Raw genomic sequence first — 115,343 nt, 5'->3', positions numbered from 1 at the left:
ACTGAGCGGAGCGCAAATAACCACCAGACACAGCCAATAGCACATCCTCGTGCAATATGATGACATAAAATCTCTCCTTAGATTTTTATAATTCCATTTAGAGTCTGCTGCTTGCTTTTATTTTGCCGAAAGAGAAGATTGTTTATGAATTTATCTAATAGAGTAGATCCTGTCACAATTTTTTGTCAACATGAAAAATATTCGTCATCCAACACTCTATTCTAACTTATTCGTGGGATGGATTTTCTTTCTCTTTTGGTCCATCTTAAAAAGAGAATTCAACAGATTGCTAATTTGTTTTATTGAGAATTAAGAGATGGAACCTTACTTTATTGAAACAAAGCATCTTGGCTTACGACTTATCACGCGAGAAGATGTTGTCCATTTAGAAAAAATCGAACAAGATCCCGTTGTTAAGAAATACTACCCTGAAGGGACTTTAAGTTACCGCGAAATCAAAGACTATATCGAAGAGTGTTTATACAGCTACGAGCGCAAGCACTTACCTTGTTTGGTTATTTTCAAACTTCAAACTAAAGAATTCATTGGTGAGGCTTATTTTGATGAAATTGACCATGGTGAAGTGAAGGTTGGCTATCTTTTTCATAAAAGATATTGGAATAAGGGCTATGCCACTGAAGTATTGAGTGCGTTACTGGCTTGGGCCAAAGAAAATATCGCAACAGACTACATTGTTGCCTATGCCGACATTGATAACAAAGCCTCTATTCGAGTCATGAAAAAATGTGGCATGGAATATTATAAGGATGGCATTTATCTCGATATGAAATGCAAATTTTATCGGATTAAAAATCGTTAATCCCCTAATTTGCACTACTATTTAGACAAAACAAATTAATAACATTTTTAAGAAAATACTCACAAATATTAAGTTGCTCAATGGTAATGAACTCATTTGGTCGATGCGCCTGCTCGATATTTCCTGGGCCGCAAACAACCGTGTTAATTCCTGCATCTTGATAGGCTCTTGCTTCAGTTGAATAGGAAACCTTTAAACGCTCTCCTATCCCTGTGATTCGACGAACTAATTTGGTAATGGGGGCATCTTCGGAAGCCACGAATCCTGAAGAATCAGAGTTTAGGTTTAGATAAATCGCCGCTTCCGGGTATATTTTTTTCATTTCCGGTAATAGTTCACTATTAATATAATTTTCAATCTGGCTACGAAAATTTTGTTGGAGAAATTGGGGTAAGTAGCGAACTTCAAATAAGAGTTCGCAGGTACCCGCGATTACATTGGTCGCTGTTCCGCCACTGACAATATTTGTAGAAATTGTTGTATAAGGAAGGTCAAAATCATTATCAAAAGGGCCTTGCTCTCTTAGATGATTTGCTATTTTGCGAATATAACAGATTAATTGGCTTGCGTACTCGATTGCATTACATCCCTTATCCGCACGGGAAGAATGTGCTGCCAATCCTTGTATTTGGCAGTGATAAACCTGCCTGGATTTTTCACCAATTATTGGTCGCATATTTGAGGGTTCGCCAACGATACAACCCTCAGGCTGTATACCAATTTTTTGGAGATACTCAATTAAAAAATCAACACCAATGCAACCGACCTCTTCATCATAGGTAAATGCAAAATGAATGGGTTTACTTAATTGCAATGCTATAAATTCCGGCACCAATGCAAGCACAACTGCAATAAACCCTTTCATATCGCTAGCGCCACGACCATAAATTTTGCCGTCTTTTTCTGTTGCAACAAAGGGATCAGTCGCCCACAGTTGTCCTGCGACAGGAACAACATCCGTATGACCTGACAACAAAATACCCCCTTGAGTTTGGCCATCCTTTGCAGGAATTGTGGCGAACAAATTTGCTTTGCCTTCCGCAGGCCCATGAATAATTTGCGAATCAATATGGTGAAGCTTAAACCAAACAGCAATGGCTTCAATCAACAGCATATTCGAATTGCTTGAAATGGTATTGAAACCAATAAGCTTAGTAAGCCATTGTAAATTATCCATTTTTATCTTCAAAAATTAATTCGGACGCGTTTAAGGTGTCGGGGGCAAAGCCGGACCACCAGTAAACAAACCAAATAGTAACGAAATAATAAAAATAACAATGAATATAAAAAATAATACTTTGGCGATATACGTGGCGGTAGAGGATACCCCACGAAAACCAAATAAACCGGCAATTATTGCAATAACCAAGAAAACAAGCGCCCAATATAACATGACTATGCTCCTTCTTATGTAACTAATCCCTTGAGTAAATCATCAAATCGACTTACTCAATCATGCGTGCAATTAAACTGGTATCACTGGTCAATTACCCTTTATTTTTCTCTTCACAAGCTTTCCCTAATTTACGTAAATTTTCCGGACAATCATCCCTGTCCATCATTACTTCAATAAAGCACATTTTATCTTTCTGCGCTTCAGTTTGCTCAAGCACTTCGGCTAATTGCGCCTCTGTACTGACTTTTGCCGTAAATACATTGTCACCAAAAATCATCGGAAGCTGTGCGTATTGCCAAGGTTGAATGTCATTATAAATCATTTTTGGGCCGTGAATTACCCGCTCAATGGTATAGCCATCATTATTCAATAAGAAAACAATTGGCGCCAGTTTTTGCCGTAATACTGTTGATATTTCCTGAGCGGTTAACTGAAACGACCCATCTCCAACAAACAATATTGTGCGGCGATTCCTATCAGCAAGTGCCGCCCCAAGTAGGGCTCCCACAGTATAGCCAATTGAGCCCCATAAAGACTGCGCAATAAAAATGCTATTATCAGGAATCGTAGTTTCTAATAAACCAAACATGCTTGTGCCCGTTTCAGCCAGAATAATATCCTGGGGTTTAAAATAATGCGCCATATTATTCCAAAAGCGTTTCTGGGTAATTTTGCCTTCTTGAGGTTGATAGCTTGTTTTTTTAGGGTTATTGATTTTCCCTTGGTAATGATAATCTTCTAAATCTTTTGTTAAAGCGGGAATAACGGCATTAAAATAAACATCGGGGTAAATTGAACGACGTACTTTTACATAGTTACTATGAATTTCCACCGTCGCATTCGCATCAATACAACAAGTGAATCCTCCCGTATTAAAATCAGATAAAACCGTTCCAAAGGAAACAATACAATCTGAACTTTCAACACGTTCTTGCACTCCTGGTGTACTGTAAGCGCCATTATAAAAACCAATAAATCCAGGATGTGATTCGTTGATAATTCCTTTCCCCATATTCATAGTGGCAAAAGGAATGCCGGTTTGCTCAAGAAAATTATGAATAAGCTCTTTCATATTATGACGCGATGCGCAAAGATCAGCTAAAATCACGGGTGCTTTTGCCGCACGAATTAATTCTGCTGTACGAGACACCAATTCAGCAACTGAATCAGGATTTGAGTCCGGGTATTTTAGGTTTAACGGGTTTTTCGGGGCGTCAATTTCAACATTGACCATATCGCTGGGTAAACTGATATAGACCGGCTGTTTTTTCACCCAACATTTTTCCAAGGCAGTATCAATAAGTTCGGCAGCTTTTTCAGCGGAATCAAGAATAGCAACTGCCGCTGAAAGGTTTTCGAACATTTTAATAAAAACCTTAAAGTCCCCCGTACCGAAGGTATGATGCATGATGGCACTTTGCCGTTGAGTAATGGTTGAAGGCGCTCCGACAATGTTGACGATAGGTAAATACTCTGCATAGCTTCCTGCAATACCATTAATAGCACTGAGCTCTCCCACACCAAAGGTCGTGACAATTGCTGCAGCCCCCCGCACGCGAGCATAGCCATCAGCAGCATAAGCAGCATTTAATTCGTTACAATTACCTATCCACCGTAATTTAGGAAAATTTACAATTTGATCTAAAAAAGTGAGGTTATAATCACCGGGTACACCAAAAATATCGCTGATATTAAGCTCTGTGAGACGAGTTAATAAATAATCACCAATTGTCATTTTAGCCATCATTAAGTGTCCTTACTAATGAAAAAATACTTTAATATTCGCCCTGTTAGCTTAAAGGGATGCTGGTTATTAGTATAGCTAATCAAAATTAATATTGCCCACTTAGTCTTTTAAAAAACAACTAAACTTAACAGGACGACTAACCAAAATTAAAATATGAAGTTTAAGAAAAGGTAAGCTCACTCAATTGAGCGTTCGAAAAGCCGCGACACGTAGGGCAAGTGGAAATGTCAACAGACCCTAATATAGTTTCCATGCCCTTATCAAGATGCCGTGCATAAGCACGGCAAGTAGGGAGATGAGTGCTTTTAAGCGCTTTCTTGTTCTAAGGGCATTGTCTTATCGAGTTGATACTCGAGAATATCCCCGGGCTGGCATTGCAAATAAGTACAAATTGCCTCAAGGGTTGCTAAGCGAATGGCTTTTGCTTTGCCATTTTTTAAAATGGATAAATTGGCTTCAGTAATTCCAATTGCCTCGGCTAATTCCTTTAGCCGACATTTTCTCTTAGCCATCATAACATCTAGATTAACAATAATAGGCATACAACTTTTCCTTAAATTGTTAATTGACTATCTGCTTTTAATTGATGAGCTTCTTTGATAATCCATGAAGCCACCAAAATAATGCAGGCAGTAATCAGTGTTGAAACATTGGTTGTGCCTAGCGTAATGCTTGCAAAACGCTGTCCTGGGGGATTATTAAAAGTCAATGCAGCAGTGATTAAGGGTTGATAAATCAATTGCAACAATTCCCCCGCAATCATATAAATGCTAATTTGTTTAATTAATTTTATATTCTCTTCCTCGAATAAATTTCCCTGTTCATAAAGCCTAAATAAATTAGCAAGCTTATGAAAGATAAGAACACTGATAGATAAGGGCGCGCATTGAATCGCCAAAATGGCTAAGCGATGTGTTAATGAGAAATGCGTATCATGGATTTGAGCGGGAGTCACGGCCCATCCACCCCACGTTAACATATCTTCAATATTAAACAGAATGAGATACGTAGTGATGAGTGGTATTAGCCAACAGAGTGCGCGGAATAAGAGATAAAGCATATGACTTGTAAATTTTATTTTTTGCATAATAACGTTCCTTTCTGGAGTTGAAACCACTGCATTATAACAATAAATTATCGTTTTACAACAAAATTTATACCCAAGTTAATATTTTTTTATCTCTTCTTATAAATCTTAGCTTTAATGAAATTCTACTGATCGAGTGGGCGAGCTAGTTAAACATTGCAAATTGCAAAAACGATTGGTTAAAATTTTATGGAAAATAAAAATTACCAAAGAGGGAGCTTATTTTATAAGAGGCTTGTTATTCTATTTTCTTTTATTTGGATTGTTGCATTATGAGCAAATATGGAACCAAATTTAAAACAATAAACACCCAGGTCGCTACTCCTTTAGATGAAATAATTAATGAATTAGGACAGATGGAACAATTGGAGCTTGAGGAATCAGATCCCGGACAATTAGAACAATCCGATCACCTAGAACAAATGGAGCAAGCCAGTACTAATCGGCACAGCATTTTTTATCGCTTGAATCATAATGAATTCTTGAATAATGCGGTAATTATCAGCATGCTGTCAGGCATACTCCTCTTTACCGCAGCGCTTTGCTCTCAAGATAATAATCACGCTATAACCGGATTAACCATCACGTTAGCTGCTTTCTTTTTAAGAGTCCTAATCGAGCTCATGAGTGAAATCACAGAAAATAATAATGGCAGCTATGTCTATCAATCGCATTACAGGCCTCGATAGCACAGAGGCAACCCGGTTTCCAATTCATTAACTAACTAGGTTCATAAATTACAATCATAACGTTATTGGCTTTATTGAACTAATTTCAGTAATTAGGGGAATTAATTATTAACTCGAAATCTTCTAGAAAAGAGAACTTTCTTTTATTCAAAATCTCATCACGCGTAAATTCAACATTATTTTCGTTTGCCCAGCACCGCCAATTAGCGTATTAAAGATAAATCGGCCCCTTTTTCAAAAAACACCTCCGAGGTAAATGCTGCGACGTTTTTACCCAATTTTTTTTGATCTTGCCGATGCAAAGATAAATACTTCAAGCTACTTCAGCTAAAGCGGCTAGTAATCAAGAGAGCAATACCATAAGGATGGTTCGTACTCCCTAGCAAAATCTAAATCCATATTTCAGTGAAGGATACCTAAAGGGGTAAAAATTAAGTAGTGCTCGTTATTAGCAATATACGTTGACTCCTCAAGCATTTCTTCTAGAAGATCATGTTCTTCTCTATTCGCTACCAGATCTCTAGAACTGGAAATATGCCGAGCTTCGACTACTCTACACGGATCAGAAGACATAATTCAAATTAGTGAATTTTTTGCCATTGTTAGCATTTTATGTCACGCTAGGCCCTTTGGTCTCGATTTGACACGGGGAATCAGGCCAGCGCTTGTCTCCAAACGTATCTTGCCAAAGGGAATGCATACGCTCCAGATTATTTTGATGGATGGTTGTCCGCCTTCGCGGGCATGACAGATTTTGTTACAAAGCTACTTATCTCTTTACAGGATCTTATGAATTATTCCATAGAAATTATTTCCACTACTGATGCAGAAAAGTTATGTCATAAAATTAGCAATGATTTGCCGGAGTATTTTGGCCTGCCTGACTGCAATGAAGCCTACGCAAAGGGTGTTCATGATTGTGTTAATTTTGCGGCAATGATAGATGGCATGAATGTGGGGCTTTTAAGTCTTTCCTTCCCCTATCCTGCCAATAGCAATCTTTATTGGCTGGGAGTTTTAAAAGCATATCAAGGTCACGGCATCGGCAGTATACTGCTACAAAAAGCTTGTATTTATGCCCAAAAACAACAAGCCAAAACAATGACCGTAGAAACCCTTTCCTCCTCCGAAAAAGACCGCAATTATTTAAAGACTTATCGTTTCTATGAAAACAATGGCTTCCACCCACTTTTTAATCAAAAACCCCAAGGGTATACGTGGGAGATGGTTTATCTGATGAGAGCACTAAATGATCCACTCCATGAGCTTGTAAGCATTGAAAAAGATGCTCGCCAATTTGGTTTCGAATGGCCAAATGAGGGCATGATTATTGAGCAAGCGATTAGTGAATGTGAGGAAATTAAGAATGCGATAATCCAGAGCGAATCAAGCCAACGTATCCAGGAAGAAATTGGGGATTTGCTGCATACAGCTATCTCTTTATGTCTTTTTGCAGGATTTAACCCTGAAGAAACGCTAAGAAAAATAACAGCAAAATTTACAACGCGCATGCAAGCTTTAAAAGAAATTGCTAAAGAGCGAGGGTTTGTCGATCTTAAAGGTGAACCTATCGCTGTCTTAATGGAGTTATGGGTGGCAGCAAAGGAAAAGACCAAAATAGCAAAGAGTTAATTCACGAGCAAAACAGGCTTCATACTATACTTAATTTATACCCTTTAAATCAAAGGAGGAGTGAATAATGGATAGAAAATACAGTAAAGGGGCGCAAAAAGAAGTCGAAAAAGAAATGCATCGCTATAAAAAAGGTACTGCTCGTAGTGGTCCAGCCGGCAAGAAAGTGCAAAGTAAAGAGCAAGCAATTGCTATAGGCTTATCAAAAGCGCGAGAAAAGGGCATGAAAGTCCCGAAAAATCCGAATGACTAACCTCTGTTCCCATTATTTTAGTTATGCTTTTTCATAACGCGAGCACGATCTCGTTGCCAATCTCTGTCTTTGACAGTTTCGCGTTTATCATGGGTTTTCTTTCCTTTAGCCAATGCTAATTTCATTTTCACGCGATTATTTTTCCAATATAAAGACAATGGAATTAGAGTATAACCTTGGCGCTCTACACTCCCAATCAGGTGATTAAGCTCTTTGCGGTTAAGCAATAACTTACGAGTGCGTGTGGCATCCGGAAAAAGATGAGCCGACGCTGTGGGCAAAGGTTGAATTTGTGCGCCCAATAGAAAGGCTTCACTCTGTTTAATAATGACATGCGCATCGGAAAGATTAATTTTTCCTGCTCGCAAGCTTTTAACTTCCCAACCCTCAAGCACTAACCCTGCTTCGTATTCATCTTCGAGGAAATATTCAAAATGTGCTTTTCTGTTAGTAACAATTGTCGCACTTTGTTTTTTATGGCTACCCATAAGCTACCTGAATCGATTAAAACTATTAATAATTAATAAAAGAAATGATTATACACCCAAGAATGAGTATTGGCGAAATCATCTCTTTGAATTAGTCTAATCTTACTAAATCAGGAGGCACTATGAACGTGGGCGATAAACTAGCGGATATTGAATTTACTGCAACCAATGGTTTGCAAGGCAAATTAAGTGACTATCACGGCAAATGGCTAATTCTTTATTTTTATCCTAAAGATTCCACCCCGGGATGTACTTTGGAAGGACAAGATTTTCGTGACTATTATCCACAACTGCAAAAATTGCATGCGGAGGTTCTCGGTATTTCTCGTGACAGTTTAAAATCGCACGAAAACTTTAAATGCAAGCAAGAATTTCCTTTTGAATTAATTAGTGACAAAGACGAAGTTTTGTGTCAGCAATTTGATGTTATTAAAATGAAATCGATGTATGGCAAGCAGGTACGAGGCATAGAACGCAGTACTTTTCTTATCGATCCGCAAGGTGTGTTGCGCCGTGAGTGGCGAAAAGTCAGTGTTAAAAATCACGTAGCGGAAGTTATTAAAACCTTACAGGAATTACAACACTAAAGAGTGCTCTTTCTATCCATATTATTTGGTGGCTGAACAAGACGATAGATAACTGATTATAAGAGAAAGATAACGCTTGACTGTGTTAGTCACCCTCAGCACAATGAAACATTTAGCTGATAGGTGGAACCATGGATAAGGAAAATAGAGAATCAAAACTGTTCGTGCTTGATACGAATATCATGATGCATGATCCTACGGCTATTTATCGCTTTGAAGAGCATGATATCTACTTACCAATGGTAGTCCTAGAAGAGTTAGATAGCCATAAGACAGGTATTTCTGAAGTTGCCCGCAACGTACGTCAAACCAACCGTATGTTAGTGGAGTTAATGAGTAATGCCAGTCATCAAGAAATTGTAGCCGGTCTTCCTATAGCGAATTTTCTTAGCTCGGAAAAAATCAAAAGTAGCGGCCGTTTATTTTTTCAAACTGATGAATTTGAGCAATTGCGTCCCACTTCATTACCTGGACACAAAGCAGATAACACCCTGCTTGCTACCGCCCTTGGTCTACAGAAAAAATATCCCGGCCGTCAGGTGATTATCATCTCTAAAGACATAAACTTACGGATCAAAGCAGGAATCCTTGGGATACCGGCTGAAGATTATTACAACGATAAAGTATTAGATGATGTTAATCTCCTGCATAGCGGACTTCATATCCTTGATAATGATTTCTGGGACAGTCATGCAAAAAATATGGAGGCCTGGCAAGATAACGGCAAAACCTTTTATCGCATCAGTGGACCGTTAACTGCACAGTGGAATTTTAACGATTGTATTAGTACGCAGGATAATCAATTTCAAGCTATCGTTAAAGAAATTGCAGAGGGTGGTACCGTAGTACAACTGGCCAGAGATTATACTCAACCTAAACATTCAGTCTGGGGAATTACTGCCCGCAATCGCGAACAAAATTTTGCCCTGAATTTACTATTAGACCCTGAAATTGATTTTGTTACGCTGCAAGGTTCAGCAGGTACGGGTAAAACCTTGTTAACAATTGCCGCAGGCTTGACTCAAGTCTTGGATCAAAGTCGTTACAATGAGATTCTAATGACTCGAGTCACAATCCCTGTCGGTGAAGATATTGGCTTCCTGCCTGGTACAGAAGAAGAAAAAATGACGCCTTGGATGGGCGCTTTGATGGATAACCTCGAAGTTCTTCATAGTTCTCAAGAAGGTGGCAGTTTTGGGCGTGGTGCCACTCAGGACTTATTGCAAAATAAAATAAAAATTCGTTCTCTTAACTTTATGCGCGGTCGTACCTTCTTAAACCGCTTTATCATCATTGATGAAGCACAAAATTTGACCTCGAAGCAAATCAAAACTTTAGTCACGCGAGCAGGACCTGGCAGCAAAATTATTTGCCTTGGTGATATCAAACAAATTGACACCCCTTATTTAACAGAAACCACGTCAGGATTAACCTTTGCTGTGGACCGCTTTAAACATTGGCAGCACAGTGCGCACATGACTTTAACACGTGGCGAACGCTCAAGACTTGCTTATTATGCCGCTGAGCATTTATAGTACACACTTTTGCCAAGCCAAAGAGGATGAATGAATGAATAACCAAGCCATCACTTTTGATGATGTATTACTGGTTCCTGCCTACAATCACCATGAATCAAGACGCGTCGTTAATATCGGCATGACCGACAGGTTAGCAAAATTAACCCTGCAATTACCTGTTATTAGTTCCAATATGGATACGATCACAGAAAGCAAAATGGCTAATTTCATGCATAGTAAAGGCGGTATTGGCGCGTTACATCGCTTTTTGAGTATTGAAGATAACATCAAGGAATTCAAAAAATGCAATGGCCAGGTCTTTGTTTCTGTAGGCTGTACCGATGCAGAATTACAACGAGCTGAAGCTTTACGTGATGCTGGAGCTGATTTTTTCTGTGTTGATGTTGCTCACGCTCATGCCAAATATGTTGGAAAAACACTTAAAAATTTAAGGCGGCTTTTAGGTAGTCGCTGCATTATGGCAGGTAACGTGGCAACTTATGCCGGAGCTGATTATCTAGCCTCTTGTGGTGCGGATATTATTAAAGCAGGTATCGGTGGTGGTTCCGTTTGCAGTACGCGGATTAAAACTGGTTTTGGTATCCCTATGCTAACCTGTATTCAAGATTGTGCTCGCACCGATCGTTCTATTGTAGCTGATGGCGGTATTCGAACTTCTGGTGATATCGTAAAGGCCTTAGCCTTCGGTGCTGATTTTGTCATGATTGGTGGTATGTTAGCAGGGACAGAGCCTACTCCCGGAGAAATTATCACCAAAGAAGATGGCAAACAAGTTAAACGCTATCGTGGTATGGCATCTCGAGAGGCGCAAGAAGACTTTTTAGGTCAAATGCATGAATGGAAAACTGCCGAAGGCGTTGCCACTGAGGTTGCTTATCGCAACAATCACGAAGGTGTAATTGCCGATATCGTTGGCGGCTTACGCTCAGGTTTAACCTACGCTGGTGCCGATACGATTAGTGAATTACAACGTAAACTGGATTATGTCGTAGTAACGCAGTCGGGTCGTCTCGAAAGTTTGCCACACAAGCTATTAGAAGGTTAATGATCAAATACTTAAAAAAAAGGGAGAAAAAATCTCCCTTTTTATTAACGATTTTAGTAGGTCGGACCTTTATTCCATCAGCTCCCAAATGTCTTTAACCTAATATTTTGGTCAGTTGTAACAACTAATCTTTAAAATGAGTATTGTTGTAGTCGTTTTCTTCCTTTGCTCTTTGCTCCTCGCGCCAATCCCATTTACCAGAGCCACCTGAAACTTTATTCAGATTTTTTTCAGAAACTTTTTTTTCAACAGAAGAGGGATTTTTTGGATTTCGCTTCTTTTTCATAATCTAAACTCCAACAAAATAATTAACAATTTAAGCATAGTACAGAATCTGATTTTAACGAGCTTAAGTCGGACCTTTTCAAGGTTGGAGATTTGTTCAAAGAGTGAAATTAAAAAATATTACTGCAGACACTATATTGGTAAATTGCACAAGAGTACCTACGCTGCTCCCAACAAATTAATGAATTACAGCGTAGTTTTACTATAAAGCCATCAATAATTCTGGGTTCGCCTCTACTGTTTCAACAATAGTATCAGGATTCAATCCATTCATTGAATCTAAACCAGAACTACTGGAAGTAGGACTCGTGATTGTGTCACTACCTGATGTCATTTGCATTGGATCTGATGAAGACGATAGATCTTGCATCTCCATCCCTTCTTCTTCATCCATATCCGGGGTATCGTCTTTGCTTTGCTTGCTGGATTTTTTATCTTCTTTATCATCACCAGGTTTTTTGCTGAAAGAATCCTTAAGGCTACGCATGGCTTTATCGGCTTCATTACCCAACATGTCATAGAAGTCACCATAAAGAGCTTTGTTGAAGTCTTGCGTAAATTTCAACAAATCATCCATCATCTCTTTTTGATAATCCTTATCTTTGCCTTCCTCTTTCTCTTGCGTAGGCTTAGGCTTAGGAGCTTCTTGTTTAGCCTTTGGTTTTTGTTCTTCTTCGTCTTTACCGCTAGGTTTTGGTGCGTCGGATAATCCAGACTCTAGTGCTTCACCCATAATACTCTCGCATGATTACAACATATAATTAGATAATAGCATATCCGGCTTTGGTTTCAGCAGGGATATGCAACTCAACTATTTAGAGATGTCTTTGCTACTTGCTGCAAATCCTCACTCTTAGGTCCCTCTGCAGTCATCGTACCAGTAGATAGTGTCTCAAGTCCTTTCGTACTTGATTTTGATGTCGTATCTTCTATAGGGCTCATTGAAGATAACTCTTGCATTTCAATTTCATCATCTAATTCATTATCTAAATCTTCGTTCTCATCTTCTAATAAATTATTCTCCTCTACATTTTCCTTATCTTTCACTGCCTTTACTTCTGGAGTATTACTAAATGAATCTTTCAAACTACGCAAGCCTTTATCGAATTCATCACCCAGCATCTTATAAAATTTTCCATAGAGCCAGTTGTTAAAGTCTTTTGCAAACTTTACCAAATCATCCATCATTTGTTGTTGTAAATCTTCTTTCTTCTTCCTATCTTCTTCTTCCTTAGCAGAAGAAGGGGTAGGCTTGGCTTTTGGAGCCTCCTGTGGTGTTTGCGTTTTATTTTCATCTTCCTTTTTAGGTGTTGGTGTATCCTCTAAAGGTGTCACCTCGAATTCTTGTTTCATTACACTCTCTCCACAAACTTGACTTATTAGTTAAGATTAGCACATGTAGATTAGGACCATGTCAGCAAGTTAATTAATAAGCTAGCTAACTTAAACATTTACTATATATTTAATAATTAACATTGTATTCTAATGGTATCAAATTGAGTTGCTAATAAAATATACTTTTAGTATTAATTTACACTTATTTTGCAAAGTTTTTTGAAAGGATTTCTATGAATATTGATGATTTTCGCTGCATAAGACGAGGGACTTCGCTGTTTGCCTTAAATAAAAGAGATTCGTCATTGATAGGTCCTATCAATCATCGCAATGGTAAAAGGCAGCGCGCCCTACTTTTACTGCATGGATTTACCTCATCCCCCGCCGTCTTTCGCGCCATGTTACCCTATTTTTCTTTTTACGATGCAGTAATTTGCCCTGTTCTTCCCGGCCATGGGGAGGATCTTCAAATTTTTGCCAGAGTAAAAGCTGAAGCCTGGGTTACTGCTGCAGAACAATCTTGTGAACTCTTAATCAACGAATTTGAACAAGTCGATGTTTTAGGTTTGTCTTTAGGTGGTGTTCTTGCCTGTCACCTAAGCAACTGTTTTCCCATACACCATCTTTACTTGTTAGCTCCCGCGCTTGATCTGCGCGTTCCTCTTGAGAAAACGTTAAAATTAGCCAGGTTATTGAATTGGCTAGGTTTTCAAGAGCTTCGTGGTCTTGGAGGTAATTTGTATACCGATCAATATTATGAAATTACTTATAGAAAACTACCTTTAACATCGCTTATTGAAATTTTTAATTTCATTAAACAATTTCCTTTTGTCCCTCCCAGCTGTCCTACCGATGTATTCCTGGGATGTCATGACAAAGTTGTTTCTTCCTGGCGAGTTGCCACGCGCTTTTCTAATAGAGAGAATGTCGCGGTTCATTGGCTGAGTAATTCAGCCCATGTTATTCCTTTAGATGGGGACATTGAAAGCGTTATCGCCTGCATGAAAGGCTCTAATGATATACAATCGACTCAAAACAAATTTGTCGAGTTGCCAGCCTTTACCACAACCCCAATAGAGTCATAGGAGTTTTGAGGACTCAAATCCAATTATTTATTATAACGATCGTACTCTTGTATAAAGGCTACATTCAAATCACGCATATCAAGTACAGAGCCGTTATAAGCCATAAAATCGGTTTTCATCGTTGGAATATTATAAAAATAGATGTCACTTGCATCCGTTGCTAGCGTATGTTGGCGTTTTACTGCCGCAACATCCGCAATTGCTTTATTGTGAGTTTTTACAAAAGCACGATCCGCTCGCAAATATCTACCATTAAAATGAGCACTATCCCATAATTCCACATCCAATTTACCCACGACCCCTGCTAATTGTATAAAAGCATTATCTTTCGCACGTATTATTAACGCATTGCTTTTAACCCAATACATCGCTAACCAGGCATTACCATCCAAGTCAAGTTTAGTGATATTCATGGTCCCTGATAACTGCACCCGGCTTTTATCTTCTATGGACAATTGTAAATATTGGCCGTAGACACCGCTAATTTGGGTATAGCCACCGCCACTGACAGCCAATTTTCGTAAGAAAATTTGGCCACCAAGAGTGGTACGACCTGGATTATCAATCGTAAGATCTAAAAGACTAGAACGTAAATTATTACCGGTTATTGTACCAGCGCCGCGATAGGTAAAGGCATTTAAATAACGTCCACGAACTTCTGCAGTAATGGCACCATATCGCGGATATCCCTTGCCGACGTGAATCAACAAACTATTGTTACTGACTTCGGTCTGAACTTGCATTAAATCCAGGGTATTCCCATGCAAAATAAGTTGGGGATGGGCGTAGCCTGTATGCAAACTAACATTGATATTACCCTCAGCAACAACTTGATTAAATGCAGGAAGCTGGCGTTGTTGTAGCGCCTTTTTGGCAACGGGGGGAACAATGACAGCATGATGCTTATTGCAACTTGATGTGAGTAAAATAATGAAAATCAAGGAGAAAAACCGCATCAACATAGCCAACGTTCCACTTACTCTAAATTTCCCTACATTAGAGGAAGTTAGGCCAATGCGCAAGATTATTATTCCACTCTATTGGAGAACCATACCACATTATCTGCAAATTTAAGAAAAGACTATCCCCTCCATTCTTTAAAACCAGGTATCATTATTAAAATCTGAGATAACAATGTTTCCTGGACACGCATCATAATGCTCAAAATCAGGCGCCTTACTAATGAGCACTGCCAAAGACTCAGTGGATGAGATCAAGGCTGGTAGCTGAATATAAATGTCGACCAAGATACCATTCTTACAACCAAAATAAACTTTGCGAGACGTTTCTTTGCCAAAGGATTCCCTTACTTTTTCCCGCAATTCTTCACGCCTTATTGTGTCGCCAACATGCTCATGGAGAAATTGTCCTAATGCTGTTTGATTAACTTCCTGATTTAAACGTAAAGCCAAGGCAAAATAAGCATCACTGGAAAGAGTTTGACAACTTCCATGCTTATTCCATTCATGCCTCTCAAGGCAGCTACCTGCCGCATAGGCAGGCATGAATTGGCGTAAAGTCTGGGCTACCTTATCACTTAAATTAACTTCTGGATAATCACAATGATGTTCTTTAATCCGCACACCACAAAAACCATAATGTTCCCCACAAATTTGCTGATTAGGCCATAATCCATGCAAAACCATATGATTTGCTTGATAAGAATCGGCTGTTAGTTTTAAGCATTCTGGTTTGCCCAGTTCATAACCATAGGTTTGACAAAAACCTGGTTGCCAGCTCAATGCTAATACATAAGAATCGGCAAGACCGGGCAATTGTTCACAGGTTGTTTTACCTCGCGCCTGAAAGCTATATTCGCCACATTCCGTACTTACCCAACGTAATGAATGTTCTTCATTAGGTAACTCAATTCGTAACCAATCAGGTTTTATAGGGCGATTAACTTCTTTTATCACATAAATTTGTGATGGTTGCACCATGTAATTATCAGGATTAGTTTTTTTATTCTTTGAAAGGAAAACAGGACAAGATTTGCGAGCTTCGAAACTACCATCAACACTAACAGAAGAAAAAGACAATAAGGGGAAAACGACCCAAAATAAGGCAAGTAATCTTATCATCATGCATCCCAGCAAATATAAGATGCCATGATTATACGCATAAGTCTGTAAAAAACCTATTGTAATGAATATATCGTCTTGTTAATGTCCACCAAAACTAGACAACCTGGCCTGCGGCCCAACCTGATGACCATGCCCATTGAAAATTATAACCCCCGAGCCAACCCGTTACATCAAGTACTTCACCAATAAAATATAGACCGGGAATATCTTTGACTTGCATGGTTTGTGAAGAAATAGCATGCGTATCCACACCGCCTAAAGTCACTTCTGCTGTACGGTATCCTTCGGTAGCATTTGGCTTAATACGCCATTCTTTAAGACGCTCACCAATTTCTTGCAAGCGCTTATCAGAAAAAGTTTGCAGTTCGGCCTCTATTAGGCTTTCCTCAAAAAACGTTGCCACTACGCGCTTGGGCAAAGCCTCTTCCAAACAATGTTTTAAACGAGTTTTGGGTGACTGTCTTTTTTTCTTTGCTAAAGAATAGGCCCATTGATTATGCATATCCAGATCAATTGCCAAGGGATCACCGGGTTGCCAGTAAGAAGAGATTTGCAACATCGCAGGACCACTTAATCCTCGGTGAGTAAACAGCATATCTAAAGTAAAACTTTGACCATTACAGCTGACCTGACAGGGAAGCGATATGCCAGCGAGCAGGCTTAAACGTTCTTTTTCTTCAGGTTGCAAGGTAAACGGTACTAAACCCGCACGAGTTGGTAAAACCGTTAAACCAAATTGTGCAGCTAATTGATACCCATAGGGAGAAGCCCCCATCGTGGGTATAGATAACCCTCCGGTTGCAATCACCAACGATTGTGCGCAAAGACGCTCATCTGTATTTAAGCAAAGAGTAAAACCTTTTGCCGTTTTTTCTACACGGCTAATTGACGTATTAAGTCGAATAGTAACATTCGCTTCTCTACAACAAGCAAGTAACATCGTCACGATATCTGCTGCTTTATTATCACAGAACAGTTGTCCATGCGATTTTTCATGGAAGGGAATGTTATGTTTTTTTACTAAATCAATAAAATCATAAGCGGTGTAACGTTTGAGTGCTGATTTGCAAAAGTGAGGGTTTGCTGATAGGTAGTTGTGAGGTTCAATAGAGTAATTGGTAAAATTACAACGTCCACCACCTGACATGAGAATTTTTTTACCAACTTTGTTGGCATGATCAAGAATTAATACACGTCGTCCGCGCTTGCCCGCCTCTATGGCACACATTAGCCCGGCCGCACCTGCACCAATAATAATTACATCAAGATTTTTCATAGCACAAAAAGATCATCTCCCTTTACTGTCGGGGTCGACGGTAAAGAGAGAAGATACCGAGAAACAGCAGAGATTAAACGGCAGTTACATCTTCCGCTTGCAAGCCTTTAGGTCCTTTCGTTACTAAGAACTCTACACGTTGGCCTTCTTTCAAAGTTTTGCGACCAGCTGCGCTGTTAATTGAGCGAAAATGTACAAACACATCGTCTTGACCATTATCACGACTGATGAATCCGTAACCTTTATCATCATTAAACCACTTAACGTGGCCTGTTTCTTTATCAGACATTTCTACTTTCCAAATAAAATTAAACATACACTTGCGTTCAGCCAACTAAACAAAGAAACAAGTATGGATATACCGCGCGTTAATTCGCTACTTTGTACTTCAAAAGGAGGGATTTTCACGAAGAACACTGTTTCCAGCCAGGGAGCTAAAGACCACAAGTAATTTGATTATAACCCAGTGTTGATTAAATAGCGAGAATTGTGTGCGAAATAATTCTCAATTGCACTCTGGGCTTGCTATGTAAGACCCTATATAGCAAATTATTCATTCTCTAAGAGTCATTATTGGGCGAGAAAATTCTGGAAATTCTGCACTAAGCTGACTGGCGAGGCGTAATAGTAGCCTGTCATTACCTTTATCTGCAGCAAACTGGACAGAAATTGGAAAGCCATCATGAGACATGACAGGAATAGTCATTGCTGGCATACCAGCTTGATTAAATAGCGAAGTAAACGGCGAAAATTCATGATTTTTTTGTAAATAATCCTCAAAACGACTAGTTTGTAGACTGCCAACAAGCAGGGGTAACTGTGCTAGTGCGGGTGTTAGGAGAATATCAACCTGTTCTAACAATGTCCGCAGTGGTTGCAACAATTGATAAAGTTTATTTTTGCTATTAATTAATTGCGAGGCCGTGATGGTTTGCCCCTGCAACATAAATTCCCATGTAATTGGCTCTAAATCTCTGGGCTTTGCTACACGCCCCCTTTCGTGTTGCTGATTTTCAATTTCTGCCCAAACATTGGCTGCTATAATTGTTAAGGTGCAGTCACCGATGGCCTCCATATCGAGCTTTAAATCATAAAACTCCACCTGATGTTTACTTTCTCTCAGCACCTTTGCTGCATGCTCAACTGCCAGTTGATAAACCTTGGCAACAGGAGCTACTGTAAAAATTTGTGGATGGAGTAGCGCTATTGTTAATGGTGAGGAAGCGATGGGTTGCCGATGGAAATTATCAATCCGACGCTTGGCCTCTTGTAAGCTTGAGGCAGTTAAACATTCAAATAACAGTGCTGAATCACGTACACTACGAGTTAAAACATGACTGGCAGATAGCCCAGACCACGATTCTGCAACCCAAGGTCCTATTGGCGTTAATCCTGGTGTGGGTTTAAAACCGAACAATCCACAGCAAGCAGCCGGGATACGAATAGAACCACCACCATCATTTGCTGTAGCAAGTGGCGCCACTCCTGCAGCAACTGCAGCCGCAGAACCACCCGACGATCCTCCGGGTGTTCGATTTAAATTATAGGGATTTCGACAGGGACCATGCAGCAGCGATTCTGTTACGTAGGACAGTCCTAATTCAGGAACATTGGTTTTGGCAAAAGGAACCATTCCCAACTCCAATAGACGCTGAATGAAATCACTATTGAACTGCGACTTATTACTCGTATAAAAAGCTGACCCGGCAGTATACGGGACTCCTTCCAAGGTAAATCCTAAATCTTTGATTAAGATTGGTACCCCATAAAAAGGCTCATCGCCTTTCATTTTTCTAAGTTGCTTACGTGCCCAATCACTGCAATCAGTAACTACAGCATTAAGCAAAGGATTCACTTCATGCATACGAGTGATAGCGCAATCCAGAACTTCTTCTGGATTTAGTCCAATGGTCTTAATGAATTCGCTAAGGCCAAGTACATCCAAATTGCAATATTCGCTAAGCAACATGAATAACCACCGTTTAAAGTTTGTGCATGGGAGGTAGTGATTGCGCCTGACCTGGTGTCATTTTCTTATTCTGTCTAAAGGCGAGAATCCTGTTCCATAAAGCCTCTCCCTGCCATTTTTGTCCATTATTATTATAGAGTGCCTGTGATAATTTTTTAATTTGCTCTTTTAATGCTTCATCATCGACTCTATGTTCAACATCTATCAGATTTAAAATATTCGCCTGAGGCCAAAGGTTCTGTGCCCATTGTAATAAGGTATCACGTGCCATCGAAGCATTGTTCTGCAAACAGGCCTCCTTCAGTCGCCTCAAAATCTGTTTTGAGGTCTGTTTTGAATTTCGCGTTGACCGTTGCCAGAACCACAAACCTAAAGTTAATAACCACGCCAGCGCAAAAACTCCCGCCACCCACCAAGCAGGATTTGTCGTTGTTTTGACGGATGCATTTTCCTTAGTTTTGGTAGGAAGTATTGTTTCTTCTTTAGGTGACACAGTGAATTGTGCAGGAGGACTTTTTACAGCTGCTTGAGGTGCTGTCGCCGAGGCAATCACTTGCACAGTATGCTCTGGTAAAGAAATTGTTTCTTCTCTAGCCGTTGTGGTATTAAACCAAGTTAAATTTAAAGCAGGGATGGTAATTTGTCCCGCCTTGTTAAACAAATAAGTTACTTTCACGGTAGTTGAACCAACTAAATCGGGCTCTTTAAACACATTTCTTTCAGAGGGCTTTTCAGGGTAAATAGAAAATTCCGTACTGTTACCAAAATCAAGTGGAGGCAGTAACTGTGCAGGAACTCCCCTGGCACGCAACGTTACAGTGCGAACAATAGTACTTCCTTGTTGCAAAGAAAGATTATTATTATCGTAAGTCTCACTTAACGTTACCTGTTTGGCAGGTAACCAATTTTTATTTAAATGAGGCGGAATAGGCCTGACTTGAATCAGCATTGAATTCCCCCGCTCATTCACATGCCTTGGCACTACATCATAAATCACGGCGCGAAAAGTGGGAGGGATAATTTTTAAACTACCACTTTTCTGAGGAAAAATAGCATATTGTTGTTCATCAACCACATATATTCTTCCCTTCTCAGCGGTTTGATAACGTCGTCCTGCACCTAGAGGAATAAGCAGCGCATTTTCCACTTGGGGTGGTTGGTAGTCCGTATTCACCATGCGCCGACTGCTATAAAGTTTTACCGTATAAATAACTTGTTGATTAATATAAGGATTTTTTTCACTTATCTCTGTAGTCAGCATCACATCCTGCTGCTTTTCTGTGTCAACCTGCTTACTGTCTGGTGCTTCATCAGTTACTTCGACATTGGCAGGATTTGTTTTTGTCTGTCCCACTTGAATTGCGGGAATAGTTAATGTGCCGGTTTTTTTAGGAGTCAATAATACTAACCACTGACTAACCGAACTGGCTCGACCATTAACAAGCGTATAATTCATGCTACGCTCTGTGCCTACGATGGTAAAATCTTTTTGCAGCGGCGATAGATCGGGGACGCTATCAATTTCCTCCCCTTCTAACGTTAAAATAAGTCTAAATGTTTCATCCGCTTGAACTTGCGACGATTCTAATTGCATCGTCACTGTAGCAAATCCAAGACCATAGCAGCCCAATAAAAATAAACTTAATAAAATTTTTTTCATTGATACCAACCACCTTGTCTACGTAAATGATCTCGTAAGAACTTCTCTCGCATTAAACCACCCGGGTCATCCGGAATTAACCGTAACCATTGCTCTTTTGCCTGTTGTTTTTCACGTTCTACTGCCAACTCTTCAGCCGCATCTTTAGGTGTTCCTTTTTGTTTGTCTGGGGATTTAGTTCCCTGTGTTTTTTTCTGATCTTCAGCCTGTTGATTTTTATTTTGTTGTTGCTCTTTATTCCGTTGATTTTGATCTTGCTGTCCCTGATTTTGCTGCTGATCTTTATTTTGCTGATTTTGATCTTGCTGTCCCTGATTTTGTTGCTGATCTTTATTTTGCTGATTTTGATCTTGCTGTCCCTGATTTTGTTGCTGATCTTTATTTTGCTGAGTTTGACCTTGCTGCCCCTGATTTTGTTGCTGATCTTTATTTTGCTGATTTTGACCTTGCTGTCCCTGATTTTGCTGCTGATCTTTATTTTGCTGATTTTGACCTTGCTGTCCCTGATTTTGCTGCTGGTCTTTATTTTGTTGTTGATTCTTATTTTTTAATAATTCTTTCACTAAATTACGATTATACTGTGCATCCTTATTATTGGGATTTAAAGCTAATGCTTTATCATAAGCCTTAATAGCCTTTTCATATTGTCCCAATTTTGCTAATGCGTTCCCTTGATTATAAAATCCTTGTTCATTTTGCAGCGACTCATAATATCTGGCCGCTTCTTTATAATTTTCAGCACGATAGGCAGCAGTCGCTCGCCAAGCCTGATTTTCAAAGGTGTCTTCTGCCTCTTTGTATTGCTTCTTCTTCATCAAAGTTTGGGCCTGTTGATCTTTGGTAAGCCATAAATCCGACCAGCTAAAAGCATAGCTGCAACAGGAAATACTCAGAAGTATGAGTGACCAGACTATTCTCATATATCCACCCTCTGGAGCCAACCACGTCTGAAAACAGGTAATAAAAAAAGAAGTGCGGGCAATAAAAACCAGCGCCCCTCATCACGCCAAAGAGGAATATCATCTTGCTGATCCAGATGGAATTGGTTGCCAGAATTAATAGCAAGCCATTTATCCAAATCACCGGAATCATCAGTAAACGGCAATAATGCTCCCTGTCCAGCGGCCGCAAATTCCTGGAATAATGGATTTAAATTTTTATCAGCTTTAATAGGTAGAATTGACGTGATAATCCGCTCATTTGCCAGCTCTTTGGCTACAGCAATCGCGGCAGTGCTCGGTGTTTCAGCAGTTAATACTAATATTTGTCCACGATGAAAACCTGCTTGTTTAATTAATTGGCCCGCTTCTTCAAGTGCGGTATTCAATTGATGTCCCTCTACGGGCATAATATCAGGGGATAGTGACGCTAAAAGCGCATCAATCGTTTGCCCATCATCGGTCAATGGTGATACTACAAACGGCTCACCTGAATAAACGATTAACCCCACTTGTCCAATATCACGTCGCTTAAATAAATCATGTAATTTAAACTTGGCTCGAGATAAGCGGTTGGGGGATAAATCATGAGCAAGCATCGCATCTGACATATCCAACACCAAAACTCGCGGTTGAATTTGTTTATAAACAGGAACTGGTAAACGAGACCAGGTTGGTCCAGACAAGCTAATAATCATACATAAGGCACTTGCTAACAGCAGCCAAAAAGCCCAATGACGATTAGTTTTCCCCTTGGATACCACTAAACGTTCAAGTAAGTGCCTGTCACAAATGGCAGCCCAGGCTTCCATTTGTGGTTTTTGCCGCCATAAATACCACCCTAAGTATAATAAAGGTAGAAGGGTTAACAGCCACCAGGGACGAAGAAAGTGAAACTCAGTCATGATACAGAAACCTTGCGCTGCAAAACTTTCCTTAAATTTGACAATAGTCCTGCTTTGTCTCCAAGCCAATAACAAAACAGGAGCAATGCAAATGCCAAAGGCCAAGAATAATAATCATGTTGTGGACGAATGGTTGCTTTCTCTTGCGACACGGTTTCCAGTTGATTAATTGTTTCATAGATAGTATTTAATGATTGAATATCGGTGGCTCGAAAATAACGTCCTCCGGTTATTTTTGCCACTTCTTGCAACGTTTCTTCATCCAGGTCTGAAGACGCATTCATATTAAAAAATACATGCCCTAGTGCCCTGGGATCCCCTTCAGAACCAAGGCCAATCGTATAAACCTTAATCCCATCCAGTTTAGCCAGTTCAGCAGCTTTCAATGGAGGCAATACGCCAGAATTATTCGCACCATCGGTCAGTAAAATAATCATTCGCCCTTTAGGAGGCACATTTTGCAAGCGTTTTACCGCTAACCCCAAAGCATCACCTATGGATGTGGTTTGGCCTGCTAGACCAACCGTGGCATCTTCGAGTCGTTGCAATACTGCCTGCCTATCGTAAGTTAAAGGTGTTTGTAGATAGGCACGAGTACCAAATAAAATTAAGCCTATACGATCTCCGACTCGTGCTTGTACAAATTCCTCTGCAGTGCGCTTAACTACCGCCAAACGACTTACTGCATAACCATTAAGAACCATATCATGAAGTTCCATACTACCCGATAAATCAAGAACTAACATAATATTACGTCCCTCTCTTTCCAGAGGTTGCGGCTCCCCTATCCACCGAGGACCTGCAGCAGCAATGACAAGCAAACACCATATTAATGATAAAAGCCCTATTTGCACATTACCTGCAAAAGTTCTTTGTTTTTTATTAACAAGGGTGGATATCGTATTAAAAAAGGGCACCCGAAGTGCTGCCGGCAATTTAACATGGGCTCGGGGAAAGAAAAACCAAATAAATAAAGGCAGCGGCAAAAAAAATAAAACCCAAGGTAAAGCTAATTCGAACATGGTACACCTCGTTGTTTTATCCACGCTCTTGCGCGAGTAAAAAGGGGATCTAAATCCCTTTCTGTGGATAGTTGATAAGGTACCTGTAAAAGGAGCTCGCTGACCTGGTAAAAATCAATCTTCTTCGATGTGGTATTTAAAAATTCGATCCATTCATTGCCTTGGAGACTCGCTATCTGCTGTCTGGGGAAATAAACTAAAGCAACGCGTCGCAATAGTTCGGAAATTTTCATACTACTTAATTGACTGTTACGATGTTGTCGATACTCATTTTGCAAATTTGCCAACAATTGTAAAGCCTCTCTTTTTGCCCGACCATATCCACGACGACGATAACTATAGGCGAAGAAAATCCCTGCCAGCAATAGCAAACTAATTATCAAAACATACCAGCCGGGCGCCAAGGGCCACCAACCAATAGCCGCTGGTAGGTGAATATCATGCAATTGCGTTAATAACTGCGCATCAGCCACTTATTCTCCTGGGAAATGTCTGTCGTACTAATTTAGGTATATTCATTTCTGCAGTCACCTGCACATAAGGTATCTGCTGATGTTTAAATAGCATTTTTAGATTAGCAATTCTCTCTTCGCAGTACCGCTCATAATTTTTACTCACTTCATCATCTGTCGTGTCAAAAACAGCTTCTTGTTGCCCATTAGTAACAGGATAAAATTGGGGTTTTGGCGGCGCAAGTTCCAGGGGATCACAGAGGTGATACACGATAACATCATTATGCGCTCGTAATCGGCTCAAATGTCGCTCACTATCTGCATCTGTTGCATAAAAGTCACTAAGAATAACGACAATACTACCTGGTCGCACAACGCGCCTTAAGCGAATTAAAGCATCACTCAACATGATAGGATTGCTGTTACTATCCAACACGGCACTTGTATAACGGCATAAGCCGGCCAGAAATGGCAAGGCCCCTAAATTCCGGCTATGTGGCGTAAATTCACTGTGTTCATTAGGTGAATAAAGCAAACCTCCCACTTTGTCACCTTGCTTAATTACTGTCCATGCAATCATCGCTGCCAGACGCGCGGCAACCACAGATTTAAATGCTAAACGCGTACCAAAATACATGGAAGGATTAAAATCACAAAGAATGACAACAGGGCGCTCTCGTTCTTCTTGATAAAGCTTTACGTGCGGCCGACCCGTACGAGCGGTAACACGCCATTCCATATGCCGAATTTCATCACCAGCCTGATAATTGCGTACTTCGGCAAAATCCATTCCTCGCCCACGTAGTTTTGAACTATGATTTCCAACATAGCGGGCATTATTTTCAGATTTAAAATGGACTTTGTGAGCATAACGTTTGTAAGCAATTAACTCATCAAGTTCAGCAACTAATCCTTCGCTCATAGGGACCTCTAAGGAACAGCAATCAACCGTAGCAAAGCATCAATAAAATCATCACTTGTTACGCCTTCAGCTTCTGCTTCAAAACTCAAAAGTATACGATGACGAAGGACATCGTGGACAATAACGTGTATATCCTCTGGTGTCACATAATTGCGACCGGCCAGCCAGGCATGGGCTTTAGCACAGCGATCAAGAGAAATAGTGGCTCGTGGACTTGCGCCAAAGCGTAGCCAACGTCCTAACTCATCACTATAAACACCGGGATTCCGCGTAGCGACAACTAATTGCACCAGATAATTATCTAAAGCTTCACTGCTGTGTACTTCTAAAACTTCTCGTCTCGCCTCAAAAAGCGTAGCCTGGGTTAATGGTTTTATGGTAGCTAACGTCGGCTTTAAATTCAAATTCCCTGCAGCTTCCCGACGCGCTAATGTCAGAATATCATGCTCCACTGGTGCATCGGGATAATTAATTTTGACATACATTAAAAAGCGATCGAGTTGTGCTTCTGGTAAAGGATATGTTCCTTCTTGTTCGATTGGATTTTGTGTAGCCATGACTAAAAACAATTCGGGTAAAGGATACGTCGTGCCCCCAATCGTCACCTGACGCTCTGCCATAGCTTCAAGCAATGCAGACTGGACTTTAGCTGGGGCACGATTAATCTCATCAGCAAGAATCATATGATGGAAAATGGGACCCGGTTGAAAAACAAAAGAGCTATTTTCAGGTCGATAAACATCTGTACCTGTTAAATCGCCGGGCAATAAATCGGGGGTAAATTGGATCCGATGAAAATCACCTTCAACAACTGAGGATAATTCTTTGACAGCGCGAGTTTTTGCCAAGCCAGGCGCACCCTCCACTAATAAATGCCCATCAGCTAGTAATGCAATTAATAGTCGTGATACTAACTCTTGTTGACCGAGAATACGTGTATTGAGATGAGTACTTATTTGCGATAGTTGCTCTTGTACTGTTTTTTGTGAAGTAACGTCTAGCTGCTCCATTCGTCATTACCCTGTGCAAAAATCATAATCCTAACGTGAAACTACGCTGGTGCCAAGCTTAAACCATGATTGACGCACGACTGTCTCAGCAAAAGTATATCGTTATTCCTCGCTGCGCTTGGAATAACGGTACTCTTCAAGAATGGCGATTTAGATAAGATATTACGAATAATTCTCAAGCAGCAGGCAAGCAGTGCTCTTTATTTTCTCTCGAGAAATATTTATCAGTATTTTGAGCAACGAGGTAAGTTAATGATTGACGAATACGTTCCTGGCTAACTACTTTTGTCCAATAGGTATACTCATTGAAGGGTTTATTATATTGCTTGAAAACATCAATAAAAGCCCTGCGCATTGCATCAGAATCAGACCAGGCAACAATGGGCAATTCAGGAAATTTTTGCCAAATTATTTCTGCTAAGGAGGGACCATTACAATAGAGACCATCGGTAGCACCTAAATCACCATCCATAACCACAAAAGAGACATTGTTCTCTGCAAGATAATTTAAAGCACTTAAGCTATCATTCACAACCATAAGCTGAACTTGCTTGTTAACCGTTGTCAGCAAACGACTTAAGCAAAATGCATTAAATGCATTGTCCTCGACAATTAATACACGCATGGGAACTCCCTTCTATTTCAGAAAGGAGTATAACGAGCAAACCTTAAGAGAAAATTAAGGATTTAACGAATTGTTTTAATCTCTGTTTTTGTTGCTATCAAGACAATATCGGCGCAACGTTTAGCAAATAAACCATTATCAACAACCCCAGGAATTACTTTAATTAATCCTTCTAATTCAACAGGATTACTTATTTCAAGATTATAAACATCAAGAATGATATTGCCATTGTCAGTGATAAACCCTTCGCGATATTCGGGATCTCCACCCAACTTGACTAGTTCACGAGCAACAAAGCTTCGGGCCATTGGAATCACTTCAACTGCCACTGGGAACGCTCCTAAATGTCCGACAACCTTTGATTCATCAACAATACAAACGAATTGCTGCGCGGCTGAAGCAAGAATTTTTTCCCGCGTTAATGCGCCACCACCGCCTTTGATCATCTGCCGCTGCGCTGTCACTTCGTCAGCACCATCAATATAAATTGGTACTTCAGCCGCAACATTTAAATCAATAACAGGAATACCTAAAGCACGTAAACGCGCTTCCGTGTCCTTTGAGCTGGCAACACACGCGTCAATACGATGGCGGATTGTCGCTAATTGCTCAATAAAGTAATTCACCGTTGAACCAGTACCAATTCCAAGTATCACTTCATCGGTAAGCTGATTTAATGCCGCTTTAGCAACGGCTTCTTTCAATGCGTCCATTTTTCATCCATATGAATATCATATGGCGCATTTTACCGCCATAACGTTGATTTCACCAAGTTAATGCATTTCGACAATCAGTTGGGGTTCAGTCCGAATCCCCAACAATCCGATAAAATAGCTTTGATGTTGTTTACTTATTGTCCTACAGTAGGTGCTTCAGTAGGTACTGCTGTGCCAACTGTTTTCTTAGCCGCTTGAGTTGAGGTTTGAGGAGTATTTCCTAACGCTTGCGCCGATGTAGAAGCAGCGGATGATGCCTTCGCACTCGTTGAATTACTATTATCTGCAGAACCTGTTGCTGTAGTAGCAGAAGAGCGATGGTGATTGGCAACGCCACTTTGATAAATAGTCGTCGTATGCTGTGAATTACCATAACTCTGTCTATTATCGTAGCTTCTATTTGGTGAATCAGTAAATAACCCTTCTACACCTTGACAAGCAGAGAGTAGCAGAGGAGAAGAAAGAAGCAATGAATAGGTTATACCCGATAAGAAATGATTTTTTTTCATATGTCATCCTTGAAAAAATATTTATTTAACACTGTCTTGCATTCTAGCTGGTGTCATGAAACTTGTAAAACCACAATCATTGAATTTTAAGGGTATTTTAATTTATCGCTCTAAAAATGTTGTTTCTCGCATAAACCACTACCTGGCATCATAGTAAAAAGCTCGTGGAGAGAAGAAACCACGAGGAGAGTTTTGGCGCGCAATACCGCAGTGTGTACAAAAATTAACGCATTACATCAATGAGGCCATTTTTCCTTTGTCGTAGCACTCCAAAGAAGTCTAATGATGACAAGATCTGGTTTTCGCGTATACTGAGCGCGACATTATAACAAAGGATCTGTCATGATTTATGCTGATATTCTTGCCACTATAGGACATACCCCTGTTGTGAAAATAAATCGCATTGGCCAAGAACTCGCCTGCGAACTTTATGTCAAATGTGAATTTTTTAATCCTGGCGGCTCAGTAAAAGACCGCATCGGTTTCAATATGGTTAAACATGCAGAACAAACTGGCCGCATTAAACCAGGAGATACGCTCATTGAACCAACTTCAGGTAATACGGGAATTGGCATAGCTTTAGCCGGTGCCGTTCTTGGCTACAAAGTTGTTATCACCATGCCCAGCAAAATGAGTCATGAAAAACAAGCGGTCCTGGAACGACTAGGAGCCACCATCTACCGCACGCGTACTGAAGCCGCCTGGAATGATCCCGATAGTCATATTTCTCTGGCGAAAGAGTTACAACGTGAAATTCCTAATTCTCATATTCTGGATCAGTATGCTAATCCGGATAACCCCAATGCTCATTACTATGGTACTGCCCAGGAAATTATTGATGATTTCGGCATGAATTTAGATATGGTAGTTGCAGGGGTTGGTACTGGGGGTACGATAACTGGTATCGCCAAACGCCTAAAAGAATATAATCCTCGCATAAAAATTATTGGCATTGACCCTATTGGCTCTATCTTAGGTGGAGGGAATGAAATTAAACCTTATCATGTTGAAGGAATAGGCTATGATTTCTTTCCCAATGTTCTGGATAACAACCTAATCGATAAATACATTAAAACTGACGATAAAAATTCTTTTCTTATGGCAAGAAAATTGATTCGTGAAGAAGGATTGCTGGTTGGTGGTTCTTCAGGAGCTGCAATGTGGGGAGCATTAGAAGCAGCTAAATCATTAGCAGCCGGGCAAAAATGCTTGGTTATTTTACCCGATTCCATTCGCAATTATATGTCTAAATATGCCAGTGATGAATGGATGAAAGAGTACGGATTTTTATAAAAATAACGCTGTCCCTTGATGCCAGCTAGCATCAAGGGTTGCAAACGAACAATAGCGTTAATTATGGCTGAGGACTTAAACTTGTACGATGTTCTTGTGTCCGCTCAATTTTATCAAAAACGATGCTGGGATTGATTTGGTTAATACTCACTGCTCGAGCAATTGCATGAACCAAATCGTTGGTTATTTCTTCGTCATGGCTTGCAAACCGTTTATGAATGTCGTGTGCGTTGTCTCGGTTCGCTCTAACAGCAGTAAAAAAGCGTTCACTTCCATGCTCGGTACCAACATAACCCTTATAACCTTCTAAATAATCGCTCTTCTCCATACCTGCAACGTAAATATCGAGCAACTCTTTTTTACTTAGGCCTTCGCCAAGAACAGCCGCCATTAAGATTTTTTTAGTTTCTTCAAATTTTTTTAACAAACGCTCATCTTCTGCATTGATTCTCGCTAAAACTTCTTTAAGCTCAGGATCCTTTTTTTCAACAGCTTGAGGATGGATAGGATTAGTAGCGACTGCTTTAACACTACGAAAACGAGCTGGGTCGGAAACATAGGGACGGTAATGATTATTTTGCAATTCAATTACCAAGGGATTACCAGGCACGGTGCTCTCTTTCCCGTATTCAAGACGTAAGGGTAAGCTTTTGCTAGGAGTAACTACCTGAACCTCTACAGGAAATCCAGTTGTTTTGGCAACAGCTGCGATAGCCGTTTCATCAATCCAGGTGGTCTCAAGTCGCATCGCCTGAGGCGAAATAGGCATTGCCTCTTTACCAAAAAATGCGCCACGATAATACTCAGGATGAGCAACGATTTCATCAACCGCCATCTGGCGTAAAGTATAAGCCAAGGTTTGCACAAACACGGGCATGCCGGGTATCTTGGTTATGTAATCTATCTTTTCTTGAGAAGTCATTAGTGGCAGTTTTGGTTTTTGCTCTGGAAAATACTTAAAATGCTCATCTAATAAGCGACTTAGCTCTTTACTGTTCCTTTTTTCATACATGGCTTTGCTTAAAAAAGCTGCCGCTAATGCGCGAAAACCACAATCACCAATACCACCTACATCAGTAAAACCGGGACCTTGTTTTACCTTAGGTAAGCCAAGGTTCGCTTCGCTAAAAAACCTTGGAGGTGCTAATGCCATGGTGATTCTCCCATCGTTATTCATAATTCCATTCTAATCAATCCAGATTAAGGAAATATTAACTAAGACTTTACACTATAATGCACAAATTTCAACTTTAATGTTGCAATTAAAGGCAATAAACATTAATAAAATCAATAACTTTGAGCACAAATGAATCACTCCATAAATCATTATGTCCCTTCCCAGGAATACTAACAAATTGCTTCGGCTGCACTGCTTGTTTAAAAAGAAGCTGTGCTTGCTCGTAAGGCACAATACCATCATTTTCACCATGCAGAATTAGAAGAGGGCTTTTAAGCTGAGCGATACGGCTTAATGAATCATATTTGTCCCAGGGAGGAATAAAAATCCATGGATAATGGTAGCGGGCAACAGCGGCCATGGACGTGTAGGGAGATTGCAGTACCACTGCACAAACTGGCGTTTGCGCAGCCAAATAGGTTGCTACACTTGTGCCTAAGGATTCTCCGTATAATACGATGCTATGGGCCGCCACACCGGTTTGTAGTAAAAAATGCAAAGCAGCATGACCATCATTATATAATCCTTGTTCAGAAGGCTGTCCTTTATTCCCACCATATCCACGATATTCTAATAATAAAACGCCAAAGCCAGCTCGAAGAAACTGTCTGACAAGAGGCATACGATAACCAATATGTCCAGCATTTCCATGCAAATACAGTACGGTTGGCTTATTGGGCAATGCAGGTTTATACCAAGCGTTAATGGTCAGACCATCTTCGGTTAAAAGCTCAATAACTTGCATATCATCTGCATGAAATATTTGCCGACTTGGCACTTCTTTTGCTGGAAAATAAATTAAATTCCTCTGAAAAAAATAAATAATTAAAAATGACGCTAACATTATAAAAATGGAAATTAAAAGCAGTTGTTTAATCATCTGAAATCCAGGTTAATTAACAGAATTTAAACTTTAGGTGATTATTAAGTATATCGTGATGGCAAGGACAGTGAACAATTTACTTGGAACGAGCGTCACTGACTTCTTTATAAATTCTATCTCCTGAGTGGAATTTCTAAAGAAGTCTACTTGGACTCATTAAATAAGCGCAGGGAGGCAAGCATGGAACACATCCAGGATCAAGATATCGCTAAATTAAAAGAGCTATTACGCCACACGGGTGAATTCATTGCTTATTTTGAGCTTGCAGAAACCAAAATGCTTGAATGGCGACAGGACATTGAGCAACAAGCACAAATTCAGCAAAACAAATCACAACAGCAATTGCAAAATTTACACAATGAACTCGACACCTTACAAGAAGTTCTGACTCAAGCCGGTATAGCTCGCTTTCGCTTAACGGCCGAAAAAACCTTAAAGCAAGGTGAAGAACATGTGAATAGCCTACAAAAAGTCAGTCAACAATTGCTCGATGAAATGACCAATGGTTTTCAGGAGTTAAATAAATTATTGGAGAAGAGTCTTTCACAAATTGAACAATATACTGTGCGGGCTATAGAGCGATTGGATGAACATTTTACTCAATACGATGTGCATCATTTTCGACGCATTGCCAATGAAAGTTGTGAGCAGGTTGAAAGAGTAGCACAGAATGCGGTTATTAAAAGCCAGGGGCTCTTGGGTCGCTTTCAATGGCGTGCAGCGAGTTTGGCATTATGTACCACGATTATCACCGCCTTTGCCATTGGGTTTTACGTCAGTAATGAATTACCTTGGGAAATTCATCAGCAAGCAAAGAATGAACGCGAAGCGGGTAAAGTATTAATAAAAGCTTGGCCAACATTGACTCAAGAAGAAAAAGCTAAAATTTTAAATAACCATAAGCCCCATAAAGTATAATATGTTAGTATTTTTGTTTTTGTTAATTATTGCAATTTTATTTGGCATTACCTATCAACAACGGCGGCGCCCCCTTAAGCAATGGCGAAAAGCCTTATTGTTGGATAAGCATTTTGCAATTTATCAAAAGCTTTATGCCGATGTCGACGGTTTTGCTCTATCACGCAGGGCACGAATAAGCCAAGATGCCCTGGAGTACGTTTATGGCGAAATTGAATTTGAATCTTTTATTGCCTTATTGTCTTTATGTAAACCCAATGCATCAACAATTTTTTATGACTTAGGGAGTGGCACAGGTAAGGCTGTTATTGCATGCACCTTAGTTTTTAATGTGCAACACTGTCGTGGTATCGAAATTTTAACAACTTTATATGAATGCGCCAAAGATACACAACTTCGCTTGAAACAAATTCCTGCCTATCAAGAGAAAGCAAGTCGCATTCAATTTATATTGGGCAATTTTTTAGATAAAAATTTAAATGAGGCTTCGTTAGTTTTCATTAATGCCACTGCTTTTTTTGGCGAACACTGGCTTGCTGTCAGCAGACATCTAGAGCAGCTAAATCCCGGCGCCCTAGTAATCTCTACTAGTAAGGCATTACAATCTGCTGAATTCATAACGACTAAGGTAACCTTGGTCAGAATGAGTTGGGGATTAGTCAAAGCATTTATTCAGCAGCGACAACCTAAAAGCATCAATCATCCAATCCAATTAACATATCCCCCCTAAAGGACCAGGGTGTGTGCGCAATTAGTTTCATGACCTGCAAATTATCCAAATTTTCGCTGCATAAAAGTAATTGATGACAGGTCCTAATTTTATATTGCATTGAGGATAAAAATCTTGTTACAGTTAATTGATAACATTGAATAATTTCTTTTCGAGTCTATACTAAAATTGAATGCAAGAAAGTCAACACCTGCTGTGTCCTGGTGCTGACGCCCCAAAAACGCGGCTAACCGAGGTGGGTATGATTAAATCGCAACTCATTGCAAACCTTGCTGCCAAAATGACACATCTGCCTGAGAAGCAAGTCACAGACAGCATAAATCGTATTTTAGAACTTATGAGTCAGGCACTCATTGATGGTAAGCGCATTGAAATTAGAGGTTTTGGTAGTTTTTCACTTCATTACCGACCACCTCGCAATGCTCATAATCCTAAAACAGGTGAGAAGGTTATTACTCAGGAAAAATACAGTCCTCATTTCAAACCTGGCAAAGAACTTAGGGAACGTGTAGATGCATCACGTGCCAAAGTAAAATTGCAGGATAAAGAAGAAGACTAAAGCTCAACGCAGCAAAGGAGAGACCTTATGCAAGGTCGCACCGCTTTTGACAAGGCTCCTTTGCAGCTTTCTTTTTGGCGGTTAAATTCACGTATTTAGCCTTAAGTACCTAATCGCAATTTTTTGCCAATGGCAGATTTACCTTATATCCTTAGAAACGATCTTGCATCCGACATTAATAATTTCTTAAGTTTGGTAACCTATAATTCCAATAAATTCTTAGCCATGAGTAATTATGACCGTCAAAACACAACCAGCAAACCTTACGCCCCAAGATAATTCTTTAATTGTGTGCGCAGGCTCCGTTACTTGTGACAATGTAAGTAACATGGGCTCAGGATTTAATGTTTTCAAAAAATATTTTAACAAAAACAAGCACGAATCGGGAGACAAGGGTTGGCAAGAGGCTTATAACGAGCTTTTAAAAAAATATTATAGTGTGACAGACAACATGCCGGCCTATATTAGAATCGCCCAGCAAGATGGCTATATCGGCGGTATTGCAACCGTCCCTGTTTACACATCTTTCCGCGGATTGACATTTAAGGAAAAATTCTCTGAGGAGGACTTACATGCACAATATCAACAAGCTATAAAAGGCGCAGTAAACGATGCAAAAAGTCTTAAACGTCCTCTTTATCTTCAACCTTTAGGAATAGGAGTTTATGGTTGGAATCCAGAACTGGCAGCAGAACTATTCGCAAAGGCAATCATTGCAAGTGATCCTAACGATGAAGTAGAAATTATTATTCCGATTTATGATCAAACTGCAAACTCCAATGATAAGCGGTTTGAACGTGCGCTTAAGAAAGAATTAGCAAAACAACGTGAACTTGATCTTTCTGAATTAGATGTTGGAACGCCAAAAGCCTCTTTACCAGAAAGAGAAAACGAAGAATCCCTGAGTGCCGAAACTTTATCAGCACCAACAACAGAGGCAATTCCACTTCTTGATCCACGACAGAGCAAGCTAAATACTATTGTTAATACGCTGATTAAAAATATTGAAGAAGCTCAGGGCAATCGTCGGACTTCAGGTAAAAACTCATTCAAAGTGACCAATTTGCGCACATTAAGCGATGAAATAATCCAAACGTCGGCCAACGATTGGTCTTCACCAGTTGAACAACGCTTTATTGAACAAATCATGACCGTTTGTCAAACCAAACGAAATCCTTGGCATTTTTGGGCAACTCCTGCAAGCGTTAAAGAATTCGCCATGTTACTAGAAAGGGAAGGCTTGACTGTCGCCAGGGATAACTTGGCCGCTCTTAAATAATCATTTCTACAACTTGTAATTTTTTGCAAATATCACTTTGCCTGGCGATTAAAACGCTAGGCACGAGGCAAAGTAACACCTGTTTGACCCTGATATTTTCCACCTCTATCACGGTAAGAAACGGCACAAACTTCATCGGATTCTAAGAATAACATTTGAGCAACACCTTCATGCGCATAAATTTTTGCCGGCAGAGGCGTTGTATTGGAAAATTCCAAGGTTACATGCCCCTCCCACTCAGGCTCAAGAGGAGTCACATTGACAATAATGCCGCAGCGAGCATAAGTAGACTTACCCAAGCAAATAGTTAAAATATTACGAGGGATGCGGAAATATTCCACCGTTCGGGCTAAGGCAAAGGAATTGGGAGGAATAATGCAAACATCCGCCTGAACATCAACAAAACTATTCGCATCAAAAGCCTTAGGATCGACAATCGCGGAATTAATATTTGTAAAAATTTTAAACTCATTCGCACAACGTACATCGTAACCATAACTGGAAACACCATAAGAGATAATTCGTCCGTTTCCCGTTTGACGTACTTGCTCTGGTTGAAAAGGCGATATCATCCCATGTTCCAAAGCCATTTTTTCTATCCAACGATCTGATTTTATTGACATATTTATCCGCCCCCATTATTTCGGGAAAAAAAACCCTTCTATCATATAGTGATTAAGAGAGAAAGTTAATATTTACTTAAGTCTTGGCAACTATACTATCAAAATATCTACATAAAAAGCTGACTGTGCAAAAATGACTACTACGATTAATGCCTCTTTATTTGCTCATATCGAAAATGATGCAAATCTTTCAGGGACCTTCAAACTTGAAGGCAATCACTTTGGCAATACAGTTAAATACATGCATGAATATTTGGAAGAGCTGAAAAAAACATCATCAGTTCCTCCTGACTATATCCAATTGCTAAATCAGCTACATTATTTAACTGATATTGAGAAGCAGTTAACTCAGTTTACCTTGAGTAGTCACAGCGATACGTCAGCCAAAATCGACGCGCTGGGGATTAGCATCGCCAAGCAACTTGAGAAACTCAAAGAAGGTGAGTCCATCTTGTTACCCGGAGGCTGGGTGCACAAGGATGGTGGTCATGCAATGGTTTATCAGATAACGCGAAAAGAAGATGGCTATGATTTGACAGCGTTTAATGCCGGTGGTGGCCTTGAATTTCATGAAAAAAAATCAGGACTGGAAAAGGAGCTATATAATCCTACCAAGACTTGGCATTTCCCTGAACCCACCTCAGAAACAGAAACCAATGAAGTTGGTCTTTTTATCGGGCGTCTCTTTAAAGCACTTGTATTAACATTACCAGAACATAGCAAAAAACCTTATTCAGCAAAGCGACTTTATAAGGAAACGCTTGCAAGTATTAGCTATATTGGTGGAGAAGAAGTTCCAGGAGGGAAAATTCCCGGGCACGCTTATACTGGTGGACAGTTATCAGGGACCTGCTCACAACGCTGCTTGCATCAAATGCTCAAAATTATGTCTAAATCAGGTAAAGATTACGAGCTTTTTATCTTCAAATTCAAGCAACATGCCCTTTTTGAATATGCTACGGCCTGTCTTGAGAAACGTACAGAACCTTACACGGCTTCAGTTAAAGAACAAATTAATTTAGCAATTGAAAATAACTTAAAAATATTAAACAGTTTAGAGAACCTTAGTGAGAAGGAAACTAAATATCATCTGGCAAAATTTGCAGAAATAAAAGAAAAACTCAATAAAACACCTTTTACCAAATCTCCAAAACCGGTAGTTATAGATGATCCCCTACCTAAGCTCGTCGTAAAAAACCTTAACGCCGTGGCCGTACCACCAAGTTTGATTCAACCCACCTATACTAAGCCTCCTAAACCAATTGATTTTGGTGATGGCAAGAATTTTTTAAGCAATTTGGAGCAGGCGGTTAAGGAAATTAAACTTATAGCCGATCCGGTTGTGCAATATTATCACCTAGAAAAACTTCTGACCGCATTGCCCCTTGAAGCTTCAGATCCTTTTTATACAAAGTATGATGAGCTGAAATATTTACATCAGTATGAAGCCTTCGGAAAGCAGATTGATGAAGTTCAGACATTATTACAAAATTTGCAAACAAAATGGCTTAAGGATTCACAGATACCTTCCTTACAAATCATGACGCTATGTACTGCTACTATCCAGATGAACATAGAAGATACGATTGCGAGAACCAAAAAATTACCGTCATTTATGCCTTTCATTGAGTATACGATGCGTACTTTGGTAGGCAATCATTCAAGAGATCCATTTTATGCAACAAATCACCCAGCTCTTGATAATAAATTTAAGCAACTACAGAAACGTTTCCCACCCTATGGTCAAAAAAGTCACACGGAGCTTTATAATTACTTCAAGGATTTATTGGCCACAGAATCTACACTTAACGAAGAATTAAAACTCGAATATCAAAAAAAATATGGTAATGAAACTTCCACACTTCATGCCCATATTAGAACGAAAGGGCTACAATCTCTTTTTATAATCTCGCAAAACCTCATAGGAAACACGCTTGATCCAAAATTTCAATCGTTAGTTACCAAAGTTAAAAACCATCTTGATTATGAGGTTAAACTTAGAGCCGCTATCAATCCCTTCTTTAAACAACAATTTGACGCTAGATCCTTTATGCAGTTTACCATGAGAGACAATGAGCTTCTTATGTACAGCCCATTGTATGCCTCTTTTATTGCTTGGCAAGAATTATCCACAGAAATTTCTAAAGGCAAATATGCTTTACAGGATTCTCCTGCTCGAGACGCTTTAATGGCTGATGTCACTTCAAAGTCTTTTTTAACGCCGTTGGAGGTAAAATCTGCTAATGCCATTCAGCTTAATCCCGTAAAGCCGATTACTGACCAAAAAAATCCACCACCCGTTACGCAAGCAGATATTATTGCACGCGACTATTTTCATCTTCGAAGCGAACCTTCACTGCAGGTTCTTCTGACCATTGATTATTTTACACGCAATATCGATAAACTTGCCAATGAATCAGATCAGCGTTATGTGGAAGCTAACCTTTTTCAGCCAGGACTTTTATCTGACGCGTTTGAAAAGCCTACTTTTTTGCCGCAATTTGATAAATTTTTGCAAACAGGATTTCGCTTTTACGACAAAGAGGGGCAGTTAACGCGAGAATCTCTTTTCTTTATTCATATAAATTATCAAGTTAGTCGTTATTTAGCCCTTGCTGGCAAAGCCGAAGGCCATAGGCGTCTTGCAGATATTCAAGTGCAACTTCTCAAACAGTTGGCATTACCTAATACCCAAGAAGTTACCTATGTTCTGCAACAACATTTATTTCTAACTCTCATGACACAAATTGAATTGGGAGACAAATCAGAGCAGCTTTTCGCACGCGCTTTCGAAGCATATTACTACATACAAAGTCATGCCAATCCATCTATTTTTGAAGACAGCAGCCACCGGCTGGAAGTTGATAAAGCGATTGCCCAGTTTCAAATATTTGCAATGGAACAATCACCTAAAACAGTTAAAAGTATTCTGAAAGAAACCTTAGCAAAACACCCCAGTACCCAAAGTTTGAAACCTCTTGAGATTGACGACAAATTCCCTGTCTATAAGTTTCAAAATGAAACTGGCAACATAATAGAAGCCAACATTCTTTTGGGCAAACTGTTCGAAAAGGGATTAGCACGTGCAGGTGTACCATTCACATTACAAAATCATCCGCTCATAAAACGCTTAGGTCTCCAGCATATACAAGACTGTCTCATGTCGGCAGATGGGAAATATATGGTATTAGGCGACAAAACCGACAAAGTATACCTCTACTATAATAACGATAAACTTACGGTACAAAAAGTTTGGGAAGTTCAAGGTAAAAAGGAGACTTATGAGCTCGTACCGCTGACGAACGATCACCTTGCCAAGCATGCCAATAGCGCTAGTGACCATATAAATCCTGAATTACCGCAAGTTTTAATCGACGACACCATGGATTTTTGGCGACCGCTCAATTATGACAAGACCTCAGGATTATTAATTAAAAACAATGTGCCTATCTATTCGGTTAAAGGGAATACCTTTTATCTTCTAGATGAGAAATCATCCGATTTAAGTCAAGCCTATACCTTAACTCACCTTGATCCTAAATCACGTGCATTGATTAATGCTTTTGAAAGTAATCAATTTATAGTTACTGAGAAAAATCCAACAGGTGATCATACTGTCGTTAAATTACCTCGCTACAATATTACGCTTGAGAGGAAGCCAAATGAGACTTCTTTTGTCCATCAAGAGACTGGAGAGCATCTTGTTCAAGCTTCTCCTATCCATGCTTCCGTCGCAGGAATGGTTTTAACCAGTAAAGATGACACTGGCAATACTTATAGTCGTTATTTAATTCCTGTTGCTCGCTTTTACGCCACAGAACAAGGCGCAGAGGTAAGTGATTTTTATCCAGTCGTCCATGACACCCAAGGCGTGATCGCCAAAACTACACTGGAAGAGGAATGGAACAACAATAAACCCAAGCAAAAACCACTTTGGGATTACCAAAATAGTGAAAAATATGTAAGCTTGCGCATGCAAAATGGCGAACCTGTTGCCGACACGGTTGCTGATGCTCTTTATCTCGCATATATCTATCTTGCGACCCATCAGCCTGAAAAAGCGTGGAAAATACTAGAAGATTGTAATACTCGCCTGGGCGGGTTAACAGGTGATCCAGCAGAATTGCAATACATTCAGTGGATTTGCAATGAGCTACCTCATCTCTTACCTGGTATGAGTGAAGATGCGATCAAGAAGACCCCTCCTTACGTTGCCTGCAAACTCAAGGCTGTGAATCTCGCTTGTGATTTTCTGTTACAAGATAGAAAATTTGATTTAGTTGAACCACAAACCGGTAGTACAGCCAATGCCACCTATGCAAAGTTAACCTATGAGCGTTTAGAGAATTTTCAAAAACAACTACCAAATACCATTTATAATCTCTTCTCTCGCCTTCAAACCATGCATCGTTACATGCCGCACAGTTATGCACTCTCAATGCATGAACGAAAACGTCTATTAGATTATTACCATCAAACCCAGGAGCGTCAGCCTCTTGGTACGTTGGGTTATGAATGGCTAAAATTAAGCCTTGAAACGATTCTTCAAGAAAAAGAAACACTTCTTGCACGTGCTAAATCAGCTCCCCCAAGCGAAGCTGACATCAAACGACTGGCCTTGATTGACAAACATCTAAAAAAATTTAAAGCTGTTAATGCTAAATCGAGCATTCTGGAACTTGTCCCTCTTGATTTAAGCTTACCAACAGAAATTACTATCAAGCGCGGCCATCTGCCATTTGTAACAAAAACAACGGTAGAAGACTGGGAAAATAAACTCCCTGGAGATAAGAGACTTCAAGTTTCTGCTCTTGAGCCCTCAGTAAAGATTCTTTCATCGGATATTAAGGAAAGCACTTTCTTAATTAATTTTCCTGCTTATTTTCAGATCGCCCTTTTTGACGAAGATCCGCAACAAAGTAAGCGGCTGCTTGACTTTTGCCGCCAAACTTTAATTGCCCATCGCCATGTTCCTTTGGCTGACCAAGAATCCAATGTGCCCCTATTATGCAATATACTCTATCGCATTGCCCATAATAGAGCGCTGGCGCAAAGTCAGTTTAGTGCAGCAGAAGTTCAATTTACCGACGTCGTATCCTCAGTAAAAACCTATCCAATTCCTGCACTTCAAGTTTATCAAGCCAAGGACGTTTATCAGGAAATTCTGGCAACCCCTGAAGAAATTTTAGAAAGAAAACGACCGGAACGTATCCCGCTAGTTACACCGACACTGGACAATAGTTCTTTGCTTGAACAGCCTGCTATTAAAAAAGGTTTAACTACTCTTGGAAAGAGTGAGCATATCGCATTCAATGAATTAGTTTTAAACTACAGGCAACTGCATGAGAAAGGCAACAATGCTCTTCTGACGGCATCGTCTGAAGAAGACGCTGGTAAAATTCTTCTTGAGTTCGAACAAAAACAAAAAGAACTTGCGTTAAAAATTGTTGAGGAACCTTATTTTAAAGCAATTGAACTAATTATTAAAACCGAACAAGATCTCTTAAAGCAAGCTGAGCGCTCATGGGATGCAGCATTAGAACTTGCCAATCAAGGACCAGAAGATCCTGCCCTAGCGCAAAAATGGCAGATTGAAAAGCAAGCCCAATCACGCCCTACACTAACTAAAGTTGATTTAATGTCGATGTATTGTCGAGCAGATGTGGCCTACACTGTGGAGAAAACAGGACTAGACACTACTACCAAAGCCCAGCAACTACAGAATTTAATTCATACAGCTCTGGTTGGAGACATCCAAGCTAAACTGGTTAAAAATGTAAACGAAAACTTAAAAAAGGCGGGTAAAACAGGCGATGCAAACTATGCAATGAAGGTTCTCGACGTATTAGCAAGAGAGAGCATTCCAGGCCTAGATAAACCTGCCACGGTCATCATTCAGCATGAAGAGGATATTCTCCTCCGTACCCGCCAGGTTAGTGCTCTTAAAGCATTGCTGGAGCGTCCTGAAAATGGCGTTGGTTTTAAAGAAAGAATCGAAAAAATTATCCCAGGCGGGGGCAAATCCAAAGTTATTTTGCCTATTCTCGCTGAAGAGAAAGCTCAAGGTGATAACTTAGTAATCATTGAAGTTCCACCAGCACTATTAGCAACAAATCACGTCGATTTTAATCGCACTTCACAACGTTTATTCGGCAAACGCGCCTATCGCTTTGAATTTAACCGTGATAGCAATAGTTCTGCCGCACGTCTTGAACAATTATATCGGCAATTTACGGAAGTCATGACAACGCGTAGCTACCTCGTTACAACAGGTGACGCGATGCAGTCATTAGAGCTTAAATATATTGAGCTTCTGCGATCAAAAGAAAGAGATGCGGAATGGAAACAACAAGTTTACTGGTGCGATAAACTCACCGGATTATTACGCAATTATGGTGATTGCATTATTGATGAGGTTCATCAAGGCTTATGGCTAAAGAAAAAATTAAACTACACCTCCGGTGAACCGAAACCTCTAAGCCCTGCTCTCATTAAAAACTCCATCGCGCTTTTTAATTTAATTGATCTCGATTTTATTAAAAAGGCGCCTCAATTGCCTGACAGCTATAATTGGGCCCCTTTTAAAAACGAACTTGCAAACAAACTTCTTGCGACGAGTGGTCCATTGCATCAGTTTGCTGACAATGCCGTACTGCGTTATGGCCCACAAGCGCAACAAGAACTTATTGCTTATCTTGAGGGTAAAGCCAAAACAATGCCTGCGGCAGTAATTAATGCCACCCCAGAAGAAAAAGCCACCCTTGCTTTTTTTAAGCGACAAGTTAGTGAACTGCTTAGCGAAACACTGCGTCGTAAACTAAATGCCAATTATGGTGCTTCAAAACGCGAAAATTTAAGTCCAATCGAATATACCCTCGCCATTCCCTATGTTGGTAATAACGTAGCAAATGAGCAAAGCCGCTTTGGAAATGAACTTGAAGCCATTAATTTAACGACGCAAATGATGCTCATTAAGGGTCTTAGCATAGAATTATTTAAAGAGCGTATTCTCGAGTGGCAAGCTTTGGCCCGCCAAGAGCTCTTCCAAAATCCAGTCTTTACCCAAATGGATCAAACCCCAACTGCACGTGGGTTTGCTCTTTTAGAAAAAGAGAACGGCAGCACTTTAACTCTGAGCCAAATTAATGTTGATGATCCACAGCAAATGAGTTTACTATTTGAACGTCATCGCTACAATCGCTCGCTTATATTTCCTCTTCTGCAGGAGCGCTCTTTAAAACAAATTCATCACGATGGCGCCATTATTCCAAGCGATTCATTCAACCATGTTGACCTTTATCGTAGCGTACAGGGGGTATCAGGTACACCAAGCAATCATACCACCTTCCATCAACGTTTAAGCTATGATCCAAAATCATCTTTTGGTAGTGATGATTACATTGTCGAATTGTTACGTAGCAAAAAAACACGTGTATCAACTCTAAATTATGAAAATGTTGCTCAATTTGTAGAGGAAGTATTAACCAAATCAGCTCATCCCAGTCATGTTCGTGCCATTATTGATATCAATGCCACCTTCACTGGCGTTAGCAACCTTGATGCAGCAAAAACAATAGCAAGTTTTATTCAGAAGAAACTTAAGGAGAATGAAAGTTATTTCAGCAAACCCATAAAGCAAGTTTTGTATTTTAATGATGACCAAGTCTTATGTGCACTTGATATTAGTAGCGCAAAAACAATTGTTCTGGGCACAAGTGATGAGAAGGAAATCAATCGCCTACTTCGCTCAACGCCAGAAGAACGGTTTACTTACTATGATCAGGCTCATACCCTGGGAACAGATATTACCCAGTTTGAAAATGCTCACGGTATTGTACTCGCCGATGAAAAAGATTCTTTTCAAGGGGTCATCCAAGGGAATATGCGCTTTCGCGGTATAAGTCAAGCACAAACCTTAGAGTTTATTTTACCTACCCGCCTTAACCTGACGCTTGATGAATTAATCGAGCGCTTGAAAGAAAACGACAAAAAGACTTTATGGTTAGATAATTTATTTGCCACCAAAGCACAGATGGCTAATCTGCTTCGCCGTACTGCTCTTTCATTGATTCAAGATTTGCCTTCAGAAGATGCCGAACACAAAGCTGAATTAGCAGCAAACTTCGAAGAATTTTTTGTTGATACCCCCTCGCTTGATCTATTTGCTTTATATGGCGCCGTTAACAAAAAACAAGCATTATTAGATATTCTTGGCAGCCATAAAAAACAATTGTTTGCTCTTTGGAATGAATGTCGTAAAAAAGCTAACCTTTCTATAGAAGATGAATCGGGAGCAGCTTTTGTTGCCTTAGAAACAATAATCAAAACTGCGGTTCCTTATTGTCTACCTGAATATGATAGTGCCGAAGAAGGACATGGCAAGGAAGTGCAGGTGCAAAAAGAAGTCCAAAAACAGGTTCAGGTCGAGCGTATCGCACTTAATGCCTGCTTTAATCCCAAATTAAAAGAGAAAGGTACCTTAGACTGGGTTTATAGTTCTTTCAAAGCAAACATTGCGCAACGAACATCCACATTAAATGCATTTTCTAACACTAAAGCGGTTTTTTCTGACAACCTTCACGTCAGTATAAATTATGCTGAGACTTATGTTGGTCAAAAAGATCATATTAATGTCTTTATGAAACCAGTTTTTCTTGTTTGGTACCACCTTGAAGGTACACAACTCCATGCCACCATTATAACCCCTCAAGAGGCAGAACAATTAGCCTCCCGTATTGAGTCTTATAAAGATAGTTGGATAGCAACCACGCAAGATACTGTTTTTAAAGGCACGCGCCCTGCAAAAATGCTTGACAATAAGCACTATTTATCTTTACGGGAACAAGTGCGCTTTTTTAATGGCGAATTCTCAAGTCTGTTAAATCAAGAGTCGCCCTTAACTTGGCTCCAGGAAGAATCGGTTGAAAAAATTAGCTTCTTTGAAAATAACTTACAAGCTTACCGACCAGGGTGTGAAGTTGCGCTTCAGCAATTAAAAACAGCCTTGACACAAGGAAACATCGAAGGGCTTATCTACATTTCCGAGCATCCTTTTGAAGACCTTACTAAATTTAATTGGAAAACATTATTCCCAAAAACAATTGCTACTCAGGCTGCAGAATATCAAAAAGTTGCCCAGGCATTCGTATACTTAAACCAGAATGCACTGGTAAAAACAGTTTCCGTTGAGACCATACAGCAACAATTTAATTTGCCTATAAACAGTCTTGGTTTTATTGAAGATCATATAAAGAACCTCACCAATATTAAAAAGTTATTTGATCGCATAAGAGAAAACCCCAACAAACCATTTTTAACTGATCAATTAACAGAGGAAGAGAAAAAAAGTCTTGAGAAATGCTTAGGCATGCCACTCTCTCTCTTTTGTGAACAACATAACATTAAGCCTTCGGAAGAAGAGAGTGTGGATAAATTGCTTATTGCCGGTATTGAAGCATTGCATCTCATGAGCCGATATCCTGCTCTGCAAGGTAATGAAACGGTTATGCACTGTTTTGAAGTCCTTGCGCGCGATACCAAATCCCCGCAGGTTCTAAGTGCACTTTTAAAGACAGCCAACCCCTCTGAGACACTGATTGCGAATATTGTACAAAATGACGCCCTTAATAACACCCTTATAAATACTCTCCTTGATTTGCCTATTACCTTACATCCTATATTCCTGGGGCGGTTTGCCACTGTATGTCAAAGTATAGAATTAATACAAAAAATTATTAAAAGAACGGAGATTAATACTCTTGTATTAGCCACCATCCTTCAGCTTGATTTTTTAGAAGAAGAGCAATTATTATCTATCCTTGCCCTTATTAAAGGAGAGTCATTATTAGAAGATGTCTATAACCATAAAAAGGCAACAGATAGCGTGCGGATAGCAGTCTATAAGCATCCTGCTCTTAGCAATAGATTGTTAATGTCTATCCTCCCGCAAATAAAGTCAACAGAAGATTTGGTGCTAATTTTACAACATCCCACAGCAATCGATGCGAAGGTGCTAGAAAAAATTGTCTCGATATCAACTGAGGAAACTGTACTGTTAGCTGTTATCTCACATCCTTCAGCCACTTATGAAGTCATAAGAAAAGCCCTCAATAGTGGGACTTTTTCACCTGCTGTGGCATTAAATTTGATCACGTTTGCTGGAGAAGCCACACAAGGACATGCTTTACTTAAAACAATCACCGAGAAAATTTTTGCTCAATATCCTTTAAGTCAACCACCGGCGACAGAAGAATGGGAAGATATCCTGGTGACAATATTTAAAAAATATGAGAAGTCATCTAACGCATACCACATAATGGGAGTCATTAGTCAAAATCAAAAATCTATCAGCCCCAGACTTGGTATTAGTATTCTGAAAATATTTGGTCCTTCGATGCTGCAAACTCTCCCCTTAAAAGAAATAATTGAGATTGCTGATGAAGAAACGCTGAATACATTAGTTGATTACCGCAAAACAGGTAAACTACTGAGCGATGAGATTCTGTTATCACTGGCAAAAGCATGCCAAAGTAAAGGCCAACCATTCATAGATAGTTTTCTTGCAAGAATGGATCTCAGTGAGGTGGTATTAAAGGCCGTCCTTAAGAACCCTGATCTGCAAGAGAGGCAACTATTATTGATTCTGCAGCGTATCAAACAATCTGATACCTTGCAGCAAGTCTACCAACATCCAGGAGCAACCAATCTTGTTCATCAGAAGATATTCAAACACAGCGCTCTTAGCAAGGAATTTGTAGAGTCTTTACTTACACAAAAGAAACTGGATGATGATTCGCTCTCAATCATTCTTGAACACCCTACTGCAGTGGAAGAGAAAACATTAGAGCTGGCTGTCCAAGGTGAGTTCAATTCGCAAACATTATATCAGGTACTCTCGCATCCTAATGCAACATTTAACGTAATGAGTATTGCCGTTGATAGCAACGGTTTTTCACCAGGCATGGCGGAAGAAGTTATCACTAAAAGTACAGTGATTGGCAATCATGACTTATTACAAAAATTGACTAAGAAAACTTTCGCGAAATACGAGGAAGCAGTCGACTCAAACACTTCGGTGAAACGTGATTGGGAAAAAGAACTTGCTAATATTTTTGCAAAATATTCTGCATTCCAAAATGCTAAGGAAGGAGAAGATTTAACTGAAATTATCAAGCAACATAAAGAAAAATTAAGTTCTGCAGTAGGAATTACTATTTTACGACAATTTGGTCAAACGATGGCAGCCCATTTGCCGTTTGAAAAAATGATAAATGAAGCCAGTAACGATGATCTTAAAATACTTGTCGAAAACGTAAATACAGGAAATCTTTCTGAAGACTTATTAATAGCGCTAGCAAAAAAATGCCAGGATCAAAACGTTATTCAAAAATTACTTGGCAGAGTTGATATTACCGATAAAGTTCTACAGACTATTCTTACTAAGACTAATTTAACGTCTGAACAATTAGTAATTATTCTTAATAAAGCCAGCGATGCGCAAACCTTGAAACTCATTTTTAATCATGCAAAAGCGACCAATACTGTGCGCGAGAAACTGTATAAACATCCAGCATTATCGCCAGAACTTGTCATTGACATCTTTAAAAATGTAATTAGTAATTCTGAAGTAACGCAAATTCTTCAACACAAAACCGCAATCAACTTAGCTGTGTTGAAAGAGCTCGCCAAAAATGCATTTAATTCTCATGTCCTGTTGGAAACCGTGTCTCATTCCAAAGCAACGAAGGAAGTCATGGATATTGCCATCACCAATGCGCAATTTTCACCGCAAGTTGCTCAAAAAATTACTGTGGAAACAACGGTTGCAGATGATCACGGATTATTACAAAAACTCGCGCGCAAATTATTTGCCCAAACCAAGACAGCTGATACTCCTGAAGCATGGGATGGTTGCCTCAGTGATATATTTGCAAAATACAGTAAAGCAAATATTGAGAATGCGTCAACTGACATGCAAGAAATTATAAAAGAACAGCCTGTAGAAAGACCGCAACTGGCTCTCAATGCTCTTCGTTATTTTGGTAAATCAATATTGAGTCATTTACCACTTCAGGAAATGGTTGATTGTGCTGAAGAAAACGATGTTGAGGTGTTGTTGGATCTTAACAATATCGACAATGGCGAACTATCTGGAGAACAATTGCAGTCACTCGCTAAAAAATGTGCAACTCCAGACCTTATTAGCAAATTACTAGTAAGAGGTGATTTGACTGCAAATGTCTTACAAAGCCTGTTTAGTCAAGCACCTTGTTATGAACAGATGCGACAGATCCTGACTCATAACCAGGTAACAGAAACCATGCGTAATCAATGGCTTGCAGAGCTACAAACGGATTGCTCCATGCTTGAAAAAGTAGCATCTAAGTCTAAAAAACCAGAAGACAAATTAGAAGTATCTCTTGAGAGATTGAAAATTAAAGCTTGTAAGCATGCTTTAAAAGCAGTTCACGATCATAAATATGAGGCAGTAGCAACTGCTGCACTTGGACTTCATCAAAAACTACGCGAAGAATACACTAACTATTCGCAAAAGAGGTCCAGTGCGGAAGAATTTCAACACAACTGTGAGGATGCTATTGGTAAGGAGGATTATAAGATTCTCGCAGAACATCGTGGTTATAAGAAATTGTTTGTGGATATTATCAATGTAATCCTTGCTGTTCTTTCTATTTATAAATTGACACAAATCTCATCTGGAAAATGGCGTTTCTTTGAGGCAAAAACAGCCAGTAAACAGGCTGTTGAGTCAATCGATGAAAGTATTAAGGAGAATATTGCAGCCAACAAAGGTAATTCTTGATGCTTATTACAGGAAGCCAGCCAAGCTGGCTTCCTGTAAATCAGACTTCAACATTATTTCTTGTTTAGTTTACAAAGCAACTCACCTAGCTCCATTGGCATCGGGAAAATAATTGTAGATGCATTATTTGAAGCACCCAATGTTGAGAGCGTTTGTAAATAACGTAATTGCAAAGACTGTGGTTGCTGGGCTAAAACCTGAGCGGCTTGTAATAACTTTTCTGATGCCTGTAACTCCCCTTCGGCATGTATAACTTTTGCCCGCCTGTCCCTTTCTGCTTCGGCTTGTTTTGCAATAGCGCGAATCATGCTTTCATCCAAATCCACATGCTTGATTTCAACGTTAGAAACCTTAATCCCCCAACTATCCGTTTGTGCATCGAGAATTTTCTGAATATCACTATTTAATTGCTCTCGCTCCGCTAACATTTCATCTAACTCATGTTGACCTAACACAGAGCGCAATGTTGTTTGCGCCAATTGGCTTGTTGCTTCAAAATAATTTTCAACCTGGATAATAGCATTTTGCGGTTCGACAACACGGAAATAGAGAACTGCATTCACGCGTACCGACACATTATCTCTGGAAATGACATCTTGACTTGGAACATCCATAACGACGGTGCGTAGGTCAACACGTACCATCTGCTGCACAATAGGGATAACCAGAATGAGCCCTGGACCTTTGACACGCCAGAAACGACCTAATAAAAATATAACTCCTCGCTCATACTCCCTAAGGACACGCAAGGTGGACATTAAAAAAATTGCAATAATTATTATAAAAAATCCCATGAATGAGAACATTGTTTTCTCCTTATTCCCTTTTGGAAGTCTATTAATGTGCTTTTGTAAGTTCCATTTTGATGACAAAAGCCAACAGTTTCTTCCGTTAGTTAATTCCATTCTTTGTCGCAGTTTGTATTTCTTCTATCTCGAGTTGAAGGCCTTGAGTAGCAATCACTTTAATGCGCTTATCAGCTGCGATAGGTTGCTTCGAATGTACAGCCCAAATCTCTCCTCTGATTACAGCCTGCCCCTGTGGATTAACCTCACCCAACGTTCTTCCTTCTGCCCCCAATAGGACAGCAATTCCATGCATTAACTTCTTCTTTCTTGATTTAAAAGTCATTGTTCCTAGCGTCAGTAAAATAAGAAGATTTGCAGCTGCCATTGCCCATATTGCCGACCAGGCAATTCGATAACTATTATGATTGGAATCAATTAATAATATAGAACCGATAATAAATGCTACAGTGCCACCAAATCCTAACGCCCCAAAACTTGGTGCATAAGCCTCTCCAATGATAAAGAGAATACCTAAGATAATTAAACCAAGTCCTGCATAGCTCATCGGTAGCAATTGTAAGGCGTAAAGCGCTAAAAGAATTGAGATAGCCCCCACCACGCCAGGTAGCATAAAGCCTGGATTCACCAGTTCAAAAAAGATGCCATAGATTCCAAGTAATAAAAGTAAATAGGCCACGGTAGGATCGGTGATCACTTGTAAAAAACGCATGCGCCAATCTGGTGTGATCTGCTCTACCTGCGTATTTTTTGTATTCAATTGAATTTTTCGACCATCCTGAGTTACTACCAAGCCATCCAATTGTTGCAAAAGATCGCCACGATCTTTTGCAACAATATTGATAACGCCATTCTGCAAAGCTTCATCAGCTGTTAATGTTGAAGCATCTGTTACGGCCTGTTGTGCAAATTCTGCATTGCGTCCTCTAAGCTGTGCTAAAGAACGAATATAAGCTATGGCATCATTCATAGCCTTTTGTTTCATAGAGGATTTTGGTTCTTGGCTTTTATCATTTTTATCCATCATTTCATTTAAATTGACTGGGCTTGCGGCACCTAAATGAGTTCCTGGTGCCATTGCAGCAAGCGTACTTGCATAAATTAAAAATGTTCCAGCACTTGCAGCACGTGCCCCTTTGGGGGCCACATAAGTCACAACCGGTACTTTTGAAGCTAAAATATCTTGAACAATGCTATGCATTGATTTTTCTAATCCACCAGGAGTATCAAGAATAATAAGAATAAGGGACGCTTGTTGTGCATTGTCAATGCCGCGACTAATAAAATCAGCCGTTGCCGGACCAATTGCGCCATTTATTTTAAGCTCAACAATTTTATTGGCCCATGAAATGATACTAATAAAAAACAGACTAATAAAAATGATTATTTTCTGCCAATGACTGACTGATTGAAAATTTGAATAGGAATTTGCCTTAAGAGGATAATTTGAAAAGCTCACAGGTGTTAAGGCATGCACCGCTACCATACAAATCCCTAGATTATTTCCTTATTAGGATAAGAATAGCAGTATTTTTAGGGATATAGACAACAAATCATGATTATATTCTATTCAGGCCACAAATATGGCATGAATAGAATAGGAGCGTTTGCAGTTATCCAAAATTCCCTCATAGAATAATGCGATTATGCTTTGATAGAATTAAAAATAAACCCCAATTTGTGCTACTACCGCATCCGATGTTTTATTCGTACCCACGGTATTTTGGTTCACAACGCCTGCAGGAGCAGCTCCGTTAGCAAATTGATCAGCCTTGTAGTCAATATCATGGCGATATTCAAGACTTTCTACGGTGTCTTTCCAGATGGAAATGTTGAAAACGCCAGCAACGCGACGCTCAGGTAAATTAAGAGCTAATGCTTGGCGAGTCCATTGATAACCTACAGCGAGAGATGCTGGCTTTGAAAATGCCATAAAGGTTACACCCGCTTCTAACTGACCTGCCTGTGGTCGGGCGCCTTGGCCGTTAAAGCTTAGGTCTAGAGGGTTAAAGGTTGCGGCGGCAGACACCCATTCCGCGGTAAAGTTGTAGCGGTCAATACTGAGGGTGCCATGAGCTCCTATACCGGAAACCTTATGAATATGTTCGCTACCATTGGTGGTTGAACCAAACCCGCCAAAGGTTGTGCCAGGAGCTGAGCCGGTATTTTGCATTCCAGCAGAATCGGCAATATTGCTTAAGTAACTTGCGCCAATCTCACCTCGTGTCTTCTCAGTTTTAATGGTGTAACCAACATTTAAACCGCCAACCCCTGAATGTCCATCTGTAGTATCCGACTTAAAGCCATACACAGCAGCAAATGGTCCAGAATCCGTTTGTGATTTATAACCCAAAATGAAAGGTCTTGATTTTGTGCGTGCAAGCCTTAGAGTTAGAGGTGAACTCACCATAGCACTTGAATAGCGACCAAAGGGAACATAAAGCTGGCCGCCGGTAAAATAATAGGGCGTAATATCTAAATTACCAATGTTAACAAAGCCTTGGTTTAAATAAAATGTCGAATTTTCAACCCGTGGACCGCCTAATACAGGCGGGGCATCATCAAAGGCAATCGACATAAATCCTTCTACTTTGTCATTTATGAGTGCAGTAACATCAAGCTCACTCGAACTTAAGTTTATGTCACCAGTAGTATCTCCATTAAAGGGACGTGTTACATCGCCAACCGGTTCAATTTTTCCACTCAAAGCAATAATTGGCATGGTAGGGACGGGATAGCCCATGCTCTCATAAACCCCGTAAACACGTCGTCGCTGTTCCATTAATCGAATATCTCGGTTAATACTCGAAATATTCACAATGTAATCAGAGCCATCAAATGCTGGTCTATCACCAGTATAAGGCGATGTCACAACAGGAGTACCAGCGATATAGGTTACTACCTGTCCATCTGCGACAAGTGCTGTTGGATAGAAGCTGCTGGAATTCGGATCACCATCTACAACATGTAATTGAACAGGAGCATTATGAAATTTTACAGGATCCTTCTTGGATTTTGTCCTTTTATTCTCCTTTGTTTCTGTTTTTACAATTTGCCTTGTTGCTTTTTCTGGTGCTTTCTTTTGTTCTTGTGCAACTTGCCTGGGCGCAGAAGGAGCTCTTTTTGACTGTGACACTAATTGTTTCTGCAAGCCATCAAGTTGAGCTTGTAAGGCCTTTGTTTGTGCCTGTAGCAGTTGAATTTGTTTTTGCAATTCAGCATTATTTTCTGCGGCAAATAAGGGGCCTGAAATAGCAGCCATGGCCATAATAAGTACTTTTTGTTTCACACACAGCACTCCTGATTGTTTTTTTTGCTTCCTGATTATTTATCGCTGAGGATTATAACTTGCCTCGATCGAAGTGGCCAGCCTTTGTGCACAATAATTTTTGTCTTATTAATTGTCCATATGAGTAAATTTTGAACGACAGAAAATGACAGGTATTCGGTTGAATTTAAGCCAATAAAAAAGCCCTAATTCTATAGGGCTTTTGTTCTTACAAGAAGGAGATTATAAAATGTTGCCTACCCATTTTGCACCAAGGTAAGGTCCATAGAGTCCAAAATCAGAATTTTTTAATCTGCCGCAACAGATATCACGGGTTTGCAAGGCATCGAAATAATCAATAACTTGATAACCACCCTCAATATTAAGAACACCTTGAGTTAATTCACAGGCATAATTTAAACCAAGCTTGGCCTGTACACCGGGTACAACCGCTTTTTTGCTTGCATATATGCTGACTGGAACTAAGCCGTTTGGCGCGAAGACAAAACTATCGTTAAGTCGAGTTGTTCCATATAAAACCGAAGCAGCACCATTCGCGGTAACACTAAATCCATGGGCTAAATCGTAGGAATAATCAATACCAATAACTGGACCAACGCCATTAAAATCTGTATCTCGATCTTGAACGACACCTGCAGGTGCTACACCTGGCAATGTCAAGGCGTAAATATAGTCGGTATCAATACGAATTCTGGCATATTGTAATCCCGCGTAGAAACGAGCGTTTTTTAACAATCCCATATCAACATGTTGACCCATTACAAGATTAACTTGATCAAATCGATCATTAAAAGTTATATCAAAAGGTACCTCTAAAAGGCCAGTAAATGGCGTTACACCAGCAAAACCTGACTGACGGGAGTCTTCGCTATCGAAATGCACCCAAGTCATGGTAATGTCATTACCGGTATTGAAATGATAAGAGCCTTCTAAACGGTATCCCCAAGCCCAATCATCATCAATTCCTTTTACATTTGAGTTAGGACGATATTCATAACCTCGTTGAGCGCTATAAATTGGTTGTAAATAAAGTGCCTGTGCGCCAATATCCCATTTTTTAGCTTCACAAGGAACCGTCACATCACCTGGAACACAAGCAGGCCCCATGGTCCCTGCAGATACGAAACTACTTGTTGCCATGCAAAGAATAGCGAGGGTTGTTTTTTTCAACATTGATCACTCCATCTATCAAAAAAAAGCCCATCAACAAGGATGGGCTTTGGTAAGACATGTTTTGGTTTAACTATTAAACGTTACCAACCCATTTCAAACCAGCGAAAGGACCTTGTAAAGCGAAGTTAGATTCGCGGTTGCCAAGGAAGTTGATAAAGTGGTTAGCATTGATGTAGTCAACAAACATCCAACCAGCATCTAAAGTCAAGTCGCCTTGAGCCATAGCGTAAGTGTATTTAGCACCTAACTTAGCTTCTAATTCAGGAACGATAGAAGTTTTTGAACCAGAAGTAGAGTTAACTACGAAACCACCGAAACCAGTTGAAGTGTTGAACTTAGAATCACCAACTAGAAGTGCAGTAGCGCCATTTCCGTAAATAGCAAAGCCATTACCGAAGTTATACTGCATATCCATACCAACACGTGGACCAACTCCGTTGAACTCTGTATCACGAACTGTAGAGAAACCAGTAGCTACAGAAACAGGTGGGAAGTTACCAGATGCAGTCAATTCATGTTCGATACGAGCATATTGTAGACCTGCATGGAAACGAATGTCTTTGAACTCACCGAAATCAACGTGTTGACCGAATTCTAAGTTAACAGCATCCCACTTAGGTTCGAAGTGGTGGCTACCGAAGAATGGACCGCCGAAACCATCAATGAACACTCCACCCCAGCTATTGTCAGTTTCTTTGTTCCAGTGGTACCAGTTAAGATTTAAATCGTTACCAGTACTGAAGTGGTAAGAACCTTCTAATTTGAAGCCCCAACCCCACTCTGGATCGATATCACGATAGTGTTGAGAAACACCGTCGATACTGCTGGTGAAAGAATGGTAACCATAATCAGCATCATATGCTGGTTGTAGGTACAGAGCGTATGCACCAAAATCCCAAGCTGTTCTTTCGCAAGGAACGGTGACATTACCAGGGGTGCAAACAGGACCCATGGTTCCAGCAAATACTGCACTGCTACCTAAAGCAAGAACAGCTACCGCTGTTTTTTTCAGATTTAACATGCTTCATCTCCACTTTTTTATTATTAATTTCCCGTTTAGCCGTCAAACCACAGCATGGTATTGACTATAGTACGCAATCATCGCTCTATCCGAGAACGTACATGGTCAGATTATCAAGCGCTACTTTATCAAAGTCAACACTATTTCCACAAAAATTCTCTATAAATTCGATAATTTAATCGACCAAAAGAACAAAGATGCTTTTTTTATATCCACACTAACTAATTTATTATCATCTGCATGAAGATAGGATTAGCTAATTATTTCTTTTAAAAAAGCCTCTTTCATTTTGATCAAAGATAAGTCAGTTTAAAAACGTTTATCTTGATTAAATGTTTGGAATCAATAGACTGGCTAAATTTTTTTTGAATTTAACAGATAAAAGGCAGTCAATGCAAATTTTTTTTAACTTAATTTTCAAATGGTTGGTTTAATTATTTTAACTACCACCCTGCGGTTTAAGGTTTTTCCAGCTTCAGAATCATTAGGCGCCACAGGATCTTTAATACCATACCAAGTAACGGACAGGCGTTCTAATCGCACACCTTGGCTTTGTAAATAAACAGCTACTGCTTTAGCGCGTGCTTCTGACACGGCATTATTATAAGATTTACGGCCTGTATCATCCGTATAACCTGCTATTTTTACACGTTTAACCTGGGAATCCGCGCGACAATATGTAGCAATTTTATTAAGTTGCTTTTTTGCTTCATCACTTAATTCAAAACTATCCGTATCAAAATATATCACGCTTGTTCGTACGCTCGCATAATCGAAAGGCAATAAATTGCCTAAACAGCGTTGATATTTTGCATATACTTTCTGAAAATGAATAGGAGAAAGCGACACGCTCACAGGGAATCCCTCTTCCGAACGATATTCAAATTTGCTTTGAAATCCTTCAGCCAAATAAGTTAATAGTTTAAGTGCCGGCTCACGGGATAAATAAAGCCCATACTCCCCGGGATTAACTGTAGTTTTAGAAACAAAATATGTTTTCCCATAAGGTTTCCAAACCGGAGGCACAGCCGAAACGACTGCTGGAAGTTGTTTGGTTACCTGTTGCCATTTGCTTAATATAAAGTGAGGAGGTTTAGCAGCATACTGTTCAAAGTAAGCAATTCCGAAATTTGGCACGGTCAGAGCGAGTCCACAGCGCAATCGACTGCCACTCATTCGCCAGTTTTCATCGCCCATTGGGCTAGCATAATCAACATGGACCTCAGCAAGGGCTTGATTAATTGGAAACCAGCATAAAATTGCAACGTTTAGCAACCGAGTTATAACAGATCGCATAAATGCCATTTTTTGCTCATCCTGCTTAGCAATCCATGTTATGCTTGAGTATCGGCAAATTTAGCGGAATCTTTATTGTGGAATTTATAACAATTACTCGTCCCGATGATTGGCATGTCCACCTTCGCGATGGTATTTACCTGGAGCACACTGTTCTCGCTACCGCAAAACATTTTGCACGTGCTCTCATTATGCCTAATCTTAAACCCGCCCTTACTACTACTGAAACAGTGATGAGTTATTATCATCGAATAATCGCCGCATTACCTGAAGGAATGGATTTTTCTCCCTTTATGACCTTATATCTAAATGACACAGTCACAGCCGATGAGCTTCAGAAAATAAAAAACTATCCTGCGATATTAGGTGCTAAACTTTATCCCGCGGGTGCAACCACCAACTCTGAGGAAGGTGTTAGCTCATTACGAGCACTTTATCCATTATTTGAAATCATGCAGTCTGAAAATTTAGTGTTGCAAATTCATGGTGAAACTACCTCAGGCGATATTTTTCAACGTGAAGCTGAATTTATTTGCACCGATTTAATGGAGTTAATAGGCAATTTTCCTAAATTACGTATTGTCCTTGAACATATTTCTTCACAAGCAGCCGTTGAGTTTATTAAACAATCTCCTGAAACAGTAGCTGCTACGGTAACAGCTCATCATTTACTTTATAATCGCAATCACTTATTGGCAGGAGGAATTAAACCTCATTATTATTGCTTACCCATCCTAAAACGTGAAACTGATCAAAAAGCGCTACAACAAGCATTAATAAGCGGCAATCCAAAGTTTTTTGCGGGCACCGACAGTGCTCCCCATGCGCTAGCCAATAAAGAAAGCTCTTGTGGTTGTGCTGGTATTTTCTCAGCCCCTTATGCCGTTGCTTTATATGCACAGATTTTTGAACAATTAAATGCTTTGGATAAATTGGATGCTTTTTTAAGTCGTTTTGGGGCTGAGTTTTATCAATTACCAATCAACAAAAGCCAGCTAACTTTAAGAAAAACGCCACAATCCATCCCTTCCGTACTTCCTTTTGGTAGCGAGCAGGTTGTTCCTATTGCCGCAGGAGAAACTCTCCAATGGAGTGTCCATGACAGCGAATGACATTATTTTCTGCAAACAAATAAAAGATAGATTTCGTGGTTTCCTGCCAGTTGTTGTTGATATAGAAACAGCCGGAGTAGATCCTTTAAAAAATGCCTTATTGGAAATTTGTATTGTTCTTCTTGATGTTGATGACGAAGGGGGCTTTGCTCCACAAGCCACGTATTTTGAACATGTCTTACCCTTTGAAGGTGCTGAACTGGACGAGAAATCACTTGAATTTATTCAGGTAGACCCTTACCAACCACTGCGTTTTGCCATTGATGAAAAGCAAGCACTTAAAAACATTTTCGCTCCTATCAATAAAGCGCTCAAAGAACGACATTGTCAAAAAGCTGTCTTGGTAGGTCATAATGCCTGGTTTGATTTACTATTTATAAAGGAAGCAGTTAAACGAACTGGCATTCGCTCACCCTTTCATTCATTCACTTGTTTTGATACAGCAACGCTGGCAGGCTTAATTTATGGGCAAACTGTACTTTCAAAAGCAGCAAAAGCAGCGGGAATTGAATTTAATGCAAATGAGGCACACTCTGCGGTTTATGATGCGGAAAGAACAGCCGAATTATTTTGCGCCATGCTGAATACCTGGCGCAAAATTTGTGTCGACGTTTATAAATCGTCTGAATGAGTGGCAAGATATTCAGCAACACCTTTAGGTGAAGCCTTCATGCCAGCTTTGCCTTTCTGCCAACCAGCTGGGCAAACCTCACCATGCTCTTCGAAGAATTGAACTGCATCAATGATGCGAATTAATTCATCAATATTACGACCAATCGGTAGATCATTAACAATTTGTGAACGAACAACCCCATTTTTATCGATGATGAAAGCACCGCGGAAAGCAACGCCCGCCACCGGATGTTCTACACCATAAGATTGGCAAATGGTATGAGTAACATCAGCCGCAAGAGTAAAGTTAACATGACCAATACCACCATCTTTAACAGAAGTATTGCGGTAAGCATTGTGGGTAAATTGCGAATCAATGGAAACAGCAACCACCTCAACACCACGACTCTTGAACTCGTCCATACGATGATGAAGCGCTATCAATTCTGAAGGGCAAACAAAAGTAAAATCTAAAGGATAGAAAAATACCAATCCATATTTGCCTTTTAATGAGTCGTGCAAATTAAACTTGTCAGTAATTTCCCCATTAGCCAATACAGCAGGAACCGTAAAATCAGGCGCTTTACGTCCAACTAAAACACTCATCTATTTCTCCTTGAACAGGCACACTAAAGTGCACAATTATTAAGCTTAAAGTGCCACTGCTTCACGTAACAAAGACTCTAACTCACCTTGTTGATAAAGCTCTGCGATAATATCCGAACCGCCAATCAACTCACCTTTTACATACAGTTGTGGAAACGTAGGCCAATCCGCATATTGTGGCAGTGTTTGACGAATATCAGGATTAGAAAGAACATCTACATATGCAAAATTTACCCCACATGCATCGATACATTGCACAGCACGAGCCGAAAAGCCACATTGAGGCATTTTAGGAGTACCCTTCATGTAGAGTAGTATTGCATTTTCTGCAATTTGTTGTTTAATTTTTTCTATTGTATCCACTGGGTCACCTATTATAAAAAATTATTAAAGCCAGTGTTAATTATGGCGAAAATAAGATCAATTCGCAACTAGGCTCCCAATAGCCCACTTTATTAAATAATAATAGAAGAGGCATTTTCAAGTTATTCAGACAATAAATAAGAATAGACATAAGCTGTCCGAACTAAAAAGAAAGCTATACCCTAACTCGACATTGAATATGTTTACCTTCCTGCTACACTTAACACTCATTTAATTGAGAGGATTAAAAAATGGCCATTACATTACCACCACTACCCTATGCATTGGATGCACTGGTACCTCACATCTCTAAAGAAACACTAGAGTATCATTACGGTAAGCACCATAGTGCTTATGTGACGAATCTTAATAAACTGATTCCAGGTACAGAATATGAGAATCTTAGTTTAGAGGACATTATTAAGAAATCTTCTGGTGGAATCTTTAACAATGCTGCACAAATATGGAATCATACTTTTTATTGGCATTGTCTAAGTCCCAATGGTGGTGGAGAGCCTACAGGCAAGCTGGGCGAAGCAATTACCAAGCATTTTGGTTCTTTTGAAAAGTTTAAAGAGCAATTTTCTCAAGTAGCTGCCACTACTTTTGGTTCAGGGTGGGCCTGGCTAGTCCAAGATAAAGACGGTTCTCTTAAAATTATCAGCACAAGCAATGCTGGCACACCGATGACCGAAGGTTTGCAAGCATTATTAACTTGTGATGTTTGGGAACACGCTTATTATATTGACTATCGCAATGCACGTCCTGAATATATTAAGTCTTTCTGGTCACTCGTTAATTGGGATTTTGTAACTAGTAATATGCGTTAATTTAACGCTAACAAATAAGGAGTTTTCATGGCACTAATCACCAGTTATAGCCCCTTACCTATCAGTTTTACTCATGGGGAAGGCATTTGGTTATACGATGATCAAGGTAAAGCTTATCTCGATGCGTTAAGTGGGATTGCTGTCTGTGGATTAGGCCATGCACATCCAGCTGTTACCAAAACTATCCAAAAACAGGCAGCAAAGTTACTCCATACATCGAATGGCTATCATATTAAAGAACAGGAGTTATTGGCGGAAAAATTAACTTCTTTATCGGGCATGAAACAAGCTTTTTTTGGTAATTCAGGGGCAGAAGCCAATGAAGCAGCCATTAAACTCACTCGTCTTTATGGCCATAAAAAGGGTATTGAGACACCGTCTATTATTGTTATGGAAAGGGCCTTTCATGGACGCACAATGGCGACATTAACAGCTTCAGGTAGTCGTAAGGTACAGGCCGGTTTTGAACCATTCGTGCCTGGCTTTATACGTGCACCTTTTAATGACATCGAAGCCATTCATACCATTGCTGCAAACCGTGATGATGTGGTAGCGGTCATGCTGGAACCTATTCAGGGTGAAGGAGGCATTCATGCTGCTGAAGACGCCTATTTACGTGCGCTTGCCGAATTATGTAAAAAACATGACTGGTTGTTAATTCTTGATGAAATTCAAACAGGAAATGGCAGAACAGGAAAATATTTTTCGTTTATGCATCATGGAATTCAACCTGATATTATTACGACGGCGAAGGGTTTAGGCAATGGCATTCCTATTAGCGTTTGCTTAATGGGTGAAAAAGCCTGTGATTTATTCAAGCCGGGAAATCATGGTTCTACATTTGGTGGGAATCCTTTTGCTTGTGCAACTGCATTAACTGTTTTAGAGGTAATTGAACGAGATAATGTATGTGAGCTTGTTACTCGTAATAGCGCCATTTTAAAAGAAAAATTAATGTTGGAACTCGGTGAACTCTCCTCAGTCCGAGCCTTCCGCGGCAAAGGTTATATGTTAGGCATTGAACTTGATAGACCCGCTAATGATGCCAGATTAATTGGTCTTGAAAATGGTATTCTCTTTAACGTAACAGCAGACACCGTGATTAGACTATTACCACCATTAATTATTAGTGAGAATGAAATAGATGAATTAGTTTCAAGACTTACCAGGACAATTAAACAATTTATTGATAAATAATAGGTAGCAAATCATTCACATACGCGATCTTCAGGTAAGCGATATAAACACCGCTGCCGCAATTTTAACTGAGGCTTTTGCAGAGGATCCTGTCATGGGCTGGATCTTCGATAGTTCCTATGAAAAAGCAGCTCCTATGATGTTTTCCGCCATCACCCGGTACTGCATATTATATGGTAAGGCATTTTGTACTGCAGAGCTTGAAGCAGTCGCCTTACGCAAATTGCCATCTGACAAAAAATTTTCCTGGTGGAAAGGGCTACGCTCTGGTTTTCTTACTCTACCCCAAAAAATGGGTCATGACGCCTTTAAGAGGCTCATGATTCTGGATGAGTTAAGTCAGCAGGAACGAAAAAAAAACATGGGAGATCGGGCTTTTTGGTATTGCTGGTGCCTCGCAAGCCAACCGGCATTACAAGGTAAGGGGTTTGCGACTAAGTTAATGAAGCATACCTTCAACTTAGCCCATGAAACTGGCTTTCCTTGTTATTTAGAAACAGCAACTCTTAAAAATCAAGCGTTATATGAAAAAAATGGCTTTGTGAAATTATCTGAATTTACTTTACCTAATAGTGAAGTAAAAATTATTTCAATGCTCAGAGAATAGATGCTTTACATATCCTACATGAGGATCTAATCTCAAAAGAAGCCTTAAGATAGTAACCGTTCAAGCCCTCGTCATTCCTGAGGAGATCCTTTCGCTCTCTCTGGATAGCGTGATGCTTACAATATGGTCAGGAATCGTCACTTAAATATTATACGGAAGTAAGCTTGATTAGACTTCTTCGGAAATTCTCAACAGAGAATGAAGTACAGAGAAACACGGCGTACAGAACTGGCGTGTACACGCCAGTACAGGAGGATTCGCGCACCGTAGCGATAAAGCAATTCGCTTCTGTCGCAGAATTTCCGAAGAAGTCTATTATAGGGAGTCTCATCCTTCATGCCCCATAATTTGCCGCTTATAACAACTCTCGCTACCGCTTTAGGCTTAGCTTTAATAATGGGTTTTATTACTATAAAACTTAAACTACCAACCATTGTCGGTTATTTATTAGCAGGCGTCATCATAGGGCCATTCACCCCTGGATTTGTTGCCAATACCCAGCTTGCTGCAGAACTTGCAGAAATTGGCGTCATGTTGCTGATGTTTGGCGTTGGCCTTCATTTTTCTCTCGATAACTTACTGGCCATGCGAAAAATTGCCTTACCGGGTGCGCTTATTCAAATTGCTGTCGCCACAGCACTTGGCGGTGGCATGGCAATTTTTTGGGGCTGGAATTTAAGCGGGGCCTTAGTGTTTGGCCTTGCACTATCAGTTGCCAGTACCGTGGTATTAACGAGAGCCCTTGAATCACAAGGAATATTAAATTCGATAAACGGGCAAATTGCCGTCGGCTGGTTAATTGTTGAAGACCTTGCTATGGTCCTTGTCCTGGTATTTTTGCCTCTTATGGCAAACAGCACTGCGGTAATTGCCGAGGAAAGAAATTTGTGGTTAATCTTAGGCATAACACTGTTGAAAATATCAGCATTTGTCGCATCAATGTTACTTATCGGTCGCTGGATAATCCCCAAGCTATTATGGCAAATCACTCGTACGGGTTCTCGAGAATTATTTACTTTATGTGTCATTGCTGCAGCAGTTAGCATTGCTTTCGGTGCATCAAAATTATTTGGAATGTCTTTTGCGCTAGGTGCCTTTTTTGCTGGCGTAATAATGAGAGAATCACAATTCAGCCGTCGAGCTGCCGAAGAATCATTGCCCCTTAGAGACGCTTTCGCCGTCTTGTTTTTTGTCTCTGTAGGCATGTTATTTAACCCTCTTATTCTAATTAAACAACCACTGCAGGTTTTAGCAGTAGTGGGCATCATCGTGATTGGTAAATCGATTGTCGCTGCTGCTTTAGTCCTTGCTTTCCGTTACCCTTTAAATTCAGCACTTGTTATTTCTGCCAGTTTGGCACAAATAGGTGAGTTCTCGTTTATTTTGGCAGGTCTCGGCGTACATTTAGGGGTACTGCCTGTTGTTGGTCAGGAACTTATTCTTGCTGGCGCATTGATATCAATTGCCATCAATCCATTAATATTTAAAATAGTGGACCCTTTGCAATCGTGGATGCGTTCTAAATCTTTGTGGATACAAACTTTTGAACGATCTCAAGATCCCTTGGGTGAATTACCTCAGGTTATTGATGAAAAATATCTATCCGGGCAGGTAGTCTTGATTGGTTATGGACGTATAGGCAGTCGCATTGGCAAAGCACTTGGCGAGCAAAATGTTCCTTATGTTGTAGTAGAACAAAATCGTGAATTAGTTGAACAATTACGAACTCAAGGCATTGTTGCCGTCTTCGGTGATGCGGCCAAACCGGTTACCCTTATTCAAGCTCACATCACTCGCGCAGGCATTATTGTTATAGCCACGTCGGATACATTTAATGTAAGACAAATCATTAGCATTGCCCGCACCTTAAATCCTCAGATTGAAGTCGCGGTTCGAGTCAGTAATGAGGAAGAAGCAGCGTTATTAAAGCAAGAAATTACTGGGCAATTTTTTTTCAATGAGCAAGAACTCGCTCAAGGAATGAGTCGTTATATATTAACTCGATTTGGTATTACTCAAGAATAGCAGGTAAGCTCTCGCTACATAACCTGACGCTGACGAACCACCTCATATAAGCAAACACCAGTAGCCACAGAGACATTTAAACTTTCAACACTGCCAAACATTGGTATAGCAAACAAACCATCACAGTGTTCGCGAGTCAGACGGCGCAATCCTTCTCCCTCTGCCCCCAGTACAATAGCAAGCGACGTTTTACAGTCAACGCTGTAAACCGTATCCACTGCTTCACCAGCTGCACCATAGATCCAAACACCTTCTTGCTTGATAATTTCCATTGCTCTAACTAGATTAGTCACGCGAACAACAGGAATTGATTCTGCAGCGCCACAAGCAACCTTGCTAACCACAGGAGTAATCCCAGCACTTTTATCTTTGGGGATCATCACAAAATCCACCCCGGTTGCATCGGCTGTTCGCAAACACGCACCGAGATTGTGGGGATCGGTAACACCATCCAGAATTAAAATTAAACAAGGTTTCTTTGCATTTGCCAGTAAAGCGAGTAAATCATTTTCACCATACTCAGGGAAAGTTCCGGCACAAGCCACCACCCCTTGATGGGCAAATTCCGAGAATCGCTGATTCATTTTTTGCGTCGTTAGCTTTTCAATCGGAATACCTTTCTCAGCTGCTAAAGTAAGAAGAGCTTGTAGTTTTTTATCAAGCCGCTCCTGATTTACGTATAATTTTTTCGTAGGTCTATGAGAATTTGCAAGCAATGCATTAACCGCGTGTAAACCAAAAACATAATGCTCACTCATTCACGGCCTCTTTTTCTACAGGTTCAAAATCAATTTTACGCTCATCAAGATCAACGCGGGCCACCATGACTGACATTTTATCTCCTAAGCGATAAACCTGGCCGCTACGTTCTCCAACTAAACGATGCTTAACTGCATCAAAAGCATAATAATCATTTCGCAATGAGGTAATATGTACTAAACCTTCAACATAAATTTCATTGAGTTCAACAAAAATACCAAAACCGGTCACAGCGGAAATAGTACCTTCAAATACCTGGCCCAATTTATCTTGCATGTATTCACATTTTAACCAAGAAATTACTTCGCGGGTTGCTTCATCAGCACGTCTTTCTGTTGTGGAGCAATGCTTACCCATACGATTCATATCCTCCTTAGTGTAAGGAAAATGAACTATTTCTTGATTATCAATCAAATGTCCGATAGCTCGATGAATCAATAAGTCAGGGTAACGACGAATAGGCGAGGTAAAATGGGTATAAGCAGGATATGCCAGACCGAAATGCCCATCATTCTCTTCAATATATTGTGCTTGTTTTAATGAACGTAGCATGACTGTTTCAATTAAATGTCTTTCTGGTCGCTCGCCTATCTCAGCCATAGTCTTTTGAAAATCTTTCGGGTGCGGTTTTTTTCCACCACCTAACCTTAACCCAAGTTCCCCAAGAAAAAGACGAAGTGCATTAATTTTATCTTCATCAGGCAATGAGTGGACACGATATAAAGTAGGTATTTCTGCTTTTTCTAAAAAGCGCGCCGTGGCGACATTGGCAGCCAGCATACATTCTTCAATCAACCGATGCGCGTCATTTCGCATAACAGGTACAATTCGTTCTATTTTTCTATTTTCGTCAAATTCAATGCTGGTTTCTGTGGTCTCAAAATCAATAGCGCCTCGACTCTTACGTGCTTTTAATAAAACATTAAAGAGAGAATTAAGCGCCTCAAGTGCTGGTCTTAACTCCTCATGCTCTCCCATATCCGCATTTGCTTCCAGCCATTTACCGACTTGAGTGTAAGTAAGACGGGCATGAGAGTGAAAGACCGCACGATAAAAGCGGGAACGCGTTATTTTGCCATCGGTCGAAATCGCCATTTCAGCAACCATGCATAATCTGTCAACATGGGGATTTAACGAACAAATACCATTAGACAAAGCCTCTGGTAACATAGGTACTACCTGGCCAGGAAAATAAACAGAATTACCACGCTTTGCAGCTTCCTTATCCAAGGCTGAATCAACCTTAACATAATGACTAACGTCGGCAATTGCCACGTAAAGCTGGTAGCCTCCTTTAGGTTTTTGATAACAATAAACTGCGTCATCAAAATCTTTAGCATCTTCACCATCAATGGTAACAAAAGGTAAATTTCTTAAATCAGTGCGACCTTTAATCTCTTCTTCATTAACATGTTGTGAAATTTTTGCCACTTCAGCGAGCACTTCTTCAGGCCACTGTGCGGGAATTCCATGAGCAAAAATGGCCACCTCAATTTCCATTCCTGGAGCCATGTGCTCTCCTAGAATGTGAATTATCTTACCAATGGCCTGATTACGTTTTGTTGGAAACGCCACTATTTCCGCCAAAACCATTTGACCATTCTTAGCATTCCCAGCAAATTCAAGTGGCACTGAAATATCTTGGGTCAAACGTTTATTATCTGGAATGACAAATCCTACACCATGTTCTGTAAAAAATCTGCCTACCACCGTTTGGTTAGCATGCTCAAGTACTTCATGAATTTTACCTTCGGGTCTACCTCGCCTATCAACTCCTGTCTGATAAGCAAGAACCACATCCCCATGCATAACAGTTTGCATTTCTTTGGCGGATAGAATCATGTCCTCACCGCCATCTACAGGAATAAAAAATCCAAACCCATCTGGATGCCCTTGTACAGTACCTCTTTGCAAGTTAATCCGACCAACCAGGCAGAAGCGTCCTCGTCTATCTTGCATAATCTGCCCATCTCGCACCATTGCCTTTAAGCGAAATCCTAATGCTTCCTGCTCCGCACCATTGGCAATTTCAAGCTTATTAATTAATTGATTGCGAGACATGGGACGACCATATTCATCCAATACCTGCATAATTAATTCGCGACTAGGTATAGGAAGCGCATATTTTTCTTTTTCCCTTTTATAGAAAGGATCCTTCGATTTTTTACTCACGTTCACCACGTATTTTTAAAATTATTAATATCAGTTTATCACTTATTGGGATGAGTCAGGTAATCCAAAGCCTCGATCCCCTAAATGTGCTGTCAGTGCTTGTAGTTTCATATCTTCCCCAGCCCAAAATGTCCCTGCACTCTGTGCAGGCATAGTAACAGAGGGCCAACGACAAACAGAAATTACACCCATACAAGGTACTTGTTGCTCATGTCCTGGCTTTGATTCGATACAACTTAGCTCAAATGATTCTTTGTCGAGTGCTAAGGCAGACCAGTTACCTGCTTGCAAACGACTACTCCATCCTGCACTTGCGCTAGGCTCGGAAACGGGATGAGAAATCCATAAATCGGTATTCGATGAATTATGGATCATAATCAGCAATGGTTTTTTTGCTGATAATATAACCGATTCTCCTTTAACTGGAATAGGCTTACAGGAGGATGGAAGTGTTGCTTCCGCATGGACAAGATTCAAGCCCAATATGAGTAAAAAGGATATAATCAATTTCATTATTATCTCCAAATAAACAAAAAAATTGCACAAAAGCTAACTTGGTAAACCTATTTAGTAAAGTACTCTTTTAATAAAAAATTAAAAGATAAACTATGCAAAGAATTATTTTATTCATTGCCATTCTTATTTTTCCAGCTTTAAATGCAAAAACAGTACTATACTTCTCTTTTTTAAAAATTTTACAACTTCACATAATAGACTTCTTCGGAAATTTGTCTCTGTAGTAGAATTTCCAAAGAAATCTTATTCTGGATAACAATGAAAATATGGGTTGACGCGGACGCTTGTCCTAAAGATGCGAAAGAAATCTTATTTCGTGCAGCAGTAAGAACGAACACACAATTAATTTTGGTAGCGAATATGTTACTAATGAAACCACCTTCGCGCTTAATTACTAGCGTACAAGTACCTAAGGGTTTTGATGTGGCCGATAATTACATTGTGCAAAATCTTAAAGTAAATGACCTGGTCATCACAGCGGATATTCCTCTAGCAGCAGAAGTGATTGCTCGAAACGCTTTGGCATTAAATCCTCGTGGTGAACTATACACTCAAAATACAATTAAGCAACGCCTTTCTTTACGTGACATGATGGAACAATTACGGGCTAGCGGCACCTATACTGGAGGCCCCTCTACTTACAGCATCAAAGATAAAACTGCTTTCGCTAATGCCCTGGACCGTTTACTTACAAAAAAATGAATTACAAAAAGTGTAAGCAAATTTTCAAACCATCTATAATTAGGTGTGTCCTCCATTGCTTTTCTGGCCGCAAATTCACGAATTTTCGCTTCATAAAATAATTGAGGACAATACTTTTTATTTTAAATCACAGCAAAGACCTTCTTAAGGGCCTTATTTTATTGCTATGGAACCTGTATCGAGCACACAGAACCGTAAAATTATTCATGTAGATATGGATTGTTTTTATGCGGCCATTGAAATTCGCGATAATCCCTCGTTGGCGATGAAACCTGTAGCTGTTGGTGCAGCAAATCGCCGCGGTGTCCTTTGCACCTGTAATTACATTGCCAGGCAACATGGCATTCATTCTGCCATGCCCACGGCAGTTGCTTATCGACATTGCCCTGATCTCATTGTACTACCAGTCAATATGCCAAAGTATCGGCAAATCTCACAAGCCATACAGCGAATTTTTAAAGAATTTACCGATTTAGTCGAACCATTAGCGCTCGATGAAGCGTTTCTCGATGTCAGTGATAGCCTTCTTTACCAAGGTAGTGCAACCTGGATAGCGGAAGCAATTCGCGCCCAAATTTGGCAAGAAGAGCAATTAACGGCATCGGCGGGTGTTGCACCCAATAAATTTTTAGCAAAAATAGCTTCTGGCTGGAACAAACCGAATGGTTTATTCGTGATAAGACCTGAACAAGTTCTGCCATTTGTTAGCCAATTACCTGTCGATAAACTATTTGGTGTAGGCAAGGTTACTGCTAAAAAACTTAAGCATATGAACTTGCATACTGGAGCTGATCTACAATTGCTATCACTCACATCATTGGTCAAACACTTTGGAAAATTAGGAGAAAATCTCTATTATCAATCTCGAGGCATTGATAACAGGCCTGTACAACCTGACAGAGAGCGCAAATCCTTAAGCGTTGAAATCACATTGCTTGAAAATATAAGCAGTACGGAAGAAGCAACGGCAATTATCAATGATCTCTATGAAAAACTGCTAAAACGATTACAAAGTTCGGCCTCTAATCTTTTAATTAAAAATCAATATATAAAGATAAAATTTAATGATTTTAAGTTAGCAACGGCTGAAATAAAAAACTCAAATCCCGAACTCGATAAATTTTATGAACTCTTTTATAAAATAAAAAATGAAATCCCGAAACCTATTCGTCTTCTTGGTCTTGGTGTTCATTTTGCAACACAAAAACAACCAACCTCTTTTATTCAACAATCGCTTTTTTGAATCCATTAAGACCTTGGATGCAAGAGATTAAAAATTTCATAAATATATTGCCAACACTGCATGACATGAATCATGCTACGCAGAATTTTTCTTAGGATTTTAAGATGGAAACACGTCGCTTAGGTCAACAAGGTTTACAAGTATCTGCTCTAGGATTTGGATGTATGGGATTAACCTATGCCTATGGTCCTACTAATGATGTTGAATCAATGCAAGTCCTTAATCGTGCACTTGATTTAGGTATTAATTTTCTTGATACGGCTGAAATTTATGGGCCTCATACTAATGAAAATTTACTAGGGCGCACGTTAAAATCGAGACCGCGCGATAAACTGATAATTGCCACTAAATTTGGCTTTTCCTGGAATCAACAAGGCGAAATAATTGGATTGAATAGCTCACCTGAAAATGTTAAAAAAGCCTTAGAGGGTTCTCTACGTCGTTTAGGAACGGATTATATTGATTTGTATTATCAGCACCGTCTTGATCCTGCCATTCCAATCGAAGAAACCATCGGGGCTATGGCCGATTTAGTTGCTGCGGGAAAAGTACGCTATCTTGGTCTTAGCGAGGTTGGGCCCAACACTATTCGGCGGGCGCACGCAGTACACCCTCTTTCGGTTATTCAATCAGAATACTCACTATGGGAAAGAAGCGTAGAAGACAAAATCCTACCTGTACTTCGTGAATTGGGTATTGGGTTTGTCGCTTATAGCCCTATTGGCCGTGGTTTTTTAACAGGCAAAATCACCCAAGTAAATCAATTGGATGCAACTGATTTTCGTCAACGTTTACCCCGCTTTCAGCCGGAAAATTTTACACATAACTTAAAATTAGTAAAACTTATACAAGAAATTGCAGTGACTCATCACACGACTCCAGCCCAAATTGCCCTTGCATGGTTATTACGCCAAGGCAAAGACATCGTCCCTATTCCCGGGACAAAGCATCTGACTTATCTTGAAGAAAATATACAAAGCCTTAGGCTTGAGTTAGCAGAAAATGTTTGGACTAAAATAAACGAGCTGTTGGCATCCTTCCAATTTAAAGGAATGCGCTATCATGAAGCGAGCATGAAAATAATTGCTCCATCAGAATAATTAATTTCAATATTCTGCATCAGAAATGAAGCACAAGTTACTGATGCATGATAATATAGATTTTTTATTAACCAATTAAACCCCATGAACAATTTAATTCCAGTGAATGAAATCACTGCATTACACCAGGATAGTATTATCAGGTGGAAATCCGATGGGTTAATCTTAAATCAAAAAAATTTTTTAGCGCTCGTAGAAGAAAACCATGCTTTTAACTACCGTCTTTGGCATGCCGAAGATAAAGCTAGAAGAGACGATATGGGCTTTGAATTCGTCTATCATGCCAAACGCGAAATCGATTACTGTAATCAACAGCGCAATAATCGTATGGAAGCAATGGATGAATGGTTGTTTACGCAATTACAGCCAGCTAAACCAGGTGATTGTCCCGTACACTCTGAAACACCAGGGATGATGATCGATCGTCTATCCATTCTCGCTCTAAAATCTTACCACATGAAACTTCAGACCCAACGTCAGGATGTGGATGAAATCCATCGTCAGACTTGTCAACGAAAATGGCAAACACTTACCGAACAGCAAAATCAATTGCTTGCCTGTCTGGCTCAATTACTTGATGAAGTTATGCAGCAAAAGCGTACTTTTAGAATTTACCATCAGTTTAAAATGTATAATGATCCAAACTTAAATCCCGAGCTTTATCAGAAAGAATAGCTACCAGTATAGCGTTGCGGGTGTGGAGTATGTAGTAATCCCTGTTGTCTGATGAGCGGCATCAAGATTGCTTAGTTCATTCGGTTGATCTTTTTCATCTGGCGAAAGTCGCTCTGGAGAAGGACTACTTTGGGTATCTGATGTATTAGAAAAACAGGGAAAGAAAGAATAGCGCGATCGTTTGGATTTTTTGGCTGCAACCTGGCTGTCAGAATGTTTTTTTGAGGACAGATCCTCTATGGCTGTAGGAATCATATAAGAATTTGAACACGGGGAATTAGAAAGTAGCTGGTCGGCTGGCTCTAATTCCCCCGACAACGAGGTTGTTGGGCAGCTCTCTGTTTCACTTTTTTTAGTTGTAGATGGGACGCTATCAATAGGGGGCTTACCGAATCCGCGGGCCTGCGCTCTAAGAGCTAAAGCTGAAGCATGGACGACTGCGCTCAACACCGTAACGCCTAACATAATCGGCGTGTCATGATAATGACCATCTATATCACGCTCCTGAAAGCTATTCATGGTAAAGTCAACAGCCTTAGAACCTTTACCAAGCCCTGAAAAAAATGAGCGAATAACTTCAAACCATTCCTGGAAAAAGAATTGGGGTGAAGGATCAACGACCATGCCATCGCTAATTGCTGTTTTAATTTTTTCTGGCTTTAATTCTTCGACATGCTGTTTAGTCGTTTTAAGAGCGATGAGTATTTCATTTAATTTTTGGTCATGTGGATTATTATTAACCTCCGCTTCCTGCTTGGTTTGATGTCGGTAAGCATGAATAAGCGAATGGGCTATAAATCCAATCAGTAACGTCATCCCCAGGGTGATACAGGTAATGAGTAAAGCAGGAGGGAAATTAGCAGAAGCTAAAACAATCACGGTAGCCACAGCAAACATTGCACTCGCTAATGCACCATAAGCAGCTAAACCGTTTTTCATCCCAGCAAGAAAAGCAGAGCTGTATGATAACGTTGATAATTCTCGAAGATAAGCGCGTTTTTTTTCAAACTCATCGCGTAAGAGACCAATAGTCTCGACTAGCTCTTGCTGCTGCGTTTCTCTGGCTTGAGTCAAATCCAGTTTAGCAATTTCCAAAGCCAGCAAATTTAAATGATTAAATTGTGTTTCTAATTCTTTTCCACACAAAGCCAATTCAATTTTAGCTTGCATAATCACCAAGCGGCGCTGAAAATCATATTCTTCATAAATACGGGTGGCAATACAGGCTAAAAAATAAATGGCACAAAAGACTGTCATCGCTGTAAAGACTGTAGGAGCCAAAGTGCAGAGTCCTAAGACACCGACATAAAGGTAAAGACCATCTACAATGCCGCCGTAGGCTGCTGAAAGTAGCATTTTCCGCCGAAGCGACATCTCTTGAGTTTTGGTTTTAGCTCGCGCTTCCTCTATTTTTTCCAAGGACATGCACGGTGCGTTTTTAATCTCCTCAAGTAATTGAGCATTAGCCTTCATCATATCTTTGCGCAGATTAACATAATAGCGCATCCACATTCGATTCGCAGCCGCCAACACACCAAGCAACACACCGACGGGTACAATCAGGGATCTTAAATTCTGTCCCCCTAAAATTTCTGCTACCTGTATTGCGCTACGCACTCCCTTATAAGCATTTTTTAGCCCCTTCATGGAGTCACGTAAATAAGGCCAAACCGTAGCAATAAAACTTTTCAATTGGTTTTTGTCATCATCTTTAAAATGATTGGCAAGCATTGAAAAGACAACCATGGATACAGAGCTTGAGACAGCAATAGCAACACCTTCTGGAGTTAGCAACCATTCATGCATGACATCAGAGGAAGAAACTTTCGTGTTGGCGTACAGCAAATCAAATGTATATTTGAACATACTGTAAGAAAGACTCAAGCCGTCAAGCGCTCCATAAAGAGCGTAGATAAAACCCAGTTCATGCAACCTTTTTGCCAGTAAGCGGCTTTGTTGGTCAAGTCCTCCTGGTGAATTGTCAGAGATACTCTTGGTCATCTTGCAGATAAGGGCAGCGGCTAAGATGGCAGAATTGTACCCAATTAAGAGCTAAATGACAACCAATTTTTCATCTTGTTTTAAATTGAGACAAAACAAATGGCCCATCATTCATCTTATCATAAAGTTAGCGAGAGTAAATATTTTTTTAAACAAGCAAATTCACTTTTACTCAAAAAATTAACTCGTTGATAATATGATGATTTTAAAATTAGCCAAGGCATCGTTTTCCATCCTTTGCAGACGATAATCTTTTATCAACCAGCATAGAAATTTATTAGGATGTGCCTTTGTAGGTGCTTTATTAAAGTTTTTGAATTTTGCTTTCTGTCGGAAATTATTAAAGGTCAATATTTTGTAAAATTATTGATGACTCCAGGCCACTCTAAGCGTAAAATCACAAACCTGCTAGTATAAAGTAATCACTACATAGAAAGGAGTTTAATGAGTCCGCGTAGTTTTCTTATTATCATTTTATCGTTATTTTTAGGGTGTTCCATGGCTGCCAATCAAAAAATTATCTATGGCTATGTTGAAAAAGCAACATTGATTGATAAAAGCATGGTTTTATCTGCAAAATTAGATACAGGCGCTAAATCCGCTTCTCTTAGTGCAATTGATATTCATGAAATTGAGAAAGATGGCAAAGCTTATTTGCAATTTAAAGTACCTGGTAAAAATGAAGAAGTAGAATTTACTTGCGAATATGTAGGCAAGGTGAAAATTAAAGTTCGTGCAGGGGAACACTCAACATTGCAACATCATATTGAGCCGATTAAACGTCCTGTAGTAACCATTGCCGTTAAAATTGGTGATAAAGTACGCACAATTCCAGTGAACTTAACCAATCGTAAGCGCTTTAATTATCCTCTACTCTTGGGCAGGGATGCGATCATCGCTTTTGATGGTCTTGTTGATCCGCAACATGCATTCCTTGTTAAAACTGAAAATGTTGAAAAAAAATGAAGTCAAATAAACGCCATGTCTATGGCTTAATTCTTACTTTATTCATCGTGGGTATAGGCGTTTTCTTTTATCGTCATGTGATCCTTGATGTACCGTTAACAGATACTGAAACTGTAAACAGCTGGATGGTTGAAGCTCACTTACGTTTTACTGCTGAACGCAACACACCGGTAAAAGCAAGCTTCACCATTCCTTATATGCCACCTTATTTTGCTATCTTAGATGAGTATTTTGTGTCTCATAATTATGGTGTTACAACCAATCTAAGTGGCTATAACCGTCTCACAATTTGGTCTCTAAGACGCAGCAGCGGTATGCAATCTCTCTATTATCGTGCCATTTTTCGCGAAACAGATAATAATGAGTCTTCTCTGGCAAAACCACCCGCGGTAAAAGCACCGCCTTTAACTGAAAACCAGAAAGCCGCCGTCGACGCCATCACAAACCAGGTTCGCCAATCTTCTGCGGATATTCAAACTTTTGCCCAAGGTACCATTAAAGAATTGAACAAGCAGGATGGCAATGCCAGACTATTAGTCGGTAATGAATTCAATGATGATAGTGTCATTCAAGCCGCCATTCTTGTGTTAAATCAAGCTAAAATTTATGCGATGCCGGTCAAAGGTATTTATTTAAAACACCAAAATAAAACCGACTTCAAATTATTCATGGTCGTTTACAATGGCAAAGATTGGGTCTACATTAACCCTCGGACTGGCAGTGCGGGTTTTCCTAAAGATTTTCTTGTTTGGCAATATGGTTTTGATCCTGTTTTTGATGTTCTTGGTGGTAAAAAACCCATCTTTAATTTGACCGTATCACCGACACCTATTAATGCGCTTTCAATTGCAAAAGCACGTGGCTTACAAACAGACTCACAATTGCTACGCTTTTCCTTATTGCAGTTACCAGTAAGCGTTCAAGAAACTTATAAAATTTTGCTAACCGTGCCCATTGGCGCCTTTATTATTTTATTGCTACGCAATTTTGTTGGTTTAAAGACCTTTGGGACTTTCATGCCAGTATTAATTGCCTTGGCATTTCGTGAAACGCACGTTATCTGGGGTATTACACTTTTTGTTATTATTGTTTCTTTCGGTTTGTTGGCACGCTTCTATTTGGATCAGCTGAGATTACTTTTGGTACCGAGGTTAGCCGCTATACTCACTGTCGTTATTCTCTTAATGATCTTCATTAGTATTCTGAGTCAAAATTTAGGCTTGGAATCGGGATTATCGGTCGCTTTATTCCCCATGGTTATTCTTACCATGACCATTGAACGCATGTGCATTACCTGGGATGAACGCGGTGCTTCTGATGCCATTAAGTCAGGGATAGGTAGTCTTGTTGCAGCGGTTATTGCCTTTGGGGCAATGAATTATGAACCAATGCAATATTTGGTCTTTGCCTTTCCTGAGTTGCTTTTAGTTTTACTCGCCATGATTTTATGGTTCGGCCAATATCGAGGTTATCGATTATCAGAATTACTGCGTTTCAAAGCACTAGGTGGAGAGCAGTTATAATGTGGAAGCTGTATCGCCGACTCCATAATAGAGGAATTCTAAGTATCAATCGGCGCAATAGCGATTACGTCTTAAAGTATAATGAACGCAAACTTTATCCTCTGGTTGATGATAAATTACAAACAAAAAAATTGGCAATTGCAGCAGGAATAGCAGTTCCCAAGCTTTTCGAAATTATTGAGAGTGAACATCAAATAAAGAATATCGATGATATTCTATCCCCTTATAGGGATTTTGTTATCAAACCAGCTCATGGTGCCGGTGGTGACGGTATTATTGTAATTACCGATCGTGTCTTTGGTCGTTATCGTCAAATTAATGGCAAATTATTAACTACCCAAGAGCTCAGCTATCACCTCTCTTGTTTGCTCACCGGCGCCTATAGTCTTGGTGGTCATTCGGATTATGCCATTATTGAACATCGTGTCGTTGTTGATCCTGTCTTTAAAGAAGTAAGCTATGAAGGGATCCCTGATGTCCGTATCATCACGTTATTAGGCTACCCTGCGATGGCTATGGTGCGCTTACCAACACGTTTATCTGGAGGAAAAGCAAACCTTCATCAAGGTGCTATTGGTGTTGGTATTGATTTAGCAACGGGAAAAACTTTAGGTGGCGTATTTCAAAATGATACAATTGATTATCATCCTGATACCTTGGCACCCATCGTTGATATAACTGTACCTTACTGGGATAAAATTTTAGAACTTGCCGCCAGTTGTTATGAGTTAACAGGCCTTGGTTATTTAGGCGTTGACATCGTTCTCGATAAGGATCATGGTCCATTGATGCTCGAATTAAATGCACGTCCAGGATTAAATATTCAGATTGCTAATCGTGAAGGGGGCCTTAAACGCTATCAAAAAATTGAATATCGTGCGGAAAAAGAGCAAGAATCTATTGCAGAAAGAGTAGCCTATAGCAAACAGGAATTTGCCAAATAAATCCTTGAGCCAAACCCCAAATTTTTCTTAAATAGATTTTTTCAAGCGCAACTTTTCGATACTAGGTATGTCAAGTTCTGGTGTTGACAGAGCATCCAGAGTCCAATGAGATTTGGAAAATGCATCAATAATTACTGGTATGTGTACCTCAGGAAAACGATTACGCAAAATTTCCTTGTGAATAAATAAAGAAAACGTTTTGCCATGAAGCAAAGGAACATTCTGAATAGATAACTTTTTCTCAATAATGTTAAATGCCAACCATGCAGCCGTGTATCCCTGTTCAAGACCCGAAATAGCAATGGCCAGAATACCGCCATCAATAATAAAAGACTCATAAACACCAACAACAGGAATTCTGCTATTCTCATTCATCCAATTGACTAAAATTTTGGATTTAATTCGTTGTTTCTTTTCATCCTTAATCGCATGATAAATAGAAACCAGTAAAATATCGGCGGTTTGTTCTGCCTCATGAACAGCCGCTTGCCATTGCCTATAGGTTTTTACGCGTTTATGCGTCACTAATTCATACGAACCCCAATTCTGTTTAGCGATATCTTTATCCAATGTTTTTGCTGCTGCAGAATTATCTGACAAATAGTAAATACGTTTTTGCCTAGGAAAAATAAGCGATAGAATTTCACGTATTGCCTTCACTGGGATTTGTTCCGTAATGCCGGTTACATGCGGCGTATTTTCATATTCTAACCAGCGTTTACTATCGGTAATCCCCGCTAAAATTATTTTAAGATTCCCGGAAGAGCCAAACTCTCTTACCGCCATATTTTGGGCATCATGATCAAAAGCAACCAAGATATCAGGTTTCCAGGCATTAATTGAGACAATCAATGATTTACGAATTCGCTCAAGATAACCTTTAGAGTGATGATGTCGAGTATCCATATAAAAATAACGTAAACTGATATATGGCTTGTCACCAAATACTTTTCTGACTCCTTCATTAAGACTCTGCACCCAAGGCATATTGGCGTTATAGCTATGCAAAATGAAAATTCGTGGCTTATGCTGATGTTGATAGGCAAGAAAAAAAAACACTGCTAATAAAAATAATCCCGTGCAAAAAGTCGTTAGGTACTTCGTACTCATAACACACCAACCCGACGCCAAAAGGGGATGCTTAACAAAATAGCGACCAATCTTAGAATAGAAAACCAAGCATTAAGCGATAATGTTTTGCGTAGCTCATAGGCCTTTGTTTCACGTGCCCACTCTTCAAAACATAGATAATAGCTGGATTGATAAGGAAAAACCCATGCCTCTGTTGCCATCAGAATGACAAAAGCAATTAACCAGCTATTCAACACAGCTTGTTGTGCAACCGGCATGAATAAGGTAAACATTAAAGCAGGCGCTGCCATAGTCCCGAAAAGAAAGCTTCCTAACCAACTCATCCCGTAAATCAGTACAATGAATAAAACTTGTTGGTTATTAGCCAACTTTCCCAACCACCATAAATAATCTACAATCCATGCTTCAATGCCAATTTCTTGAACACAGCGCATAATCCCGATAATTGCACCCAGATAAAACAAGAAAGGCCAGTTAATTCCATTTTTAAAATCATCTTTATTTAATACACCGGAGGTAAGAAGTACAAAAAAAATAGCAAAACTTACCCAGGCACTAGGAATTTGATGCCAAGAAGAAAAACCCAATCCCAGAATTAACGCAATAATACTAAGAATTGCAGCCCATTCATTAGTTGTTAATTTTCCTAGTAATCGTAATTCACGTGAGATAATCAAGCGATTAATATTTAAGTGATCCTGATTACAAAACTGCAAACTATTAAGAATAAAAAAGGAAATAATCAACAAAATACCAGGTACAGAGGCGACAAAAAGCCAATTTAACCAACCGTATTGCCATTGGGTTTGCTCTGGCAACATGCCAAAAAGAACAAAATTGCTGGACTTTCCTGTTAAAAACATCGCAGATAACAAAATACAACCATTAAAAGCTGCACAGGCAAGGCTATTTGCAGCCATGCTTTTTGGTTTAAGCCCCGCTGTTTTACGCATATCCTCAAGTAGAGGTGCAATTAACGATACACGAGCACTTTGCGCGGTCATAATTGGAGTTAATAATGTGCCGATTGCAAAAAGAACGATTTGCAGTAGAAATTTATTTTTAGGTAAATGATTTAATATAAGCAGTGACAGACGATAAAAAAGTCTTGATTTAACTAAAACCGCCCCTATGCCAAACACACCAAGGGCTAAGAAAAAACTGTCCGAACTAAAACCCGACAGGAGCACATTTTGATGAGCCAAGCCCAAAACAATCGTTGCCAAAATCATAAATACTGCAGGCACATATTCTGGCAATAGACGAAAAATCCACATCACTAGTGCTGCAGCAAAAATAACCAAAAAATTGGTACAAGCCCAATTCATGGTTGTTCCCTTTAATAAGAAAAAGAAGCAGGCTGGCAAGATTAAAGCTGTTAACCAACCTACTACGTCAACAGCATTACCGGGTAACCGCATCTTATTCTCGCGTCCTTGAAAATAACTGCTTAGTTTATTTTCGGTCCGCTGAAAATGCAAAAGGTAAAATCTAATAATTGTTTTCTACCTATCTTTGTTTTAAAAAATTGAAACGGGAAAATATTGGATTTACTTAGCTAAATACGATGAATACCAGGAGACTCAAATCTCCTGGTATTTAAATATTACCGTAATTATCCTTCAGAGGAGTCAACAAAACTCCGGATACGCTGGGCTTCAATCACTAATAATTTAAAATAATCGTAAGACATATAGAAATTACCATGATCCCCTACCTCTTCCCCCCAAGAGTTACGTAAGGTAAATAAGCCACGGTGCTTATTTCCATTGGAATCCGTTGCAACTGCATTGTCATCAAAGCCAGTAATAACCATTTCATGGCCACCAAACATCGCGCCAAAAATAGCATCTCTTGCAATTTCAGGAGTTAAAACCCAAGTATCAAAGGTAGAATGATGACTACCCACTGCGCCCATGAATCCCAAATCAAAATCCAGCAATAGAACACCGAAAGTAACTCGATCATTAGCTTTTAAACTGCGTTTTACTTCCTCAACAACTTTGCTCGTATCGGTGCGATCGCCAATAGCCTGGTAAACATCCAGGATAGGTGACCATGCTACTTGTTCGTTTAAGGTTTCACTCATTTGATGATAATCTTCTGGATTCATTTGTATATCGGGTGCTTGGCCCCTGACGGGGTATTCTGTAATACCAGCGCACCCTTGAGAAGTTTGTTGTTCTTTAGTGACAATACCAAAAGCATCCATTTGGCTTAGAACCATTCGTCCCAAAGAGCCATCCCAACCGCTAGGTCCATAACCATTTTTTTCAAGATAACTGCCTAATTCTAATTGGCATAATTGACTAATATAGTCCCCTTTGCCTAAGGCAGCATCAATAGCGGCAGTACTGGCAAAAGTAACACAAGTACCGTGCTGACCTTGATTCAATACAGGCACTTCATTCATACCCAATTGTATGGCATCCCCCGAATCTTCCTTTAAGGCAAATTGCTGTTTATGAGCGAGGGCATTCTTAGCACGATTAGCTAAATTCTGCTTTGCTTTCTCAGATAATTGAATATTTAAAAATTTAATTTCTTTAACTATATTATTGGCTGCTGCTCGAGAGGCATTTTTTGCATTAGAGGCCTTAGTAACAGGTATTTTGGCTGTTTTTGTGACGGTTCCTACAACCCGAATATCTTGAGCCGCTAAACTTCCACTAACTATCATCGATAAGATGGCGAACTTCGCTAACTTCATGGTTAAACTCTCCAAAGTTGTTCCACGGATTTGTGGCGGCGGAAGTATATCACATGGATTAAAATTATTCATTAAGGATTATTTGGTGGCTAAAATGGACATAAAATGAACTTAACATATTGATTGCAATGTTTAATTTTAATCCAATCCAGATTGATGAGCTTTTCTTGTTAAGTAAATATCCTGACTCTCCAAAAAAATATCCTCCCACATCACATTCGGTTTATTGATGAGGAGTTATCCCGCTTTCTAGTTTCCTTAACCTCAACTATGCTAATTAATAGATGAGCTTACATGCTCAATGAAGGTGGCAAGTCTCGGATGCAATAGGATGCTATTTGATGAATCTCAGTCGAAATGAGATTGAAAGTCGCTTACTTTCAATCACTCGTGAATTCTTATTAGAGTTGGAAGCCGAGCGCGCATTACAAGCAATTACGCTAAAAGCTTCTTTAGAACGCGAATTAGGTATTGGCAGCTTAGGGAAAACAGAGCTTTTTCATCGCATAGAAAAATCATTCTCAATTCAACTCCCTGAAAGCGCCATGATAAAAGCAGAATCATTAGGAGAGCTAGCTAAATTGATTCATCAAATGAGTGGAGACTCATCAACAACAGCTACCTCAAAATTTTCTCCTATTCTTGAATCGCTATCGCTTAATCTAACATCAGCCACCACTCTTCTCGATGTAATCTCTGCTTATGCAACCAAAGAATCCAAACGCCCTCACATCTATTTACAAAATGAACAAGGACAAGAGCACGTTATGCGTTATGGCCAATTATTTGAAAAAGCTTTATTAGTTAGCAATGGCTTATGGAAGCGCGGTATCCAACAGGGTGAAACGGTCGCCATTATGTTACCCACCAGTGAAGAATTTTTTTATGCGTTTTGTGGTATCTTGCTCGCGGGTGCTGTTCCTGTGCCAATTTATCCTCCGTTTCGCCCTGGAGAAATTGAAGAATATGCAAAACGCGAAGCAAAAATTTTGCAAAATGCCCAGGCAAGAATATTAATTACCTTTACTCAAGCAAAGAATCTTAGCAAAATTTTAGGGACTTTTATTCCCTCATTGAAAGAGGTAATCACCTTAAAAAATCTACAAACAACTGATGTTTCTCCCCCCAATCTATCTATAAATCTCAACGATATTGCTCTAATTCAATATACCTCGGGCAGCACGGGCGATCCTAAGGGAGTTACGCTTACTCATGCCAATATTCTTGCCAATATTCGTGCTATTGGAAAAAGTGTGGTGATTCAACCCACTGATGTCTGCATAAGCTGGTTACCGCTTTATCACGACATGGGTTTAATGACTTGGCTAGCAAGTCTTTATTTCGGTATCCCTGTGACTATTTTATCACCACTGACTTTTTTAGCTCGCCCTGAACGCTGGCTATGGACTATTCATTACCATCGAGGAACACTTTCTGGAGGACCTAATTTTGCTTATGAGCTCTGTGTAAAAAAAATCAATTTAAAAGATATTGAAGGTTTAGACCTTAGCTCGTGGCGTTTTGCCTTTAATGGTGCCGAGGCTATTAATCCTCATACCCTGACTCAATTTAGTAAAAAATTTTCCCCCTATGGATTTAACATAGAGGCGTTTGCTCCTGTCTATGGTCTTGCGGAAACAACTGTAGGGCTAACGTTTCCTGAAACAAAAAGAACACCTCGTATTGATAAAATACAACGCTCTCCTTTCGAAAAAGAAAATAAGGCGATCCCTGCATCACAAGACACAAAGACTATTGAAATCGTAGCTTGTGGTATACCGCTGATTGATCATGACATACGTATTGTTGATGCCGCAGGAACTGTGTTGCCGGAAAGAATGGTAGGAAGTATACAATTTAAAGGTCCTTCAGCAATGCAAGGGTACTATGGCAATCCCGCGGCCACGGAAAAAGCTTTTCATGATGGTTGGTGGGATACTGGCGATCTGGGCTATCTTGCTGATAGAGAGCTCTTCATTACTGGGCGAAAAAAGGATTTGATTATTAAAGCAGGACGCAATATTTATCCAGAAGAAATTGAAGAAGTTATTAGCCATATCCCTGAAATTCGCAAAGGTTGCATTGTTGCTTTTGGTGTTAACGATCCGGACAGTGGAACTGAACAATTGATTGTTGTTGCCGAAGCTTATGAACGCATGAAAGAGAAACAGCGAACTATTCGTGCAGAAATTACTCAGAAAATGACAGCTACAATCGGATTACCACCTGATATTATTCTCCTGGTACCACCAAAAACCATTCCCAAAACATCAAGTGGCAAACTTCAGCGCTCAGCTTGTAAAAAAGCATATATTGAAGGCAAATTAACTACCGGGCACTTACCTGTAAAAATGCAGCTGGTAAAACTTCTATTGCAAAGTTTCTATAAAAAAATTTCTAATAGCGTGACTTACCTGGGAAAATTATTATATACCTTTTATGGCAGCGTACTGTTGATTTTAATATTTTTGCTTGTCTGGCTTATTATTTTACCTTTACCACGAGAGGTATCCGCCAAAATCATCAAGTTTTGCACTGGTCTTTATTGTCACTTAATAGTTTGTCCTATTAAAGTTCAAAAGAAAACCAGGCACCATCCTTTAGATAAGCCAATGGTCTTTGTCACTAATCATGCCAGCTATATTGATTCGCTTGTGTTATTAAGCGTCTTACCTCCCGGAGTTGTTTTTGTCGCCAAAAAAGAATTGTTAAAAGTTCCCTTCATTAGCACCTTCATAAAAAAACTTAACTTTATAACTGTAGACCGAATGGATTTTGCAAAAAGTCTTGAAAATATCAAGCAAATTACAGAGCGAGTTCACCAGGGAATGTCCATTGTTATATTCCCGGAAGGAACCTTTACTTATGCAACAGGTCTTCGCCCATTTAAGCTAGGGGCCTTTACCGTAGCCGTTGAAACTACAACACCTATTTGTCCTGTTACACTTTGTGGCACTCGCGCTATTTTGCGAGGAGATAGTATCCTTGCTAAACCTGGCACGATCAAAGTAACGATTGGCACCCCCATTTATCCTCAGGGGAACGATTGGAATGAAATTATTCGCCTTCATTCTTTGGTACGTAACGAAATAGCCAAACACTGTGGTGAACCAGTTATTGATGTTATTGTTGCGGGCCCTGTTACGGAGTAGCTGAAATTAGTACGTCCTCGATCACATCACCTTTGTTATAAGCTTGATGAAACGTAGGTAATTTTGCTAATGCAGCAAAAACTTTATCGCTGCGTGTTCCATGATGTGAGATCTGTTTCGCATACAACGTAAACATGTTCTCTTTCTTTAGCACTTCATGCAACGTACTGGTTTTAAAAATACGCTCACCGGCAATATTGGATAAAGCAAAGAGGCCGCTGCGTTTGAATGCTTCTTCATAAGTTTCTTTAAATAAAAGCTCAGCCGTTAATGTCTGGTTGTGAAACTCTACTGCTCGCGACAAGGAAAAAGCCTCAGAAGAATCTAATTCCTGTTCCACCTTGTCTCTTATTAACTGATAAAGTTGTCTACTGATGATCTCTTCAGATTTGCCTTGATTTGCTAATTGGAGGCGAAGCGCTGCCATCAATTGTGTCAATTTATCTACTTTAGGATCTTGTCCCGAACCAAGTAAAATTGCATGATGAATTTGCTCGAAATTTTTTACTATATCGATATAAAATTGTTCCGCAGAAAAAATATCAGGATCTTGTAACTCATGATTTGTAATGTAATTAATCGTATCTAAATAACCCAGTGCATCCATCACCCTAGCTAATTTAGTTGCTTCTTTAAAATCTGTGGTTTGCAGATAGCCAACACGCATTTCAACCGTACGAAGAGCATAATCCGAGCGTAATTTTTGATAGCCAACTTCCTTTTGTATCGTATTTTTATAAGGCGTTTTAAGATTGCCAAACATTTCAACTAAGACATTTCTTTTAAACTTCTCGATAGCTCCCGCCTCATATAAGATAGGCTTCATCTTTTCTTTGACAAAGGCTGCTAACAATCGCACTCTATTTCGCTGAATTTTTTCTTGCTTGTAAACAGACCAAAATTCTTGATTCTTTTGGGGCTTTAATAAAAGCAATTCAAAAGATTGCCTCATTGCATGCATTATTGCCTTAGCCTCATCGATGCCAATGTCTTTATTTTTAACTTGTTTATTTAAAATGGATTTTACTGCTTGGGTCATCAAATAAACCTCATCTTCAGCAGAATTAAGATCCGCATCAGCCTTTGTTATTTTTTGTACCATCTTAATTGCGTCATCGATTATGACATCTAACACTTCATCAGCAATGACTTCATCCCATCGCGGGCCATATAATGCTCTGAAGGTGTGATTTTTTTGCTCGCTTATCCCTTCACTAAAAGCAAAGACCAGCGTTTGCTCGGGTTTTTTATTTTTTGTAAATACCTCATTTGATGAATCAAAATAATCCGTTGGCAAATTATCATACAATCCACCGTCAACAAATCGTTTTTTAATACCGTTTATCTCGATTTCTACAGGTTCTAAAATAAGTGGTATAGATGCCGAAGCACGACAGGCTAATGCAATTTCAACTTCTGGAGTAAGGTCACTGTTAAAAATCTGCAAAGCGCCGTCTGGAAATCTAACGGCTGGAATAGATAATTGTTTGAAATATTTTGGAAAGTGGTAATTAAGGGTAGCTAAATCCTTAAAGGTAATTCGTGGGTTTTTGCCTTCAATTTTTGTTAATAATTCATTGATGACCCTCCGTCTCTCAACAAATTCTGCAGCATTCCCAATTGTTTCTTCAGTATTCTCTATCTTTTTTAATCTGTCTTTAACTGTTGCAAGAATATTTTCGCGTATAAATACTTCAAGAAATTTCCCATCCTTCGTCACATAGGAAACCCCGGGCGCCTTACCACTTACGCGACGCCCCAGTAATCTTTTGAGATTCGTTTTTTGTAATTTCTCGCTAAATATCGCAGAAGGCATACCAAATGCGATAAAAGCAGCAACGATAGCACCTGCAGAAGCACCAGCAAGTACGCGCACATTTTTGCATACACCGGTATCTTCTAATGCTTTATAAGAGCCACCATAACCAACACCTTTAGCACCCCCACCGCTAAAAACTACTCGTTCTATAAACTGTTGCTGGGTTTCTTTACGCTGTGTGACTGACATGCATAGCTGCCTTCGATTGTATAGAAATTTTAATTAATGGCCAGCAATTATAAAGCATTTTCATTTATAAAACATTTTACTACTTGCTATTCTTCGTCTTTTTTTCTCTTTGTTATAAAGCTTGCTGATTTACTATACTTAAAAAGCAGTCCATTTATAAAAGGAGTTTTAAAATGAGTCTTATTCTATTAATAATTCTTGTGCTTCTTTTATTAGGGGTAATTCCAGCGTGGCCCTATAGTAGAGGCTGGGGATATCGCCCTTCAGGAATTGTGGGTTTATTAATAATAATTTTATTAATTTTACTCTTATTAAAAATTCTACCTGTTTAATTACTTTACTAGTAGAATAAATTAGCTTCTTTTATTCTCTGTGCAAGAGTTTTATTAAGGCTTCATTAAATTGTGGTATGTCCTCAGGCTTTCTGCTTGTAAGTAAGTTACTATCGCATACCACAGCTTCATCAACCCATTCTGCGCCAGCATTGATGAGATCAATTTTAATAGAAGGCCAAGAGGTTAACTTACGCCCTTTCACCGCATCAGCATTAATTAATAGCCATGGTCCATGGCAAATGGCAGCGATTGGTTTATGTTGCTCTTTTATCCTACTAACAAAAGCAACAGCTTGAGGAAAAGTTCGCAATCTATCAGGATTCACTACGCCACCAGGTAAGAGTAACGCATCAAAATCTTCAGGATTTGCTTCACTCAACGAAACATCAACAGAAAAAATATCGCCCTTTTCTAAATGATTCCATCCCTGCAATTCTTTTTCAGGAGAAATCAAAAATGTTTCCGCCCCCTCACGTTCTAAAGCGTGTCGTGGTTTCTCCATTTCGACTTGTTCAAATCCATTGGCAACTAAAATAGCAACTTTAATTCCTTTTAACTTGTCCATCGCTCGATCCTCAATTTCTGTGCTTATTTATAAGTATAGAATAGAGCGATTTTCCTACGGCATCTAACCACTGGTAGAAGCGCTAATTCAGTCGCTATGATTTATTAACAAGCTTGCGATAAAACAAAAGAAGTTGTCCTTTACCCGGTAAAAGACAACGCGGCTAAATTATTCATCTTCCCGCTTACAATTCATGCCCCAGCAAGCCCCGGCACAAGTGGATACTGCACCAACAAAAAATAAAATAAAAACAGTGAACGCAACCCAAGCCAAAGTAGCAGCGGGCACATTGGTTTCTGTTTCATTTTTATCAGTTGTCTTGATCACTGCAGCATTATTGGCCTCATCGCTATTCGTATTAGTATCTTGTTGAGTCACAGCAGGAGCCATGGTATGAGTGAGATTCTCAGTATATGCTTCCACATAATGCCCCACCTGCCCTGCCATAACGGCCGCAAGTAACAAAGCCACTACCCACGTAGTAAAGCCGTAAACAATTCCAAGATTACGTTTTGGGCAATATAAACGACCAAGGTAACCAGCAGCATAGCCTGCTACCACCATGGAAGAAATTATGCCAATGAGTAACCCAAGTAAGCCGCCCACAGCAAGTACTACTGAGCCATCCTGATTTAAAGTAAAAAGGCTTAGACCAATGGCAATGCCAAATAAATTTAATAAAAATCCCAATCCTAAGCCAATAAGAGCACCGACAAAAATGGCAGTCCATGAAATTCGTTTAAACGTATGCTGACAATGCATTGGGTCATTCATGATAAAAACTCTCCTTGTTCTATTGACGTGTTCGAGGTATTAAAAAATATGTGAAACCAACCAGATAAGTATCAATATACTTAACGGGACTCCTAATAACCAGGCAATGAGATATTTAAGCATTGTTATCTCCTTATTAATAAATACTCCTTAAAATCAGAATAATGGCTATTATTATCACTTATGTTGTTTTTAATATTATTCCTTTGTCTTTTAACAGATAGAGCAAAATAAAGCCCAAATCAAATAGAAATTTGAAAAACTAGATAGGTTTATTCATGTACTTAATAAATATTCTCGGAAGTTTTTGGGTGTTAAAACATGAGAATATTAATCTATCTGCGGGTTTACCTGTACTCAAATCCAAGCATTGATTGTGTAACGTTGCTTCGAGTTGATAACCACATTTTTCTATTACCCGTCGAGATTGATGGTTTTCGGCTTGACAACAAATCTGTAAACGAACTGCTTTTAATTGTTCAAAAGCAAAATAGGTTAAAGCAATACTTAATTCTGTTGCAAATCCTTTGCCTGTATAATTACTATGTATCCAATAACCAATTTCATAATAAGGAACAAAGGGATCACTTTGATCATTGTAACCACTTGCACCAATAATGCAGTTTTCTTGCTTAAGTAACACAATGAAAGGTCTTTCTCTTTGATTATCCATTCCCCAGCAGTCAACATGGTTATCAATGAATGCTTTTGTCATTTTTAAGCTGGGATCTTGAGCCCAAGGCATCCAACGCGAAAGCTCCGGTAAAGATTCCTGAATAGCGTTATTAAGTGGAAACTCATCACCTGTTTGCGGCGGTCTTAGGAGAAGATTTTGGGTTTCAATAATAGGAAACATGATCTAACCTGAAAAACTTTAGGGTTACATTGAAGCATCTTTCAACAACTAGTTCTATAATTTTATTAACAAATTCTATGGAGAGTGATCTATGGCTGTTACAACTGGATTGTCAGGGAATGAAATCTATTGTTTAGCTGAGAAAGGTTATGCTCCGGGAAATATTGTGGTAGGCAATAGTGTGCACTCCTTAGGAATTATCAGGAGCGTTGGAACAGGTTTAAAAGCCATGCTGGGAGGTGAGTTAGCTCAAATTACCCAACTCATTGAGGATGGTAGAAAAACAGCTTATCAGCGCCTGCTCCAAGAAGCAGTCAATCATCACGCCACGGGTATAACAGGTGTTGATAGTCAGCTTATCTTTCATGCGGGAAATGTGGAGTTCTTAGCTATTGGCTCAGGAATACATGCCAATGGCTCTACACCCTTAAATAAATTCTCCACGGCGGATGATGGCCAGGAGCTTTATGCGCAATTAGATGCTGGCTATAAACCCGTTTGTTTTGCATTTGGCAATGTTGCTTACTCCATGGGAATTGGTCGTGGTATTTTAGGAAGTTTAAAAACCCTGGCTCGTGGTGAAATCAAAGAATATTCAAATATTTTTAATCATACACGCCATTTGGCACTCACCCGCATTATCGGTCACGCTAAAGAACACAAGGCAAATGCTGTTCTTGGTATTAAAACAACGATTCTTCCCTTCGGTGGTGTTAATGAAATGCTGATGGTAGGGACTGCCTCATTCAATGCTAAATTACCCGCAGATAAAATAAATGATCCCATTAGTAGTGACATGACCAATATAGAAATGTGGAATATGGCCAGTAAGGGATATATGCCACTACGTCTTTTATTAGGAACCTCTGTCTATTCTTTAGGATTAGTTGGTGGAATTACCTCTGCTTTAAAATCCTTTGTTCGTGGTGAAATTAATGAATTAACACGACTCATTTACGATGCGCGAGAAAACGCTTTAGCCATTATCAATGAAGAAGCAAGAACTATTGGCGCTGACGATGTTATTGGGGTAAAAACCTATGTTTATCAATTGGGTAATGGTTTAATCGAGTTTTTAGCGATAGGTACTGCCGTAAAAAAAGTAAGCAATATCACGCCTGAATCAGCTCAACTTCCCCCTCAGGCGATTATTGTTGATAAAGATACTTTTTATGATTCAAACATAGTAAACAGCATTGATGTCAATGTTAACGCAGGTGCCAAACCAATTAATAAGCCTTTTGCGTCAATAATCATACCGTTTATTATTGCATTAGTCCTGTTGCACTTATTCGCTAAAATCTTTTTATAGAATAACGGATGTTATGCTCATTGTGATTTCTAACAGGTCAGCTGCTAATCTTGCCATCAACCAAATGAATTACCCGATCAGCCAGCGAAGCAAAAGCAGGCTCATGGGTAACCACAATGACTGTACGACCATAGTGATGAGCAATTTCTTTTAATATAGCTTGAACATTTGCACTTGCCGCCGTATCCAGATTTCCAGTCGGTTCATCGCCTAAAATAAGAAGCGGTTCATTGGCAAGCGCTCGAGCGATTGCGACTCGTTGGCTTTGTCCCCCAGAAAGCTGTTTAGGTAATTTATTAAGTTCATTTTTCAAACCCAGACTTAATAATAATTCTTGCGCACGATTTTTCATCATCTCTGCAGGTAATTTTTGCAAACGTTGCATTGGTAACATCACATTTTCCAAAGCGGTAAACTCTGGCAGTAAAAAATGGAATTGAAAAACATAACCAAGCTGCGACAATCTGATATCGGCTAATTTATCTTCGTTATAAGTTGCTGTATCTTCCCCAGTCAACCACAATTTACCGCTGGTTGGTCTATCCAACAGGCCTAGTAAATAAAGCAATGACGATTTACCTGAGCCAGATGGCCCTGTGATGGCAACAAATTCACCTGGCTGAACTTCAAGATCAATATTATTGACTAAAGTAATAGGGACCTCTCCTGCCAAACAACGTGTGAGTTGATGTGTCTTGATTACCGCTCGCACGTTATAATCCTCCACGAAGAATGTCTACGGGTTGCACGCAAGCTGCTTTGCGCGCAGGAAGAAACGCAGCGACCATTGCGGCAATCATTGCGAATGCAGTTGCCACCAAAAATTGAGGATACCCCCAATCAACAGGGATATTAATGAGTTCTGAACTCCCTGAAGGCTTAAGTTTAACCTGCATGAGGCTATACATGAGCCCCATCCCTAAGGGCAGACCTAGCACACTCCCTATAAGTCCCAGAAGAAAACCTTGAATTAGGAAAATGAATTGGATATCACGCCGATGAAAACCCATTGATTTCAAAATAGCAATATCTCGATGTTTTTCCATGACTACCGTGGAAATAACATTATAAATACCAAATGCAGCAACAATTAACACAGCACTCACGACGCTATACATAATGATATTACGTATGAACAAGGTATTGCGGATATCTTCGGATTTTTCTTGCCAGGAAATTGATTGATAGCCAATTTTTTTTTCAATTTGCATAGCCAGCTCATGAGCTTGGTAGGGGGCGGATAACTTGATCATGATATTATTTGCCCGATTAGCGCGATCTAAAATGGCTTGAGCGCGCTTGAGGCTTATAAAGGTCTGACTTGTATCAAAATCCACACGTCCCATGCGAAAAATACCAAGAATTTTAAATGCACGTACTTGGCCCGTTGGGGTAGTAACCGTGATATTATCACCCAAAGTTAATGATAATTTTCGCGCTAATTCCTTACCAATCACAATGCCATCTGGATTAATAAGCAATTCATCGACTGTGCCTTCAAGCATATAGTTTTCGATGGTTGACACCTTCTTGATTTCTTCAGGTACCATACCATTTAAGGTAATGGAAACATCTCTTCCTGAAAAACTAACCAGTGCCTGACCAACTAATACCGGTGATGCAGTCAATCCAGGCATCGAAGATAAATAGGTCAGGATTTGCTCATAACCCCGTATACCGCGTGTTTCGGTTAAAGGTTTAACGTTGTGAATTTCAAGAGCGCCCTCTTGGTAAAGTTGTTGTACAGGCTGCAATCGCGGATTACGATATTCATCAACAATGGTAATATGAGGTGAATTATCAACAAGTCGTTTAAGATAATCCTTTTCTGAGCCTTGCATCAACGCGGAAATTGTTAAAAAGAAAGCAACACCAAGGATAATTCCCATGAGAGATACTAGACTTTGCCGTTTACGTGCAAGTAAATGTTTCAAGGCAATTAATAAGAATAACTTCATTCTTTTTCCTGTTTAACCAGAATAGGACGAACTCGATCGCCTTCTTGCAACGTTGCATCAGGAAGCAAAACTATCAAATCCTGGGGGTTGACGCCCTTTAGTATTTCCACTTGTTTGAATCCTTTCGCGCCCACCAATACTGTAGACTGAACGAGACGATGATTTTGCACACGCCAAATTTTATTGTCTGTAACCGCTGTTACAGGCAATAACAAAGCATTTTTCTTTTCATGAAAAATAATATTCGTTTCAGCAGTCATCCCAATCAATAGAGGAGTCTTTTCTGTAAAACCAATGCGGACACGATAACTTCGTGCAACAGGATCCCCTTTAGGCGTAATACTTTGCACTTTACCGTAAAAAATGCGCCCCGGAAAAGCATCGGCGCGAATCAATACTTTTTGTCCTAAATGAACTTCAGCAATATCTTCTTCATCCACCTCGGTAGAAATGCGCAAGGGGGCACAACAGGAAAGCCAAAATACGGCTTGATTAGCGGGAATTAATTGCCCTATCTCGCCATCCCGACGAATAATATGACCATTCGCGGGCGCGACTAATTTTAAATACTTAATTTGTGCTTCCGTAGCATGTACGGCGGCTTCAGCAGTGCGCAATTCCGACAAGGTTCTATCGTACTCATCCTTGGAAACCACACCACGTTTAACCAATTCAGCATTGCGTTCATGACGTTTACGTGCCAAATCTTCACGCTCTTTTTGCTCAACCAAGGTTTGTTGCAACTCTTCATCCTCTAGCTGCGCCAGAACTTGTCCCTTTACAACTTCACTACCTTCGTCAACATTTAATTTGATTAAACGTGCAGAAATATGGGTAGAAATTGGCAACATCACAGTAGCTTCAACAGTACCAGTCGCATAGGCAGCTTCCACAGCGGTTCCATACTCGGGATGGACGACCTCTATCGCTTTGCCCATTAATACAAGTCTGCCGAGCCAAGCTGTAAGCAAGATGAGTCCTATACTTATTAGCCATAAATATTTTTTCATAGTCTGCCAATTGCAAAAATTATTTCGCAAAAAGAAATGTTTTTTCTTTTTTCTGCAATTAATTTGCCAAAATTTGGACGTGTCTTCACAGTATAGGCTATTCGATTTCTCTTCACACAATAGCAATGATCTTTGCCCAGTACTATTACATGACTAGATTTAGTAATTTTAATTCAGGGCAAGACGCCTGAGCCTGTCATCCTGAAAACATAACCCCTTTGAAGGATGACGATCTGAAAAAACGAATGTATTATTAGTTCAATCCAGGGACAGAAAAACGCTGCCTGTCCTGTAAACGAAGTGCTGTTAATTCTCCACCCCATAAACAGCCTGTATCAATGGCATAAATAGTTGGATCAGGGCATTTGCCTTCTAAGGCAGCCCAATGGCCAAAGACAATATTGCTTTGAATGAATTTTCGTTTTGGAACCGCATACCAGGGAAGATACGTTTCAGGTGCAGCCTTAAGCGTGCCCTTATAGTCCAGAAGTAAACACCCGTTAGCATCGCAAAAACGCATGCGTGTGAAATAGTTGGTAATGACTCGCAGTCTTGTCATCCCAACCAACTCAGGTGACCAGCAACGTGGCTCATTGCCATACATTTGCGCAAAGAAATCACGATAGTTATCACCGGCTAAAACCATTTCTAATTCACGCGCATGAATTTTAGCCTCCGCTAAATCCCAAACAGGTGGAATGCCTGCATGACACAAGACAATATTTAATTGACTATCATGATATAAAATAGATTGTTGACGCAACCAATGCCCGAGTTCTTCACCATCGCTTGCCGCTAATACAGCATGCAAACTGTCATCGTGATTTTTATGAGGATGTCCACCAAAGAGCTTATTTAATAAATGCAAATCATGATTGCCCAAGGTAATTCGTGGCGTGAGTGACAACCCTTTTACAAAGCGTAACACTTCAAGAGATTGAGGGCCACGATTGACCAAGTCACCAACAAACCATAGCCTATCTATCTTATCATCAAAATTAATATGCTCTAACAACCGTTGCAAAGGCTCATAACATCCCTGGATATCCCCTATCGCATAATCAGGCACCGTTGGTTACCCCTGGTTTAAATAGCGATTGCACCGTGGGAGAGGTAATTGGCTGCCACTTTCCTGCCGCATTTAAGTGAGTCATAGGAGTAGCCGCATAGGAACCTTGTTGACGCGTGAAGTTATTATTAAATTGCGCCTGATGAATCAATTCCGTTGCACTAATCGTACTATTTTTACCAGTATTTAAATTGTGTAACTGCACTTCAGGCGGCAAGACAACTGCGTAATCGGTAAAAAGAACGCCACTATGCATTTGTTGATTATTATTTTGCTCAAAACGTGAATGAATACTACCATCTGCACCTAAACGGTGTAATCCCAGGGATAAAAAGCCATTTTGGACGGCTTGCCAGTTCTTGAATTCAGGATGTTCACGTACAAATAATTTGAACATATCAGGCGACATTAACATGCCACCAGGCACCATAAACAAAGGCGCTTTATTTACCATGATACGCCCAGCATCTAAAGCCTTTGTGAGCCACTGAATAAATTCCATACCAATTTGTTGCTCCATCTCGGCAATGGACTCCGGCACCCCCCCAGAAAAGGTGCTCGCACGCCCATAACGTCCACCGCGAGAACCGTAATTTCTTACCAGCATTTGGTTAAAATAACGCTGCAGTGCAATGGCATTGGCCCGTATCAAAATCGCCCCCAAGGTTCCCGCACCCTGTAAATCTTCGTTAAGCAGTGCAAGCCAAACAGCGAGCACCTGTTGGTTTGAAGCAATCCAGGAAAAACCGCTAACAGGCATTAACAAGCGAGCAAGCAGTAAATTGAGACGTCGACGGAAATCTTCATCCGATTCTTTTTGAAATTCATAACTGTAATGGCTCCCTACAGAAACTAAATTTTCTAATAAGGGGTTCCATTGTTTTAGAAATTGTCCATGGTTATCATAAAGTTCAACTTTAAAATCGATTTGCAATTTAGCAATACCTTGCAATATTGCCGCGGAAAATAGTGCATATTGCCATAATTTCTGCTCTTCAGATAACTCAGCAGCTCCTTCCTGAATAACATATTGCTTAAATAAAGAAAGCGCTGCTTCTGTGCGATTTAAAGCATGATCTAAAAATCCACCTTGTTGCGAATAATAGCTATTGGCTGTTTCTGGTAGATTTTGACAATGATTGACAAAATTATGCATAAGACTCACGCACAAGCTGTCATAACGCGCCTCTTCTAAGGCGCTTGCCTCTCTAATTTGTGCTATTAAAACCTTGCGTTTATCTTCAGCTAACAATAGGGGAGCTTGCACAATACGAGTTAAGTCGCTTAAGGATTTTGCGTTTAGCGACTTTATTTTCTTTCCATAACGGTGAAACAAAATCAACCTCCAAGATCAGGCATGTACTATTAATTTTACACTAATTGGTCACAAATTTCGCTATCTGCACATAATCCTTAACGGCTATTTGTTCAGGTCGTGAAACTGGATCAACACCTAATTCAGTCAGCTGAGCTGCACTGAGTACAGACTTTAAATTATTTGCCAATGTTTTTCGTCGCATGGAAAAGGCTTGCGCTACAAGCGACTCCAATGCCGCTGGACTTATTTCAGGATAAGGTGAGAGACGATAGGGCGTTAAGCGTACAATAGCCGAATCGACTTTAGGCTTAGGGTGAAAAGCCTCCGGCGGAACATCAAATAAATACTCCACCTCGCAATAATATTGCACCATCACACTTAACCGTCCATAAGCTTTTGTCCCTGGTACCGCCGCTAAACGCAACACGACTTCTTTCTGTAACATAAAATGCATATCCTCAATAAATTGAGCATATTTCAGCAGGTGAAGAAGCAGTGGCGTCGAAATGTTATAGGGTAAATTACCGAGTACCCGCAATTTCTCGCCCCATTGACTGTAATCAACTGTCAAGGCATCCCCGGCAAGCAGCTGCAATTTATTAAAAGCAACAGGCAAAGAGGCTAAATGAGCCTGAAGATCCTTATCAATTTCAATGGCTGTTAATTTTTTTAATTGTCGTAATAAAGGGACTGTCAAAGCCCCTAACCCCGGACCAATTTCAACAACCTTATCATTCTCCTGCAAATTAAGTGCAGTCAATATTTCATTGATAATTTGTGGGTTCTGCAAAAAATTTTGGCCAAAGCGCTTACGCGGACGATGCATAATTTGCTTCACTTAAAAAACGAAGCTGAATTATAGCAAAATAATATTAAAAAAGGGCCTATAAAATGTCGTTTTAATTACTATTTAAAATGAAAAATTTATCGAAACCCAAATAAAAACTAAAAACAAAAAAGCCCTGGAAAGCGCCAAACAGGACATCGATAATACATAAAACATTATAATTTTTTTACTGCTTTGTTTGGTTAAAATCGCCGCTTTTTTATCCTCTGCTTGGCTTTTTTAAATGCCTGCAGAGGAATCATAGAAGATAGTACTTATTTCGTTGAATTGAGACTGTTGGAAACATGTCCTTGTGGGCCTTGTTGAATTTTATCACGCAGGCTTGTTCTATCATGTTTATTACGTAGATCAATAGTTTCAGTTATATGAAACAGAATTTTATGCTTATTTACAGCCTCTAATAGGTAAGTGTCGAGAGAATGATTATCCAGTTTTGAATGCTGTTGCAAATGTTCCTGGAGTCTTGTTATCACTTCTTCTGGTTTAGCTTTCTCTAGTGTCTTTTTAAGCTCTTGGGCGCGATTCTTACCAAAAGCCGTATAATGACGTAATCTGGTAAATAGGCCTGGCTTATAACCGCGACGATCGTCCTCATTCTTATGTTCTCGCCAATAAAGATAATTATCAATTTTTATTATTAAATCCCTACGCAATTGCTCTTCGGGAGGTAGATTTTTTTTAGCATCATTAACAACTTGTGTCAGCGCTCTATCGAGTGTTACTCGTTCGCTGCCTTCGCCAATTAAAAAAGCTTGATAGCCTTCTTCTCTAGGCGTATTTACATTCGGTTCACCATCATCAAAAACAATATGCTGGCTACGGTCGGTTATATTCAGTAATTTTTCCAAGGCTCTGCGCACTGAGGCTTTGCCATCGAAATCATCGGCTCCCCAAGCGGCCAGGTGAATACCACCTTCTATTATTATCGTCCTGGGGCTGCTTGAGCTTTCTGTATAGCGTTCAGGATCAAAAACAGCCATTGCAAGTACAGGGGGAAAGCTTATCTTTTTTAGCTGACAAGCCGCTTGCAATTGCAGCAATATTTTAAGTTGGTCCTCTTCCTTATTTTTGGAATGGAAGACAATTTGATATTGATATCGCTCAACAAGTTCATTCATCAATGCAACAATTTGGACGCCATTTCTTAAAACCTGAGCACCACCCCAATCGAACGGCTCCAAGACAAGATCATTTTCTGCATCGATGGTGTCTAAATTCATTACCACGCTGCCGTCTAAAACGCCACCATGATCAAACATCAAATACTTTGGCATAATATTCCTATAAAATGAGGATACATTGGATACCCGTATTTTATTCGCATAACCTTAAATCAATATTAATATAGACTTAATACGCAATCTTTGTCCTTTATCTGGCAAAAATCTCTCACGAACAGAGAATTCTTTGTTAATCAGAAAAGACATGCTAGTTTAAAGGGTGCCAGGTCAAACTCTATTAAACCATGCTTAACTATTTACTCGAACTTCGTCGTCGTGCTTTGCTGGTAGTCTTCTTTTTTACAGCATTTTTTTTCTTCTTTTTTTTCTTTGCTAATGATTTATTTCAAACACTAGTTGCGCCTTTACTCGGCGCTTTAGGCAGCAAAGACTCTTTAATAGCGACACAAATTACTTCACCTGTATTAACACCGCTAAAACTTGCCGCAGATGCTGCCATGCTTTGTACAGCACCTTTCGCTTTGCTACAGCTTTGGCAATTTATTGCACCAGGGCTCTATAGACATGAACGCTACAACCTTAGGAGCGCTATTTTAATAAGTTTGTCTTTGTTTCTTTTAGGTATGTTATTTTGTTATTACATCGTCTTACCCTTCATGTTCCAATTTTTTGCGAAAGCCGTACCTTTAAGCGTTAGACTATTACCTGATATGGCTTATGCTTTGGATTTTATTACGCGTATGCTTTTGCTATTTGGATTATGTTTTCAAGTCCCACTGGTTTGTTTGACTTTGGTGCGCCTCAACTGGGTTGATGTTGATTTATTAAAAAAAATTAGACCTTACATCATTGTTGCCGCCTTTACTATGGGTATGCTACTCACCCCCCCCGATGTTTTATCGCAAATCATGTTGGCTGTGCCGCTTTGCTTGCTCTATGAATTAGGACTGGTTTTAGCGACTATTCATAGCAATAAGCTTGCTAAAGCTACCTTGCAAACCAAACAATCACAGGATTAATTACCTTGTGAAACAAAATGGTAAGAAGCAATACTCCTAGAACAAAATACCGCTCTACATAAGGAAGCACACCAGGAGATTGTGAAAAGGGCTCAAGATCTTGTGCCCAACGCCGCATTGCCACGCAAACTGGTAAATACAGGAGAACAACAATTTCTATAAATATTCGTGCCTCCATAAAATTACCAATGACTAATAAGCCTAAAAAATAAACCAAGGCAATATAGCGTAATGGTCGGTATTGCGGCGGTATATAATCATAAAAACCAAACCAGAATAATGGTAAGCCTGCGAAACCAAAAATAAATAGTAGAATATGTTCCTCATTAAACAGCCAAGATAAATTGACTTCAAAATGAGTATGATCAGCATTTCTAAAATAAAATTCTAAAAGCTGCCCTGGAAGCTCTTGTACCAGGAACAAAATAATTATCCTCGCCAGGATAAAGGTCAGTAGAGAAAAAACCAGAGGCTTAACAACCGTACGTAATTTATCCCAATGCAAAGCAGGGATCATAAGCACCAGTAAAAAACTGCTTTCGCGATTAAACGTTGCTAAAAATAACAAAGGGATAAAATAAATCCAGCGCTCACGCAAACACAATAAAAATGCCGTCGCCATAAAAAAAAGCGAAGCGCTATCGTAGGGATAATAAATAGCCGCCTCGCCTGTAATAGAAAAGCGATAATTGATTACAGTCACTAATGGCAAGAGTAGAAAAAATAACCAACTCAGTCCTTGTGCCTGACGGGGACTAAATTCCTGACAAAGTAATTTAGTGAGACTGACATAAAATAAACTATTCGTAATGAACTCAGTGATTGTGAACAGCTCACTCGCTGTTAAAGGCAAAAGAAAAGACAAACCATTGGCAATTGCCGGCATTAAAACGCGCTGTCCAAAAGGAAGGCGGGCAGAAAAATCCAGTAACTGGTCAAATGTCGCATCCACATAACGACCAGTTAGCCTAATATGCAGAAAAGTATAACCAAGAAGAAGAATAACTGTTATGAATTGTGACTTATAATTTAATAAATCCTTATTCATTGTAATCATTATGCAATTCAAGATTTTATCGAGGCTAACCGATATCTGAGTCAAAAGGCAAGAACTGGTCAAAACCAGGAGTCAATGATGAATAAATTGGCAAAATTTAATGTGGGTGAGCGTGTAATTCATAAGAAGCAGGGCTATCGCGCTGTTATTGTTGATATTGATCCTTGCTTTCAAGCCTCTGGCCGTATTAATCCACAGGCAAGCAAGCGCGAGTTTGCAACACGGCATCCCTGGTATCGGCTTTTAGTTGATGAAAGTAGCCAAATGACCTACGTTGAAGAATGTCTTTTAATTAAAGATCTCAGTGGCCAAGCAATTGATAATCCACACATTCGCTCTTATCTACGAGAAAGCCATGGAGATTATCATAATAATAACCGCTTACATTAGGTGTGCCGTAACATAAACACCAATAGAGCAATAAAGGCTATTAGAATTAAAGCCAGTACCCCCATCGTAGAAAAGCTTCTGCTAAAATTTTCCCGGCTAAACTGCTCTGGGCGTCCTTTAATGCTACGGTACAAAATCCAAATAATAAGTCCTGCGCCAATTAATCCAAGAATTTGATAGAAGGTTTCCATTTATTCTTCTCCTTTTATTTCTTCAAAGGCAAATGCATCTGAAAATAATTGTTCTCGTGGAACCCCATGTGCAACCAAACTATCTCTTATAGCAAAAACCATATCAAAAGGCCCGGCAATTACTATTTGCCACTGCGGCAGATCCTTAGGATGATGATCAAGAATAATAGATGCAAGGGTTTCTTTGCTTGTATTGGATAACAAAGAATAATAACGAAAATGTTTTACATGAGCCTGCCATTGCATCACTTTTTCATCCATGTATAAATCACTTAGAGACCGTGCTCCCCAAAACAGTTCAAAAGCACGGGAATCGCTAGTCGCAAGCAGCTGCTCTATCATTGCTTTAATTGGGGCGAATCCAGTCCCTCCAGCAATAAATAAAATTGGTTTATTGGCTTGCAATTTATCAAGATGACAATGCCCTTGAGGTATCCGGATTTTCACCGCGCCTTGCTGTTTAATTTCAGCTAAGAGTCGCTGATTAGCCAGGTTGTCTGGACTGTGTCGAACATGCAACTCATATTGATGGGAACCTAAAGGAGCATTAGCGATGGAATAACTTAACCCCCCTTCCGGGGCAAGAATTTGCAGGTACTGGCCAGGCTGATAGTCCACATATTTTGCAGGCTTTAATATGATTTGTAAGATACTATCGGTAAGCGGAGTAATGCTTTCGACCTGAGCGATAATGGGTTTAGTCATAATTCTAATCCTAATTCAGGCCAATAAGCATCTACTTGCTGCAGAATTTCTTTGCTCATGACAATAGGTTTTCCCCACTCTCTTTGCGTTTCCCCAGACCATTTACTGGTAGCATCCATGCCCATTTTCGATCCTAAGCCTGAGACAGGCGAAGCAAAATCAAGGTAATCAATGGGTGTATTATCAATCATCACCGTATCGCGCAAAGGATCCATTCGCGTAGTAATAGCCCAAATAACATCCTGCCAATTTCGGGCATCAATATCATCATCACAAACGATAACAAATTTGGTGTACATAAATTGCCTGAGAAAAGACCAGACCGCCATCATGACTCTTTTAGCATGACCAGGATATTGCTTTTTAATTGTGACGACAGCAAGCCGATAAGAACATCCTTCTGGAGGCAAATAAAAATCAACGATTTCTGGGAACTGCTTTTGCAGTAAAGGAACGAAAACTTCATTCAATGCTAAGCCCAAAATAGCTGGTTCATCGGGTGGCCTGCCTGTATAAGTACTGTGATAGACAGGATTATCTCGATGAGTCACACGCTCAACAGTAAAAACAGGAAAGGACTGCACTTCATTGTAATAACCCGTGTGATCGCCAAAAGGTCCTTCTTCCGCCAGTGAACCTGGCTCAATGTAGCCTTCAAGAATAATCTCAGCGCTGGCGGGAACATGTAAGTCATTGCCAATACAAGACACCAACTGGGTTCGTTGCCCGCGCAACAAACCAGCAAAAGCATATTCCGATAAGGTATCGGGAACTGGTGTAACAGCCGCCAGCAAGGTGGCCGGATCGGCCCCTAAAGTTACTGCTACAGGGAAACGCTCACCAGGGTAGGCTTCTTGCCAAGCCTGATAATCCAATGCACCACCGCGATGAGACAACCAACGCATAATAAGTTTATTCTTAGCAATCACTTGTTGGCGATAAATCCCTAAATTTTCACGATTTTGGTAAGGTCCTTTGGTCGTGACCAATCCCCAAGTAATCAAGGGTGCGGCATCATCAGGCCAACAGGTTTGAATCGGTAATCGGCCAAGATCTACTTCATCTTTTTCCCAAACTTGCGTCTGACAAGGAGCACTGCTGATATACTTTGGCGCCATATTTAAAGCCTGTTTTAACAAAGGTAATTTGGTAAAAGCATCTTTAAATCCCTTTGGTGGTTCGGGTTCTTTTAATGCGGCCAATAATTTTCCGATTTCACGCAATGCACTAATGGTTTCCTCACCCATTCCAAGAGCAACTCTCTCCACTGTTCCAAATAAATTAGTTAATACAGGAATATTTGTTTCTTTAGGGTTAGTAAAAAGAAGGGCTGGACCACCTGCTTGTAATACTTTGTCGCTCACCGCAGTCATTTCAAGATAAGGTGAGACAGGATAGGTAATACGTTTCAGCAATCCGCGAGTTTCTAATTGAGAAATAAAATCGCGAAGATCAGCATATTTCATAATTAAGTATTTAGGGTAAAAAATTCTGCTGATTATGGCACAGCCTTAAGCAGACAGAAACAACCTTGCAAGTCTATACGGCAGATAATCAACATTTTTAGTATTTTACTTTAGAGAGTTCCCCGAGATGTCTGAGCTTTGCATCGAACAAAAAATTTGTCCCAAACAAAAATACCTGAGCTCATCTCACAAATTCTTCAATAAATTCACCAATAAATTCACCGAATTTGCGAGCGCTATCTGTTCATTTTCTGTTAAAGCCTGGAGACCTTCATTGAGTCTATTGTGAAGTAAAAAGGGGCTGGCATTGACAAATTCTTTTCCTTTTTCAGTGATATCAATAAAAATATTACGGCGATCTTTGATATCACGAGTCCGTAGTACAAAACCCTTTTCTTCCAATCTATCAATAACTCCCACAAGCGTACTCATCGATAAATACACCTTCTTCGATAACATTGAAAGCGTCATCATCCCATTTTCATAAATCTCGTATAAACAGATAAGCTGAGGCACCGTTAATCCATAGCATTTATTTAATCGTCGGGAATGAAAATCCATATGTTGCATGATATTTCGTAAGGCAAGAATTATCTTTTTGGAACGTTGCTCTGATTGCAAGTCCATCTTGGTATTTTCTACTAATGGGTTGTTTTCTTGAGTAGTCATTATCGTCTTTCTAAGTTATTTAAGGTTGAAATGAGACACGTTAACCGTTAGTATCGAAATGATTCGTGTACAAATAATTTCGATAGATATGAATTTTTATCCAGTTTCCTATTATATCAATTCCGTCATACAACAATAGGAGCCATTAAAAATATAGATATTTTTTGACTCCCAAAATAATAAAAATAAACAGAGGGGTAATAAATGCGAAGTCAACCTAATCAATCATTTATTTTACCTACTGCACAGTCAGTAAACCTGGACAATGAAATCCATTTTCGTAGCAATGGTATACTCACATTAGGAGTAGAAATTGAACTGCAATTAATCGATTCCTTAAACTACAATTTATGTGCAAGAGCTGAAGAAATACTGCACAACACGACCCATCTTCAGCGAGTTAAACCTGAGTTTTATTTAAGTACCCTGGAGATTAATACTGATAAATGTAAAGATGCTCAGGAGGTTGAGGACGATCTCTATCAAACAATATCTGCTTTGCAAATAGCCACTAAAAAGCTGGATATCCTTTTAGCAACAACGGGTTCACATCCTTTTTCCAAATATGCTGACTGGGAAATTTCACCAACGAAACGCTATCAGGAATTAATTGATCGTAATCAATGGCTTACGCGCCGCATGAGCGTATTTGGTTTACATATACATTTGGGCATGTCCAGTGGCGATGAATGCATTCGTTTTAATAATTTTTTTATGTATTTCTTACCACATTTGCTTGCATTATCCGCAAGCTCCCCCTTCTGGCAAGGAATCGATACAGGGCTTTCTTCGTGCCGCCCGACTACCTACGAATCACTTCCTACGGCAGGCCATCCTTATTGTGTTCGCAAATGGCAGGACTTTGAACATCTTTATAAAACACTCAAGTTATGTGGCTCCATCAAATCGATTAAAGATTTATGGTGGGATTTAAGGCCAAGTCCAGCTTATGGAACATTAGAAATCCGTGTCTGCGATGGTGCCGCAACCCTCTCAGAAACCGTTGCCCTGACTGCGTTTATTCACACTCTTGCGCATTGGTTTAGTGACAATGGCAGCTGGCTTGAATCTGTTTCCTGTCCTCCGACATGGCTTTCTCGTGAAAACAAATGGCGAGCTATTCGTTATGGCTTGGATGCTGAGTTAGTAATGAATACAGATGGTAAAACAAAACCCATGCGTGAAGATATTCAGGAGTGGATTGAAAAAGTAAGACCTTATATTGAGAAATTAAATTATCAAACTTACTTTGCAACACTCACCACGTTAATGAAGGCTGGAACAAGTTCTGAGCGTCAACGCAAAGTCTTTGAACAAAGTCATAATTTAACTGATGTTGTTAAACATAATATCAGTGAATTTCTGTTACAAGTCCCACTCTACCGACGAGAACTGGTTATTAAATAATACCTTCCTGCAGATTTATATCATTAAGGAAAAACTATGAAAGTTAAATATAACTCGAAACGTATAGGCAATATTAGTATCTCCAAAGAAGAAAACTTCATTACTATTTGTTCAGGAAAATTAATATTTCGATCGCTCAATCAATATATAGAGACTAATTTACTGAAAGACTTCACAGCTCTTTTAGGTAACCTCAAAAACGTTGAGCTTTTTCGTGATGGCAAAGTGTGGGATAGCGATAAAATTCAAGAATTAATCCAAAGTGAAATAAAAAAATGGGATTCAGGCGAGCAATTTTGTAGTTTTGCTATTCATCATGCACAAAGTAAGCAATTTGCAGGCATTTTATTCATTTCACATCTATGGCAAGACTATGCAAAAGTAGGAGCTGGTCATGAAAATGTCGGGGAAATTGGTTATGTCCTGGATGAAGCATTTTGGGGTAAAGGTTTGGGGACGGAAATTGCAATAATAGGAAAAAAATATATCAAATTTGTCATTACACAAGCACAAGCTAATACACCTGCTAGTTCAATTAAAGAGATCGTTGCGACTGTTCATCCTCAAAATATTGGTTCAGCAGTAATTTTGAAGAAAACACTTAAACACCAAGAACCTGAGGAAATTACCAAATTTGGCGGACAGCCACGTCTATTTTTCTTCAAGCCACTCAAACCCGCAAACATGACTGCAATTGCCGATGAGACAGTGGCTTGTAAGTTGTAATGAACGGGTTAATAACAAGATAAGAGAGATGGCGTCAGAGCCACTTTTTCGCCATAATTCAATATCGATGCTGATGCCATATAGATTGTATACATCCCTCATTAAAGGAATGAGAATCCCCAGGACTGCTGGTTTGAGCTTTCTTTCTAAAAGCTCAAACCACATTGCGCAACAATTGCACTTATCGAACAACAATAGTATAATATGCCTCTTTGTCATGCTTATTGCCTGAAATTATCTAGTGTCATTGAGGAGATTGGATGAAACAACTGGTTCCTAATTATTATGTGCTTGAGAAATCAAAAAAGAAATCATGGTTGGCGACTTTTACTTATCCATTCTTCGTAATTACTTGGCCATTCACTTTTATTATAAAGCGGGCAATTACCAATGTTGCATTAGGGCCAGATGAGTTACGACTACAAAAACCTGTTCATCTCATATTTTTAACCGATGATAGAAGTGAGAATGGCACTGTTATTGTTAATTTAGTTCCAGGGAAAGCCAATAAAGAACCACAGAGCTATTTTACTAAAATGTCACCCTTTGCTGCTAAAAAGAAAGCACGCCAATTATCATTTGCTAACCCCAAGCATAAAGCTTATGTGGATTCTATGATTGATGAAATTGGACATTTACTTTCTGGAACCTCACAACAGGATAAATGCCTCAATAAAACATTTACAATTGAAGATATTCAACTAAAGGGTCTGGAACGACTTGATGAGCAATTGAGAAATTATTTCCAAAAAACTGTATCTCAACGATTTGGTCAAGATTTTTTCGATCATCCTCGTTTCTCCTCCATGAATTTCTTTACGTTGGAAACAGCTGATCGTGCACGTCTTGAATCAGTAGAAGTTTCTACCGAACAGGAAAAAAGCAAGCCTATAGAAGAGCGTAAATTTCTTATTTCATGTATGGCACGCAATCAAAATTACATGTACTGGCTTAAAGATTTTCATGTATCCGCTAAAAATATTGGTTGTACAGTGGTTAGCTTTAATTATCGTGGGCTTGATTACAGTACGGGTAGAGCGTGGACTCATGATGACATCGTTAATGATACGCTTGCCCAAGCTCAACGTTTGATGGAATTAGGAGTTAAGCCTGAAAATATAGCATTTGAAGGAATGAGTTTTGGTGGCGCTATCGCCACAATTAGTGCAGCCAAAATGCATGATAATGGGTTTAAAGTACATTTGTTTAATGAAAGGTCCTACCGCTCTCTCGTACGCTTAATGATAGGGTATATTATGCCCAGAAGCGACAGTAATCCGTGGAATCCACTTAACTGGTTGAAATACCTGGCAGTAGGCCTCGCTTATATAACTGTCGCTCCCGTTATTCGCTTGGCTGGATGGCATATAGATGCGGCAAGTGCATGGGATAGAATCCCCTATACGCATAAATCTTATGCCGTAGCACGTAATCATAAAAATCCTGAGCAATATGATGATGATGAGTTTGTTCATGATAGTTATTCATCAATTGCTTCTTTGATGGACCAACGCCGAGAAGAAGTAAAACAAAAGCACAAGAAAGGAAAAGAGCTTTCAGTAGGAGAGCAAAAATTGTTATCTGATGATGGCGGTTCTCATGACTTTACCTTGGATAGAAGTGATAAACTTAACACCATCTCACTTCCTCATTCTGCACCTCGACGCTTTATGCGTGATACAGCAAGGAATGAAAAAACAATGCACACTTATATGATTGAAAACTTGCGTGAGCAATTAAATATTCGTCCGGCGTTATAAACTCTCTCATCTCTCAAGCCTGAGGAATAATGGTGGGCAGCAACTGCTAATAAAAATGGCTAGTCAAGCTAGCCATTTTTATTTTCATTTTTGTGTAGCTACTCTTGACGCTTCATTGCTTCAAAAAATTCAGCGTTGGTTTTGTGATTTTTCATTCTCTCAAGTAAGAACTCAATAGCATCACATTCGTCCATAGATTGCAAAATCTTACGCAAAATCCAGGTGCGATGTAATTCCTCAGGAGTTAGCAAGAGATCTTCACGGCGAGTACCCGAACGATTAATGTTAATAGCAGGGAATACACGGCGTTCAGCAATATTACGACTTAAGTGAATTTCCATGTTACCGGTTCCCTTAAATTCTTCATAAATTACTTCGTCCATTTTGGAACCAGTATCAACCAAAGCGGTAGCAATAATCGTTAAACTACCCCCTTCTTCAATGTTACGAGCAGCACCATACAGTCGTTTAGGTCTTTGCAGAGCATTCGCATCAACCCCACCAGTGAGCACCTTTCCAGAAGAAGGTACAACAGTATTATAAGCGCGCGCCAGACGAGTAATTGAATCCAATAGAACAACTACATCACGCTTGTGTTCAACCAAGCGTTTTGCTTTTTCAATAACCATTTCTGCAACTTGGACGTGACGATTGGCGGGCTCATCAAAGGTACTAGCAACGACTTCTCCTTTCACAGAGCGCTGCATTTCGGTTACTTCCTCAGGACGCTCATCGATAAGAAGAACAATAAGATAGCATTCTGGATAATTTTTCTCGATTGAATGCGCAATGTTTTGCAGCATCAATGTCTTACCTGCTTTGGGAGGAGACACGATGAGGCCACGCTGACCACGACCAAAAGGAGCGCACAAATCGACAACACGTGCAGTTAAATCTTCTGTACTGCCGTTACCTTGTTCCATGACCAAGCGTTCTGTCGCAAATAATGGTGTTAAGTTCTCAAATAAAATCTTACGCTTTGCACTTTCGGGTGAGTCATAGTTAATTTGATCCACCTTCAATAGCGCGAAATAACGCTCATTATCTTTAGGAGGTCGTATCTTCCCAGTAATGGTATCCCCAGTACGTAACCCAAATCGTCGGATTTGACTTGGTGAAACATAAATATCATCAGGGCCGGCCTGGTAAGAACCATCTTCAGAGCGCAGAAAACCAAAACCGTCAGTTAATACCTCTAAAACACCGCCACCCAGAATATCTTCACCTTTATGGGAATGCGCTTTAAGAATGGCAAAAAGAATATCTTGCTTACGCATACGGGAGGTATTTTCAGCCCCCATTTCCTGTGCGATATTGACAAGATCGGCAATGGGTAATTGCTTAAGTTCACTAAGATTCATACTTCTCACTTGATGTGTTGGTTAAACGAAATGGATTTTTCCGAGATAATTTATTGGAAGGACAGCTTGGGAAGCTGCTGCCTAGAGGCAACTCCTAGTTCGTCAGTATCAATTCTCATTTTAGCACAACTGAGTCACAGCTATTGGTAGAAGATACAGTTGTTCATAAAAATGAGCTTTTTGACGTGACAAACCATAAGGAATAGCCACACTTGAGAGACCAGATTAACATAGTCTTTCAAGGAGATCCACTATTTTATAACTCCCAGGAAAAAATCATACTTTGACTATTAATGCAAAATTTGAGTCATTCCTGCAGCACAACAGAGTACTACATCAATGGATTCCCGCCTGCGCGGGAATGACAAAAATATAAGCAAATTTATAGGCAATCCAATTCATACTCAACTTAAATTGGTATGATGCTGGCCCTGTGCCTCTCTGCCCAATTACTGGATAGAATTAAAATTAGGCATTACTTTCAACAAATGCACTGAGTTGTGATTTAGTTAGTAAACCCATTTTTACGGCTTCAACTTGACCATTTTTAAATAGAATAAGAGTAGGAATACTCATTACTCCATATTTAGAAGGTGTTTGGGGATTTTCATCAATATTAATTTTTGCAAAAGTAATACTATCACTATGGCCGGCAGCTACTTCTTCAAAAATTGGTGTCAGCGCACGGCATGGGCCACACCATTCAGCCCAAAAATCCACTAATACTGGCTTACCAGAATTCAATACATCTTGCTCGAAACTGGCATCCGTTATCGTTTTAATATTAGCGCTCATGAGTCACCTTTTTGTTAATTATAAAGAGTTAATAAAACTTACATTATAGATCACCGCATACAGCTTGCAACACGCTCAATGCGGCAATTGCTGCAGTTTCCGTACGCAAAACTCTCGGTCCGAGACTTAAGGGGTTGAAATTATAAGATAAAATTTGCTGGATTTCCTTTTCGCTGAAACCACCCTCCGGTCCGATGAGTAAGGTAATATCCTTTGTAGAAAAATCATAATCCCGCCAGCTTTTAGTCATTTCTGGATGCAGCACAAATTTTAATGCTGTTAAATTACGCGATAAATAATCATTTAAAGTTTGCGTAACTTCTATTTTAGGAACCTGATTACGACCAGATTGTTCACAGGCAGCCACAGCAATAGCTTGCCATTGCGTGCGCTTCTTTTCCATGCGCTCTTCATCCAACCTTACCACAGAGCGTTCTGTCATTAATGGCGTTATACTGGTAACGCCTAATTCCACCGCTTTTTGAATTACAATTTCCATACGCTCACCTTTAGAAATCGCCTGAACCAAATGGATGGCGCACGGTGATTCGCGACTCACGAATTTCATTGCTGAAATAGAAACCGTAACTTTCTTCTTGTGTGCAGAAATAATCACCGCTTCAAATTCATAATTATCGCCACGAAATAAGGTAATTTTCTCACCAGGTTGCATACGTAACACAACACCAACATGTTGCCCGGCAGTAACAGATAACTCATAAGTCTGGCCTATATCATAATCACCAGGTTGATAAATACGGATTTCCCTCACATTAATTCACCAAGACAGCGTAACGACTAGCTGCAATCATAGGGGAGTTAGATTCTGCCAGCAATCATTTTCATTCCAGCAGGGTCTAAGTAAATTTTATAAACTTGCCGACTTACTTAAAACATTATCTCGTGTCTATTTCTAAAGTGAATTCTAATGACAGCCTGTGATAGAATTTTTATTTTTTCAGGAGAGGACCTAACGAGATGGCTACTACACGCATAGAAACAGACAGTATGGGCGAAATCGCCGTTGCTGCCGATAAATATTGGGGCGCACAAACCGAACGTTCACTTCACCATTTTAATATTGGTCCTGATATTATGCCACGTGAAGTCACTCATGCTTTTGGAATTTTAAAAAAAGCTGCCGCGTTGACCAACCTGGAATTGGGCAAACTACCTAAAGATAAAGCCGAATTGATTATAAAAGCTGCCGAGGAAGTAGAAAATGGCTTGTTAGATGCTCATTTTCCTTTGCATGTATGGCAAACTGGTAGCGGTACACAATCAAACATGAATGCTAATGAGGTCATTTCTAATCGTGCTATTGAAATGGCTGGTGGCGTGAGAGGGAGCAAAACACCCATTCACCCTAACGACCATGTAAACATGTCGCAATCTTCCAATGATACCTTCCCAACCGCCATGCATATTGCCGCAGCAATTGCCTTTCATAAAAAATTATTACCTGCAGTTCGTAACTTACGGGATGCCTTGGCCGCTAAAATGCAGGCGTTTAAGGACATTGTAAAAATCGGTCGCACCCATCTGCAAGACGCCGTACCCTTGACTTTAGGCCAAGAATTCTCTGGTTACGTCGCCCAGTTGGATGCCTGTATTCATCGCTTTGAAGCTGTTTTGCCGGAATTGTATGAATTAGCGTTGGGAGGTACTGCTGTCGGCACCGGTTTAAATACTCATCCTAAATTTGCTGTAGCTGCTGCAAAACATATTGCCACCATTACAAAGCTTCCCTTTGTTTCAGCTCCCAATAAATTTGCCGCCTTAGCCTCTCATGAGCCTTTAGTAATGGCACATAGTGCGTTAAAAACTCTGGCTTGTGCATTAATGAAGATAGCCAATGATGTGCGTTGGTTAGGTTCAGGACCACGATGTGGAATTGGTGAATTAATTTTACCTGAGAATGAGCCCGGCTCATCGATTATGCCAGGTAAAGTAAATCCAACCCAATGTGAAGCAATGACCATGGTATGTGCACAAGTTATTGGCAATGACACAACAGTTGCTATTTCCGCCAGTCAAGGTAACTTTGAATTGAATGTGTTTAAGCCCGTTATCATTTTCAATGTCCTCCATTCCTTAAATTTACTGGCTGATACTTGCCATTCTTTTCAAGAGTTCTGTGCTGAAGGATTGGAAGCTAACCGAACGCAAATTGATTATTATCTGCAACATTCATTAATGTTGGTCACAGCACTTAATCAACATATCGGCTACGATAAGGCAGCAAAAATTGCCAAAACCGCGCATCATGAAAACATTTCACTACAAGAAGCTGCCGTTAAATTAGGCTTTTTAACCGCTGAGCAATTTAGAGAATATGTGAAACCGGAAGAAATGGTTTTTCCAGGTTAAAGAAAACCCTTCCCGAATAGACTTCTTCGGAAACTCACAATAGAGTTTTTGAAAAAGTCTATTCACTGATTGTGGGTGGGGCGTTTAATCTAGCTTCCTCTTTTAATGCCCGTAAGTAAGCACTCATTAAAGCAACATTATCGCTAAACAACCATTGAATATCGCGGTTTAATTCACGGTACAAACCAAATTTAGAAGCTATCATACCCACTCCCACAATTTGATCTTCTCTTTCTTCAAGACGTTTTATCAAGTTTTTATTGAGCAATAAATAATGCCCTAAAACACCCCCATAATGCTTTTCCAGGCTTAGCTGACAAAATTTCTTAACGTTATTGTGACCCGCCACGAGCAGCAACGCCTTTTTGGGAAAGTATTGCAGGGAGGCAAATATTGTCTCATCAAGACTAAGAAGATGATAATCTTCACAAGGCGTTAAATGTCTTAATGCATCTATCAGGAGCATTTCACTGGTCAGTGGTGCTTTAAGCTCAATAAATAAATGCATACGTTTTCCGTAATTTTCAATTACTTCAGCAAGACTAGGTACCTGTGGAACTAATTTGCGTAATGTCTGGAAAGTTAATTCCTTAATCGCCACATCTTTTTGCCAGAGCCGCCTTAAAGTTGGATCATGATTTACCACCAGCACCTCATCTGCCGTTTCTTGAAGGTCAAATTCTATTCCCCAACAGCCTAAATTTAACGCGTGGTTAAAAGCAGCATGGGTATTCTCTATAATTATTCTATTCTTATCATGCGCCCCGCGGTGAGCAATAAGATTAGCTTGTGCAACAAGTGAAGGTAGTGGTTTTTTTCGGGGTAAAAAAGAAAAATAATAATCAATTGATTTTCCTAACAAATTAAGTAACGTCATATTATCTAAATGATGCAAATTACTTTTTTACATCTTCTCTTTTTTTTACTTAATTTCCTAGTGTTTTTTCTTATCTAAAATTTAACACTCATGTTAATAAACGCTTAATTTTTAATCACTATAATCAAAATTATATAAGTTTGTTATCGTGTGGGTGAATCATGCCTAGTACAAAGAAAAGAAAACCTCGCATTGTTGATATTGGAGCACCAACAACGGTGCGTGAGGAAGACACTCAACAGGCTATAAAAACATTAATTGCAGAAGAGAGAGAACTTGAGTTGCAATTAAAGCAGTTAGAGGCTTCTCAAGGAATTACAAATCTAAAGTCCATAGCCCCTATTAATGTAGCAATAGAAGGAAAATTAAAGAATTTAAACGAAGAACAAAAAAGATCGCATCAATTAAGAGAGCGACATCTAAATACCAATAGTTTAAGTATGGTACAGTATGAGATTGCATCGCATGTTAAAAAATTAAAACAAACCATTGCATCACTCACAACATTCTCAGAATTATCTTCCGCAGGAGTAGTTCTTGATTCACAAATTAAAGAATTACAACAGATGAATAGCTTTGCTCTCAAAAATAATAAAGGTATTCCTCTTTCAGTATGTACAGAAGTAGACAATGAATTGAGTCGCTTAAGCAGTGAGTTGGTGCTTTCTGATAAAAGATTAAGCGCTTGTCGCAGCGACGATGAGTTAACCACGGAACTTGAAGTTCGCAATGCGCTTAAGAGCTCTGTTCTAAAAGAACTAATCCCTCACCAAGCAATTCTACAAGAATCAGATTTAACCCTTGAAGTAAAATATCAAACATTAATGAGAGAATTAGCCAGTAAATTAAAAAAGAAGGAAGAACATCAAAAGATTGGTTTAAATGCATTTACTACTGATATTTGGAAAAGAATCGAAGACTACTACTCTGAATTGCAAAGCCAAATCAAATTAATCGATAAAAAATTAGCCGAAAAAGTAGTACCAAACCGCAAAGCCTTGCTCGCGGCACGAATCAATCTATTAGAAACTGCTCTTTTTGAGATTAACAGAGAGCAACTCTATCTCGAAGACATTTATCCATCAAAATTAAGCGAACAACAACATTTAGACAACATTGAAATGGTGCTTAAGCTTTATGACCAATTGAAAGAAAAAGTTCGACAAACAAATAATGATCTGGGATCCAATTCTATTGCAGAGGCTGAAGACACCGTTGAGGAACATCGTAAGTTTTTACAAGAAGCATTAACAAAAGTGGAAAATGTCATCGAAAGGGTTACAAAGAGCTTACATAACAAACAAAGCTTTTTAATAAAAGAGCACACTCAGGCCAAAGAAGACAAAGCTGCCGTAGAACAGCAGGCATCCTTGCAATCAACCATTGCTGAGATGGAAAAATTCTTGCGAAAAACAGCTAACAGTTTACGACAAAAGGAAACAACCAATTTATTAACCGCTAAAGATTACGCCAATATCGCGACAGCAATCGCAGAAATCATGGAACAAAAAAATCGAATTATTACCCGCTGTGATTATGTTACTGACAAAATAGAATTAATAAAAAAAGATACCCAAATCGCCCAGGAAGTTGCTGAACTGGAACAGATGACCTTGGAATTGCTGAATGTTCATGGACTTGTTATTAATGCTAGTGGTTATGGGAGTGGCTCTTTGCTGTTTGAAAATTTAAGGCCACTTTTCCGGGATGCCAAATTGGGCTTTACGGCTGAGGCATTCCAAGTTAAAACACCGACCGCCTCCGTACAAGTTGATTTTGGAGCTGATGAACGTAAAGAATTTAAAGATGAGCGCGATCGGCTACTGGCTTCATTACAGGAAAGAAGAGAAGAATATAATCAACTTTATCAGCAATTACGAAGTTTTTTAAGAGAACAACAAACAATTCTTGCCCCCTTAAAGAATGATCTGAAAACTTATTTAGAGGAAGCAGAAACTTGCGCTGCCATACAAGGGCTTGATAACCGTCGGTTTATATTTTATCAGCGTATTTATGAGGCGCTTACCACGGATTATGACAATACTTCTGCAAATCCCAGGCTCATCGCTCAGGTTCAAAGCTTACTGAACTGCCGGCTGTATTCACACGATGTAAATGACTCTCAACTGGCTGTAAATCTTAGAGATGAAATCGCTGGCTTTGCAAAGATAAGAGAAACATTCCAAAAGAATTTTCCGGAAATTACACTTGATATTAATAATCACTTTGTTATTGATAATAACTGTTATCCAATGGATGCTGAGCCATTGCCCAAAAATATTCAAGAAGCCATCGCTAGCTATGCGGCAGCAAGAGAAAATATACTATCAAACCATGCTGAAGATCCTAGAGGGGAAATGGAAAGCCTTAGGCAAACAAAAAGATTGATTAATACCTATGTCATTAAACAACGGTTTCCAGAAATTTCGCTTAAAGATAAAAATACGTTAATTTACGAGTCAACTTCTTTTCCCCTGGCTAGTCAAGCAGTTATTGACGCAGTTCATCACTACAACGTTGCCAGAGAAACTCTCATAGCAGGCTCAATTGATCCCACAGTAGAAATCCAGCTTAAGAGCGCAAAACAAATCATTGACACCTTCGTTTTCAAAAGGCACTTCCCCGAGGTTTCTTTAAATGGAAACATGGTTAGCTATCAAGGAGGTTCTTACGCTTTACCAGAAAACTACACCCAGAAAAGAGTAAAAGAAGCCCTTACTACTTACAATCAAGTAAGAGAAGAGATACTACGCAAATCTGACACTAGCGATCCCATACAACTAGAGAAACTTAAACAAGCTAAAAAACAAATCGATACTTTTGTTTTTGAACAAAAATTTCCGGACATAACACTTGTACAGCAAGGACAAAAACTTCTTCTTGGAACGCAACTATTCCCAACTAGCTCAAGCCCATTGCCGGAAAATATAACAAAGGCTGCCACTGACTATATCGCCGCCAGAAGCAAATTACTATCAGGCAATGCTCAGGACGCAACCGATGAACGCAGAAAATTAGAAAAAGCACAAACTACGATTGACAGGTTCGTCGTCCAAGAGCGCCAAGAAGATGAAAGAAAGCTTGCCGAGGCAGAGCGAAAAGCTGCGGAACTAAAAAAGCAAGAAGAAGAACTTAAACAACTCGAAGAGCTCACGAAAAAATACATGGAATTTAAGCAAAAATTTGAAACGCATTTAAACGTTGTTAATAAAAAAATTTCCTTACTTAACACGATTATTGAAAGCATAAACGACGAAGCAGATAAAATAAAAGAGGCAGAAAGGGTAGGGGATGACGACTCAAGAGTAATACTATTAACTGGATTAATGACTCCGTTCATTAACCATCGATCAAACTTAGAGGAATTGAAAGAAAGTATTGAAGACAGTAAAATCATAATAAATCAACCAGTGCCACAGGGGATTGAGGCCCTGAAAGAGCGCGTACAACAATCTCAAACATCACTTACTACCATTCATAGGGAAAACAGTAAAACAGCGGATTTACAAAAAGACGTAGAAGAGCAACTCACTCCCGGAAACCTAGCCAGGCTATCTGTCGCCACATCGGCTTTTGAGCAAGTCTTGCAATTTATTGATAAAGTTATTATTCCGAAGCTTTATAAACTAATTCACACAGAGGAAAAACCTTATAAACCAGGCTTCTTTTCCGCATCAACCACAGAGAAAAACTTGTTTGCCTTTCGCGAGAGCATCATGGAAAAAGTTAGACTCAATGATGTGGAAGCAAAAGCAGCTCCCTCAGCGTGATATTTTTAGCGAAAGATTGACAGTTCGTCTATTCTTGAGTATTTTAGCGACCAGATGCCGAGGTGGTGGAATTGGTAGACACGCTAGCTTCAGGTGCTAGTGGGGGTAACCCCGTGGAGGTTCGAGTCCTCTTCTCGGTACCATTCAAGAATTTCAAAAATCATTCTTAATGGTTTGTAAGAGTAGGTAAGACATTCATTACTAATTTCTTCTCGCATCCGTTATACACTCATCCCCTATTTGAAAGACACAGATTCTATAGTAAGACTTTAATCCAAGTTTCGAGCAACGAGGACACTTAAATAGAAATAACAATTTGTTTACTAAAGAAGAGATAGTTTTGATGAGTTCGGTTATGCTGCTTTGAAGGAAGTATTTCAACTTTCTGATGATGCTATAAATATCCGTCTTTTTGCACATGAACCCCATCGTTTCGCTATAACCCCCAACAAAGAATAAGTCTGAAACTTATTCGCATCCTGAATTGTATACAATTATTAGTATTGATTGCTTTACCGGCCGCACCCTTAATACCAAACATCAGCTATATAAGACTCACCAAAAAACTAGTTATGCGGTATAACTTCTTAAAGATAAGGAGAAATATGGTTTACAGCGTTCTTCATAAATTCATCTTTCTCTCCCATCGGGGCAAAATAGTGTAATACTTTTTTTGCTGTTTCTAAGTCATCCAGTTT

101 protein-coding genes and 1 tRNA gene (2 of these 102 only partly in view) are annotated in these 115,343 nt (G+C 39.6%); 38 read left to right on the top strand and 64 right to left on the bottom strand.

The window, feature by feature from the left end:
• Positions 1-66, bottom strand: the 5' portion of a protein-coding gene (gene plaC / locus PXX05_RS14390; protein WP_275088881.1) for a lysophospholipase/glycerophospholipid:cholesterol acyltransferase PlaC. Its footprint begins 1,239 nt before the window's first position; 66 of the gene's 1,305 nt are visible here — the first part of the coding sequence; its start codon is at positions 64-66; the stop codon falls past the left edge of the window.
• A 250-nt stretch (positions 67-316) separates the two neighbouring features.
• On the opposite strand from plaC, the gene PXX05_RS14385 reads away from it, so the two are divergent.
• On the top strand, positions 317-820 hold the full coding sequence (locus tag PXX05_RS14385) for a GNAT family N-acetyltransferase (RefSeq protein ID WP_275088880.1): 504 nt from the start codon (positions 317-319) through the stop codon (positions 818-820).
• Positions 821-824: 4 nt separating this feature from the next.
• Here the strand turns inward: PXX05_RS14385 and argE are convergent, their stop codons facing one another.
• The 5 genes from argE to PXX05_RS14360 all read right to left on the bottom strand — a co-directional run bounded on the left by argE (position 825) and on the right by PXX05_RS14360 (position 5,050).
• Positions 825-1,997, bottom strand: coding sequence for an acetylornithine deacetylase (gene argE, locus PXX05_RS14380; RefSeq protein ID WP_275088879.1), 1,173 nt, complete (start codon positions 1,995-1,997; stop codon positions 825-827).
• 30 nt (positions 1,998-2,027) lie between these two features.
• Positions 2,028-2,213 (bottom strand): DUF1328 domain-containing protein, encoded by a 186-nt coding sequence (locus tag PXX05_RS14375; RefSeq protein ID WP_275088878.1) that lies wholly within the window; start codon positions 2,211-2,213, stop codon positions 2,028-2,030.
• A gap of 94 nt (positions 2,214-2,307) precedes the next feature.
• Positions 2,308-3,963, bottom strand: coding sequence for an alpha-keto acid decarboxylase family protein (locus PXX05_RS14370; protein ID WP_275088877.1), 1,656 nt, complete (start codon positions 3,961-3,963; stop codon positions 2,308-2,310).
• 305 nt (positions 3,964-4,268) lie between these two features.
• Positions 4,269-4,505, bottom strand: a complete 237-nt coding sequence (locus PXX05_RS14365) for a helix-turn-helix domain-containing protein (RefSeq protein ID WP_275088876.1) — start codon at positions 4,503-4,505, stop codon at positions 4,269-4,271.
• An 11-nt stretch (positions 4,506-4,516) separates the two neighbouring features.
• Complete coding sequence (locus PXX05_RS14360) at positions 4,517-5,050, bottom strand: DUF2975 domain-containing protein (protein WP_275088875.1); 534 nt, start codon at positions 5,048-5,050, stop codon at positions 4,517-4,519.
• Positions 5,051-5,322: 272 nt separating this feature from the next.
• On the opposite strand from PXX05_RS14360, the gene PXX05_RS14355 reads away from it, so the two are divergent.
• The 3 genes from PXX05_RS14355 to PXX05_RS14345 all read left to right on the top strand — a co-directional run bounded on the left by PXX05_RS14355 (position 5,323) and on the right by PXX05_RS14345 (position 7,624).
• Positions 5,323-5,739 carry a hypothetical protein gene (locus tag PXX05_RS14355; RefSeq protein WP_275088874.1) on the top strand — a complete coding sequence of 139 codons (417 nt, stop codon included), beginning with the start codon at positions 5,323-5,325 and terminating at the stop codon, positions 5,737-5,739.
• A 789-nt stretch (positions 5,740-6,528) separates the two neighbouring features.
• Positions 6,529-7,371: a GNAT family N-acetyltransferase gene (locus PXX05_RS14350; protein WP_275088873.1), complete on the top strand. Its 843-nt coding sequence runs from the start codon at positions 6,529-6,531 to the stop codon at positions 7,369-7,371.
• 67 nt (positions 7,372-7,438) lie between these two features.
• Positions 7,439-7,624, top strand: coding sequence for a DUF6496 domain-containing protein (locus PXX05_RS14345; protein ID WP_275088872.1), 186 nt, complete (start codon positions 7,439-7,441; stop codon positions 7,622-7,624).
• 17 nt (positions 7,625-7,641) lie between these two features.
• On the opposite strand, the gene smpB is transcribed toward PXX05_RS14345, so the two are convergent.
• A complete protein-coding gene (gene smpB / locus PXX05_RS14340) occupies positions 7,642-8,112 on the bottom strand; it encodes an SsrA-binding protein SmpB (protein ID WP_275088871.1) in 471 nt (156 codons plus the stop codon).
• Positions 8,113-8,234: 122 nt separating this feature from the next.
• Between smpB and PXX05_RS14335 the strand changes: the two genes are divergently transcribed.
• From PXX05_RS14335 to PXX05_RS14325, 3 genes are all read left to right on the top strand, one after another.
• Positions 8,235-8,699: a peroxiredoxin gene (locus PXX05_RS14335; RefSeq protein ID WP_275088870.1), complete on the top strand. Its 465-nt coding sequence runs from the start codon at positions 8,235-8,237 to the stop codon at positions 8,697-8,699.
• Positions 8,700-8,830: 131 nt separating this feature from the next.
• A complete protein-coding gene (locus PXX05_RS14330; protein WP_275088869.1) occupies positions 8,831-10,234 on the top strand; it encodes a PhoH family protein in 1,404 nt (467 codons plus the stop codon).
• Between the two features lie 34 nt (positions 10,235-10,268).
• A complete protein-coding gene (locus tag PXX05_RS14325; RefSeq protein WP_275088868.1) occupies positions 10,269-11,282 on the top strand; it encodes a guanosine monophosphate reductase in 1,014 nt (337 codons plus the stop codon).
• A gap of 124 nt (positions 11,283-11,406) precedes the next feature.
• Here PXX05_RS14325 and PXX05_RS14320 read toward each other — a convergent pair whose 3' ends face one another.
• The 3 genes from PXX05_RS14320 to PXX05_RS14310 form a co-directional block, all read right to left on the bottom strand.
• Positions 11,407-11,568 (bottom strand): hypothetical protein, encoded by a 162-nt coding sequence (locus PXX05_RS14320; RefSeq protein ID WP_275088867.1) that lies wholly within the window; start codon positions 11,566-11,568, stop codon positions 11,407-11,409.
• A 201-nt stretch (positions 11,569-11,769) separates the two neighbouring features.
• On the bottom strand, positions 11,770-12,300 hold the full coding sequence (locus PXX05_RS14315) for a hypothetical protein (RefSeq protein ID WP_275088866.1): 531 nt from the start codon (positions 12,298-12,300) through the stop codon (positions 11,770-11,772).
• A 74-nt stretch (positions 12,301-12,374) separates the two neighbouring features.
• Positions 12,375-12,920 (bottom strand): hypothetical protein, encoded by a 546-nt coding sequence (locus PXX05_RS14310; protein WP_275088865.1) that lies wholly within the window; start codon positions 12,918-12,920, stop codon positions 12,375-12,377.
• Between the two features lie 215 nt (positions 12,921-13,135).
• Between PXX05_RS14310 and PXX05_RS14305 the strand changes: the two genes are divergently transcribed.
• Positions 13,136-13,987 (top strand): alpha/beta hydrolase, encoded by an 852-nt coding sequence (locus PXX05_RS14305; protein WP_275088864.1) that lies wholly within the window; start codon positions 13,136-13,138, stop codon positions 13,985-13,987.
• Between the two features lie 23 nt (positions 13,988-14,010).
• On the opposite strand, the gene PXX05_RS14300 is transcribed toward PXX05_RS14305, so the two are convergent.
• The 15 genes from PXX05_RS14300 to PXX05_RS14230 all read right to left on the bottom strand — a co-directional run bounded on the left by PXX05_RS14300 (position 14,011) and on the right by PXX05_RS14230 (position 28,075).
• Complete coding sequence (locus PXX05_RS14300; protein WP_275088863.1) at positions 14,011-14,949, bottom strand: GIN domain-containing protein; 939 nt, start codon at positions 14,947-14,949, stop codon at positions 14,011-14,013.
• 135 nt (positions 14,950-15,084) lie between these two features.
• Positions 15,085-16,071 carry a ribonuclease T2 family protein gene (locus tag PXX05_RS14295; RefSeq protein WP_275088862.1) on the bottom strand — a complete coding sequence of 329 codons (987 nt, stop codon included), beginning with the start codon at positions 16,069-16,071 and terminating at the stop codon, positions 15,085-15,087.
• A 94-nt stretch (positions 16,072-16,165) separates the two neighbouring features.
• Positions 16,166-17,347 (bottom strand): BaiN/RdsA family NAD(P)/FAD-dependent oxidoreductase, encoded by a 1,182-nt coding sequence (locus PXX05_RS14290; protein ID WP_275088861.1) that lies wholly within the window; start codon positions 17,345-17,347, stop codon positions 16,166-16,168.
• Positions 17,348-17,420: 73 nt separating this feature from the next.
• Positions 17,421-17,636: a cold-shock protein gene (locus PXX05_RS14285; RefSeq protein WP_275088860.1), complete on the bottom strand. Its 216-nt coding sequence runs from the start codon at positions 17,634-17,636 to the stop codon at positions 17,421-17,423.
• Between the two features lie 264 nt (positions 17,637-17,900).
• The gene (locus PXX05_RS14280; protein ID WP_275088859.1) at positions 17,901-19,316 is read right to left on the bottom strand and encodes an amidase; all 1,416 of its coding nucleotides are present in this window, start codon (positions 19,314-19,316) and stop codon (positions 17,901-17,903) included.
• Positions 19,317-19,329: 13 nt separating this feature from the next.
• The gene (locus PXX05_RS14275; protein ID WP_275088858.1) at positions 19,330-20,976 is read right to left on the bottom strand and encodes a BatD family protein; all 1,647 of its coding nucleotides are present in this window, start codon (positions 20,974-20,976) and stop codon (positions 19,330-19,332) included.
• Entirely contained in the window at positions 20,973-21,890 is a 918-nt protein-coding gene (locus PXX05_RS14270; protein ID WP_420844655.1) for a tetratricopeptide repeat protein, read from the bottom strand. The genes PXX05_RS14275 and PXX05_RS14270 overlap by 4 nt, the downstream gene beginning before the upstream one ends.
• Positions 21,891-21,892: 2 nt before the next feature.
• Positions 21,893-22,822: a VWA domain-containing protein gene (locus PXX05_RS14265; protein WP_275090531.1), complete on the bottom strand. Its 930-nt coding sequence runs from the start codon at positions 22,820-22,822 to the stop codon at positions 21,893-21,895.
• The gene (locus tag PXX05_RS14260) at positions 22,816-23,841 is read right to left on the bottom strand and encodes a vWA domain-containing protein (RefSeq protein WP_275088856.1); all 1,026 of its coding nucleotides are present in this window, start codon (positions 23,839-23,841) and stop codon (positions 22,816-22,818) included. The genes PXX05_RS14265 and PXX05_RS14260 overlap by 7 nt, the downstream gene beginning before the upstream one ends.
• A complete protein-coding gene (locus tag PXX05_RS14255; RefSeq protein ID WP_275088855.1) occupies positions 23,829-24,314 on the bottom strand; it encodes a DUF4381 domain-containing protein in 486 nt (161 codons plus the stop codon). Before PXX05_RS14255 ends, PXX05_RS14260 begins: the two co-directional genes overlap by 13 nt.
• Entirely contained in the window at positions 24,307-25,215 is a 909-nt protein-coding gene (locus tag PXX05_RS14250) for a DUF58 domain-containing protein (protein ID WP_275088854.1), read from the bottom strand. Before PXX05_RS14250 ends, PXX05_RS14255 begins: the two co-directional genes overlap by 8 nt.
• 8 nt (positions 25,216-25,223) lie before the next feature.
• Complete coding sequence (locus tag PXX05_RS14245; RefSeq protein ID WP_275088853.1) at positions 25,224-26,225, bottom strand: AAA family ATPase; 1,002 nt, start codon at positions 26,223-26,225, stop codon at positions 25,224-25,226.
• A gap of 175 nt (positions 26,226-26,400) precedes the next feature.
• On the bottom strand, positions 26,401-26,850 hold the full coding sequence (locus PXX05_RS14240) for a response regulator (protein ID WP_275088852.1): 450 nt from the start codon (positions 26,848-26,850) through the stop codon (positions 26,401-26,403).
• A gap of 62 nt (positions 26,851-26,912) precedes the next feature.
• Positions 26,913-27,563: a ribose-5-phosphate isomerase RpiA gene (gene rpiA, locus PXX05_RS14235; protein WP_275088851.1), complete on the bottom strand. Its 651-nt coding sequence runs from the start codon at positions 27,561-27,563 to the stop codon at positions 26,913-26,915.
• 137 nt (positions 27,564-27,700) lie between these two features.
• Positions 27,701-28,075 carry a hypothetical protein gene (locus PXX05_RS14230; RefSeq protein WP_275088850.1) on the bottom strand — a complete coding sequence of 125 codons (375 nt, stop codon included), beginning with the start codon at positions 28,073-28,075 and terminating at the stop codon, positions 27,701-27,703.
• A 342-nt stretch (positions 28,076-28,417) separates the two neighbouring features.
• Here PXX05_RS14230 and PXX05_RS14225 point away from each other — a divergent pair, with 342 nt between their 5' ends.
• The gene (locus tag PXX05_RS14225; protein WP_275088849.1) at positions 28,418-29,368 is read left to right on the top strand and encodes a pyridoxal-phosphate dependent enzyme; all 951 of its coding nucleotides are present in this window, start codon (positions 28,418-28,420) and stop codon (positions 29,366-29,368) included.
• Between the two features lie 61 nt (positions 29,369-29,429).
• On the opposite strand, the gene PXX05_RS14220 is transcribed toward PXX05_RS14225, so the two are convergent.
• Positions 29,430-30,521: an OTU domain-containing protein gene (locus PXX05_RS14220; RefSeq protein ID WP_275088848.1), complete on the bottom strand. Its 1,092-nt coding sequence runs from the start codon at positions 30,519-30,521 to the stop codon at positions 29,430-29,432.
• 109 nt (positions 30,522-30,630) lie between these two features.
• Positions 30,631-31,425 carry an alpha/beta hydrolase gene (locus tag PXX05_RS14215; protein ID WP_275088847.1) on the bottom strand — a complete coding sequence of 265 codons (795 nt, stop codon included), beginning with the start codon at positions 31,423-31,425 and terminating at the stop codon, positions 30,631-30,633.
• Positions 31,426-31,608: 183 nt separating this feature from the next.
• On the opposite strand from PXX05_RS14215, the gene PXX05_RS14210 reads away from it, so the two are divergent.
• The 4 genes from PXX05_RS14210 to PXX05_RS14195 all read left to right on the top strand — a co-directional run bounded on the left by PXX05_RS14210 (position 31,609) and on the right by PXX05_RS14195 (position 34,914).
• Complete coding sequence (locus PXX05_RS14210; protein ID WP_275088846.1) at positions 31,609-32,346, top strand: hypothetical protein; 738 nt, start codon at positions 31,609-31,611, stop codon at positions 32,344-32,346.
• Between the two features lies 1 nt (position 32,347).
• Positions 32,348-33,076: a class I SAM-dependent methyltransferase gene (locus tag PXX05_RS14205; RefSeq protein ID WP_275088845.1), complete on the top strand. Its 729-nt coding sequence runs from the start codon at positions 32,348-32,350 to the stop codon at positions 33,074-33,076.
• Positions 33,077-33,317: 241 nt separating this feature from the next.
• Positions 33,318-33,635, top strand: a complete 318-nt coding sequence (locus PXX05_RS14200) for an integration host factor subunit beta (protein ID WP_275090530.1) — start codon at positions 33,318-33,320, stop codon at positions 33,633-33,635.
• 235 nt (positions 33,636-33,870) lie between these two features.
• Positions 33,871-34,914: a macro domain-containing protein gene (locus PXX05_RS14195; RefSeq protein WP_275088844.1), complete on the top strand. Its 1,044-nt coding sequence runs from the start codon at positions 33,871-33,873 to the stop codon at positions 34,912-34,914.
• 56 nt (positions 34,915-34,970) lie between these two features.
• Here PXX05_RS14195 and dcd read toward each other — a convergent pair whose 3' ends face one another.
• Positions 34,971-35,537 carry a dCTP deaminase gene (dcd, locus tag PXX05_RS14190; protein ID WP_275088843.1) on the bottom strand — a complete coding sequence of 189 codons (567 nt, stop codon included), beginning with the start codon at positions 35,535-35,537 and terminating at the stop codon, positions 34,971-34,973.
• A 133-nt stretch (positions 35,538-35,670) separates the two neighbouring features.
• Here dcd and PXX05_RS14185 point away from each other — a divergent pair, with 133 nt between their 5' ends.
• The gene (locus PXX05_RS14185; protein ID WP_275088842.1) at positions 35,671-48,357 is read left to right on the top strand and encodes a DUF3638 domain-containing protein; all 12,687 of its coding nucleotides are present in this window, start codon (positions 35,671-35,673) and stop codon (positions 48,355-48,357) included.
• 53 nt (positions 48,358-48,410) lie between these two features.
• Here PXX05_RS14185 and PXX05_RS14180 read toward each other — a convergent pair whose 3' ends face one another.
• The 6 genes from PXX05_RS14180 to PXX05_RS14155 form a co-directional block, all read right to left on the bottom strand.
• Entirely contained in the window at positions 48,411-49,151 is a 741-nt protein-coding gene (locus tag PXX05_RS14180; RefSeq protein WP_420844654.1) for a slipin family protein, read from the bottom strand.
• 97 nt (positions 49,152-49,248) lie between these two features.
• Positions 49,249-50,649, bottom strand: a complete 1,401-nt coding sequence (locus PXX05_RS14175; RefSeq protein WP_275088840.1) for an NfeD family protein — start codon at positions 50,647-50,649, stop codon at positions 49,249-49,251.
• A gap of 174 nt (positions 50,650-50,823) precedes the next feature.
• Positions 50,824-52,452, bottom strand: a complete 1,629-nt coding sequence (locus tag PXX05_RS14170) for a FlxA-like family protein (protein WP_275088839.1) — start codon at positions 52,450-52,452, stop codon at positions 50,824-50,826.
• Positions 52,453-52,674: 222 nt separating this feature from the next.
• Positions 52,675-53,625: an Lpg1974 family pore-forming outer membrane protein gene (locus PXX05_RS14165; protein ID WP_275088838.1), complete on the bottom strand. Its 951-nt coding sequence runs from the start codon at positions 53,623-53,625 to the stop codon at positions 52,675-52,677.
• 73 nt (positions 53,626-53,698) lie between these two features.
• Positions 53,699-54,646, bottom strand: a complete 948-nt coding sequence (locus PXX05_RS14160; RefSeq protein ID WP_275088837.1) for an Lpg1974 family pore-forming outer membrane protein — start codon at positions 54,644-54,646, stop codon at positions 53,699-53,701.
• A gap of 417 nt (positions 54,647-55,063) precedes the next feature.
• Positions 55,064-55,951, bottom strand: coding sequence for an OmpA family protein (locus PXX05_RS14155; protein ID WP_275088836.1), 888 nt, complete (start codon positions 55,949-55,951; stop codon positions 55,064-55,066).
• A 68-nt stretch (positions 55,952-56,019) separates the two neighbouring features.
• Here PXX05_RS14155 and pyrC point away from each other — a divergent pair, with 68 nt between their 5' ends.
• Complete coding sequence (pyrC, locus tag PXX05_RS14150; RefSeq protein WP_275088835.1) at positions 56,020-57,054, top strand: dihydroorotase; 1,035 nt, start codon at positions 56,020-56,022, stop codon at positions 57,052-57,054.
• Positions 57,041-57,685, top strand: a complete 645-nt coding sequence (gene rnt, locus PXX05_RS14145; RefSeq protein WP_275088834.1) for a ribonuclease T — start codon at positions 57,041-57,043, stop codon at positions 57,683-57,685. The genes pyrC and rnt overlap by 14 nt, the downstream gene beginning before the upstream one ends.
• On the opposite strand, the gene PXX05_RS14140 is transcribed toward rnt, so the two are convergent.
• The gene (locus PXX05_RS14140; RefSeq protein ID WP_275088833.1) at positions 57,667-58,272 is read right to left on the bottom strand and encodes a peroxiredoxin; all 606 of its coding nucleotides are present in this window, start codon (positions 58,270-58,272) and stop codon (positions 57,667-57,669) included. The two genes, rnt and PXX05_RS14140, sit on opposite strands and share 19 nt — an antisense overlap.
• Before the next feature lie 45 nt (positions 58,273-58,317).
• Positions 58,318-58,635 (bottom strand): Grx4 family monothiol glutaredoxin, encoded by a 318-nt coding sequence (grxD, locus tag PXX05_RS14135; protein WP_338034420.1) that lies wholly within the window; start codon positions 58,633-58,635, stop codon positions 58,318-58,320.
• A 251-nt stretch (positions 58,636-58,886) separates the two neighbouring features.
• Here grxD and PXX05_RS14130 point away from each other — a divergent pair, with 251 nt between their 5' ends.
• The 4 genes from PXX05_RS14130 (at position 58,887) to PXX05_RS14115 (ending at position 63,294) form a co-directional block, all read left to right on the top strand.
• On the top strand, positions 58,887-59,465 hold the full coding sequence (locus PXX05_RS14130) for a superoxide dismutase (RefSeq protein ID WP_275088832.1): 579 nt from the start codon (positions 58,887-58,889) through the stop codon (positions 59,463-59,465).
• A 27-nt stretch (positions 59,466-59,492) separates the two neighbouring features.
• Positions 59,493-60,662, top strand: a complete 1,170-nt coding sequence (locus tag PXX05_RS14125; RefSeq protein WP_275088831.1) for an aspartate aminotransferase family protein — start codon at positions 59,493-59,495, stop codon at positions 60,660-60,662.
• Positions 60,663-60,756: 94 nt separating this feature from the next.
• Complete coding sequence (locus PXX05_RS14120; RefSeq protein ID WP_275088830.1) at positions 60,757-61,269, top strand: GNAT family N-acetyltransferase; 513 nt, start codon at positions 60,757-60,759, stop codon at positions 61,267-61,269.
• A 336-nt stretch (positions 61,270-61,605) separates the two neighbouring features.
• Positions 61,606-63,294, top strand: coding sequence for a cation:proton antiporter domain-containing protein (locus tag PXX05_RS14115; protein ID WP_275088829.1), 1,689 nt, complete (start codon positions 61,606-61,608; stop codon positions 63,292-63,294).
• A 14-nt stretch (positions 63,295-63,308) separates the two neighbouring features.
• Here PXX05_RS14115 and rlmB read toward each other — a convergent pair whose 3' ends face one another.
• Genes rlmB through PXX05_RS14100 form a run of 3 tightly spaced genes read right to left on the bottom strand, consistent with a single transcriptional unit; the run spans position 63,309 to position 66,738 of the window.
• The gene (rlmB, locus tag PXX05_RS14110) at positions 63,309-64,052 is read right to left on the bottom strand and encodes a 23S rRNA (guanosine(2251)-2'-O)-methyltransferase RlmB (RefSeq protein WP_275088828.1); all 744 of its coding nucleotides are present in this window, start codon (positions 64,050-64,052) and stop codon (positions 63,309-63,311) included.
• Positions 64,045-66,225, bottom strand: a complete 2,181-nt coding sequence (gene rnr, locus PXX05_RS14105) for a ribonuclease R (RefSeq protein WP_275088827.1) — start codon at positions 66,223-66,225, stop codon at positions 64,045-64,047. Before rnr ends, rlmB begins: the two co-directional genes overlap by 8 nt.
• A 42-nt stretch (positions 66,226-66,267) precedes the next feature.
• Complete coding sequence (locus PXX05_RS14100; RefSeq protein WP_275088826.1) at positions 66,268-66,738, bottom strand: hypothetical protein; 471 nt, start codon at positions 66,736-66,738, stop codon at positions 66,268-66,270.
• Positions 66,739-66,999: 261 nt separating this feature from the next.
• Between PXX05_RS14100 and PXX05_RS14095 the strand changes: the two genes are divergently transcribed.
• From PXX05_RS14095 to PXX05_RS14080, 4 genes are all read left to right on the top strand, one after another.
• Positions 67,000-67,443, top strand: coding sequence for a YaiI/YqxD family protein (locus PXX05_RS14095; RefSeq protein WP_275088825.1), 444 nt, complete (start codon positions 67,000-67,002; stop codon positions 67,441-67,443).
• 166 nt (positions 67,444-67,609) lie between these two features.
• Positions 67,610-68,686, top strand: coding sequence for a DNA polymerase IV (dinB, locus tag PXX05_RS14090; RefSeq protein WP_275088824.1), 1,077 nt, complete (start codon positions 67,610-67,612; stop codon positions 68,684-68,686).
• Between the two features lie 104 nt (positions 68,687-68,790).
• The gene (locus PXX05_RS14085; RefSeq protein WP_275088823.1) at positions 68,791-69,786 is read left to right on the top strand and encodes an aldo/keto reductase; all 996 of its coding nucleotides are present in this window, start codon (positions 68,791-68,793) and stop codon (positions 69,784-69,786) included.
• 84 nt (positions 69,787-69,870) lie between these two features.
• Positions 69,871-70,461: a DUF4254 domain-containing protein gene (locus tag PXX05_RS14080; protein WP_275088822.1), complete on the top strand. Its 591-nt coding sequence runs from the start codon at positions 69,871-69,873 to the stop codon at positions 70,459-70,461.
• Here PXX05_RS14080 and PXX05_RS14075 read toward each other — a convergent pair whose 3' ends face one another.
• Positions 70,462-72,462 (bottom strand): hypothetical protein, encoded by a 2,001-nt coding sequence (locus tag PXX05_RS14075; RefSeq protein WP_275088821.1) that lies wholly within the window; start codon positions 72,460-72,462, stop codon positions 70,462-70,464.
• Positions 72,463-72,906: 444 nt separating this feature from the next.
• Between PXX05_RS14075 and PXX05_RS14070 the strand changes: the two genes are divergently transcribed.
• From PXX05_RS14070 to PXX05_RS14060, 3 genes are read left to right on the top strand one after another with little or no spacing between them, the layout of a single operon-like run.
• Positions 72,907-73,428, top strand: a complete 522-nt coding sequence (locus PXX05_RS14070; protein ID WP_275088820.1) for an ATP-dependent zinc protease family protein — start codon at positions 72,907-72,909, stop codon at positions 73,426-73,428.
• Positions 73,425-74,951: an inactive transglutaminase family protein gene (locus tag PXX05_RS14065; RefSeq protein ID WP_275088819.1), complete on the top strand. Its 1,527-nt coding sequence runs from the start codon at positions 73,425-73,427 to the stop codon at positions 74,949-74,951. Before PXX05_RS14070 ends, PXX05_RS14065 begins: the two co-directional genes overlap by 4 nt.
• Positions 74,951-75,895: an alpha-L-glutamate ligase-like protein gene (locus PXX05_RS14060; RefSeq protein ID WP_275088818.1), complete on the top strand. Its 945-nt coding sequence runs from the start codon at positions 74,951-74,953 to the stop codon at positions 75,893-75,895. Before PXX05_RS14065 ends, PXX05_RS14060 begins: the two co-directional genes overlap by 1 nt.
• A gap of 27 nt (positions 75,896-75,922) precedes the next feature.
• Here PXX05_RS14060 and PXX05_RS14055 read toward each other — a convergent pair whose 3' ends face one another.
• The 3 genes from PXX05_RS14055 to PXX05_RS14045 all read right to left on the bottom strand — a co-directional run bounded on the left by PXX05_RS14055 (position 75,923) and on the right by PXX05_RS14045 (position 79,697).
• Positions 75,923-77,005, bottom strand: coding sequence for an ABC transporter substrate-binding protein (locus PXX05_RS14055; protein ID WP_275088817.1), 1,083 nt, complete (start codon positions 77,003-77,005; stop codon positions 75,923-75,925).
• Positions 77,002-78,408 (bottom strand): SLC13 family permease, encoded by a 1,407-nt coding sequence (locus tag PXX05_RS14050; RefSeq protein ID WP_275088816.1) that lies wholly within the window; start codon positions 78,406-78,408, stop codon positions 77,002-77,004. The genes PXX05_RS14055 and PXX05_RS14050 overlap by 4 nt, the downstream gene beginning before the upstream one ends.
• A 194-nt stretch (positions 78,409-78,602) precedes the next feature.
• Positions 78,603-79,697 carry a C1 family peptidase gene (locus PXX05_RS14045; RefSeq protein WP_275088815.1) on the bottom strand — a complete coding sequence of 365 codons (1,095 nt, stop codon included), beginning with the start codon at positions 79,695-79,697 and terminating at the stop codon, positions 78,603-78,605.
• A gap of 341 nt (positions 79,698-80,038) precedes the next feature.
• On the opposite strand from PXX05_RS14045, the gene PXX05_RS14040 reads away from it, so the two are divergent.
• Positions 80,039-82,849, top strand: coding sequence for an AMP-binding protein (locus tag PXX05_RS14040; RefSeq protein WP_275088814.1), 2,811 nt, complete (start codon positions 80,039-80,041; stop codon positions 82,847-82,849).
• On the opposite strand, the gene PXX05_RS14035 is transcribed toward PXX05_RS14040, so the two are convergent.
• The gene (locus tag PXX05_RS14035; protein ID WP_275088813.1) at positions 82,839-84,857 is read right to left on the bottom strand and encodes a patatin-like phospholipase family protein; all 2,019 of its coding nucleotides are present in this window, start codon (positions 84,855-84,857) and stop codon (positions 82,839-82,841) included. The genes PXX05_RS14040 and PXX05_RS14035 overlap by 11 nt on opposite strands.
• Before the next feature lie 173 nt (positions 84,858-85,030).
• Here PXX05_RS14035 and PXX05_RS14030 point away from each other — a divergent pair, with 173 nt between their 5' ends.
• Positions 85,031-85,189 (top strand): DUF3309 family protein, encoded by a 159-nt coding sequence (locus tag PXX05_RS14030; protein WP_275088812.1) that lies wholly within the window; start codon positions 85,031-85,033, stop codon positions 85,187-85,189.
• 31 nt (positions 85,190-85,220) lie between these two features.
• Here the strand turns inward: PXX05_RS14030 and PXX05_RS14025 are convergent, their stop codons facing one another.
• The 3 genes from PXX05_RS14025 to PXX05_RS14015 all read right to left on the bottom strand — a co-directional run bounded on the left by PXX05_RS14025 (position 85,221) and on the right by PXX05_RS14015 (position 87,387).
• On the bottom strand, positions 85,221-85,757 hold the full coding sequence (locus PXX05_RS14025) for a type 1 glutamine amidotransferase domain-containing protein (RefSeq protein WP_275088811.1): 537 nt from the start codon (positions 85,755-85,757) through the stop codon (positions 85,221-85,223).
• 168 nt (positions 85,758-85,925) lie between these two features.
• Entirely contained in the window at positions 85,926-86,531 is a 606-nt protein-coding gene (locus PXX05_RS14020; RefSeq protein ID WP_275088810.1) for a hypothetical protein, read from the bottom strand.
• A gap of 262 nt (positions 86,532-86,793) precedes the next feature.
• Positions 86,794-87,387, bottom strand: a complete 594-nt coding sequence (locus PXX05_RS14015) for a GNAT family N-acetyltransferase (RefSeq protein ID WP_275088809.1) — start codon at positions 87,385-87,387, stop codon at positions 86,794-86,796.
• 91 nt (positions 87,388-87,478) lie between these two features.
• On the opposite strand from PXX05_RS14015, the gene PXX05_RS14010 reads away from it, so the two are divergent.
• On the top strand, positions 87,479-88,699 hold the full coding sequence (locus PXX05_RS14010) for a heavy metal-binding domain-containing protein (RefSeq protein ID WP_275088808.1): 1,221 nt from the start codon (positions 87,479-87,481) through the stop codon (positions 88,697-88,699).
• Positions 88,700-88,736: 37 nt separating this feature from the next.
• On the opposite strand, the gene PXX05_RS14005 is transcribed toward PXX05_RS14010, so the two are convergent.
• From PXX05_RS14005 to PXX05_RS13975, 7 genes are all read right to left on the bottom strand, one after another.
• Positions 88,737-89,411, bottom strand: coding sequence for an ABC transporter ATP-binding protein (locus PXX05_RS14005; RefSeq protein WP_275088807.1), 675 nt, complete (start codon positions 89,409-89,411; stop codon positions 88,737-88,739).
• Position 89,412: 1 nt separating this feature from the next.
• Positions 89,413-90,657, bottom strand: coding sequence for an ABC transporter permease (locus PXX05_RS14000; protein ID WP_275088806.1), 1,245 nt, complete (start codon positions 90,655-90,657; stop codon positions 89,413-89,415).
• Entirely contained in the window at positions 90,654-91,667 is a 1,014-nt protein-coding gene (locus PXX05_RS13995; protein WP_275088805.1) for an efflux RND transporter periplasmic adaptor subunit, read from the bottom strand. The genes PXX05_RS14000 and PXX05_RS13995 overlap by 4 nt, the downstream gene beginning before the upstream one ends.
• A 253-nt stretch (positions 91,668-91,920) precedes the next feature.
• Positions 91,921-92,736: a symmetrical bis(5'-nucleosyl)-tetraphosphatase gene (locus tag PXX05_RS13990; protein ID WP_275088804.1), complete on the bottom strand. Its 816-nt coding sequence runs from the start codon at positions 92,734-92,736 to the stop codon at positions 91,921-91,923.
• Complete coding sequence (locus tag PXX05_RS13985) at positions 92,729-94,072, bottom strand: conjugal transfer nickase/helicase domain-containing protein (RefSeq protein ID WP_275088803.1); 1,344 nt, start codon at positions 94,070-94,072, stop codon at positions 92,729-92,731. Before PXX05_RS13985 ends, PXX05_RS13990 begins: the two co-directional genes overlap by 8 nt.
• Positions 94,073-94,112: 40 nt before the next feature.
• On the bottom strand, positions 94,113-94,883 hold the full coding sequence (rsmA, locus tag PXX05_RS13980; protein WP_275090528.1) for a 16S rRNA (adenine(1518)-N(6)/adenine(1519)-N(6))-dimethyltransferase RsmA: 771 nt from the start codon (positions 94,881-94,883) through the stop codon (positions 94,113-94,115).
• A gap of 272 nt (positions 94,884-95,155) precedes the next feature.
• Positions 95,156-96,175 carry a hypothetical protein gene (locus tag PXX05_RS13975; protein ID WP_275088802.1) on the bottom strand — a complete coding sequence of 340 codons (1,020 nt, stop codon included), beginning with the start codon at positions 96,173-96,175 and terminating at the stop codon, positions 95,156-95,158.
• A 191-nt stretch (positions 96,176-96,366) separates the two neighbouring features.
• Between PXX05_RS13975 and tatC the strand changes: the two genes are divergently transcribed.
• Positions 96,367-97,101 carry a twin-arginine translocase subunit TatC gene (tatC, locus tag PXX05_RS13970; protein WP_275088801.1) on the top strand — a complete coding sequence of 245 codons (735 nt, stop codon included), beginning with the start codon at positions 96,367-96,369 and terminating at the stop codon, positions 97,099-97,101.
• On the opposite strand, the gene PXX05_RS13965 is transcribed toward tatC, so the two are convergent.
• Complete coding sequence (locus PXX05_RS13965; protein ID WP_275088800.1) at positions 97,070-98,149, bottom strand: hypothetical protein; 1,080 nt, start codon at positions 98,147-98,149, stop codon at positions 97,070-97,072. The genes tatC and PXX05_RS13965 overlap by 32 nt on opposite strands.
• An 87-nt stretch (positions 98,150-98,236) precedes the next feature.
• Here PXX05_RS13965 and hspQ point away from each other — a divergent pair, with 87 nt between their 5' ends.
• Positions 98,237-98,548, top strand: a complete 312-nt coding sequence (gene hspQ / locus PXX05_RS13960) for a heat shock protein HspQ (protein WP_275090527.1) — start codon at positions 98,237-98,239, stop codon at positions 98,546-98,548.
• On the opposite strand, the gene PXX05_RS13955 is transcribed toward hspQ, so the two are convergent.
• The 4 genes from PXX05_RS13955 to PXX05_RS13940 all read right to left on the bottom strand — a co-directional run bounded on the left by PXX05_RS13955 (position 98,545) and on the right by PXX05_RS13940 (position 101,579).
• Positions 98,545-98,739, bottom strand: a complete 195-nt coding sequence (locus PXX05_RS13955; RefSeq protein WP_275088799.1) for a hypothetical protein — start codon at positions 98,737-98,739, stop codon at positions 98,545-98,547. The genes hspQ and PXX05_RS13955 overlap by 4 nt on opposite strands.
• Positions 98,740-99,444 carry an NAD(P)H-flavin reductase gene (locus PXX05_RS13950; RefSeq protein WP_275088798.1) on the bottom strand — a complete coding sequence of 235 codons (705 nt, stop codon included), beginning with the start codon at positions 99,442-99,444 and terminating at the stop codon, positions 98,740-98,742.
• Entirely contained in the window at positions 99,441-100,910 is a 1,470-nt protein-coding gene (gene ubiD, locus PXX05_RS13945) for a 4-hydroxy-3-polyprenylbenzoate decarboxylase (protein ID WP_275088797.1), read from the bottom strand. The genes PXX05_RS13950 and ubiD overlap by 4 nt, the downstream gene beginning before the upstream one ends.
• Positions 100,911-101,096: 186 nt before the next feature.
• Entirely contained in the window at positions 101,097-101,579 is a 483-nt protein-coding gene (locus tag PXX05_RS13940; RefSeq protein WP_275088796.1) for a MarR family winged helix-turn-helix transcriptional regulator, read from the bottom strand.
• A 204-nt stretch (positions 101,580-101,783) separates the two neighbouring features.
• On the opposite strand from PXX05_RS13940, the gene PXX05_RS13935 reads away from it, so the two are divergent.
• From PXX05_RS13935 to PXX05_RS13925, 3 genes are all read left to right on the top strand, one after another.
• Positions 101,784-102,986: a carboxylate-amine ligase gene (locus PXX05_RS13935; RefSeq protein WP_275088795.1), complete on the top strand. Its 1,203-nt coding sequence runs from the start codon at positions 101,784-101,786 to the stop codon at positions 102,984-102,986.
• A 36-nt stretch (positions 102,987-103,022) separates the two neighbouring features.
• Positions 103,023-103,712: a GNAT family N-acetyltransferase gene (locus PXX05_RS13930; protein ID WP_275088794.1), complete on the top strand. Its 690-nt coding sequence runs from the start codon at positions 103,023-103,025 to the stop codon at positions 103,710-103,712.
• A gap of 260 nt (positions 103,713-103,972) precedes the next feature.
• A complete protein-coding gene (locus PXX05_RS13925) occupies positions 103,973-105,472 on the top strand; it encodes an alpha/beta hydrolase family protein (protein WP_275088793.1) in 1,500 nt (499 codons plus the stop codon).
• A gap of 98 nt (positions 105,473-105,570) precedes the next feature.
• Here the strand turns inward: PXX05_RS13925 and rho are convergent, their stop codons facing one another.
• From rho to PXX05_RS13910, 3 genes are all read right to left on the bottom strand, one after another.
• Complete coding sequence (rho, locus tag PXX05_RS13920; protein ID WP_058441321.1) at positions 105,571-106,833, bottom strand: transcription termination factor Rho; 1,263 nt, start codon at positions 106,831-106,833, stop codon at positions 105,571-105,573.
• Between the two features lie 468 nt (positions 106,834-107,301).
• Positions 107,302-107,628, bottom strand: coding sequence for a thioredoxin (gene trxA / locus PXX05_RS13915; RefSeq protein WP_275088792.1), 327 nt, complete (start codon positions 107,626-107,628; stop codon positions 107,302-107,304).
• 43 nt (positions 107,629-107,671) lie between these two features.
• On the bottom strand, positions 107,672-108,400 hold the full coding sequence (locus PXX05_RS13910; RefSeq protein WP_275088791.1) for a 16S rRNA (uracil(1498)-N(3))-methyltransferase: 729 nt from the start codon (positions 108,398-108,400) through the stop codon (positions 107,672-107,674).
• A 206-nt stretch (positions 108,401-108,606) separates the two neighbouring features.
• Between PXX05_RS13910 and fumC the strand changes: the two genes are divergently transcribed.
• Entirely contained in the window at positions 108,607-109,998 is a 1,392-nt protein-coding gene (gene fumC / locus PXX05_RS13905; RefSeq protein WP_275088790.1) for a class II fumarate hydratase, read from the top strand.
• A gap of 58 nt (positions 109,999-110,056) precedes the next feature.
• On the opposite strand, the gene PXX05_RS13900 is transcribed toward fumC, so the two are convergent.
• Positions 110,057-110,875 carry a glycerophosphodiester phosphodiesterase gene (locus PXX05_RS13900; RefSeq protein ID WP_275088789.1) on the bottom strand — a complete coding sequence of 273 codons (819 nt, stop codon included), beginning with the start codon at positions 110,873-110,875 and terminating at the stop codon, positions 110,057-110,059.
• A gap of 161 nt (positions 110,876-111,036) precedes the next feature.
• On the opposite strand from PXX05_RS13900, the gene PXX05_RS13895 reads away from it, so the two are divergent.
• Together PXX05_RS13895 and PXX05_RS13890 are read left to right on the top strand one after the other, a co-directional pair.
• Complete coding sequence (locus tag PXX05_RS13895; protein ID WP_275088788.1) at positions 111,037-114,645, top strand: coiled-coil domain-containing protein; 3,609 nt, start codon at positions 111,037-111,039, stop codon at positions 114,643-114,645.
• 56 nt (positions 114,646-114,701) lie between these two features.
• Positions 114,702-114,788, top strand: a tRNA-Leu gene (locus PXX05_RS13890).
• A 444-nt stretch (positions 114,789-115,232) separates the two neighbouring features.
• On the opposite strand, the gene PXX05_RS13885 is transcribed toward PXX05_RS13890, so the two are convergent.
• Positions 115,233-115,343, bottom strand: partial view of a DJ-1/PfpI family protein gene (locus PXX05_RS13885; protein WP_275088787.1) — the 3' end only. It continues 486 nt past the right edge of the window; 111 of the gene's 597 nt are visible here — the last part of the coding sequence; the start codon falls outside the window, past its right edge — the gene reads right to left on this strand; the stop codon is at positions 115,233-115,235.

The organism is Legionella cardiaca, assembly GCF_029026145.1.
GTDB lineage: Bacteria > Pseudomonadota > Gammaproteobacteria > Legionellales > Legionellaceae > Tatlockia > Tatlockia cardiaca.
The sequence above is the reverse complement of the archived record's forward strand: the minus strand, read 5'-3'. Positions and strand labels throughout refer to the sequence as shown.

What these genes read in the sequence shown, in the direction of transcription:
- PXX05_RS14385 (WP_275088880.1), top strand. Translation starts at nt 317, where the DNA reads ATGGAACCTTACTTTATTGAAACAAAGCATCTTGGCTTACGACTTATC.
- argE (WP_275088879.1), bottom strand. Translation starts at nt 1,997, where the DNA reads ATGGATAATTTACAATGGCTTACTAAGCTTATTGGTTTCAATACCATT.
- PXX05_RS14375 (WP_275088878.1), bottom strand. Translation starts at nt 2,213, where the DNA reads ATGTTATATTGGGCGCTTGTTTTCTTGGTTATTGCAATAATTGCCGGT.
- PXX05_RS14370 (WP_275088877.1), bottom strand. Translation starts at nt 3,963, where the DNA reads ATGATGGCTAAAATGACAATTGGTGATTATTTATTAACTCGTCTCACA.
- PXX05_RS14365 (WP_275088876.1), bottom strand. Translation starts at nt 4,505, where the DNA reads ATGCCTATTATTGTTAATCTAGATGTTATGATGGCTAAGAGAAAATGT.
- PXX05_RS14360 (WP_275088875.1), bottom strand. Translation starts at nt 5,050, where the DNA reads ATGCAAAAAATAAAATTTACAAGTCATATGCTTTATCTCTTATTCCGC.
- PXX05_RS14355 (WP_275088874.1), top strand. Translation starts at nt 5,323, where the DNA reads ATGAGCAAATATGGAACCAAATTTAAAACAATAAACACCCAGGTCGCT.
- PXX05_RS14350 (WP_275088873.1), top strand. Translation starts at nt 6,529, where the DNA reads ATGAATTATTCCATAGAAATTATTTCCACTACTGATGCAGAAAAGTTA.
- PXX05_RS14345 (WP_275088872.1), top strand. Translation starts at nt 7,439, where the DNA reads ATGGATAGAAAATACAGTAAAGGGGCGCAAAAAGAAGTCGAAAAAGAA.
- smpB (WP_275088871.1), bottom strand. Translation starts at nt 8,112, where the DNA reads ATGGGTAGCCATAAAAAACAAAGTGCGACAATTGTTACTAACAGAAAA.
- PXX05_RS14335 (WP_275088870.1), top strand. Translation starts at nt 8,235, where the DNA reads ATGAACGTGGGCGATAAACTAGCGGATATTGAATTTACTGCAACCAAT.
- PXX05_RS14330 (WP_275088869.1), top strand. Translation starts at nt 8,831, where the DNA reads ATGGATAAGGAAAATAGAGAATCAAAACTGTTCGTGCTTGATACGAAT.
- PXX05_RS14325 (WP_275088868.1), top strand. Translation starts at nt 10,269, where the DNA reads ATGAATAACCAAGCCATCACTTTTGATGATGTATTACTGGTTCCTGCC.
- PXX05_RS14320 (WP_275088867.1), bottom strand. Translation starts at nt 11,568, where the DNA reads ATGAAAAAGAAGCGAAATCCAAAAAATCCCTCTTCTGTTGAAAAAAAA.
- PXX05_RS14315 (WP_275088866.1), bottom strand. Translation starts at nt 12,300, where the DNA reads ATGGGTGAAGCACTAGAGTCTGGATTATCCGACGCACCAAAACCTAGC.
- PXX05_RS14310 (WP_275088865.1), bottom strand. Translation starts at nt 12,920, where the DNA reads ATGAAACAAGAATTCGAGGTGACACCTTTAGAGGATACACCAACACCT.
- PXX05_RS14305 (WP_275088864.1), top strand. Translation starts at nt 13,136, where the DNA reads ATGAATATTGATGATTTTCGCTGCATAAGACGAGGGACTTCGCTGTTT.
- PXX05_RS14300 (WP_275088863.1), bottom strand. Translation starts at nt 14,949, where the DNA reads ATGTTGATGCGGTTTTTCTCCTTGATTTTCATTATTTTACTCACATCA.
- PXX05_RS14295 (WP_275088862.1), bottom strand. Translation starts at nt 16,071, where the DNA reads ATGATGATAAGATTACTTGCCTTATTTTGGGTCGTTTTCCCCTTATTG.
- PXX05_RS14290 (WP_275088861.1), bottom strand. Translation starts at nt 17,347, where the DNA reads ATGAAAAATCTTGATGTAATTATTATTGGTGCAGGTGCGGCCGGGCTA.
- PXX05_RS14285 (WP_275088860.1), bottom strand. Translation starts at nt 17,636, where the DNA reads ATGTCTGATAAAGAAACAGGCCACGTTAAGTGGTTTAATGATGATAAA.
- PXX05_RS14280 (WP_275088859.1), bottom strand. Translation starts at nt 19,316, where the DNA reads ATGTTGCTTAGCGAATATTGCAATTTGGATGTACTTGGCCTTAGCGAA.
- PXX05_RS14275 (WP_275088858.1), bottom strand. Translation starts at nt 20,976, where the DNA reads ATGAAAAAAATTTTATTAAGTTTATTTTTATTGGGCTGCTATGGTCTT.
- PXX05_RS14260 (WP_275088856.1), bottom strand. Translation starts at nt 23,841, where the DNA reads ATGTTCGAATTAGCTTTACCTTGGGTTTTATTTTTTTTGCCGCTGCCT.
- PXX05_RS14250 (WP_275088854.1), bottom strand. Translation starts at nt 25,215, where the DNA reads ATGAGCGAAGGATTAGTTGCTGAACTTGATGAGTTAATTGCTTACAAA.
- PXX05_RS14245 (WP_275088853.1), bottom strand. Translation starts at nt 26,225, where the DNA reads ATGGAGCAGCTAGACGTTACTTCACAAAAAACAGTACAAGAGCAACTA.
- PXX05_RS14240 (WP_275088852.1), bottom strand. Translation starts at nt 26,850, where the DNA reads ATGCGTGTATTAATTGTCGAGGACAATGCATTTAATGCATTTTGCTTA.
- rpiA (WP_275088851.1), bottom strand. Translation starts at nt 27,563, where the DNA reads ATGGACGCATTGAAAGAAGCCGTTGCTAAAGCGGCATTAAATCAGCTT.
- PXX05_RS14230 (WP_275088850.1), bottom strand. Translation starts at nt 28,075, where the DNA reads ATGAAAAAAAATCATTTCTTATCGGGTATAACCTATTCATTGCTTCTT.
- PXX05_RS14225 (WP_275088849.1), top strand. Translation starts at nt 28,418, where the DNA reads ATGATTTATGCTGATATTCTTGCCACTATAGGACATACCCCTGTTGTG.
- PXX05_RS14220 (WP_275088848.1), bottom strand. Translation starts at nt 30,521, where the DNA reads ATGGCATTAGCACCTCCAAGGTTTTTTAGCGAAGCGAACCTTGGCTTA.
- PXX05_RS14215 (WP_275088847.1), bottom strand. Translation starts at nt 31,425, where the DNA reads ATGATTAAACAACTGCTTTTAATTTCCATTTTTATAATGTTAGCGTCA.
- PXX05_RS14210 (WP_275088846.1), top strand. Translation starts at nt 31,609, where the DNA reads ATGGAACACATCCAGGATCAAGATATCGCTAAATTAAAAGAGCTATTA.
- PXX05_RS14205 (WP_275088845.1), top strand. Translation starts at nt 32,348, where the DNA reads ATGTTAGTATTTTTGTTTTTGTTAATTATTGCAATTTTATTTGGCATT.
- PXX05_RS14200 (WP_275090530.1), top strand. Translation starts at nt 33,318, where the DNA reads ATGATTAAATCGCAACTCATTGCAAACCTTGCTGCCAAAATGACACAT.
- PXX05_RS14195 (WP_275088844.1), top strand. Translation starts at nt 33,871, where the DNA reads ATGACCGTCAAAACACAACCAGCAAACCTTACGCCCCAAGATAATTCT.
- dcd (WP_275088843.1), bottom strand. Translation starts at nt 35,537, where the DNA reads ATGTCAATAAAATCAGATCGTTGGATAGAAAAAATGGCTTTGGAACAT.
- PXX05_RS14185 (WP_275088842.1), top strand. Translation starts at nt 35,671, where the DNA reads ATGACTACTACGATTAATGCCTCTTTATTTGCTCATATCGAAAATGAT.
- PXX05_RS14180 (WP_420844654.1), bottom strand. Translation starts at nt 49,151, where the DNA reads ATGGGATTTTTTATAATAATTATTGCAATTTTTTTAATGTCCACCTTG.
- PXX05_RS14175 (WP_275088840.1), bottom strand. Translation starts at nt 50,649, where the DNA reads ATGGTAGCGGTGCATGCCTTAACACCTGTGAGCTTTTCAAATTATCCT.
- PXX05_RS14165 (WP_275088838.1), bottom strand. Translation starts at nt 53,625, where the DNA reads ATGTTGAAAAAAACAACCCTCGCTATTCTTTGCATGGCAACAAGTAGT.
- PXX05_RS14160 (WP_275088837.1), bottom strand. Translation starts at nt 54,646, where the DNA reads ATGTTAAATCTGAAAAAAACAGCGGTAGCTGTTCTTGCTTTAGGTAGC.
- PXX05_RS14155 (WP_275088836.1), bottom strand. Translation starts at nt 55,951, where the DNA reads ATGGCATTTATGCGATCTGTTATAACTCGGTTGCTAAACGTTGCAATT.
- rnt (WP_275088834.1), top strand. Translation starts at nt 57,041, where the DNA reads ATGACAGCGAATGACATTATTTTCTGCAAACAAATAAAAGATAGATTT.
- PXX05_RS14140 (WP_275088833.1), bottom strand. Translation starts at nt 58,272, where the DNA reads ATGAGTGTTTTAGTTGGACGTAAAGCGCCTGATTTTACGGTTCCTGCT.
- PXX05_RS14130 (WP_275088832.1), top strand. Translation starts at nt 58,887, where the DNA reads ATGGCCATTACATTACCACCACTACCCTATGCATTGGATGCACTGGTA.
- PXX05_RS14125 (WP_275088831.1), top strand. Translation starts at nt 59,493, where the DNA reads ATGGCACTAATCACCAGTTATAGCCCCTTACCTATCAGTTTTACTCAT.
- PXX05_RS14120 (WP_275088830.1), top strand. Translation starts at nt 60,757, where the DNA reads ATGGGCTGGATCTTCGATAGTTCCTATGAAAAAGCAGCTCCTATGATG.
- PXX05_RS14115 (WP_275088829.1), top strand. Translation starts at nt 61,606, where the DNA reads ATGCCCCATAATTTGCCGCTTATAACAACTCTCGCTACCGCTTTAGGC.
- rlmB (WP_275088828.1), bottom strand. Translation starts at nt 64,052, where the DNA reads ATGAGTGAGCATTATGTTTTTGGTTTACACGCGGTTAATGCATTGCTT.
- PXX05_RS14100 (WP_275088826.1), bottom strand. Translation starts at nt 66,738, where the DNA reads ATGAAATTGATTATATCCTTTTTACTCATATTGGGCTTGAATCTTGTC.
- PXX05_RS14095 (WP_275088825.1), top strand. Translation starts at nt 67,000, where the DNA reads ATGAAAATATGGGTTGACGCGGACGCTTGTCCTAAAGATGCGAAAGAA.
- dinB (WP_275088824.1), top strand. Translation starts at nt 67,610, where the DNA reads ATGGAACCTGTATCGAGCACACAGAACCGTAAAATTATTCATGTAGAT.
- PXX05_RS14085 (WP_275088823.1), top strand. Translation starts at nt 68,791, where the DNA reads ATGGAAACACGTCGCTTAGGTCAACAAGGTTTACAAGTATCTGCTCTA.
- PXX05_RS14080 (WP_275088822.1), top strand. Translation starts at nt 69,871, where the DNA reads ATGAACAATTTAATTCCAGTGAATGAAATCACTGCATTACACCAGGAT.
- PXX05_RS14075 (WP_275088821.1), bottom strand. Translation starts at nt 72,462, where the DNA reads ATGACCAAGAGTATCTCTGACAATTCACCAGGAGGACTTGACCAACAA.
- PXX05_RS14070 (WP_275088820.1), top strand. Translation starts at nt 72,907, where the DNA reads ATGAGTCCGCGTAGTTTTCTTATTATCATTTTATCGTTATTTTTAGGG.
- PXX05_RS14065 (WP_275088819.1), top strand. Translation starts at nt 73,425, where the DNA reads ATGAAGTCAAATAAACGCCATGTCTATGGCTTAATTCTTACTTTATTC.
- PXX05_RS14060 (WP_275088818.1), top strand. Translation starts at nt 74,951, where the DNA reads ATGTGGAAGCTGTATCGCCGACTCCATAATAGAGGAATTCTAAGTATC.
- PXX05_RS14055 (WP_275088817.1), bottom strand. Translation starts at nt 77,005, where the DNA reads ATGAGTACGAAGTACCTAACGACTTTTTGCACGGGATTATTTTTATTA.
- PXX05_RS14050 (WP_275088816.1), bottom strand. Translation starts at nt 78,408, where the DNA reads ATGCGGTTACCCGGTAATGCTGTTGACGTAGTAGGTTGGTTAACAGCT.
- PXX05_RS14045 (WP_275088815.1), bottom strand. Translation starts at nt 79,697, where the DNA reads ATGAAGTTAGCGAAGTTCGCCATCTTATCGATGATAGTTAGTGGAAGT.
- PXX05_RS14040 (WP_275088814.1), top strand. Translation starts at nt 80,039, where the DNA reads ATGAATCTCAGTCGAAATGAGATTGAAAGTCGCTTACTTTCAATCACT.
- PXX05_RS14035 (WP_275088813.1), bottom strand. Translation starts at nt 84,857, where the DNA reads ATGTCAGTCACACAGCGTAAAGAAACCCAGCAACAGTTTATAGAACGA.
- PXX05_RS14030 (WP_275088812.1), top strand. Translation starts at nt 85,031, where the DNA reads ATGAGTCTTATTCTATTAATAATTCTTGTGCTTCTTTTATTAGGGGTA.
- PXX05_RS14025 (WP_275088811.1), bottom strand. Translation starts at nt 85,757, where the DNA reads ATGGACAAGTTAAAAGGAATTAAAGTTGCTATTTTAGTTGCCAATGGA.
- PXX05_RS14020 (WP_275088810.1), bottom strand. Translation starts at nt 86,531, where the DNA reads ATGAATGACCCAATGCATTGTCAGCATACGTTTAAACGAATTTCATGG.
- PXX05_RS14015 (WP_275088809.1), bottom strand. Translation starts at nt 87,387, where the DNA reads ATGTTTCCTATTATTGAAACCCAAAATCTTCTCCTAAGACCGCCGCAA.
- PXX05_RS14010 (WP_275088808.1), top strand. Translation starts at nt 87,479, where the DNA reads ATGGCTGTTACAACTGGATTGTCAGGGAATGAAATCTATTGTTTAGCT.
- PXX05_RS14000 (WP_275088806.1), bottom strand. Translation starts at nt 90,657, where the DNA reads ATGAAGTTATTCTTATTAATTGCCTTGAAACATTTACTTGCACGTAAA.
- PXX05_RS13995 (WP_275088805.1), bottom strand. Translation starts at nt 91,667, where the DNA reads ATGAAAAAATATTTATGGCTAATAAGTATAGGACTCATCTTGCTTACA.
- PXX05_RS13975 (WP_275088802.1), bottom strand. Translation starts at nt 96,175, where the DNA reads ATGCCAAAGTATTTGATGTTTGATCATGGTGGCGTTTTAGACGGCAGC.
- tatC (WP_275088801.1), top strand. Translation starts at nt 96,367, where the DNA reads ATGCTTAACTATTTACTCGAACTTCGTCGTCGTGCTTTGCTGGTAGTC.
- PXX05_RS13965 (WP_275088800.1), bottom strand. Translation starts at nt 98,149, where the DNA reads ATGAATAAGGATTTATTAAATTATAAGTCACAATTCATAACAGTTATT.
- hspQ (WP_275090527.1), top strand. Translation starts at nt 98,237, where the DNA reads ATGAATAAATTGGCAAAATTTAATGTGGGTGAGCGTGTAATTCATAAG.
- PXX05_RS13955 (WP_275088799.1), bottom strand. Translation starts at nt 98,739, where the DNA reads ATGGAAACCTTCTATCAAATTCTTGGATTAATTGGCGCAGGACTTATT.
- PXX05_RS13950 (WP_275088798.1), bottom strand. Translation starts at nt 99,444, where the DNA reads ATGACTAAACCCATTATCGCTCAGGTCGAAAGCATTACTCCGCTTACC.
- ubiD (WP_275088797.1), bottom strand. Translation starts at nt 100,910, where the DNA reads ATGAAATATGCTGATCTTCGCGATTTTATTTCTCAATTAGAAACTCGC.
- PXX05_RS13940 (WP_275088796.1), bottom strand. Translation starts at nt 101,579, where the DNA reads ATGACTACTCAAGAAAACAACCCATTAGTAGAAAATACCAAGATGGAC.
- PXX05_RS13935 (WP_275088795.1), top strand. Translation starts at nt 101,784, where the DNA reads ATGCGAAGTCAACCTAATCAATCATTTATTTTACCTACTGCACAGTCA.
- PXX05_RS13930 (WP_275088794.1), top strand. Translation starts at nt 103,023, where the DNA reads ATGAAAGTTAAATATAACTCGAAACGTATAGGCAATATTAGTATCTCC.
- PXX05_RS13925 (WP_275088793.1), top strand. Translation starts at nt 103,973, where the DNA reads ATGAAACAACTGGTTCCTAATTATTATGTGCTTGAGAAATCAAAAAAG.
- rho (WP_058441321.1), bottom strand. Translation starts at nt 106,833, where the DNA reads ATGAATCTTAGTGAACTTAAGCAATTACCCATTGCCGATCTTGTCAAT.
- trxA (WP_275088792.1), bottom strand. Translation starts at nt 107,628, where the DNA reads ATGAGCGCTAATATTAAAACGATAACGGATGCCAGTTTCGAGCAAGAT.
- fumC (WP_275088790.1), top strand. Translation starts at nt 108,607, where the DNA reads ATGGCTACTACACGCATAGAAACAGACAGTATGGGCGAAATCGCCGTT.
- PXX05_RS13900 (WP_275088789.1), bottom strand. Translation starts at nt 110,875, where the DNA reads ATGACGTTACTTAATTTGTTAGGAAAATCAATTGATTATTATTTTTCT.
- PXX05_RS13895 (WP_275088788.1), top strand. Translation starts at nt 111,037, where the DNA reads ATGCCTAGTACAAAGAAAAGAAAACCTCGCATTGTTGATATTGGAGCA.